This window comes from Pseudomonas sp. GW822-FHT04H02 (assembly GCF_058800645.1).
Genome location: NZ_JBXAMM010000001.1, coordinates 54,601 through 169,943, shown reverse-complemented (window position 1 = coordinate 169,943; position 115,343 = coordinate 54,601). Strand labels below are relative to the sequence as shown.

Sequence of the window (115,343 nt, the reverse complement as noted above, 5' to 3'; positions counted from 1 at the left end):
TCTACGCCGCCAATTCCAGTTTCGCCCTGTACTCGGCCCTGAGTTCCGGGGCCTGCCTGGCCATCGATGCCCACGCCAGCGAAGCGCTGAAACAGCTGTACCTGCCGCCGATGTACGAAGGCCGCTGGGCCGGTTCCATGTGCCTCACCGAGGCCCACGCCGGCACCGACCTGGGGATCATCCGCACCCGCGCCGAGCCCCAGGCCGACGGCAGCTACCGCATCAGCGGCAGCAAGATCTTCATCACCGGCGGCGAGCAGGACCTGACCGAGAACATCATCCACCTGGTGCTGGCCAAGTTGCCGGACGCCCCGGCCGGGCCCAAGGGCATCTCGCTGTTCCTGGTGCCGAAGATCCATGTGGACGCCAACGGCAATCTCGGCGCGGCCAACGCGGTGAGCTGCGGTTCCATCGAGCACAAGATGGGCATCAAGGCCTCGGCCACCTGCGTGCTGAACTTCGACGGCGCCACCGGCTGGCTGATCGGCGAGGCCAACAAGGGCCTGGCGGCGATGTTCACCATGATGAACTACGAGCGCCTGTCCATCGGCATCCAGGGTATCGGCTGCGCCGAGAACTCCTACCAGAACGCCCGCACCTACGCCCGCGAGCGCATCCAGAGCCGCTCCCCGGCCGGCCCGGTGGCCAAGGACAAGATCGCCGACCCGATCATCGTCCACCCCGATGTGCGGCGCATGCTGCTGACCATGAAGGCCATGACCGAAGGCGGCCGGGCCTTCGCCAGCTACGTCGGCCAGCAGCTGGACCTGGCCAAGTTCGCCGACCAGCCCCATGAGCGGCACAACGCCGAGGCCCTGGTGGCGCTGCTGACCCCGGTGGCCAAGGCGTTCTTCACCGACACCGGCCTGGACAGCTGCGTGCTGGGCCAGCAGATCTTCGGCGGCCACGGCTACATCCGCGAATGGGGCCAGGAGCAACTGGTGCGGGATGTACGCATCGCCCAGATCTACGAAGGCACCAACGGCATCCAGGCCCTGGACCTGCTGGGGCGCAAGGTGGTGGGCAACGGCGGCGTGGCCCTGCGCCTGTTCACCGGCGAGATCCGCGACTACGCCTACCTGCCCGGCGCCGCCTACGCCGCCGAGCTGCTGGACGCGGTGCAACGCCTGGAAGACCTCAGCGACTGGCTGCGTGAACAGGCGGCGCAGAACCCCCACGCGGTGGGCAGCGCCTGCGTCGAATACCTGCAGCTGTTCGGCTACGTGGCCTACGCCTACCTGTGGGCGCGCATGGCCCAGGTGGCCGAGCACAAGCGTTCCGAGGACGACGGTTTCTACGGTGCCAAGCTGGCCACCGCGCGCTTCTACTTCAGCCGCATGCTGCCGCGCATCCTCAGCCTGGAGCAGAGCATCCGCGCCGGCAGCGCCTCCTTGTTCGGCCTCGACGCCGAGCAGTTCTGAGCCCCTGGGCAGGGCGCCCGGCGCCCTGCCCCGTGCCGGTAAAAAAGCCGCGCCCGCAGGTGCAAAACCCCGGGCGGCCCGGCATACTCCGCGCACCCGAGCACCGCCCAAGGAAGAAACGTGTTGGCCCCCGCCCTGATCATCGCCAGCTCAGCCATCGTGCTGCTGCTCGGCACCCTGCACCTGATCTACACCTTCGCCACCGACAAATTCCAGCCCCGTGACCCGGCCCTGGCCGAACGCATGCGCCAGGTGTCGCCGATGATCACCCGCCAGACCAGCCTGTGGCGGGCCTGGGTCGGCTTCAACGCCAGCCACAGCCTGGGCGCCATGCTGTTCGGCCTGGTCTATGGCTACCTCGCCTGGCTGCACCCGGCCCTGCTGCTGGAGGCCCGTGGCTTGCTGCTGATCGGCCTGGGGTTTCTCGCCAGCCTGTGGGTGCTGGCCATCCGTTACTGGTTTCGCATTCCCCTGGCGGGCATCAGCATCGCCCTGGTGCTGTTCGCGGTTGCCTGCGGTTTGCTGTGGGTTTGAACCCAGCCCACCACACACTCTCATCGGCCCTGTTTTTTTCGAGTCTCTGCATGTCGCCCCTGCACACCTTCTGGTCCCGGCTCTACTACCTCCTGTGCTGGATCGCCGTGGCCGCACAATTGGCCACCATGATCCGTTGCAACCTGCACCTGATCGTCCCCCGGGAAGTCGGCGGCACGCTGTTCGGCGGCTCCATGGGTTTCATGCTGTACCTGGGCGGCTGGGCCTTCAGCGTCATCGGCCTGGGCCTGGCCGTGCTGACCCGGGTGCCCGGCGCCCGCCTGGCCTGGATCATCGGTGGGCTGGTGCAGTTGCTGCTGGGCCTGTGGTGGCGGATCAACTACCCGGATGATTTCGACGGCAACCTGATCTTCAGCATCCAGGCCCGGGAGCTGGACTATGTGATGGTCTTCGGTTTCGCCCTGGTCTACAGCGGCATCTACCTGTTGCACCAGCAGCGGCTCAAGCCGAGAGCCCCCGCCACCCTCCGTGAGCTGTCGTTGCGGATTGCATGGGCGGTATTGCTGGGGGGCTTCTTCATCCCCCCCTTGGTCAATGCCAGCAAGGCGCCCCTGCCGTACTGCGCCTTCAACCGGGCCGGCGAACAGTTGAGCCTGTGCCTGGGCCCTGGCACCCGGGTCATTGTCGACTGACCGCCAACCCCGCCTCTTTCTTGCTTCACCAAACCTTGATGAGTGTGCCCATGTCTCGCCTGTTTACCCTGTGGTTGTGGCTCTACCGCCCTCTGTGCTGGATCGTCGTTGCCGCGCCCTTGTCGCTGATGCTGCTGTGCGACGTGCAGATGATGCAGCCGCGGGATGTCAGCAGCACGCTGTTCGGTGGGGCCATGGGCTTTCAGCTGTACCTCTTTGTCTGGGTGCTGTGCCTGATCGGCCTGGCCGTGACCCTGCTGACCCGGATGCCCGGTGCGCGCCTGGCCTGGCTCCTGGCCGGGCTGGTGCCGCTGCTGCTGGGCGCCTGGTGGCGGCTCGACTACCCGGATGACCAGGACGGCAGCCTGGCCATCAGCCCCCAGAAGTGGGAGCTGGAGTACATGATGGGCATCACCTGTGTGTTCGTGGTCAGCGGCCTGTACTTCTACTGGCGCCGCCGCCTCGCCCCGCGGCCCGCCGCCGACAACGCCGATGAGCTGTTTCTGCAGACCCTGTGGGCACTGGCCCTGGCAGCAGCCTTCATCCTCCCGCTGCTGAGTTTCATGCAGCCGTAATTGCGCCCCGCTGCGCCCTCGCCCCGTCCGGCCATGCCCCCGGCCAGGCATAAAAAAGCCCCGAACCGGTCGGGGCTTTTTTCCTGCCTGGGCGCTAGCCACCGGTGGCGGCCGGTCGTTGCCTGCGCGCCGGCAGGGCGGCGGCAAAGGCCATGGCCTCTTCCCGGGTGCCGAAGGTAGCAAGCCGGTCACCCGGCGTGCAGACCTTCCAGGGCCCGTGGTTGACGCTCAAGACCTGATAGCCGTTGATCTGCAGTTTGTTCAGCAGCGGCGTGCTCATGGACACCTCCTTTTTCCTCGGCGAGCCTGGGGCTTGGGCGTTTTACCTTACACCCGCCACACCGCCCGGCGACTGCCGCATGTCGGCGCGCCGGGTCACTTCTTCAGGTTGGCCAGGGGATCGTAGGCCCGCGAGCGCTTGCGCCGGTGCTCGGGTTCAGGGCGGTCCAGGGGTGCCCTGGCCGGGCCTACCGGGTCTACCTGGGGGTCGGCCAGGTCTGGCGAATCGGGGTCGAAACCCGGGTCATGATGATTCGAGGCATGCTCGGACGAGCGCGGCCCCGTGGGGTTCTTGGCAGTCATGGGCAGCTCCTGTGCCAGCCTGGAAAAGGCCGGATACAGGGGTTGGATCACGATTCGTGGCCAGGGTGCCGCCGAGCGGACCAGCGGCCAGCGGCAAATTGCATTGTGCTGCCGGGCGTCGCAGGATGGCGCCTGGCCCATAACCGCTCAAAAGGACGTGTTCATGACGATTCGTGCCGTGGTTTTCGATTTTGGTGGCGTGCTGTTCGACTGGAGCCCGCACCACCTGTACCGCCAGCTGATCCCCGACGATGAGCGCCGCCAGTGGTTCCTCGACACCATCTGCACCCAGGCCTGGAATACCCGGCAGGACGCCGGCCGCAGCCTGGCCGAGGCGACCCGCAGCCTGGTGGCCGAGCACCCCGACCATGCCCCCTTGATCGAGGCCTATTACGGGCGCTGGCCGGAAATGCTCAAGGGGCCACTGGATCAGGGCGTAGCCCTGCTGGAAGAACTGCACCAGGCGCAGGTGCCCCTGTTCGGGCTGACCAACTGGTCCCGGGAAACCTTTCCCTATGCCTGGGACAATTACCCGTTTCTGCAGCGCTTTCGCGACATCGTGGTGTCGGGGCAAGAGCGCCAGATCAAGCCGGATGCCGAGATCTATCACACGACCCTGGGGCGCATTCGTGCGCATTTGCCGGGGGTGGCCCCCGAGGAACTGGTGTTCATTGACGACCATGCGCCCAATATCGTCGCCGCAACGGCGCTGGGGTGGCATGCGATTCATCATGTGACGGCGGCCGAGACGCGGCGCCGGCTGGAGGAGTTGGGGGTGGTCCGAGCGCACTGACACCCCGTAGGGGCGGCTTGCCAGCGAAGGCGCCGGCCAGGGCGATGCATGGCTGTCGAGGGCCTCTTCGCCGGCAGCCGGTGCCTACGCTCGCCCCCCCTTTCTCACCCCCTCCTATCGCCATCCGCAATCACCTCCCGCCTGCATATCGCCCTTTGGAATGTCTCCAAAATCAACCCTTTACCGACCGTGAATCCACCGGTCGGAAACCCACAAAATCAATGTGCCATTACCCTGCCAATTCCACCCGCGCTGCTTAACTGCAAAAGCTGCCGAGTAGCGCAGCACCCCATCCACACCCACGGAAGGCAAACGCCATGAGCAATGCATCCCAACATGTGATCCCCCCCTACGGAGTCGCCATCCAGTCGGCCATCAGCGAAGGCAAGCTGCCGGAGATGAAAGCCCTGCTGGCCAAGCGCGATCCGGCCAGGAACGAACCCAAGGATCTGCACAACGCCTACGAACAGCTGGCCAAGGAAGTCGCCCGCCTGGAACGCCGCTGATCGCGGCTCCCCTGTCATTGAATGGAGGCAAAGCAAATGTCCGGCAACTACTCGCAAGCCGAAGGCCTGTTCCCCCTGAGCTACCGTATCGGCACCTCGCAACCCGGCGCGCCCACCCTGATCCTCAACCTGCTGGCCTATACCCCGGAACACAGTGTGCGCGGCACTTCCAGCATCACCCAGGCGGTCAACCCGCCCCTGGACCTGCACAGCGATGTCTGGGGCCAGTACACCTACCTCACCGTCATGCCGCCCAGCACCAGCAAGATCCTCATCACGGCCCAGGGCAACCAGGGCGGCCCGGGGTCGAACTCGGTGATCAACTTCAAGCTGCACCTGGTGGTCAGCGACGACTGGAAGGAAGGCGTGGCCAACTATCAGTACTACAACGGCCACAGCTGGGTGACGGTCAACCAGGTGCCCGCCCACCTGCAGGAAACCGTGCAGTCCAGCACCCTGTCGGCCCCTCTGCACCGCGGCCAGCCCAACCATCCGCTGCCGCCGATCTCGGCGCTGTACGGGGCGCCGATCCACGGTGCCATCGCCAGCGGTGACCTGGCGCAGATGAAGAGCCTGCACAAGGTCGCCACCCAGCAACTGGAACAGCTGCCGCTGATCCGCACCGCACTGGTGGCCGCCAAGGCCGAGATCAGCCAGCAGGAGCGGCGCTGAGCCCGGCCGTCCATCGAACCTGATGTCTTCAAGAAGATAAGGAGTTGCAGCATGACAATCGGACTGTTCCATACCCGCCTCATCGTCGCCAACCCCGTGATCGGTGGGCCGGTGCTGACCCTCGACCTGCTGGTCGATACCCCGAAGAAACGCGTCAGCGGCGTTGCCCGCGTGACCCAGAGCACCTCGCCACCGGTGCAGTTCCACGCCGACGTGTGGGGCGACTACTCCCAGGTCAAGCTCGACCCCTCCAGCGAGGGGCACATCATCCTCAGCCTGGCCGGCAATCCCAGCGGCCCCACCAGCCAGATCGCCGAGACCTTCCATCTGCAGGGCATCCTCGGCCTGGACTGGGCCAGCGGCTTCGCCAGCTACAAGTACCAGTTCCAGGGGCACTGGCACGTGGTGCAACACGCCGCCGTGAGCCCGGCCCCGGTGGAGCAGGCGCAGGCAGCGGACTACGCCAGCCAGGCCGGCCCGGCCGCCGAAGTGCGCCACCCGCTGTACGCCGTGGCGCTGCAGCAGGCCCAGGCCAGCGGCGACCTGGCGCGGCTCAAGGCACTGGTGGCCCAGGGCGAGCAGCAACTGGCCAACGCTGACAACCTGACCCAGGCGGTGCAGCAGTTGCAGGCAGAAATCAGCCGCCTGGAACAGCGCTGACCACCAGCCCCCGGGGCCGCCCGCCGCGGCCCCGGGGGCTGCCACAAAACGACCGCGCCATTGCGACACAAGGAAGGCGCGCCTATTTCGATGGGTTGGTGCCGCGCACCGCCGGGTGCGCAAGGAACTCTCATGTCAGACCGTCTCCCCGCCCGCTACCTCAGCGAAACCGACCTCAAGCGCTTTGTCCCGGTGCATGTGGTCTGGGAAATCACCCTCGCCTGCGACCTCAAGTGCCTGCATTGCGGCTCCCGCGCCGGGCATCGGCGCCCGGGCGAACTCAATACCCAGGAATGCCTGTCGGTGATCGATTCGATCGCCGCCCTGGGCACCCGGGAAGTCACCCTGATCGGTGGCGAAGCCTATCTGCGCAAGGACTGGACGCGGCTGATCCAGGCCATCCACGACCACGGCATGTACGTGGCGATCCAGACCGGCGGGCGCAACCTGACCCCGGCCAAGATGCAGGCCGCGGTGGACGCCGGGCTCAATGGCGTCGGCGTCTCTCTGGATGGCCTGGCGCCGCTGCATGACGCGGTGCGCAATGTCCCCGGCTCCTTCGACAAGGCCCTGGATACCCTGCGCCGGGCCAAGCAGGCCGGGCTCAAGGTCAGCGTCAACACGCAGATCGGCGCCGCCACCCTGCCCGACCTGCCGGCCCTGATGGAGCTGATCATCGATGCCGGCGCCAGCCACTGGCAGATCCAGCTGACCGTGGCCATGGGCAATGCGGTGGATCACCCCGAGCTGCTGCTGCAGCCCTACCAGTTGCTGGAGGTGATGCCGCTGCTGGCGCGCCTGTACCGCGAAGGCGCCGAGCGCGGGCTGCTGATGAATGTGGGCAACAACATCGGCTACTACGGCCCCTACGAGCACATGTGGCGCGGCTTCGGCGACGACCGCGTGCACTGGAGCGGCTGCGCCGCCGGGCAGACGGTCCTGGCCCTGGAGGCCGACGGCACGGTCAAGGGCTGCCCGTCCCTGGCCACCGTGGGTTTCTCCGGTGGCAACGTGCGCAGCATGAGCCTGCACGACATCTGGCACTACAGCGAAGGCATCCACTTCGGCCGCCTGCGCTCGGTGGACGACCTGTGGGGCTACTGCCGCACCTGTTACTACAACGATGTCTGCCGCGGCGGCTGCACCTGGACCTCGCACTCGCTGCTGGGCAAGCCGGGGAACAATCCCTACTGCCACTACCGGACCCTGGACCTGGCGAAAAAGGGCCTGCGCGAACGCATCGTCAAGCTCGAAGACGCCGGCCCGGCGTCGTTCTCGGTGGGCCGTTTCGACCTGATCACCGAACGCATCGACACCGGCGAGGCGGTATCGAGCGTCAACGACAGCGGCCAGGTGATCAAGCTGGCCTGGGTCAACCAGGGCCAGGCGTCGCCCGAGGAAGGCCGCATCCCGCCGCGCCTGGCCCTGTGTCGCAGTTGCCTGGAGTACATCCACGCCCATGAAAGCACCTGCCCGCACTGCAACGCCGATGTCGCCGCCGCCGAAGCCCGGCACCAGGAGGACCGGCTGCGCCAGCAGGCGCTGATCAACACCCTGCACCAGTTGCTCGGCACGCCCCAGGAGCAGCCGCGCCTGTAACCCCCGCCCGCACCGCCGCCGCGCCCCCAATGGCGCGGCGACGGTTATATCGCCACGGGCGAGCATGGAAAAACCATCTATAAAAAAACCTCCGCGCAGGGCCGATAACGGCTTTGCTATGGAAGTTCGTCCACAGGCCCGCGTGCCTGCCCGTTACCTGCGACCGGAGCACAGCATGAAAATCAACCCCTACCTGGTGTTCAACGGCACCTGCAAGGCCGCCTTCACCTTCTATGCCCAATGCCTGAACGGCACCCTGGAAATGATGATGACCTTCGGTGAAAGCCCGGCCCGTGATCACATCTCTGCCGACTGTCACGAACGCATCATGCACACCCGCCTGAGCGTCGGCGACCAGGTGCTGATGGGCTCGGACACCACCCCTGAGCTGCCCTACTTGGGCATCCACGGCTGTTCGATCTCGCTGAACATCGACAACGCCGCCGAAGCCGAACGGGTATTCGCCGCCCTGGCCGAACAGGGCAACGTGCAGATGCCCCTGGAAGCCACCTTCTGGGCCGAGCGCTTCGGCATGCTGGTGGACCGCTTTGGTGTGCCATGGATGGTCAATTGCGAGAAGCGCCCGTAACCCGGCCCACCTGCAAGCCCGGCCCCGGTGCTGTGCAACGCAGCACCGCACCGCTGCGCCCGCGGTGAAAGATTTTGCGCACTTCATCAAACAGCCACCGCAACCCTGTACTAGGATACGAGGCGACCCTTTGTCGCCCAGAGCAAACAGGAGGTAAATCAACCCTGACCCAAACTCGTTGCTATAAGGCAGCCCCCCTCCACACCTTCACATTCATGGATGAAATGATGAACTCACAAATACTGTTTCCACACATTGGTAAGGTCATCGCCAGCACCGGCAGCCGCAACTTTCCGCGCATGCTGCACGACCTGATACTCACCCAGCTGGCTGTGGACGCCACCCATATCACCCAACTGCGGGCCGACCCGGAACAGGCCGTCGGCAGAACCGGCAACACCCTGATGCAGACCCGCCACCCGCTGTACAGCGATGCCCATGCCAGCAATGACCCGCTGCTGCTCACCGGCTTTCCCGAACAACCCGGCGAACCGGCCCCGGGCCCGTCGCTGCAACGCCAGCGCGGCCACGCGGACCCGGCACAACTGCACCTGACCGGGCGCAAGGACTCCTACCACTACGTGCTCTCGGTGTACCGCAGCAGCCAGGACCAGAGCTTTTCCCCCCAGGAACGCCTGCTGCTGGAGGACATCTCGCCGTTGCTGCTGCCCATGGTGGAAAAACACATCAGCGCCCTGCAGCCCCGGGGCGATGCCGCCGAGCAGGACAGTGCCGCCATCGAGGGCCTGGCAAGCCTGCGCCTGCGCTTTGCCGCGCGCCTGGAACAGTCCGGGCTGCGCCTGTCCAACCGCGAGCTGGAGGTCTGTGTCGGGCTGCTGGCCGGGCGCACCGCGCCGCAGCTGGCCGAGCAGCTCAAGCTCAAGGTCAATACCGTCGAAAGCTACTTGAAACGCGCCGCCATCAAGCTCGGCATCAGTGGCCGGCACTCGCTGCTGCGCTGGATGTACTCGCCCGAGGAACAAGCGCCGCACAGTAGCGAAACCCCGACGGCCTGATCCGGCCTTGGCCCTGTAACCCCCGCCGGCCCCAGCGCCGGCGGTTCGGTCTACGGCCTGTCAATCCCGGGCCAGGGCCTCGATGGGATCCAGGCGCGCGGCGTTGCGCGCCGGAACGAAGCCGAAGACGATGCCGATCAGGGTCGAACAGGCGAACGCGGTAATGATCGACCCCATGGAAAACACCATCTCCCACTCCTTGATGAACAGGGTGAACAGGTAGCCGATGGCGAACGACAGGCTGATGCCGATGGCCCCGCCGATCAGGCAGACCATCACCGCCTCCACCAGGAACTGCTGGCGGATATCCGACTGCCGGGCCCCCACCGCCATGCGGATGCCGATCTCCCGGGTCCGCTCGGTGACCGACACCAGCATGATGTTCATCACCCCGATTCCCCCCACCACCAGGGAAATCACCGCGATCAGCGACAGCAGCAGGGCCAGGGAGCGGCTGGTGCGCTGCACCGTCTGCATGATGCTGTCGAGGTTGTTGGTGAAGAAATCCTTGGTGCCGTGGCGCTGCTCCATCAGCTTCTTCACATGCTCCTCCACCACTTTGCTCGGCTGGCCGTCCTTGATCCGCACGCTGATGCTGTCCAGGTGGCGCTGGCCGAGCACCCGCCCGGCGGCGGTCTCGTAGGGCAGCCAGACGTTCAGCAGGTTGCTGGCGGCGAACATGTTCTTGTTCTCCCGGGTCACGCCGATCACCGTGCACGGCAGGTTGCCCACCAGGATCACCTGCCCCAGCGGGTCGACATCCGGGCCGAACAGGCGGTTGCGGGTGTTGTGGTCGATCACCACCACCTGGGCCTGGCGCCGCGCGTCGTTTTCGCTGAAGGAAATGCCGCTGGCCAGCTTGATGTCGCGAACCTGGAAATACAGGTGGCTGACGCCGTTGACCGTGGCGTTGAGATCGATGTTGCCGTAGCGCAGCAACAGGCTGCGGCCGACCATGGGCGTGGCACTGTCGACGTAGTACAGCTGGTTCAGGGCCGTCACGTCGGCGGGCATCAGGGTCTGGATCGCCGCCGCCCGGCTGTCGCCGAAACTGGCCCCGGGGAAGATGTCGATGGTGTTGCTGCCGATGGCCTGGATGTCCTTGAGCACGTAGCGCTTGGCGCCCTCGCCGATGGCCACGATGGACACCACCGAGGTGATGCCGATGACGATCCCGAGCATGGTCAGCAGGGTGCGCATGCGGTGCGAGACCAGCGCCACCCAGGCCATCACGAAGGCCTCCTTGAACAGCCCCAGGCTGGCCACCAGGCGCCGCGCACCGGCGGGCCGCACGCTGACCGGTGGCTCGCTCGGCGCCTCGTCCGCCGGGCGCGGGTTGGCCCGGTCGCTGACGATCTCGCCGTCGCGCACTTCGATGATGCGCTGGGCGTTGGCCGCCACCTTGGGGTCGTGGGTGACGATGATCACCGTGTGCCCCAGGCCGTGCAGTTCCTGGAGGATGTTCATCACCTCCTTGCCGCTGGCGGTGTCCAGGGCACCGGTGGGTTCGTCGGCGAGTATCACTTCGCCGCCGTTCATCAGCGCCCGGGCGATGCTCACTCGCTGCTGCTGGCCGCCGGAGAGCTGGTTGGGCCGGTGGCCCAGGTGCCCGGACAAACCCAGGCGCGCCAGCAGTTCCCGGGCCCGGTCATGGCGCCTGACTTGCGGGGTACCGGCGTAGATCGCCGGCATCTCGACGTTGTGCATGGCGCTCAGGTGCGGCAGCAAGTGGTAGCGCTGGAAGATGAAGCCGAAGTAGTCGCGGCGCAGTTCCGCCAGGGCCTGGTCGTCGAGGTCGCGGGTTTCCCGGCCGTTGACCTTGTAGCTGCCGGCGGTGGCGTAGTCCAGGCAGCCGAGGATGTTCATCAGGGTCGACTTGCCCGACCCCGAGGCCCCGGTGATCGCCACCATTTCCCCGGCCTGGATGCTCAGGTCGATGTGCTTGAGGGCCAGGAACTCCCGATCCCCGGCGGTGAAGCTGCGGCTGATGCCGGTGAGGTGCAGCAGGGGCTCGCTCATGCTCAGGCCCCTGCCGTGCCGGGCAGCGGATCACCGATCACCACCCGGTCACCCTCCGCCAGGCCGTCCTTGATCTGCACCTTGACGTTGTTGTTGATCCCGGTGCTGACGTTGCGCGCCTGGGCATGGCCCTTGGCGTCCAGCACCCGCACCGCGAAGCTGCCGTCGGCATTGCGCGGGCCCAGGGCCGCCACCGGTACCATCAGCACGTCCTTGGCGGTATCCAGCACGATGCGCACCTGGGCAGTCATGGAAATGCGCAGCCGATGGTCCGGGTTGGGCACGTCGAATAGCGCGTTGTAGAACACCGCGGTGTTCTGCTTGGGGGTGCCGGCGGTCTGGGTTTCGAGGAAGTTCTGCGGCGCCGGCTCAGTGCCCCGCAGTTTGGCGTAGTAGCGTTTTTCCGCCTCGCCGAGGATGGTGAAGTACACCTGTTGGCCGGGGGCGATATGGATCACATCGGCCTCCGAAACCTGGGCCTTGACGGTCATGGTGTCCAGGTCCGCCAGTTTGAGCAGCACCGGCGCCAGCTGGTTGGCGATCACCGTCTGGCCTTCCTGGGTCACCACCCCCACCACATCGCCATCGATCGGCGCGACGATGCGGGTGTAGGCCAGGTTGACCTTGGCGGTGTCGATCTGGATGTGCGCGCTCTTGATCTGCGCGTCCAGGGACAGCAGGTTGGCCCGCTGCACCTCGTAGTTGGATTCGGCGGTCTCGTAATCCTGCTGGGAAATCGAGGCGTCGGACTGCAAGTCACGGTAGCGCTCGTAGATGGCCTTGGTTTCCTTGAGCTGGGCCGCGGTGGCGCGGCGCTTGGCCTGCAGGTTCTCCTCGTCCACCTGGGCCTGGCGCAGGGTGTTCTGCAGCACCAGCGGGTCGATTTCCGCCAGCCACTGGCCCTTTTTCACCTTGTCCCCGACCTTGACCTTGAGCGACTTCAACTGCCCGGAGACCTGGGCCCCGACATCCACCTGCTTGATGCCTTCGAGCAGGCCCGAGGCCAGGACCGCGTTCTCGATATCCCCCCGTTCGACCTTGGCGGTCAGGTACTGCGGCGGCTCCGCCGGCGCCTGCACCGTATAGAAAATCAACCCGGCCACAACCACCAGCAACAGCCCCATACCGATTTTGCGAAACTTCGACTTTTCCATAGATGACCACAAGTCCGTTGAGGGCGGGCTGCACCGGCCAGCGGCGAGCCCCCTTACAGAACACCGTGCTGCCGTAGTGAGCGGTGTTCCAGATGAATTAAACCGGGTGTCCAGGCGCCGGCAGGGCCAGCGCCTGTGTTGCCCCGCGCCCTATGACATGACCTCCCCCTGGGGCAGCGCCAGGCCGTCATGCCACCAGGCCGCCAAGTGGTAGACGTTGGGCGCCTTGAGCAGGCTGAAGTGGTTGCCCGGGCCGTACCACACCTGCAGGTGCGCAGCCTGCCGGCGCCAGCCCTGGACCATCCCCTGCTGCTCCCGGCGGTTGCCGGCGGCGTCCAGGCTCGGGTCATCCGCCAGCACCAGGCGCACCTTGCCCTGGTACGGGCGCCGAGGCTGGTAGCGGGTGCGCAGGGCGCTGGCGAAGGTTCGCGCCGGGCCGTGCATGGCCCGCGGGTCGGCGCGCGGGGACAACAGCCCGACCCGGACCATGCCGGCATGCAGCAGGTGCATCTGCATGCCGTCGTCCTCGGCGGCGAAGCGCTCGGGGTCGATGCCCATGTCCTGGCCTGCAGCCAGTTGCATGGATTCGATCAAGCGCCACAGCGCCGCGGTGGTGGTATAGGGCCGCCCTAGCGCGCCATTGCCTCCGGGAGCCTCACTGTCGATCAGGGTCAGCGACACCACTTCGCGACCAGCGGCCTGCAGGGCCCCGGCCATCTCGAATGCCACCCAGCCGCCGAAGGAATGGCCGATCAGGTGCAGCGGCCCGTCGGGGTACTCGGCGGTGATGGCCTCCAGGTAATGCCGGGCCGCCACTTCGACCTGGCCATGGGGCACCCCGCAGCCGTCCAGGCCCCGGGCCTGCAGGCCGAGGATCGGCCATTCGGCCCCCAGGGCCTCGCTCAGGCCGATAAAGCCGGTGATGCTGTCACCGGCCCCGGGCACGCAGAAGATCGGCGTGTGCCCGGGGCGCCCGCTCTGGATCCGCAGCAAGGGCTGGTGCGGCACAGCGCTCACCGCGCCCTTGGCCCTGGCCGCCGCCAGGGCCTGGCCCAGGGCGTGCCCCAGGGCCTGGATATGCGGCGCCTTCATCATGCTCAGGTGGTCCCCGGGCACGCTGATGCAGTGCAGTTCGCCCGCCGGCAGGATCTCGCCCCAGCCCAGGGTCGGGCTGCGCCGGGACAGCTCGGTGGGCCGTTCGGCGGCGCAGAACAGATGCACCGGCATGCCCAGGGGATGGACCCGGTAATGGGCCAGGGCATGGCCGTGGGCGACCTCGCGATCCAGGTAATGGCCGAGCGCTTGCGGCGGCGCCGTGGCCAGTTGCTCGAACAGCAGCCCCTGGTCGCGGCAGCGTTGCAGCAGGTCGGCAAAGTCCAGTGGCTCCAGCGGCGCCTCCAGTTGTTCCAGGTGCGCCAGGGGCTGCACCCCGGCCGCGCCCTGGGCGCTCCAGTAGGCGCGGCACTGCAACAGCAGGTGGCGCTTGTGCGCGTGCTCGCCAGACCAGCGCGCCTTGCCCTGGTCGGTCAGGCGCGGCACGTAGCTGTCGATCAGGCCGAGGAACTCCACCTCCTGGTCCAGGCCCAGCAACTGCTGGGCGATCTCATAGGCCAGGACCCCACCGAAGGACCAGCCGGCCAGGCGATACGGCCCCTGCGGCTGGGCCTTGCGCATCACGTCAAGCAAGCGTGTGGCCAGGCATTCCAGGGTGCGCAACTGCGGCTCGCCGACCGCCACGCCGGGCAGGCCGTAGATCGGGAAATCGCCTTCCAGGTGCTGGCCCAGGGCCGGGAAATACACGTCCAGCCCGGTGAACTCATGGACCAGGAACAGCGCCGGGCCACTGCCGCCGGTGCGCACCGGGATCAGCTCGGTGGAGCGCGGCGCGGCCGTGCGCTCGCTCAACAGGCGCGCCATGGCCGCCACCGTGGCGTGCTGGAACAGCTCCGCCAGGGTCACGTCGAACGCCGCCTGTTGCAGGCGGTTGATCAACTGGATGGCCGAGAGCGAATGCCCGCCCTGTTCGAAGAAGTGGTCGTGGCGACCTACTTGCTCGAGCTTCAGCACCGCCGCCCAATGCCCGGCCAGGGCCTGCTCCAGCGCGCCCTGGGGCGCGGCATAGGCCTGGGCGAGCTGGGCCGCGCTGCCGGGCGCCGGCAGCGCACGGCGGTCCAGCTTGCCGTTGCGGGTCAGGGGCAAGGCCTGCAAGTGCACATAGGCCAGGGGCACCATGTAGTCCGGCAACTGCTGTTGCAGGTGGCTGCGCAGTTGCTCGGCATCCGGCGCCGGGGTGTGCTCGTGCAGGGTGTAGTAGGCCACCAGGCGCTTGTCCCCGGGGCTGTCTTCACGCACCACGACCACGCCGTCCCGCAGGCCGGGGAAGCGGGCCAACTGCGCCTGGATTTCCCCGGGTTCGATGCGCAGGCCGCGGATCTTCACCTGCTCGTCATTGCGCCCGATGCATTCCAGAAGACCATTTTCCAGCCAGCGGCCCAGGTCGCCGGTGCGGTACATCAGGGCCGGCGCAGCGGTGCCGTGGGTCTGCTGGTGGAACGGGTCGATGAGGAACTTCTGCGCCGACAGGTCCGGACGGTTGAGGTAGCCCAGGGCCACGCCATCACCCCCGATGTACAGCTCCCCCACCACCCCCACCGGCAGCGGCTGGCCCAGGGCATCGAGCACGTACACCCGGGTGTTGGACAGCGGCCGGCCAATGGGCACGCTGTCGGCATCCGCCGCCAGCTCACCGGGCTCATGGGTCACGGCAAAGGTGGTGGTCTCGGTGGGCCCGTAGCCGTTGACCAGGCGCAAGTGCGGCAGCTCGGCCTGGATCCGCCGGAAGGCCGTGGCATCCGCCCGTTCGCCGCCACAGAGCAGCATGCGCAGCCCCTTGAAGGCCTGGGGAATCAGTTGCACGTACTGGTTGAACAGGCTGGTGGTGAGGAACAGCAGGCTGACCCCGGTGCGTTCCAGCAGCGAGCCGAAGGCGTGCGGGTCCAGCAATGTCGCGTGGTCCACCACCACGACCCGGCCACCGTTGAGCAGCGGCCCCCAGACCTCCAGGGTGCTGGCGTCGAAGGCCGGGTTGGAGGCGAAGGCCACCCGGTCCTCGGGGTTGAAATCGGCATAGCCGTTGTTGATCACCAGCCGGGTGATGGCCCGGTGCGGCACCCGCACGCCCTTGGGCGCTCCAGTGGAACCGGAGGTGTACATGACGTAGGCCACCGCCTCGGACGACAGCGCCAGGTTCGGGTTGTGCCCGGCCAGCCGGTCGAAGCGCAGACGGTCCAGGTCGACCCGTTGCACCGCGGCTTCCAGCACCCGCTCGCTGTGGCTGAGCAGCACCGGCGCCCCGCTGTCGGCCAGCATGAACCCCAGGCGCTCGGCCGGGGCATTGACGTCCAGCGGTACATAGGCGGCGCCGCACTTGCTCACCGCCAGTTGGCTCACCAGCAGGTCCAGGGAGCGCGGCAGCAGCAGCGCCACATGATCCCCGGGCTGCACCCCCAGTTGCAGCAGATGCTGGGCCAGTTGGTTGGCCCGGGTGTTGAGCTGGATATAGCTGAGCTGTTCGGCGCCCTGCACCGCTGCCACCTGCTGCGGCCGGGCCAGCACCTGCTCCTCGAAACACTGGTGCAGGACCTGCTCGCGCGGGTAGTCGCGCACCGTGTCGTTGAAGCCCTCCAGTACCTGCCGGCGCTCGGCCTGCGGCAGCACCGGCACCTGGCCGATGGCCTGTTCCGGTTGCTGCTCCAGGGCCAGCAGCAGCTGTTCCAGGGTGCCGTGCAGGTAGTCGCAGATGCGCCGGGCATCGATCCCGGCGGCCACGGCGGTGAGCATGAAGGCGTCCCCCAGGTCGTCGATGCTCAGGGTCAGCGGGTAGTTGCTGCGCTCCTGGGCATTGAGCAACTGCATGCCCTCCCAGGCACTGCCGGCCTGCCCCGCCTGGTTTGCCGCCGGGGCACTGTGGCGGTAGTTGAGCAGGCTGCTAAACAACGGTGTACCCGGCTCCACCCCACTGCAACGCTGGACCAGGGCCAGCGGCGCCTGTTCGTGGCCAAGCAGCTGCGCCAGCCGCTCATGGGTGGCCAGCAGGGCCTCGCGCACCGGCAACTCGCCCAGATCGACCCGCAGCGGCAAGGTGTTGATGAACACTCCCAGGGCCCGTTCGGCGCCCTCGCCGCCCTGCATCCGCCCCAGCAGCACGGTGCCGAACACCACCTGCTGCTGCCCCGCCAGGCTGCCCAGCACCCGGCCCCAGGCCAGGTGCATCAGGCTTGCGGCACTGACCCCCAGTTGCCGCGCCTGCAAGCGCAGGCGCCGGCTCAGCAGGCGGTCCAGGGGCTGGCGCGCTTCGCTGAGTTCGGCGCTGCCTCCCGGTACTTCCTGCAGGCCCAGCGGCAGGGTCGGCTGGTCGATATCGCCGAGCATCTGGCGGAAGAACGCCTCATGCTCGGCCTCGCCGATGCCCAGGCGCGCCTGGGCCACGTAGTTGCGGTACGGCACCGCTTCCCCCAGGCGCTGCTGCTGGCCCAGGAGGAAGGCTTGCAGTTCGTGCTGCAGCACCTCCAGGGCCACGTGGTCCATCACCAGGTGATGGAACAGCAGCAGGGCCACCACTCGCTGGTTCACCGGGTCGGCGGCATGCACCAGGCGCAGCAGCGGCGCCTGGGCGATGTCCAGGCGGTAGCGACGGCTGTCGAAGCGCGCCTGCAACTGGCCCAGCACCTCGCCGTCGCCAGGCTCCAGGGCGATCTCTTCGCAGCACAGCGGCGCCTGGCGCCAGACCACTTGCAGCGGCTGCTCCAGGCCTTCCCAGAGCACCGCGCTGCGCAGGATGTCATTGCGTTCGATCACCCCCTGCAAGGCCTGGGCGAAGGCCTGCAGGCGCTCGGTGCTGGCAAAGGCGAACTGCGCCTGCAACACATAGGGGTCACCCGCTCCAGCCGCCAGATGGTGGAACAGGATGCCGGCCTGCAACGGCGCCAGCGGGTAGATGTCCTGCACATTGGCGGTACCGCCGGGCACCGTGGCCACCACCCGGTCGATGGCGGCCTGGTCCAGTGCCAGCAGCGGCAGCAGGTCCGGGGTGATGCGCGGGCAGTCGCGGTAGATCAGGTTGGCCGGTACCTGCACCTCGCGACCGCGGCCCACGGCAGCGGCCAGGGCCGCCAGGGTCGGCTGGCCGAACAGCACCCGCACATCCGCCGAGAGCCCGGCCCGGCGCATGCGGCCGATCAGGCTCACCGCCAGCAGCGAATGGCCGCCCAGCTCGAAGAAGTGGTCGTGGCGCCCCACCCGCTCGACCTTGAGCAGCTCGGCCCAGAGTTGCGCCAGGAGGATCTCGGTGTCGCCCACCGGGGCCTCGTATTCGCGCACCTGGGCCGCCTCCAGCCCCGGGGCCGGCAGGGCCTTGCGTTCCAGCTTGCCATTGGGGCTCAGGGGCAGCGCCGCCAGGTGCACGAACAGCGCCGGCACCATGAACTCCGGCAGGTGTTCCAGCAGCGCCCGGCGCAGTTGTTCCACCGCCAGGGCCGGCTGCCCGGCAACGGTGGTGTAGTAGGCCACCAGGCGCTGGTCGCCCGGCACATCTTCCCGGGCCAGCACCACCGCTTCCTTGACCCCTTCGAGCTGGGTCAGGCGCGCCTGGATTTCCCCCAGCTCGATGCGCAGGCCACGGATCTTCACCTGGTCGTCGTTGCGCCCCAGGTACTCGATAGTGCCGTCGGCCAGGTAGCGGGCCAGGTCGCCGGTGCGGTACAGGCGCGCGCCCGGTTCCTGGCTGAACGGGTCCTTGAGGAAGCGTTCGGCGCTCAACTGCTCGCGGTTCAGGTAACCCCGGGCCACCTGCACCCCGCCGATGTACAGCTCGCCCACCACGCCTCGGGGCACCGGCTGCATCTGCCCGTCCAGCAGGTAGATGCGGGTATTGGCGATGGGCTTGCCGATGGGGGTGTTGTCCGGGGTCTGTGCCAGCGGGCCGGCGCAATCCCAGGCGGTGACGTCCACCGCCGCTTCCGTGGGGCCGTAGAGGTTGTGCAGCGCCACCTGCGGCAACTGCTGCTTGAAGCGCCGCACCAGGCTGCCCGGCAGCGCCTCGCCGCTGCACATCACCTGGCGCAGGCCGGCGCATTCGCGGGTGTCGCCATAGGCCAGGAATACATCGAGCATCGAGGGCACGAAGTGCAAGGTGCTGATGCGTTCATCACGGACCACCTGGCGCAGGTAGGCCGGGTCCTTGTGCCCATCGGGGCGCGCCATCACCAGCCGTGCGCCGGTGAACAACGGCCAGAAGAACTCCCAGACCGAGACGTCGAAACTGAACGGGGTCTTCTGCAATACCGCGTCCTCGGCAGTGAGACGGTACTGCTCCTGCATCCACAGCAGGCGGTTGACCACGGCCCGGTGCTCGTTCATCGCGCCCTTGGGCCGGCCGGTGGAACCGGAGGTGTAGATCACATAGGCCAGGTGGCTCGGGGTCAGGCCGTTGAGCCGCGGGTTGACCCGGGGCTGGCGGTGCCATTGCGGCTGGTCGAGATCCACCAGGGGCAGCGCCAGGTTGCCCAGCAGCGGCCGGGTCGCGCTATCGGCCAGCAGCGCCTGGGGCGCGCTGTCGTCGAGCATGTAGGCAATGCGTTCGGCGGGGTAGCCCGGGTCGATGGGCACATAGGCGCCGCCGGCCTTGAGGATGCCCAGCAGGCCCACCACCATGGGCAGCCCGCGCTCGACACAGATCGCCACCCGGCTGTCGGGGCCGACGCCCAGGTGCAGCAGGTGCCCGGCCAGCTGGTTGGCCTGCTGGTTGAGCTCGCGGTAGCTCAACTGCTGCTCGCCGGCCTGCACGGCGATGGCCTCGGGGCTGCGCAGCACCTGGGTCTCGAACAGCCCGTGCAGGGTCTGTTCCAGGGGGTAGTCGCGGGCGGTGGCATTGAAGCCGTGCAGCAGCTGTTCGCGCTCGGCGGCATCCAGCAGCGGCACCTGTGCCAGCAGCATCTGTTCATCGGCCACCATGGCCTGCAGCACCCGCTGCAGGTAGCCGGCATACCGCAGCATGGTGGTTTCATCGAACAGCGCCGTGGCGTATTCCAGGCTGCCTTCGATGCGGTCCTGCACCTCCCCCAGGCTCAGGGACAGGTCGAACTTGGCGAAGTGGCTGGCCTCGTGGATGCCCTCCAGTTGCAGGTCCCCCAGCTCCAGCTGCGGGCCGTCGCCGTTCTGCCAGGTGAACAGGGTCTGGAACAGCGGGCTGTGGGACAGGCTACGCAACGGCCGCAGGATCTCCACCACCTGCTCGAACGGCAGGTGCTGATGAGCCTGGGCCTCCAGGGTGCGGGCGCGGACCTGGGCCAGCAGCGCCTGGACCCGGGGCGCCGCCTCCAGGTCCAGGCGCAGGGCCAGGGTGTTGACGAACAACCCGATCAACCCTTCCACCTCGGCGCGCATGCGGTTGGCCACCGGGGTACCGATCACCACCTCGGACTGCCCCGAGAGCCGCCCCAGCAGCAGCGCCCAGGCGCCCATCAGGGTCATGTACAAGGTGGTGCCATGGCGCTGGCTCAGGGCGCGCAGGCCGGCGGTCAATTGCGCATCCAGACGCACCTCGACGCTGCTGCCGGCGTAGTCCTGCTGGGCCGGCCGTGGCCGGTCGGTGGGCAGCATGAGCAACGGCGGCGCCCCCTCCAGGGCCTGGCGCCAGTACTGCGCCTGCTGCTCCAGCACCGCGCCACTGAGCCAGTGCCGCTGCCAGTGGGCAAAGTCGCTGTACTGCACCGCCAGCGGCGCCAGGGGGTCGGGCAGGCCACGACTGAAGGCCTGGTACAGCGCCACCAGTTCCCGGGTCAGCACGCCCATGGACCAGCCATCGCTGACGATATGGTGCAGGGTCAGCAACAGCACATGGTGGTCGTCCGCCAGGCTGACCAGGCGCCCGCGGATCAGCGGCCCGCGTTGCAGGTCGAACGGCGCCGAGGCCTCGCCCTGCACCAGGGCCTGCAAGGCGTCGCTGGCCTGGGGGTGGCCCCGCAGGTTTTCCAGCAGCAGCTCCAGCCCGGATTCGGCCGGGGCGATCAGCACCTGGGCTTCGTCACCGTACTGGGCAAAGCGGCTGCGCAGGGTTTCATGGCGCGCGACGATGCGCTCCAGGGCCTGCTGCAGGGCCGCGCCGTCCAGTGGCCCGCGCAGGCGCAGGCCGATGGGAATGTTGTAGGCGGTGTTGGCCCCTTCCATCTGTGCCAGGAACCACAGGCGCTGCTGGGCGAAGGACAGCGCCAGCGGCTGGTTGCGCGGCGCCGGCAGCAGGTCCGGCAGGCTGCTGCGCTCGGCCCGGGCCAGGGCCGCGGCCACGGCGCACAGTTCGGCATTGGCGAACAGCTCGCCCAGGGCCAGCTCCACCCCCAGGCGCTGCCGCACCTGGGACAGCATGCGCATGGCCAGCAGCGAATGGCCGCCCAGTTCGAAGAAGTGATCGTGGCGCCCTACCCGCTCGACCTGCAGCAGCTCGCTCCAGATCTGCGCCAGGGCGATCTCGCTGTCGCCCTCGGGGGCCACATAGTCCCGGCTCAGCAGCGCCTCCAGCGGCGGTTGCGGCAACGCCCGGCGGTCGAGCTTGCCGTTGGCGGTCAGGGGCAAGGCAGCGAGGTGCACATAGGCCGCCGGCACCATGTACTCCGGCAGTTGCTCCAGCAGGCGCCTGCGCAGCTCGGCCGGGCTCGGCTCGGCGCCGGGGGTTGCACTGAAATAGGCCACCAGCCGGGTCTGCCCCGGCTGATCTTCCCGGGCCAGCAGCACCGCCTCGCGGATGCCCGGAAGGCGGTTGAGGCAGGTCTCGATCTCCCCCAGCTCGATGCGCACGCCACGCACCTTCACCTGGTCGTCGTTGCGCCCCAGGTAGTCGATGCGCCCGTCCGCCCGCCAGCGCGCCAGGTCGCCGCTGCGGTACATGCGTGCGCCCGGCACGGTGCTGAAGGGGTCTTCAAGAAAGCGTTCGGCCGTCAGCTCCGGGCGGTTGAGATAACCCCGGGCCACCCCGGCGCCGCCCACATACAGCTCACCGGCGACGCCGATGGGCACCGGCCGCTGCTGCGGGTCCAGCAGGTAGATCCGTGCATTGGCGATGGGCCGGCCGATGTCCAGGGGCCCGCCGGCCAGCAGCCGCCCGGAGCTGGCCACCACCGTGGTTTCGGTGGGGCCGTAGTTGTTGACCACGGCAAAACTCGGCTCCTGGCTGAACTGGCGCAGGCGGTCGCCGCCGATCAGCAGGGTGCGCAAGGTCGGGTGGCCCAGGCCCTGGCTGAAGGCGTATTCGGCCACCGGGGTCGGCAGAAAGCTCAGGTCCAGGGGCTGGGCCTGCCACCAGTGCAGCAGTTGGTCGAGGTCCTGGTGGCCGATACCGGCCGGCGGCAGGTGCAGGGTGGCGCCGCCGCACAGCGTCGGCCAGAGTTCCCAGGCCATGGCGTCGAAGCCGAAACCGGCGACGCTGGAGGCATGTCGCCCCGGCCCCAGGTCGAAGGCCTGGCAATGCCAGTCCAGCAGGTTTTCCAGGCTGGCATGCTCCACCATCACGCCCTTGGGCAGGCCGGTGGAACCGGAGGTGTAGATCACATAGGCCAGGTGCGCGCAGCTCATGCCCGGCACCTGCAGGTTGCCCTCGGGGCGGGCCTGCCACTCGGGCTGGTCGAGGTCCACCCGAACCATGGCCGGTTGGCCCACCAGGGCCCGGGTGCTGCCCTGCACCAGCAGCGCCAGCGGCGCGCTGTCCTGCAGCAGGTAGGCGATGCGTTCCGCGGGGTGACCCGGGTCGATGGGCACATAGGCGCCACCGGCCTTGAGAATCCCCAGCAGGCCGATCACCATCCCCGGCCCGCGCTCGACGCAGATCGCCACCCGCTGATCCGGGCCCACCCCCAGCTCCCGCAAGTGCCAGGCCAGTTGGTTGGCCCGGGCATTCAACTGGCCATAGCTCAGGCGCTGCGCGCCCACCTGCAGGGCCGTGGCCTCGGGCTGCCGAGCGGCAATGGCCTCGAAGCGCTGGGCCAGGGTCCGGCCCCGTGGGTAGTCCACGGCGCTGGCGTTGAAATCCTCCAGCAGTTGCCGGCGCTCGGTCTCATCCAGCCACTGCACCTGGGCCAGGCATTGCTGATCGTCGGCCACCATGGCCCGCAGCACCTGCACCAGGTAGGCGGCATAGCGCTGCACCGTGGCCTCATCGAACAGCGCGGTGGCGTAGTCCAGGGTTCCGCGGATCTGCCCCTGGTTTTCTCCCAGGCTCAGGGTCAGGTCGAACTTGGCCACCGCGCTGGCCCCGACCACACCTTCGAGTTTCAGGTCCCCCAGTTGCAGGTCCTGGGCGAAGTTGTCGACCCAGGTCAGCACCACCTGGAACAGCGGGCTGTGGGACAGGCTGCGCTGGGGCCGGACGATTTCCACCACCTGCTCGAACGGCAGGTCCTGGTGCGCCTGGGCCTCCAGGCTGCGGGCGCGGACCTGGGCCAGCAGCCCGCTCACGCTCTGCCCCGGGTCCAGGTCCAAGCGCAGGGCCAGGGTGTTGACGAAGAGCCCGATCAGCCCTTCCACCTCGGCGCGCATGCGGTTGGCCACCGGGCTGCCGATCAGCAGATCGTCCTGCCCCGAAAGGCGGCTCAGCAGCAGCCCCCAGCCGGCCAGCAGGGTCATGTAGAGGGTGCAGCCATGGCGCTGGCTCAGGGCCTTGAGCTGGTCGCTCAGGGCCCGGTCCAGCAGCAGCTCGATGCTGCCACCGCTGAAATCCTGCTGCTGCGGCCGCGGCCGGTCGGTGGGCAGCATCAGCAGGCTGGGCGCGCCGGCCAGGGCCTGGCGCCAGTAGTCGCTCTGCTGCTGCAGCACCTCGCCGCTGAGCCAGCGCCGTTGCCACAGGGCAAAGTCGCTGTACTGCACCGCCAGCGGCGCCAAGGGATCGGGCCGGCCCTGGCTGAAGGCCTCGTACAGGGCCACCAGCTCCCGGGTCAGCACGCCCATGGACCAACCATCGGCAACGATGTGGTGCAGGGTCAGGAGCAGCACATGGTGATCGTCCGCCAGGGCCAGCAGGCGCGCGCGGATCACCGGCCCCTGCTCCAGGTCGAAGGCCTGGGCGGCTTCGGCACGCACCCGCCCGGCCAGGGTCAGCGGCGCCTGGCGCAGGTCTTCCTCGTGCAGTTCCAGAGCGCTGTCCAGGGGCCCGATCAGCACCTGGGGCTGGTCCTCGACGCGCACGAAACGGCTGCGCAAGGTGGCGTGGCGGCTGACGATGGCCTGCAGCGCCTGGCGCAGCGCCGAGCGATCGAGCTGCCCGCGCAGGCCCAGGCCGATGGGAATGTTGTAGGCGCTGGCGGCACCGTCCATCTGCGCCAGGAACCACAGGCGCTGCTGGGCGAAGGACAGCGGCAGGTCGTGATCCTGCACCGCCGGGAAGATCTCCGGCAGATGGCTGCGCCCGGCGCGCTCCAGCACCGCGGCCACCGCGCTCAGCTCGGCATTGGCGAACAGCTCGCCCAGGGCCAGTTCCACCCCCAGGCGCTGGCGTACCTGGGACACCATGCGCATGGCCAGCAGCGAATGGCCGCCCAGCTCGAAAAAGTGATCCTGGCGCCCGACCCGCGGCAGGTGCAGCACCTCCTGCCAGATCGCGGCCAGGGTGGTTTCGGTGGCGCCTTGCGGGGCCTGGTATTCACGGCCAAACAGCGCCGCCTGATCCGGCGCCGGCAGGGCCTTGCGGTCGAGCTTGCCGTTGGCGGTCAGGGGCACGGCGTCGAGCCGTACATAAGCCACCGGCACCATGTAGTCAGGCAACTGCGCCAGCAGGTGGGCGCGCAACTGCGCCACGTCCAGGGCGACGTCCTGCTGCTGGGTGAAATAGGCCACCAGCCGCGGGTTGCCCGGCTGATCCTCGCGGGCCAGCAGCACGGCTTCCTGGATACCGGGGAACTGGCAGAGGCGGGTCTCGATTTCCCCCAGCTCGATGCGCACGCCGCGGATCTTCACCTGATCGTCGTTGCGCCCCAGGTAGTCGATGCGCCCGTCCGCCAGCCAGCGCGCCAGGTCGCCGCTGCGGTACATGCGCGCCCCAGGCTGGTCGCTGAAGGGATCGTCGAGAAAGCGTTCGGCGGTCAATTGCGGGCGGTTGAGGTACCCCCGGGCCACCCCGGCGCCGCCCACATACAGCTCACCGGCGACGCCGATGGGCACCGGGCGCTGCTGGGAATCCAGCAGGTAAATGCGCGCGTTGGCCACCGGCCGGCCGATGTCCAGCTCGCCACCGGCGTGGATCGGCCCGGAACTGGCCACCACCGTGGCTTCGGTGGGGCCGTAGTTGTTGATCAGGGCAAAGCCCTGGTCGTGGCTGAACTGGCGCAGGCGGTCGCCGCCGATCAGCAGCGTGCGCAGGCTCGGGTGGCCCTGCTCCTGGCTGAAGGCGTACTCGGCCACCGGGGTCGGCAGGAAGCTCACGTCCAGGGGCTGGGCACGCCACCAGGCGAGCAACGCATCCAGGTCCTCGCTGCCGTCCTGGGCCGGTGCCAGGTGCAGGGTCGCGCCCACACACAGCGCCGGCCAGACCTCCCAGGCCATGGCATCGAAACCGAAGCCGGCCAGGCACGAGGCCTGGCTGCCGGGACGCAGGTCGAAGGCCTGGCAGTGCCAGTCCACCAGGTTGCCCAGGGTCCGGTGCTCCACCATCACCCCCTTGGGCAGGCCGGTGGAGCCGGAGGTGTAGATCACATAGGCCAGGTTGGCCGCGCTCAGCCCCGGTACCTGGGTATTGTCCGCCGTCTGATCGAGCCACAACCGCTGGTTGAGTTCGATCACCGGCACCGCCAGGGCCGGCAGGCGCCCCAGCAGCTCGGCCTGGGTCAGCACCGCCCGCGGGCCGCAGTCCTGGAGCAGGTAGTTCAGACGCTCGGCCGGGTGGGCCGGGTCGATGGGCACATAGCAGGCCCCGGCCTTGAGAATCGCCAATAGGCCCACCACCGTTTCCAGGCTGCGCCGGGCAACGATGGCCACCCGGTCATCGGGCTGCACCCCCAGCCCGCGCAGTTGCCGGGCCAGGACATTGGCCTGTCGGTTGAGCTCGGCATAGCTCAGCGAGCGGCCCTGGTAGCAGGCCGCCAGGGCGTCTGGGGTGCGCTGCGCCTGGGCCTCGATGCGGCCATGGGTAGCCTGCCCCGGGGGGTAGTCCACCGCGCTGCGGTTGAAGCCTTCCAGCACCTGCTCGCGCTCCGCCACCGGCAGGATCGGCAACTGCTCCAGGGCCAGTTGCGGTGTCTGCTCCAGGGCCTGGGCCAGGTTCTCCAGGGTGCACAGCAGGTAGCCGAGGATGCGCCGCGGGTCGACCTGGGTGCTGGCCAGCAGGGTCAGGCTGAAATCCTGCCCGAGGTCGTCGACGCTCAGGGTCAGGGGGTAGTTGGTGCGCTCCTCGGAGCTCAGGGTGCTGATCCCGGCCCAGGCGGCCTGGGCCGCGGCACTGGCCCCGACAGCACTGTGCCGGTAGTTGAGCAAGGCGCTGAACAGCGGGGTCGGTGCGCTCACGCCGCTGCAACGCTGGGCCAGGGCCAGGGCCGCGTGTTCGTGGCGCAGCAAGGTGGTGAGCCGGGCGTGGGTGGCCTTGAGGGCCTCGCCCAGGCCCTGGCTGTCCACATCCAGGCGAAACGGCAAGGTGTTGATGAAGATCCCCAGGGCCCGCTCGGTGGCTTCGGCGCCTTGCAGGCGGCCCATCAGCACAGTGCCGAACACCACCTTGTGCTTGCCCGCCAGGGTGCCCAGCACCCGGCCCCAGGCCAGGTGGAACAGGCTGGCCGCGCTGACCCCGGCCAGCCGGGCCCGGGTCCGCAGGCGCTGGCTCAACTCGGTTGGCAGGGCCTGGGTGCATTCCTCGATGGCCCGGCCATCGCCCTGCACATCCTGCAGGCCGTAAGGCAGGGTCGGCTCGTCGATATCGCCGAGCATCTGGCGGAAGAACGCTTCGTGCTCCTGTTCGCTGATGCCCAGCCGCGCCTGGGCCACGTAGTTGCGAAACGGCATGGCCGGCCCCAGGCGCTCGGCCTGCCCGGAGAGGAAGGCCTGCATCTCGTGGCGCACCACATCCAGGGCGCTGTGGTCCAGGGCCATGTGGTGGAACAGCAGCATGGCGACGATGCGCTGCCCGGCTTCATCCCGGGCATGCACCAGGCGCAGCAGCGGCGCCTGGCTGACGTCCAGGCGATAGTGGCGGGCGTCGAAACGCGCATGCAACTGGGCCAGAACCTCACCGGCCGCAGGGTCGGTCTCGACCTCTTGCAGCTCCAGCCCGGCCTCGCGCCAGACCACCTGCATCGGCTGCTCCAGGCCATCCCAGAGCACCGCGGTGCGCAGGATGTCGTGCCGCGCAATGACCCCGCGCAGGGCCTCGGCAAAGGCTTCCAGGCGTTCCTCGCTGGCGAAGGCGAACTGCGCCTGCATCACATAGGGGTCGCCCTGCTGCGCACTGACGTGGTGGTAGAGAATGCCCTCCTGCAGGGGCGCCAGGGGGTAGATGTCCTGCACGTTGGCGACCCCGCCCGGGACGCTGGCGACAATGCGCTCGATGGCCTCCTGGTCGAGGTTGGCCAGGGGCAGCATCGCCGGGGTGATGCGGCTGATGCCCGGGGTGATGCCATTGGCCGGCACCTGCACCTGCCCGGCCTTGCTCGGCGAATACTGGCCGGCGCGGATCAGCTCGATCAGCTCCGGCTTGTGCTCGCGCAAGCGGGCCAGCAGCTGCGGTTCGCTCAGGGCCTGCTTGTTGCCCTGGACCACCAGCTGGTCGTCCTTGAGCACCAGTTGCACATCCTTTTCCTTCAGTGTCGCCAACAGTTCGATCACGCTCACAGGACGATCTCCATTCGTTCGGTCATGGCCGCGTAGGCCGCCAGGGTCGGCTGTTCGAACAACGCCCGGACATCGGCTTCCATGCCTAGCTCACGCATGCGGCTGATCAGGCTGACCGCCAGCAGTGAGTGCCCACCCAGTTCAAAGAAATGATCGTGACGCCCCACCCGCTCGACATTGAGCAGTTCGGCCCACAGCCGCGCCAGGGCGATTTCGGTGTCGCCCACCGGGGCCTCGTACTCGCGCACCTGGACCGCCTCCAGCCCCGGGGCCGGCAGTTCCTTGCGCGCCAGCTTGCCGTTGGCGCTCAGGGGCAGCGCCGCCAAGTGCACGAACAGCGCCGGCACCATGAACTCCGGCAGGTGCTGCAGCAGTTGCGTGCGCAGGTGCTCGACGGGCAGGCGCCGGGCGCTGTCGTGGGTGGTGTAGTAGGCCACCAGGCGCTGGTCGCCAGGCACATCCTCGCGGGCCAGTACCACCGCCTCCTTGACCTCCTCCAGCTGGGTCAGGCGCGCCTGGATCTCCCCCAGTTCGATGCGCAGGCCGCGGATCTTCACCTGGTCGTCGTTGCGCCCCAGGTACTCGATAGTGCCGTCGGCCTGATAGCGCCCGAGGTCGCCGGTGCGGTACAGGCGCGCCCCCGGTTCCTGGCTGAACGGGTCCTTGAGGAAACGTTCGGCGCTCAACTGCTCGCGGTTCAGGTAACCCCGGGCCACCTGCACCCCGCCGATGTACAGCTCGCCCACCACCCCCAGGGGCACCGGCTGCATCTGCGCGTCCAGCAGGTAGATGCAGGTATTGGCGATGGGCTTGCCGATGGGCGTGTGGTCCGGGGTATCGGCCAGCGGGCCGCTGCAATCCCAGGCAGTGACGTCCACCGCGGCCTCCGTGGGGCCGTAGAGGTTGTGCAATGCCACCTGTGGCAGTTGCTGCTTGAAGCGCCGCACCAGGCTGCCCGGCAGTGCCTCGCCGCTGCACATCACCTGGCGCAGGCCCAGGTCCTCGGCGCCCTCGCCCTGGGCCAGGAACACATCGAGCATCGAGGGCACGAAGTGCAAGGTGCTGATGCCCTGCTCGCGGATCACCTGGCGCAGGTAGGCCGGGTCCTTGTGCCCGTCGGGGCGCGCCATCACCAGGCGCGCGCCGGTGAACAGCGGCCAGAAGAACTCCCAGACCGAGACGTCGAAACTGAACGGGGTCTTCTGCAACACCGCGTCCTCGGTGCCAAGGCGGTACTGCGCCTGCATCCACAACAGGCGGTTGACCACGGCCCGGTGCTCGTTCATCGCGCCCTTGGGCTGGCCGGTGGAACCGGAGGTGTAGATCACATAGGCCAGGTGCCCCGGGGTCAGCCCCTCTACTTGCGGGTTGCCCGGCGCCGGCCCGCTCCAGGCCAACTGGTCGAGGTCCACCAGGGGCCGCGCCAGTTCGCCGAGCAATGCCCGGGTCGCGCCCTGGGCCAGCACCGCCAGGGGCGCGCTGTCGTCGAGCATGTAGGCGATGCGTTCGGCGGGGTAGCCCGGGTCGATGGGCACATAGGCGCCGCCGGCCTTGAGGATCGCCAGCAGGCCGACCACCATTTCCAGCCCGCGCTCGACACAGATCGCCACCCGGCTGTCGGGGCCGACGCCCAGGTGCAGCAGGTGCCCGGCCAGCTGGTTGGCGCGCCGGTTGAGTTCGCCGTAGCTCAGCTGCTGCTCGCCGGCCTGCACCGCAGTGGCCTCGGGGCTGCGCCGTACCTGGGCCTCGAACAGCCCGTGCAGGGTCTGCTCCAGGGGGTAATCCACGGCCGTGGCGTTGAACCCTTGCAGCAGGTGCTGACGCTCCTGCGGCGGCAGGATCGGCACCTCGCGCAGGGGCCGCTGCGGCGCCGTCTCCAGGTTCTCCACCAGGGCCAGCAGGGCCTGCTGCATGTAGCCGCAGATACGCTCGGCACCGATCCGCGCCAGGGTCATGGCGGTGAGACGGAACCCCTGGCCCAGGTCGTCGACGTTGAGGCTCAGGGGGTAGTTGGTGCGCTCCTCGCTGTGCAGGGTCTCGATGCCCTGCCAGGCCTGTTGCACGGCCTGGCTCGGCACCCCGTCGCTGCCGTGGCGGTAGTTGAGCATGGCACTGAACAGCGGCAGCGGCGCGGCCACCCCGCTGCAACGCTGGGCCAGGGCCAGGGAGGCGTGTTCATGACCCAGCAGAGCACTGAGCCGGGCGTGGGTGTCCTTGACCGCGGCACGGCTGCCACGCGCATCCAGGTCGACCCGCAGCGGCAAGGTGTTGATGAACATGCCCAGGGCCCGGTCAGCGCCCTGCCCGGCGCTCAGGCGCCCCAGCAGCACGGTGCCGAACACCACCCGGTCCTGGCCCGAGGTGACGCTCAGGACCCGGGCCCAGGCCAGGTGGAACAGGCTCGCCGCACTCACCCCCAGCAACCGGGCCTGGGTCCGCAGGCGCGCACTCAGTGACGGCTCCAGGGCCTGCTGGCGCTCTTCAATGGCATCGCCATCGCCCTGCACGTCCTGCAGGCCGAACGGCAGGGTCGGCTCATCGATATCGCCGAGCATCTCGCGAAAGAATGCCTCGTGCTCTTCACGGCTCACACCCAGGCGCGCCTGGGCCACGTAGTTGCGATAGGGAATCGCCGTGCCCGCGGGCGACTGCCCCAGCAGGCAGGCCTGGATTTCCTCGCGCACCACCTCCAGGGCGGTGTGGTCCAGGGCCATGTGATGGAACAGCAGGATGGCGACGATGCGCTGGCGGGCCGGGTCCTGGGCATACACCAGGCGCATCAGCGGCGCCCGGGTCAGGTCCAGGCGCAGGTGCCGGGCATCGAAGCGCGCCTGCAGTTGCTCCAGGACCTCGCCCTGGGCGGGGTTCGCTTGCACCTCTTGCACCTGCACCCCTGCCTGGCGCCAGACCACTTGCAGCGGCTGCTTCAGGCCTTCCCAGAGCACCGCGGTGCGCAGGATGTCGTGGCGCTCGACCACCCGCTGCAGGGCTGCGGCGAAATCATCCAGGCGTTGCCGGCTGGCGAAGGCCAGCTGCGATTGCAGCAGGTAGGGGTCGCCCTGCCGGGCACTCAGGTGGTGATAGAGGATGCCCTCCTGCAACGGCGCCAGGGGGTAGATGTCCTGCACGTTGGCCACGCCGCCGGGCACGCTGGCCACCACTCGGTCGATGGCTTCCTGCTCCAGTTCCACCAGCGGCAGCAGGTCCGGGGTGATGCGCGGGCAATCCGCGGTGATCCGGTTGGCCGGGACCGCGACCTCGCGGCCACTGCCCACCGCAGCCGCCAGCGCAGCCAGGGTCGGCTGGCCGAACAGCACCCGCACGTCGGCGTCCAGGCCGATCTGGCGCATGCGTTCGATCAGGCTCACCGCCAGCAGCGAATGCCCGCCCAGTTCGAAGAAGTGATCATGGCGCCCCACCGCCTCCACCTGCAGCACCTCGCTCCAGATCCGCGCCAGGGCCTGTTCCACCTCGCCTTCGGGGGCCACGAATTCCCGGTTCAGCCAGGCCTCTTCCCCCGGCGGTGGCAGGGCCTTGCGGTCGAGCTTGCCGTTGGCGGTCAGGGGCATGGCCGGCAGGCGCACATAGGCCACCGGCAGCATGTAGTCCGGCAGCCGGCCTTGCAGGTGGTCGCGCAGGTCTTCGGCGGCGGCTTGCACGCCCTCGGTACGGGAAGTGAAATAGGCCAGCAGGCGCCCCTCGCGGACCAGCACCAGGGCTTCCTTGAGGGCCGGATGGGTGAGCAGCGCCGCCTCGATTTCCCCAGGTTCGATGCGCATGCCGCGCACCTTCACCTGGTCGTCGTTGCGCCCCAGGTAGTCGAGGTTGCCGTCGGCGCGCCAGCGGGCCAGGTCACCGGTGCGGTACATGCGTGCCTCGGGCTCGGCGCTGAAGGGGTCGTTGAGAAAGCGTTCAGCGGTCATTTGCGGGCGGTTGAGGTAACCCCGGGCCACCCCGGCCCCGGCCACATACAGCTCGCCACTGACCCCCTGGGGCACCGGGCGCTGCAGTTCGTCCAGCAGGTAGAGCCGCGCATTGGCCACGGGCCGGCCGATATGCAGGGCGCTACCGGCCTCGATCCGCCCGGAGCTGGCCACCACCGTGGCTTCGGTGGGGCCGTAGTTGTTGATCACTGCAAAACCCGGGTCGGCGGCGAACTGGCGCAGGCGGTCGCCACCGATCAGCAAGGTGTCCAGTGTGGGGTGGCCGAGCCCCTGGCTGAAGGCGTATTCGGCCACCGGGGTCGGCAGGAAGCTGACATCCAGGGGCTGGGCGCGCCACCAGTGCAGCAGCGCTTCGATATCCTGGCTGCCCACTTCGGCGGGCGGCAGGTGCAGGGTCGCGCCGCTGCACAGGGTCGGCCAGACCTCCCAGGCCATGGCGTCGAAGCCCAGGCCGGCGACGCTGGAGCTGTGCCGCCCCGGGCCCAGGTCGAAACTCGCGCAGTGCCAGTGCACCAGGTTTTCCAGGCTCTGGTGCTCCACCATCACGCCCTTGGGCAGGCCAGTGGAACCGGAGGTGTAGATCACATAGGCCAGGTGCGCCGGGGTCAGGTGCGGCAGCAGCGGGTTGCCCAGCTCGGCCTCCTGCCAGGCAACCCCATCGAGATCGATCGACACCACCGCAAGGCTGCCCGGCAGCTCGCGGGTGGCGCTTTGCACCAGCACTGCCAGCGGCGCGCTGTCCTGCAGCAGGTAGGCAATGCGTTCGGCCGGCAGGCTCGGGTCGATGGGCACATAGGCTGCCCCGGCCTTGAGGACCGCCAGCATGCCCCGCAACAAGTGCGGCCCGCGTTGCAGGCACAGGGCCACGCGATCGTCTGGGTGCACGCCCAACTCCAGCAGTTGCCGGGCCAGCTGATTGGCCTGCTGGTTGAGCTGGCGGTAGCTCAGGCGCAACGGCCCCTGTACCAGCGCCACGGCGTCGGGAGCCTGTGCCGCTCGCGCCTCGAACAGCCCGTGCAGGGTCTGCCCGCGGGGGTAGTCGGCGGTGCTGGCATTGCAGCCCTCCAGCAGTTGCTCGCGCTCTTGTGGCGGCAGCACCGAGCACTGTTCGAGGGCCGCCTGCGGGTTGTGTTCCAGGGCCTGGGCCAGTTGCTCCAGGGCACTTTGCATATAAGCGCCGACACGCTGCGCACCGATTCCGGCCTGGGCCAGCAGCGCCAGGCTGAAGCCTTCGCCCAGGTCATCGACGCTGAGGCTCAGCGGGTAGTTGCTGCGCTCCTCGCCCCCCAGCAGTTCGACGCCCTGCCAGATATCCAGGCCGTCCGGCGCCGCCGTGTTCGGCACGCTGTGGCGGTAGTTGAGCAAGGTATTGAACAGCGGCGCGCCGGCCGCCACCGCGCTGCAGCGCTGGGCCAGGGCCAGGGAGGCGTGCTCATGGCCGAGCAAGGCGCTGAGCCGGGCGTGGGTGGCCTTGACCGCGGCATGCACGCTGCCCTGCACATCGACCCGCAGCGGCAGGGTATTGATGAACACCCCCAGGGCGCGGTCGGCGCCCGCGCCGCCCTGCATGCGGCCCATCAGCACGGTGCCGAACACCACCTGGCGACGGTTGGCCAACTGCCCCAGCACCAGGCCCCAGGCCAGGTGCATCAGAGCCGCGGCGCTCACCCCCAGGTGCCGCGCCTGTTGCCGCAGGCGCTGGCTCAGGGCCTCGGGCAGCACCAGCTCGGCCTCTTCGATACCCAGGCCGTCACCCTGTACATCCTCTACGCCGAAGGCCAGGGTCGGCTCGTCGATGTCCCCGAGCATGTCGCGAAAGAACGCCTCGTGTTCCGCCTGCCCGGCACCCAGGCGTGCCTGGGCCACATAGTTGCGGTACGGCACCGGTGTGCCCAGGTGCTGCGCGCGGTCGAACAGCAGGTCGCGCATTTCCTCGCCGATCACCTCCATGGCGGTGTGATCCAGGGCCAGGTGGTGGAACAGCAGGATCGCCGGCACCCGCTGCTGCCCGGGCTCTCGCGCATAGACCAGGCGGATCAGCGGCGCCTGGGCCAGGTCCAGGCGCCAGTGACGGGCGTCGAAGCGCTGCTGCAACTGCGCCAGCAGGTCGCCCTCGGCCGGGTCCAGGTGCTGTTCCTCGACCCGGAGCTCGGCATGGCGCCAGACCACTTGCAGCGGTTGCGGCAGGCCTTCCCAGAGCACCGCAGTGCGCAGGATGTCATGGCGCGTGATGACCTGCTGCAGGGCCCCGGCGAAACGCTGCAGGCGCTCCAGGCTGTCGAAGGCCAGGCGCGATTGCAGCAGGTAGGGGTCGCCCTGCCCGGCGCTCAGGTGGTGATAGAGAATGCCCTCCTGCAACGGCGCCAGGGGGTAGATGTCCTGCACATTGGCCACGCCGCCCGGCACGCTGGCCAGCACCCGGTCGATGGCCTCCTGGTCCAGTTCCACCAGGGGCAGCAGGTTCGGGGTGATGCGCGGGCAATCAGCGCTGATGAGGTTGGCCGGCACCTGCACTTCCCGGCCGCTGCCCACGGCATCGGCCAGGGCGGCCAGGGTCGGCTGGCTGAACAGCACCCGCACATCGGCGCTCAGGCCGATCTGGCGCATGCGCTCGATCAGGCTCACCGCCAGCAGCGAGTGCCCGCCCAGCTCGAAGAAGTGGTCGTGGCGCCCCACCTGCTCCACCTTGAGCAGCTCGCTCCAGATCCGCGCCAGGGCGATTTCCACCTCGCCTCGGGGGGCGACGAATTCACGGCTGAGCAAGGCCGACGGGGCCGGCGCCGGCAGCGCCTTGCGGTCCAGCTTGCCGTTGTTGGTCAGGGGCAAGGCCTGCAACTGCACGTAGGCCAGGGGCACCATGTAGTCCGGCAGTTGCTGCTGCAGGGCCGCGCGCAGGGCTTCGGCCGGCAGCGGCGCGGCGTCCGCCTGCAGGGTGTAGTAGGCCACCAGGCGCTTGTCCCCGGGCTCGTCTTCCCGGGCCAGGACCACGGCCTCCTTGACCCCGGCGCAGGCAGTGAGGCGCGCCTCGATTTCCCCCAGTTCGATGCGCAGGCCACGGATCTTCACCTGATCGTCGTTGCGCCCCAGGCATTCGAGCAGGCCGTTGCCCAGCCAGCGGCCAATGTCCCCGGTGCGGTACAGCAAGGCCCCGGGCTGTTCGCTGAAAGGGTCGCGGATAAATTTCTCGGCGTTGAGTTCGGGGCGGTTGAGATAACCCAGGGCCACGCCGTCGCCGCCGATCACGATCTCCCCCGGGGCACCGATGGGCAGCGGCCGCTGCTGGGCGTCCAGGACATACACCCGGGTGTTGCCGATCGGCCGGCCGATGGGCACGTGCTCCGCGTCATCGGCCAGGGCGGTGACTTCATGGGTGGTGGCGTAGGTGGTGGTTTCGGTGGGGCCGTAGCAGTGCACCAGGCGCAGCCGCGGCGCCAGCGCCAGCAGGCGGCGAAAGGCCGCCGGGTCGGCACGCTCGCCGCCGCAGAGGAGAATCCGCAGGCCCTTGAGGGCCTCGGGAATCAGTTGCACGTACTGGTTGAACAGCGCCGTGGTGACAAACAGCACCGTGGCCCCGGCCGTGCTCAGGGCCCGGCCGAAACGCGCAGGTTCCAGCAGGGTGTAGTGATCGATCACCAGCACCCGGCCGCCATTGAGCAAGGCGCCCCAGACATCCATGGTGCTGGCGTCGAAGGCCGGGTTGGAGGCGAAGGCCACCCGGTCCTCGGGGTTGAAATCGGCATAGCCGTTGTTGAGCACCAGGCGGCTGATGGCCCGGTGCGGCACCTGCACGCCCTTGGGCACGCCGGTGGAGCCGGAGGTGTACATGATGTAGGCCACGGTCTCGGACGACTGCGCCAGGTCCGGGTTGTGCCCGGGCAATGGCGCCAGTTGCAGGCGGTCCAGGTCGACCCTTCTGGCCGGGCACGCAAGCACCTGGTCGCTGCGGCTGAGCAGCAGCACGCTGGCGCTGTCTTCCACCATGAAGGCCTGGCGCTGGGCCGGGGCGTTGATATCCAGGGGCACATAGGCCGCGGCGCATTTGCAGACGGCCAGTTGGCTCACCAGCAGGTCCAGGGACCGGGGCAACAGGATCGCCACCCGGTCGCCGGGCTGCAGTCCGAGCTCCAGCAGGTGCCGGGCCAACTGGTTGGCCCGGGTATTGAGCTCGCCGTAGCTGAGCTGCGCCTGGCCTTCGACCGCCGCCACCCGCTGCGGGTGGGCCTGGGCCTGGGCCTCGAACAGCCGGTGCACGGTGTGCTGGCGCGGGTAGTCGCGGGTGCTGGCATTGAACTCCAGCAATACCTGGCGGCGCTCGGCCGCCGGCAGTACCGGGATGTCCTCCAGGGCCAGGGCCGGGGTCTGCTCCAAGGCCTGGGCGAGGTGTTCCAGCACGCACTGCAGGTAGCCACAGACCCGATCGCCGTCCACCTGCGCCACGGCCTGCACGGTCAGGCGCAGGCCGTGGGCGTCATCGTCGATATTCAGCGCCAGGGGGTAATTGCTGCGCTCCCGGGAGTCGAGCACGCGGATCCCCTCCCAGCTCGCCGGCCCCTGCTGCGCGGTGTCGGCAGCGCTGTGGCGGTAGTTGAGCAGGCTGTTGAACAGGGGCAGCGATGCCGGCACGCCGCTGCAGCGCTGGGCCAGGGCCAGGGAGGCGTGCTCGTGGCCCAGCAATCGGGCCAGCCGGGCATGGGTGGCGCGCAAGGCCTCGGCCACACCCTGCCCCCCGACACTGACCCGCAACGGCAAGGTGTTGATGAACATGCCCAGGGCCCGGTCGGCACCGGCGCCGCCCTGCATCCTTCCCAGCAGCACGGTGCCGAACACCACGTCATCGCGGCCCGCCAGTTGCCCCAGCACCCGGCCCCAGGCCAGGTGCAGCAGGCTGGCCAGGCTCACTCCCAGGTGCCGCGCCTGCTCCCGCAGGCGCCGGCACAGCGCCGGGTCGAGGCGCAGTTGACGCTCCCGGATGCCGCTGCCGTCGCGCTGCACGTCCTGCAGGCCGAAGGCCAGGGTCGGCTCGTCGATGTCCGCCAGCATCTCGCGAAAGAACGCCTGGTGCTGCTCCTCACCATGGCCCAGGCGCGCCTGGGCCACATAGTTGCGGTACGGTGCCGGCGCCGGCAACTGCGCGGCGGCGCCCTGCAGCACCGCGCTGATCTCCTCCACCAACACCTCCAGGGAGCTGTGGTCCAGGGCCAGGTGGTGGAACAACAGCAGGCCCAGCCAGCGCTGCTGCCCCGGGTCCGCGGCGCAGGCCAGTTGCAGCAGCGGCGCCCGGCTCAGGTCCAGGCGGTAGCGACGGGGGTCGAAACGCGCCTGCAGCTGCTCCAGCACCGGGCCCTGGGCCGGGTCCGTCTCGACCACCTGAATGTCCAGGGGCGCCTGGCGCCAGACCACCTGCACCGGCTGTTCCAGGCCTTCCCAGGCCATGCTGCTGCGCAGGATGTCGTGGCGCGCGATGACCTGCTGCAAGGCCAGGGTGAAGGTTTGCAGGGCGTCTTCGCCGGCAAATTCGAACTGCACCTGGAGCACATAGGGATCGCCCTCGGCGCTGCTCAGGTGGTGATAGAGGATCCCCGCCTGCAAGGGCGCCAGGGCATAGATGTCCTGGACGTTGGCGGCGCCGCCGGGCACCCGCGCCAGCAGCCGGTCGATGGCGGCCTGATCGAGGTCCGCCAGGGGCAGCAGGTCCGGGGTGATGTGGCGGCAATCGGCGGCGATGCGGTTGGCTGGCACCTGCACCTCGCGCTGCCCGCCCACGGTCGCCGCCAGCGCGGCCAGGGTCGGCTGGCCGAACAGCACCCGCACATCGGCGCACAGGTCCACCTGGCGCATGCGCTCCATCAGCTTGACCGCCAGCAGCGAGTGCCCGCCCAGCTCGAAGAAGTTGTCCTGGCGCCCGACCTGCGGCAAGCCCAGCAGCTCTTGCCAGATCGTCGCGATGGCCTGTTCCACCTCGCCCTGGGGCGCTGCATATTCACGCCGGGCCAGGGCCTGGCTGTCCGGCGCCGGCAGGGCCTTGCGGTCGAGCTTGCCATTGGGGGTCAGGGGCCAGGCCTGCAACGTCACGAAGGCGCTGGGCAGCATGTGCTCGGCCAGGCTCTGTTGCAGTTGCTCGCGCAGTTGCGCAGCGCTGGCAGCGGCCCCGGGCCGGGGGATCACATAGGCCACCAGGCGCTTGTCCCCCGGGGTGTCTTCCCGGGCGATCACTACCGCTTCGCGCACCCCGTCGCAGGCCGCCAGGCGGGCCTCGATCTCCCCCAGCTCGATGCGAAAGCCGCGGATCTTCACCTGGTCATCGTTGCGCCCCAGGTACTCCAGGCTGCCGTCGCTGCGCCAGCGCGCCAGGTCGCCGGTCTTGTACAGCCGCGCCCCCGGCTCGTGGCTGAAGGGGTCGGCGATAAAGCGCTCGGCGGTCAGCTGATCGCGGTTGAGGTAGCCCCGGGCAACCCCGGCGCCGCCCACATACAACTCACCCACCACGCCGCTGGGCAGCGGCTCGCGGTGGGCATCGAGCACATACAGTTGCAGGTCGGGAATGCGCCGGCCGATGGGGCTGCTGCCCACCAGCTGGGCATCCGCCGCCTGCAACGGGCGATAGGTCACGTGCACCGTGGTTTCGGTGATGCCGTACATGTTCACCAGCTGGGTGCCGACGTTTTCCAGGTGGGCATACCAGGGCTTGAGCATCCCCGGTTCCAGGGCCTCGCCGCCGAAGATCACCTGGCGCAGGGAGTGCTTGAGGGGGCTCTGGTCCTGGGCCGCGATCAGCGAACGGAAGGCGCTGGGGGTCTGGTTGAGGATGCTCACCCGGGCTTCGCAGAGCAGCCGGTAGCAGTCATCCGGCGAACGGCTGACGGCCTGGGGCACCACCAGCAACTGGCCGCCATGCACCAGCGCCCCCCAGATCTCCCACACCGAGAAATCGAAGGCGAAGGAATGGAACAGCGCCCACACGTCCCGCCAGTTGAAGTCGAACCAGTCGCGGGTGGCGCTGAACAGCCGGGCCACGTTGCGGTGCTCCACCATCACCCCCTTGGGCAGGCCGGTGGAGCCCGAGGTGTAGATCACATAGGCCAGGTGGGCCGGGGTCAGCCCCGGCACTTCGGGGTCCTCCTGGGCTTCATGGGCCAGGGTGCGGCTGTCGAGGTCGACCAGCGGCACCCGCAGGTCGGCCACCAGGGACTGGGTGCCGGCCTGCACCAGCAGCGCCACCGGGTCGCTGTCCTGCAGGGTGTAGGCGATGCGCTCGCGGGGGTAGGCCGGGTCGATGGGCACGTAGGCGCCACCGGCCTTGAGGATGCCCAGCAGGCCGACGATCATTTCCACGCCGCGCTCGACACAGATCGCCACCCGCTGGTCCGGGCGTACGCCCAGCGCCAGCAAACGGTGGGCCACCTGGTTGGCGCGCCGGTTGAGCTCGCCGTAGCTCAGCCGCAGCTCGCCGAACAGTAGCGCCGGGGCCTCGGGCTGGACCCGGGCCTGGGCTTCCACCTGCTGGTGGATCAGCGGGCTGTCCGGGTAGTGCCCCAGCGGCGTGTTCAGGCCCTGCAACAGGTAGCGGCGCTCGCTGGCCGGGAGCATCTCCAGGCTGTACAGCGGTGCCTGCGGAGTGCTCTGCAAGGCCAGGGCCAGGCTCTCCAGGGCGGTCAGCAGGTAGCCGGCGATGCGTTCGGCGCCCAGTTGCCGATCCACCAGGGCGGTGATGCAAAAATCCTCTCCCAGGTCATCGATGTTGATGGTCAGCGGGTAGTTGGTGCGTTCTTCGGCGCCCAGCACCTGGATGCCCGGGGCCACCTCCTGCACCTGGGCGCCATCGGCGGCGTGGCTGTGGCGGTAGTTGAGCATGGCGCTGAACAGCGGCGTCGGCGCACTGACCCCGCTGCAGCGCTGGGCCAGGGCCAGGGACGCATGCTCATGGGCGAGCAAGGCACTGAGCCGCTGATGGGTGGCCAGGACCCCGGCGCGCACGCCCTGGGCGCCGACATCCACCCGCAGCGGCAAGGTGTTGATGAACATGCCCAGGGCCCGCTCGCCGCCTTCGCCGGCCTCCATGCGGCCCAGCAGCACGGTGCCGAACACCACCGCTTCGCGCCCCGACAGCTGGCCCAGCACCCGGGCCAGGGCCAGGTGCATCAGGCTGGCGCTGCTCACCCCCAGTTGCCGGGCCTGGGCCCGCAGGCGCTGGCTGAGCTCCCGGTCCAGGGTCAGCCGGGCCTCTTCGATCACCCGCCCGACGCCCTGCACATCCCCCAGGCCGCACGGCAGGGTCGGCTCGTCGATATCGCCGAGCATCTCGCGAAAGAAGCGTTCGTGGGCCGCCTCGCTGCGGCTTGCCAGGGCCTGGGCCAGATGGTTGCGAAACGGTACCGGGGCCGGCAGGCGCTCGCTGTGCCCTTGCAGGCGGGCGTGGATTTCCTGGCGTACCAGGTCCAGCGCGGAGTGATCCAGGGCCAGGTGATGGAACAGCAGCAGCGCCACCTGGCGCTGGTTGGCCGGGTCCTCGGCGTGCACCAGGCGCAGCAGCGGCGCCTGACGCAGGTCCAGGCGAAAGTGCCGGGAGTCGTAGCGGGCCTGCAACTGGCCGAGCACATCGCCGTCGGCCGGGTCCAGCGCCACGGCCTCGATCACCAGCGGCGCCTGGCGCCAGACCACCTGCAACGGCTCATCCAGGCTTTCCCAGGCGATGGCGGTACGCAGGATGTCGTGGCGGTCGATGACCCATTGCAAGGCTTCGGCGAAGGCTTGCCGTCGCTCGGCACTGGCAAAGGCGAAGCGCGCCTGCAGCACATAGGGGTCGCCCTGGGCGGCGGACAAATGGTGATAGAGCATGCCCTCCTGCAGCGGCGCCAGGGGGTAGATGTCCTGCACGTTGGCGGCGCCACCGGGCACTGCGGCGACGATGCGCTCGATGGCGGGCGGGTCCAGCTGCACCAGGGGCAGCATGTCCGGGGTGATCCTGAAGGCCGGGCTCAGCCAGCTGCCGCCCTGGCCGTCGAGCAGTTCCAGGAGCCGGGCCTTGTGCTGCACCAGGCTGTCCCAGAGCCCGTCGTCCAGCGCCTCGTCATCGCCCTGGACGAGCAGGTCCTCCTGTTCCCGTTGAAGACGGATCGCCAGGGTCGAAAGCACTGCCATCAATTCGCTGAACTGCATCTTGTAACCTGCCTGAGAATTCGGAAACGGTTGAAGAGAACGTCCTTGTTTCAGATGCAACCTTTCACCGGCGCCCCGCTGCCCGGACGGGCGACAAGCGCCGCTGCCAGGCACCGCGCGGGGCTGTCGCGCCGTTGCGCAAAAAGCACCAGGGACAGTGAGCCCGCCAGGCTTGCTGGCAGCTCGCAGACGCTAAAACATCCGCCGCAGCGGGGCTGACATGGGAAGCCGGGACATGGCGCGGGGCCTGTCCCGCTGAGGCACCACGGCCCGCGCCGGCCCTGGGGCCGGCGCGGGGAAAAGCACTTGCAGCGGCCTCAGAGACGCCGCTGGCGCTTGAGCTGGGGGATGGTGGTGGCGGGGATTTCCAGGCGCTGCAACTGGCCCAGGGTATGGGCCGCCAGCGCCGCCAGGGTCGGCTGGCTGAACAACAGGCGGGCATCGGCGTGCAGGCCTTCCTGGCGCATCCGCGCCACCAGGCTGACCGCCAGCAGGGAATGCCCGCCCAGTTCGAAGAAGTGGTCGTGGCGCCCTACCCGCTCCACTTGCAGCACCTCGGCCCAGAGCCGCGCCAGGGTGGTTTCAAGCGGCCCCTGGGGCGGCTCGAAATCGCGGCTCAGCACCGCTTCCAGGCCCGGCTCCGGCAGTGCATCGCGCGCCAGCTTGCCGTTGGCGCTCAGGGGCAGCGCCGCCAGTTGCACATAGGCTGCCGGCACCATGTACTCCGGCAGACGCTCCAGGACATGGGCCCGCAGCGCCTCGATCCCCGGCGCCGCCACCCCGGGGTGCAGGCTGAAATAGGCCACCAGGCGCTCGCCACGCATCAGCACCGCCACCTCGCGCAGGGCCGGGTGGCTGGCCAGCCGCGCCTCGATTTCCCCCAGCTCCAGGCGCAGGCCCCGCAGCTTGACCTGGAAGTCGTTGCGCCCGAGGAACTCCAGGTCGCCGTCAGCGTTGTAGCGCACCCGGTCACCGCTGCGGTACAGCCGGTCGCCGGCGACAAAGGGGCTGTCGATAAAGCGCTCGGCCTGCAACTGCGGCAAGCCCAGGTAACCCCGGGCAACCCCGACCCCGCCAATGTGCAGCTGGCCGCTGACGCCCTGGGGCACCGGCTGGTCATGGGCATCCAGCACATACAGCCGGGTGTTGGTGATGGCCTTGCCGATCGGCAGTTGTACCGGCGGCAACGCTGCCCCGGGCTCCAGGGTCCAGGCGCTGCTGTCCACGGTGGCCTCGGTGGGGCCGTAGACGTTGTGCAAACGGGCTCCGGGCAGGCGCTGGCGGAACAGCCGGGCAATCGCCTCGGTCAGCTCGCCGCCACCGCAGAACACATCGGTCAGGCTGTGGCACTGGCCGGCCTCTTCCAGCTGCAGAAATTGCAGGAGCATGGCCGGCACGAACTTGATCATGCTCACCTGCTCCTCGCGCACCAATTGCGCCAGATACAGCGGATCGCGCTGGCCGTCGGGCCGCGCCAGCAACAGGCGCATGCCCGTGACCAGGGGCCAGAACAGCTCCCAGACCGAGCCGTCGAAGCTGAACGGCGCCTTTTGCAGCAGGGTGCCCCGGGCCCGCTCGCCACACAGCTGCGAACTCCAGTGCATCAGGTTGCCCAGGCCGCGGTGCTCCACCATCACCCCCTTGGGTGTACCGGTGGAACCCGAGGTGTAGATCACGTAGGCCAGGTGCGAAACCGTCAGCCCTGCCACCACGGGATCATGCTGCGGCGCCTGCTCCCAGGTACTGCGGTCGAAGTCGATCAGCGACAGGGGCAGCGGGCCCAGCAGCTCGCGGGTCGGCTGGTGCACCAGCACCGCCAGTGGCTGGCTGTCCTGCACCAGGTAGCGCAGGCGCTCCAGCGGGTAGTCCGGGTCCAGGGGCACATAGGCACCGCCGGCCTTGAGGATGCCCAACAGGCCGATCAGCAGTTCCGGGCTGCGCTGCACGCAGAGCCCGACTCGCACATCCGGCCCCACCCCCTGCTCGCGCAGGTAATGGGCCAGCTGGTTGGCGCGCTGGTTGAGCTGCCGGTAGCTCAGTTGCCGCGCGCCGGCCTGCAGTGCAATGGCCTCGGGCGTGCGCCGCACCTGGGCTTCGAACAGGGCATGCAGGGTCAGCTCCCGCGGGTATTGCGAACGGGTGGCATTGAGCGTTTGCAGCAGGTAGCGCGACTCCACCGGCGGCAGGATCGACAGACTGTGCAACGGCGTCTGCGGCGCCTGTTCCAGGGCCAGCACCAGCGCTTCGAGAGCGGTGCTCAGGTAGCCCAGCAGGCGTTGCGCGCCGATCCGCCGCGGGGCCCGGCAGCCCAGGCGGAACCCCGGTTCCAGGTCGTCCACCGCCAGCATCAGCGGGTAGCTGAGCACCTCTTCGCTGCTCAGCAACTCGACCCCAGGCAAACCCTGCAACAGGTCGCCGCCGAGGTTGTGGCGATAGTTGAGCAAGGCATTGAACAGCGGAGTCGGCGCCGCCACCGCGCTGCAGCGCTGGGCCAGGGACAGCGGCGCCTGCTCGTGGGCAAGCAAGGCACTGAGGCGCTGCTGGGCCTGGCCCAGCCCCTCGGCCACCGTCAGCCCCGCCAGCTCCAGGCGCAGTGGCAAGGTGTTGATGAACATGCCCAGGGCCCGGTCGGCCCCCGCCCCCGCTTGCAGGCGGCCCAGCAATACGCTGCCGAAGAGCACGTCCTCACGGCCGCTGGTACGCCCCAGTACCAGGGCCCAGGCCAGGTGAAACAGGCTGGCGGCGCTGACCCCGAGCTGGCGCACCTGGGTCCGCAGGCGCTGGCCAAGCTCGGCTTCCAGCAGGCCGCTGGCGTGCTGCAGGTCCAGTTGTTCCCCGGGCCGTTCCTGCAGTTCGAAGGCCAGGGTCGGCTCGTCCACCGTGCCCAGGCCGGCCTCGAAGAACGCCTTGTGGGCGCCCTGCCCCTGGCGCGTGCGAGCCACGTAGTCACGGTAGGCATAGGCCGGCGCCAGGCTGGCTTGCCGGCCTTGCACATGGGCGGCGATTTCCGCCAGCAGCACCGCGGTGCTGGTGGCGTCGTTGACCAGGTGATGGAAGCGCAGCAGGCCGATCCAGCGCCCATTGGCCCGGTCCTCGGCCCAGGCCAGGGCCAGCATCGGCGCCTGGCGGATATCCAGCGGGTTGTGCTGCGGGTCGAAGTGCTCGCGCAGGCGCTCCGCTACATGGCCGCCGGGCCCGGCCTGCCACTCTTGCACCGTCAGCCGGGCCTGGCGCCAGACCACCTGCAGCGGCTGCTCCAGCACGTCCCAGACCAGGCTGGTGCGCAGGATGTCGTGGCGCTCGATCACTGCCTGCAGCGCCAGAGCGAAGGCGTCCAGGTCCTCGCGCCGGGCGAAGGCGAACAGCGCGTGCTGCTGGTAGGGATCGCGGGCGGCGGTCATGTGGTGATAGAGCAGGCCCTCCTGCAACGGCGCCAGGGGGTAGATGTCCTGCACATTGGCAGCGCCGCCGGGGATGCAGGCCACCACCCGGTCGATGCTGTCCTGGTCCAGCTCCACCAAGGGCAGCATCGCCGGGGTGATGCGCTGGCAGTCGGGCGGAACGCGGTTGGCCGGGACCTCGACGACCTGCCCGGTGCTCACCGCCGCAGCGAGACTGGCCAGGGTCGGCTGGCCGAACAGCACCCGCACATCGGCCTGCAGGCCGGCCTGGGCCATGCGCTGGATCAGTTGCAGGGCCAGCAGCGAATGCCCGCCCAGTTCGAAGAAGTGATCGTGGCGGCCCACCTGCTCCACCTGCAGCAGCTCGCTCCAGAGCCCGGCCAGGGTGATTTCCAGCGGGCCCTGGGGCGCCTCGTAGGCGCGGCTGATCAGGTCCTCGGGCCCCGGCGCCGGCAGCGCCCGGCGGTCCAGCTTGCCGTTGCCGGTCAGCGGCCAGGCGTCGAGCGGTACGTAGGCCATGGGCAACATGTACTCCGGCAACTGCTGGCGCAGAAATTCCCGCAGTTGCAGGGCCGTGACCGCCTGGCGCGGAATGAACCAGGCCAGCAACTGGCCGTCCCGGGCCTGGACCAGCGCCTCGCGCACTGCCGGGTGATCCCCCAGGCGGGTCTCGATTTCCCCCAGCTCGATGCGCAGGCCGCGGATCTTCACCTGATCGTCGTTGCGCCCCAGGTATTCCAGGCTGCCGTCCTCCCGCCAGCGAGCCAGGTCGCCGCTGCGGTACATGCGCGCGCCGGGACGGTCGCTGAAGGGGTCCGCAAGGAAGCGTCCGGCGTTCATCCCATCGCGGTTGAGGTAACCCCGGGCCACCCCGCCACCGCCCACATAGAGCTCGCCGGGCACGCCGATGGGCAGCAGTTGCTGCTGTTCATCCAGCAGGTAGATCCGGGTATTGGCGATGGGCCGGCCGATATGCAGGGCCTGCCCGGCCTCGATGGCCCCGGAAGTGGCGACCACCGTGGCCTCGGTGGGGCCGTAGTTGTTGATCACGGCAAACCCGGGGTCAGCAGGCAACTGGCGCAGGCGGTCGCCGCCGATCAGCAAGGTGCGCAGGGTCGGGTGGCCCAGTTGCTGGCTGAGGGCGTACTCGGCCACCGGGGTCGGCAGAAAGCTCACCTCCAGCGGCTGGGCGCGCCACCAGGCCAGCAGGCGGTCCAGCTCCTCGGGGCCGTCGCTGACCGGCGCCAGGTGCAGGGTCGCCCCGGCGCACAGGGCCGGCCAGACTTCCCAGGCCATGGCATCGAAGCCGAAACCGGCAAGGCATGAGGTGTGGCTGCCAGCCTGGAGGTCGAAAGCCCGGCCATGCCAGTCCACCAGGTTCGACAGGCTCTGGTGCTCCACCATCACGCCCTTGGGCTGGCCGGTGGAGCCGGAGGTGTAGATCACGTAGGCCAGGTGCTCGGCGGTCAGCCCGGCGGCCTCGGCAATCTCGCCCGGGCCATCCAGCCACTGGCCGTTGTCGAGGTCGATCAGCGGCACGTTCAGCGTCGGCAGGCACTGGCGCAGGGCGCCCTGGGTCAACACCGCCCGCGGTGCGCTGTCGTGCAGCAGGAAGGCCAGGCGCTCAGCCGGATGGGCCGGGTCCAGGGGTACATAGCCCGCGCCGGCCTTGAGAATCGCCAGCAGCCCCACCAGGGTTTCCGGGCTGCGCCGGGCGACGATGGCCACCCGCGCATCCGGCCCCACTCCCAGCTCGCGCAGGTGCAGGGCCAGGGCGTTGGCCCGGCGGTCGAGCTGTTCATAGCTGAGGGCCTGGCCCTGGGCGACCAGGGCAATGGCCTGGGGCGTGCGCCGGGCCCAGGCTGCAACCCGGGCGTGAATCCGCTGTTCGGCGGCGGCTGGCTGTTCGTTGGCGTTCCAGGCCTGCAAGCGGCGCAGCTCGGCGGCAGGCAGCAGGGAGAAGCGGGCCACCGGCAGTTGCACATTGTCCAGCCCCTGCTCCAGCACATGCAGCAGGCGCGCGGCCAGGGCCTCGATTTCCTCGGGCTGGAAATACGCCGAGTCGTAGACGTAGTGCATCCAGGCGCTGTCATCGAAGCTGTTGCTGCGCAGGTGGATGGCCAGGGGCGTGGGCTCGTGGCGGTTGGAGACTTTCACCGATGAGGCCGCCGCCTCGCCGTAGCGGTAGTCCAGGTCTTCCAGTTCGTAGGACAGCGACAGCTCGAACAGCTGCGCGCGGTCTTCGCGCAGCAGGCCGAGGGCGCGGTTGAGTTCGCTCAGGGGAAAGCGCTGGTGGCGGAAGTCCTGTTTCAGTACATCGCGCACCGCCCCCACCAGGGCCTCGAAGCTCAGTTCGCGGCCGAAGTCCATGCGCACCGCGCTGACCTGGGTGAAGGAACCCAGGGTCACCTTGAAGGCCGCATTGGGGCGGTTCAGCACCGGCATGCCCAGGACCCATTCGTCCCGTTGCAGGGTGCGGGTGAAGTACACATGCAGCGCCGCCAGCAGCACATGAAAGGCCGAGGCCCCGGTGCTCTTGCCCAGGGCCTTCATGCGTTCGTGCAAGGCCGCGGGGAACGCCTGGACCAGGGTCGCCCCCGGGGTCGCGGCGTCGGCGGCGGGCCGGTAGCGCGGGCGCAGCACCGGCTCCGGCAGGCTCTGGTACTTGTCCAGCCAGTAGTCGCGGTCCCGGGCATAGCGGCTGGATTGGTGGTAGCGGGCGTCGTCCTCGATGAAGTCGACAAAGGACGGCGCCGTGGCCTGGGGCTCCTCGCCGCTGGCCAGGGCGCTGTAGAGCCCGCCCAGGGACTGGGACAGCTGGGCGAACCCCCAGCCGTCGAGGATCAGGTGATGGGCCTCGACTTCCATCAGGTGATGCTCGGGGCCCACCCGGAACAGCGAGAAGCGGCACAGCCGTTCGCCGTCGAGCTTGAACGCCTGCTGCATCTGCCGGCGGATCTGCGCCTGGGCCGCCGCCAGCGGATCGGCCGCCGCGGACAGGTCATGGAACACCAGCTCCACCGGCCACTGCCGGTCGAAGTGCTGCAAGGGCAGGCCGTCGACGCTGCCCTCCAGGGACAGCACCGTGCGCAGCACGTCGTGCTTGTCCACCAGCAGCTCCACGGTGCGCTGCATCAGCTCGGGCCGGAACGGCCCCTTGAGCACGGCATAGCCGCCGATGTTGTACAGCGGCGAGTCGCCCCGGCTCAGTTGGTCGAGCCAGATATCGCGCTGCCCGGCGGTCAGCGGCAGGCCCCGGGCCTGTACCGGACCGGCGTTCATGCGCGCCCCCGGGCGGGGTGCCCGGCCCATGGCGGGCAGTGGCTGGCTGGGGTGACTGGCGCGACGAAAGCGCCCACGGCTGCGGCGGAAAAATGCGTCATAAGATCCTTCTCATGTGATGGGCCCGGGCACCGGCGTCCGCGGATTTAAGCATCGGCCCCAGGGCCTGTATGTCACCCGAAACCCGGACAGTTCCGGCCCCGGTCGGCCACCTCGGGCAGCACCGCGCCGGGCTGTTGCAGCAGCTCTGCTGATCAGCTGAATCGGCTGTAGGAAATTGGCTACGCGTGAACGACGCTCATGGCCTGCGGAGGGCTTTTGCGTTCCACCGCAGGCTTGCCCCTCGGGCAACCTTGACGCCGGGAAACACCCCGCCGGCGGGCGCGACGGGGCCGTCGCAAGGGCTTGACCCAGAGCCTTGGCGAGGCCCTGGCAGGGCCATGATGTCCCGGTTTCCCCCTACAGACGCCAGGCAAAGCCATAGGCTTAAATCAACGCCCGGGAACTGGATCAGGTTCATCGGGAATCTGCCACGGCATGCCGCGGCAAGCGCGCGTCGATCAGCGATTTGTCTCGATCAAGGATGATAAGGATATGAGTCTGACCAGCAGTATTGCGAACCTGGAAACCCCGCACTTCTACTTCGAACTGGGGCAGTTGATTTCCAGCTCCGGCCACCCGCAGTTCGCCAGCGAAATGCTGCAACTGGTGGACAAGCTGGTGCCTCTGACCCAACTGGTACTCAGCGAATGGACCCTGGACGAACGCCAGGCCAGCCCCCTGGCCATTACCCTGCTGGGGCGCGCCGGGCTGCACAAGGACCTGCCACTGCCGGAGCCGCCGCGACGCCATGACCCGCTGCTGCAGCAAATGCTGGAAATGGACGACTCGCTGCTGATTCAAATGAATGCCCAGGCCCGCAGCGGCCCTTCCCGCACCACCGCGCACCAATGCCACCTGGTCTCGCGCAAAGCCAATCGCCGCTGTGTCATCGCCCTCTACCGGGCTCCCGACCAGGGCGGTTTTTCCCTGTCCGAACTGTCGTTTCTCAAGAGCCTGTCGCAGACCCTGCTGCCGTTGCTGGAACGCCACGCCCAGCTGCACCGGCAACAGGCCCTGAAGAACCTGCGCAGCTGGAGTGCCAAGCCCGCCGATGCCTTGCAGCAGACACCGCTGCAACGGGAGTTCGATGAGCGCCTGTCCCTGGGCGACATCACCCTCTCGGCGCGGGAAAAGGAAGTCTGCCTGGGGTTGCTGACCGGCGGCACCGTGCCGGAAATGGCCCAGCGCCTGAGCGTCAAGAACAGCTCGGTGGAAACCTACCTCAAGCGCGCCGCCGCCAAGCTCGGGGTCAGCGGCCGTCACGGGCTGGCCAAGTGGATGGTCGGCGCCTGAAACCGCCCGCACGCCCCTGGCTGTCCGCCATCAGGATGTGCTTGTCACGAGGCTGATCAATGCGTAATTCCCCACTGACCCTGGCGGCCCTGGCCCTGGCCCTCGGCGGCTGCTCCCTGGCCCCGGACTACCAGCGCCCGACCGCTCCCGTGGCGCCCCAGTACCCACAGGGCGCAGCCTTCGCCCCCGCTGCCGGCAACCCGGGGGCCGACTGGCAGGGACTGTTCCAGGACCCGTTGCTGCAGCAATTGATTCACAGCGCCCTGCAGAACAACCGCGACCTGCGAGTGGCGGCGCTGAATGTCGCGGCCTACCAGGCCCAGTACCGCATCCAGCGTGCCGACCTGTTCCCGGCGGTGAGCGCCGGCGTCTCGGGCAAGCGCCAGCGCCTGCCGGAACAGATGACCGGCAGCAAGGCACTGATCAGCTCCAGCTACTCCGCCAACCTGGGCATCAGTGCCTATGAGCTGGACTTCTTCGGGCGCATCCGCAGCCTCAGCCAGCAGGCGCTGATGACCTACCTGTCCAGCGAAGAGGCACGGCGCAGCGCGCAGTTGAGCCTGGTGGCCAATGTCGCCACGGCCTACCTGAGCTGGTGTGCCGACCAGGAGTTGCTGGAGCTGACCCGCAAGACCCTGGCCGCGGACGAACAGAGCCTGCGCCTGACCGCCCGCAATGGCAGCGCCGGCAAGATCTCGGCCCTGGATGTGGCCCAGGCCCGCACCAGCGTCGACAGTGCCCGCGCCAGCCTGGCCCGCTACCAGCGCCAGGTGGCCCAGGACCTGAACAACCTGACGCTGCTGGTGGGGGCGCCGCTGCCCGACACCCTGCCCCGGCGCGGGCTGGCTGAAGGCATGCTGGCCCAGGTGCCCGCGGGCCTGCCCTCGGACCTGCTGCAGCGGCGCCCGGACATTCTCCAGGCCGAGTACCAGTTGCAGGCCGCCAACGCCAATATAGGCGCGGCCCGTGCAGCGTTCTTCCCCAGCGTCAGCCTGACCGCCAACGCCGGCAGCGCCAGCAAGGAGCTGTCCGGGCTGTTCAAGGGTGGTGCCGGGGCCTGGACCTTCCAGCCGCAGATCAACCTGCCGATCTTCAATGCCGGCAGCCTGCGGGCCAGCCTGGATTACGCCCGGCTACAGAAAGACATCAGCGTCGCCCAGTATGAAAAGGCCATCCAGACCGCCTTCCAGGAGGTCGCCGACGGCCTGGCCGCGCGCCAGACCTTCCAGCAGCAACTGAGTGCCCAGCACAGCCTGGTGCAGGCCAGCCAGGACTACTACAACCTGGCCGAGCACCGCTACCGCATCGGCGTCGACAGCAACCTGGTGTTCCTCGATGCCCAGCGCTCGCTGTTCAGCGCCCAGCAAGGGCTGATCAACGACCGCCTGGCGCAGTTGCTGGCCGAGGTAAATCTGTTCCGGGCCCTGGGTGGTGCCTGGGAGGATGGCGCGCAGGCACCGAGCCTGGCCCGCGCCCAGACCTTGCCCTGAGCCACTGGCGATGGCCAGGTATCAGGGGGCTGGAGCGATGAGATGTTGAGGGGATGCGGGGACCGGGGCCATGAGTGCCCCACGCTGTAGAACCAACCCGGTCAGCCTGGGCAGTAGGCGAAACATGGACCGGGCAGGCAGGTACAGCCGTGTTGCAGCCCGCCCTGACCAACCACCGCCATTCAGCGTGTTGCCTGTGGTAGCTGGCCGGGCGAACGGGGAGCGAGTCTAGACAGCGCCCCCCACAGCGTCTGTAGGAAAATTCTGAATTCAGAACGTTCCGAATCTCGGAGTGGAATCGGATAAAGCACGCCCGTTCCACGGCCCTGCGAAGGGGGTTGGCCGCGAGTGCCTAACGGGTGCCCGGCACCAGGTCGAGGATCTCGTCGATGCCCAGGCACCGCGGCTCCACCTCCAGGGTCCGGCCATGCTCGAGAATCCCCACCGCCACATCACGCATGGCCATGTAGGCACTGCGCAGCATGTGGTTGGCGTAGATCACCGCGTTGAAGCCGGCCCCCTCCAGCTCGTCGAAACTCAAGTGAGCGTAGCTGGTGGGCACACAGATCAGCGGCACCCGCGGGCAGTGGCGGCGGAACAACCGGGCGAACTCGAGGATCTCCAGGCCGTCCTTCTTGCGGCTGTGGATCATGATCCCGTCGGCGCCGGCCGCGACATAGGCCAGGCAGCGCTCGATGGCATCGTCCATGCCCTTGTCGAGGATCAGGCTTTCACAACGGGCGATGATCAGCAGATCCTCGTGGCTGCGGTTGGCGCAGCCCACGCGGATCTTTTCGCAGAACTCCTCGATGGAGTCCTGGAGCTGGCTCACCGCGTTGCCGAACAGCGAGTTCTTCTTCAGCCCGCACTTGTCCTCGATCACCACCGCCGAGACCCCGGCCCGGTCCAGCATCTTCACGTGGATGGCGAAGTGCTCGGCCTTGCCCCCGGTATCGCCGTCGAAAATCATCGGCAACGAACACACATCGAAGATCTCGCGGATGCCGTGCAAGCGGTTGCTCGGCGAGAGGATCTCGATGTCCGGCAGGCCCTTGTGGGTCGAGTCGGTAAGGGAGCTGGACCAGATGGCGTCGTAGACCAGGCTCGGTCCGCTGCCCCGCTCCAGCCTGGATTGCTCCGCCAGCAGGGCGGAGATCGGGCTGTGGGCTTCGAGCACGCGAAGGCAGCGCTTGCGGCGCAGCAACTGGCTCAGGTTGGTTCGGCGAATATCAGCTTCCTGCATGGGATTCACACGCCTCTTGTGGTTGGGGAGCACCGGGTTCGCTCAGGGGTGGGTCATGTCCAGGGCCACCACGTAGCGGTCGAAATCCGCCGCCGAGACATAGCCCAGCTGCTGGGCCACTTCCCGCAGCGACTTGCCCTCGTGGTGGGCGGTCTTGGCGATGATCGCGGCCTTGTCATAGCCGATGTGGCGGTTGAGGGCGGTCACCAGCATCAGGTTCTTCTCGATATTGGCCTCGATGCGCGCCCGGTTCGGCTCGATGCCCACCGCGCAGTGGTCGTTGAAGGCCCGGCAGGACTCGGCCAGCAAGGTGATGCTTTCCAGCACGTTGTGCACCATCACCGGCTTGTAGACGTTGAGCTGGAAATTGCCCTGGCTGCCGGCGAAGGCCACGGTGGCGTCGTTGCCGAAGACCTGGGTACAGACCATGGTCAGCGCCTCGCACTGGGTCGGGTTGACCTTGCCCGGCATGATCGAGGAGCCCGGCTCGTTCTCTGGAATGTCGATCTCGCCGATGCCGCAGCGCGGCCCGCTGGCCAGCCAGCGCACGTCGTTGGCGATCTTCATCAGGGCCATGGCCAGGGTGCGGATCGCCGCCGAGGTGTTGACCAGGGCATCGTGGGCCGACAGGGCGAAGAACTTGTTGGCGCAGGACTTGAACGGGTAGCCGGTGAGCTCGGCGATGATTCGTGCGCACTCGTCGCCGAACTGCGGGTGGGAGTTGAGCCCGGTGCCCACCGCCGTGCCGCCGATGGCCAGGTCGTAGAGGCCGGTGAGGTTGTGCTGGATGGCCGCCAGGGCGTAGTCGATCTGCTCGACCCAGCCACCGATCTCCTGGCCCAGGGTGATGGGGGTGGCGTCCTGCAAGTGGGTGCGTCCGACCTTGACCACATCGCGGTACTGCTCGGCCTTCTCGAACAGCGTGTCGCGCAGCACCGAGACGCCCGGCAGCAGGGTTTCGAAGATCTCCGTCACCACCACCATGTACATCGCCGTGGGGAAGGTGTCGTTGGACGACTGGCCACGGTTGACGTGGTCGTTGGGGTGGATCGGCTTCTTGCTGCCCAGCTCGCCGCCGAGCATCTCGATGGCCCGGTTGGCGATCACTTCGTTGGCGTTCATGTTGGACTGGGTGCCGGAACCGGTCTGGAACACCACCAGCGGGAAATGCTCGTCCAGTTGCCCGCTGATCACCTCATCCGCCGCCTTGACGATGGGCAGCGCAATGGCTTCCGGCAGCTCGCCGAGCTTGAGGTTGGCCAGGGCCGCGGCCTTCTTCAGGATGCCCATGCTGCGGATCATCGGCGCCCCCCACTGGAAACGTGCACGGCCGATGGGGAAGTTGTGGATGGAGCGTTCGGTCTGGGCTCCCCAGTACTTGTTGGACGGTACCGAAATGGAACCCATCGAGTCGGATTCAAGACGCATGTGGGTAGTTCTCCAATAAATGAATGAGGGTCCGGCCTGCGGTGCCGGGCAGGCGCCCTGCCCGGCCTGGTTGGCAGGCGCTTATTCCTTGAGTACGGAGGCCATCTTCTCCAGGTGCTGGCAGGCGCGCAGCACGTACTCATCGGACAGCGCTGCGATGCGCCGGTAGTTGACCTGCTGGCCGGTGGCCTGGGTGTAGAGCTTCAGGGCGTCGGTGGCGTGGCGGAAATGCCGGGCCTCGACGGCGCCGCAGTGAACGCTGAGGAAGCCGGCGATGCGGTTGGCTTCCCCGGCGGGGTAACCGCAGGATTCGCGCAGCCAGTTCTTCCACAGCGGTGTCATCAGGTTGTACTCGCCGGTGTTGAACAGCTCGGTCAGGGCCATCATCTCCAGGGCTTCCACCAGGTTCGGGGCCAGCGGGCGCTTCTCGCCGACCCAGGTGGAGAACTCCTTGGTGATGGGGTTCAGGTACTTGTCCTGCAGGCGCCAGTTGTCCGAGCCGCAGATGGCCGAGGCCATGCGGTGGTAGAGCTTGGAATGGTGGGGATGGCCGTGCATCTCGCCCAGGCCGACGTCCTCGACGATGATCTCGCCGCAGTGCCGGGCCGCCTCCAGCAGCTTGAGCTTGTTGTCATCACCGGGCAGGTCCTCGGACTCCTGCAGCAGCCGCACGATGATGCTGGACACCGCATGAGCCGCGCCATCCGGGCTGCGCCAGCCGCAGAAAAAGGTGCACAGCGAGTCCTCGGACCACTTGCGCGAGGTCATGCGCTGGTAGGTCAGGCAGTAGCCGTCCAGCTTGTCGGGGTGGTTTTCAAAGCCCGTCAGCAGGGCCTCCACCAGGTTGCGGTCCTCGACATCCACCAGGGCCTGGTGCACGTAGCCGATGAACGCCTTGCGGGAACTCTCCATGTTTTTCTCCTGTAATTGTTCTTCACTTCACGGACAACAAGATGAACGACGCCGGCCCGGGCCACGGCGGGCTCGGGAACGGGCTTGATCCCCTGGGGGCTGGGCTGCCGGGAGCCGCTTCAGTCGATGACGATCGCCGAGATGAACTGGGCGAAACGGCCCAGGCCCTCGATCAGTTCCTCATATTCCACGGCGTAGGAAATGCGGATGCAGTGGGGGTCGCCACAACCGGAGCCGGGCACCACCGCGATGTGCGCCTCGGTCAGCAGCAGGTCGGCCAGGTGATCCACATCGCGCACTGCTTCGCCGTGGTAGTAGCCGCCGAGCCGGGAAGAGACATCGATATACAGGTAGAAGGCGCCTTCCGGCGGCGCATAGCTCACCCCTTCCAGGCGGTCGAGGTAGGTGCGTGCGGCGTGCAGCTGGCGTTGCAGGAACGGGTTGACCAGGTCGGCAAAGTGCGACGAATCGGCGTTCAGGGTATTGAGCGCGGCGTACTGGGACAGGCTGCTGGGGTTTGAGGTGGTGTGCCCCTGCAGGTTGTGCATGGCCGCGATCACCGGCGCCGGGGCGCAGGCGTAGCCGACCCGCCAGCCGGTCACCGCCTGGCTCTTGGAGAAGGAATCGATCAGCACCGTCTGCCCTTTCAATGCCGGGCACAGCGCCAGGATGTTGTGGTGCTCGCGGCCTTCGCGCACCAGGCCGCGATAGCACTCATCGAACATCACCCACAGTTGCCGCTCCTGGGCCAACTGAGCGATGGCCAGCAGTTGCTCGCGTTCATAGACGGTGCCGGTGGGGTTGTTGGGGGTGTTGATGACGATCATCCGGGTGCGCTCGGTGAGCGCGCCACGCACCGCGTCCACCGTCAGCCGGTAGTGGTCGGCGCGGGTCTGGACGCACACCGGGGTGGCGCCGGCCAGGCGGATCTGGGTGGGAAAGGTTTCCCAGTACGGGGTGGGCACTATCACCTCGTCCCCGGGGTTGAGCAGCACCATGCAGGCGTTGTAGAGCGCTTGCTTGGCCCCGGCGGTGACCGCCACTTCATTGGCGGCGAACTCCACCCCGGTGCGCTGGCTGACCCGTTGCGCGAGCTTCTCGCGCAGGGCCGGCAGGCCGATGGGCGGGGTGTAGCGGTTGCGCGCATTGGCGATGGCTTCGATGGCCCCGGCGCGCATGTCCTCGCAGGCATCGAAGGACAATTCGCCGGCGGCGAAATTGATCACCTTGATCCCGCTTTCCTTCAGGGCGTTGGCTTTGCTGCGCATGCTCGAGGTGCCTGGAGCACTGAGGCCCAGCGCACGCTGGGACAAGGAAAAACGGACGGCCGTGGCTTCGCTGCTTGTCATTTTTGTACCTGCGAAAACAATCGGAAAACAGAGTGGACCGAGCCTGTACCCATGCGCCTCCGGCAACCTGGAAAGCTGGTCTAGGCTGGTCGTCTTACATTCTGATGACAGTCGCAAATAGCGGCCAATACTGTTTGCGTCGTGATTGATACTGGAAAAACAAGAAATGCTAGAGCTCCGTCGTCTGCGTTATTTCGTCACCGTTGCCGATGAATTGCACTTCGGCCGCGCCGCCCTGCGCCTGCGGATCGCCCAACCGCCGCTGACCCGGCATATCGCCGCCCTGGAGGCGCGCCTGGGCATCCGCCTGTTCGAACGCTCGACCCGCACCGTGTGCCTGACCCCGGAGGGCGAACTGTTCCTGCAGCAGGCCCGGGGGGTGATCAGTGCCGTCGGCGAGGCCGAGGCCACCGCGCGCAAGATCGCCCATGGCGCCATCGGCCGTATCGTCATCGGCTATGCCAGCTCGATTCCCCTGTCCAACGCTTTCTCCGAGATGATCCGCAACACCAGCCGCAGCCTGCCGGAGGTGGAGCTGGCGTTTCGCGAGGTGTCCACCGCCAGCCAGCGCCAGCAGTTGATCGATGGCAGCCTGGATATCGGCTTTGGCTGGGGGGCGCCCAACTTGCCGGCCCACGGTTTGCAGTCGCTGGTGAGTTCGCGCGATTCCCTGGTGGTGGCGGTGCCGTCGCGCAGCGCCTTCGCCGGCAGGAGCAGCCTGGGGTTTTGCGAACTGGCGGGGGAATCCTTCGTGACCTTTCCCAGCGCCTACGGATCGGCCCTGAACACCGCCCTGGAGGACCTCTGCGCCCACAGCGGGATCATCCCGCGCCTGGGGCCCACGGCGTCACAGATGACCACCCTGGTGTCCCTGGTGGCGGCGGAGCGCGGGGTGGCCGTGGTGCCCGACTACACCGCGACCCTGCAGCGTCCCGGGGTGGTCTATGTGCCGCTGGCCGAGCCCTATGTGCTGGAACAGACGGTCAGTTGGCGCACGCCCCTGGGGTCGCGCTGCCTGGAGCGCTTCGTCGAACTGGCCAGGACCCTGGCAGCGCCGCTGCCGGCCCCTGCCGCGGGGCCCGAATGGCGCCTGCGCGGCTAGCGCTCCACCAGCAAGCAGCAGGCCCGGACAATCCCGCTCCGGGCCTGCGCTTTCAGGGCATTGGCGGGACCTCAGCCGGGGCTGGGCAAGGATCGGGCGTCGGCGTCCAGGCCACGCTGCACGTACCAGGACAGCGGCAGGGTCAGCAGCAGGGTCGCGGCCAGGGCCATCACCGCCAGGGGAATCCCGGTGACGTCGCCGAGGCTGCCGAACAGCACCGGCGCCAGTGCCCCGCCGCCGATGGTGCCGGTGTAGAACAGCGAGAACGCCTGCTCGCGCTTGCCCGCCCCCGCCAGGTCCGGCACCGCGCCATAGAGCACCGACGAGGTGCCGTTCAGCGCCAGCCCCAGCAGCGGCAGCATCACCATCAACCCCACATAGGGCAGGAACACCGCCAGCACGATCAGGCTGGCGGTGGTGAACTCGGTGATCCACACGGTCTTCATCATGCCGATGCGCGCCCCGAGGTAACCGCACAGCAGCTTGCCGAAAGCGCCACCGACGAACAGCAGGGTCAGGGCCAGGCCGATACCGGCGGTGCCGGCGCCCTTGGCCTTGAGCAGGAACGGCAGGAAGGTCAGGAAACCCATGCGTACCGCACTGTCCAGGGTGCCGGTGAGGATCAGTGCCCGCAGGCCGCCGACCGAGCCCTGGCCCTTGACCGTCTTCGGCGCCTTTTCCTGCATGGCCAGGGTCGCCGCCCGGGACGGGATCAGCCACCACAGCGCCAGCGCAGCGGCCAGCCCCAGGAGGCCGATCAGGGTCACGCTGGCACGCCAGCTGATCACGGTCAGCAGCAGCCCCACCAACCCGGGAATCAGGGTCTTGCCGATGTCCCCGGCGAAGTTGTACTGGGACAGCGCTTCCTTGACCCCGCCGCCAGCCTCGTGGGTGTCAGTGATGATCGAAGACGCCAGCGGGTGCTGGGTACTGGCCCCCAGGCCGCCCAGCAGCAGCGCCAGAAGCAGCACCCCCAGCCCCCCGGCCTGCCCCGCCAGCAGGTAGGCCAGCCCGGCCAGGGCAGTGCCACCCACCAGCAGGCGCTCGCGCCCCCAGCGCTTGGCTCCACGGCTGGCCAGCAACTGGAAGCCGGCCATCATCCCGGAATAGGCACCGCGCAGCAGGCCGATCTGGGCGTAGCTCATGGCGAACTGCGCCTGCCAGATCGGCAGCAGTACATAGATCACGTCAGTCAGGCCGTCATGCACCGCGTGGGCGCCGCAACCGGCCACCAGGGAACGGCGGCGCACCGACACATCGGACGCCGGCAATGCCTCCGGGGAGGCGTGATGGTTCAGGTCATTCATTGTCGAGGCAGGCTGCAAAATGAAAAGGAAGGGTCAATCAGCAACAGGATAGGCGAGCCTGGGTCAGCCACAAGCCCCGTTGCCGGGGCCGGGCCGGAGCCATCAACGCAACAGCTGGGCACAGTCGCGCATTACCCGAGCCTTGCGCTGCAGGTATTCGGCGAAGATTTCCCGCGCGGCCTGCGGGTCGACCCGCACCTGCATGGCATCGACGAACTCGTTGACCGCCGCCACCGCATGGGCGAAGTGATTGCTCTCGGTGCCGCCGGTGTGCACCGTGACCCAGGCCACGGTGGTGCGCGCCTTCTCTGCCGGCACCCCCATGTCGCGGACGAACCACTGCTTGTACAGCGGGTGGATGAACTCCACTTCGCCGTGGGTGTAGACCTCGTGGATCAGGGTGGTCAGCAGGCCCTGCAGCAGGTCGCGGTCACGCAGGCGGCGAAAATCCGTCCAGTCCTTGAAGCCCTGGGCCGAGGGCAGGCAGTTTTCCTTGAGCAGCCACTGGTCATCGCCGCAGATCGGCGTGGCCATGTTGTAGAACAGGTCCGAATGCAGGGTATTGCCCAGGGCGCCCAGGTCTTCATCGGTGATCCGCTGCAGGCTGCCGCAGGCCCGGTACAGGCCGTCGGCGGCTTCCGAGCCCTGCCCGGAGCGGGCCAGCAAGGTGATGCGGTTGGCCAGCCCGGACACACTGGTGGCGGAGTTGTTGGTCTTCGACCAGCTGGCGAAGAACTTGCGCAGCACCGCCGGCTCGTGGCGACGGGAGGTGAGCTTCTCGAAGGCATGCTCGATGTCCACCAGGGCGCCCTCTTCGCTCCAGAACGCCTCGAACAGCGCATGCTTCAAGACACTGGCCGGCATGTCGTTCAACACAGGTTCGACAATCTTCAGCAACTGGCTCTGCCGGGTCAGTACGTTATTCATGGTCACCTCACGTATTCCTTGTTGGATGATGAATCTATCGGGTTGGACGGTTCGCGAGCCGCGACCGGGGTTTGGGGTTCGAGGGGCTTCCAGCCGCCCCAGGCAATCAGCAGCGACAGCAGTTGGAACAGCACGATCAGCGCCACGCAGCCCTGCCAGCCCCAGTGGCTCCAGAGCAGGGCCGGGACCACGGCGCCAAAACTGCCGCCCAGGTAGTAGCAGGTCAGGTACAGGCCCACGGCGCCGGCCTTGTTGTGGCGGGCGGTGGCGGTGGTAAAGGAGTTGGCGGCGGCCTGGGCCAGGAACACTCCGGTGGAACTCAGGGCCAGGCCCAGCACGATCAGCCACAGCGACGGCAGCAGGGTCAGGGCCGAACCGCAGACCCCGAGCAACGCCGCAGCCACCAGCAGCTCGGCCTGGGGCCGCGACTTGCTCAGGCGCCCGGCGATGGGGATCACCACCAGGGCCAGCAGGAACACGCTGTAGATCGCGCCCAGGGCAGCAGCCCCCAGATCGAACGGCGCCTGGCTCAGGTAGAGCCCGGCGTAGGTAAAGGTGGCCACTTGCGAGAACAGCACGCAGAAGCCCACGCCGTAGGCTGCCAGCAAGGGCCGCCGGCACAGCTCGCGCAGGGCACTGAGGCCGCCGGATGCCCGGGGCGCGGTCAGGGGCGGGTTGGCCGGCAGCAGCAAATGAATGGCCACCCCGATCAGCAGGCTCAGGCCCGCGAGCAAGGCAAAGGCTTCGCGCCAGCCCACGTATTCGGTCATGAAACCGGTGACAAAACGCCCGGCAAAGCCGCCCAGCACGGTGCCGGCGACATACAGGCTGGTGACTTCGGTCACGGTGCCGCCGCTCCAGCGGTCGCCGATGTAGGCCACGCTGGTGGCGAACACCACCGGGATCAGCATGCCCTCCACCAGGCGCCAGACCAGCAGCTGGGTAAAGCTGCCGGCATAGGCCGCCAGCCCCGCCGGCACCGCCAGCAACAGCGCGGCCACCACAATCACCCGGCGCTGATCGAAACGCCCGGTAAAGCGGCTGACAAAGGGCGCAGTGAGGGCCACCGCCAGGGTGGTGACGGTGATGCTCCAGCCGGCTTCCCGGATGCTCACCTGAAAGCTCTGGGCAAATTCCTGGAGAATGCCCTGGGTCGCATACAGGTTGAGAAATGCCGCACAACCACACAGAAACAGGGCGATGCGCGCACAATGCTGACGCGAATTCATGAAACCTCTCGTTTTATGACCAAAGGCCTTTATAAAATACGTCGCCAAGCCAAGACCAATACCGAATTCCGACCGATCAATACCCAGGGAACAGGATGCTCGATCTACGCAAGTTGCGTTATTTTCTGACGGTCGCCGAAGAGCTGCATTTTGGTCGCGCCGCCCTGCGCCTGCACCTGGCGCAACCGCCGCTGACCCGGCAGATTTCGGCCCTGGAAACCGAACTGGGGTTTCGCCTGTTCGACCGCACCAGCCGCACCGTGACCCTCACCGCCCATGGCCGGCATTTCCTGCCGTACGCCCGGGCCGTGCTGGAACAGGTGGACCTGGCCCAGGTCATGGCCGGCAAGCTGGCTGCAGGTTGCGCCGGGCAACTGGCCCTGGGCTACGCCAGTTCCATCGCCCTCTCGGACCTGTTCAGCCAGGCGATCCAGGCCTTCGCCCAGCGCTTCCCGGACGTGCAATTGACCCTGGTGGAAGGTGCTTCGGTCAGCCAGTGGTCGCAGATTGTCGACGGGCGCATCGACATCGGCATGAGCCGCATGCAACCGCCGAGCGAGCAGAGCGATATCCAGTCCCTGTCCCTGGGGGACGAACCGCTGGTGGCGGCGATCTCCAGCGACAGCCCCCTGGCCGCGCAGGCACAAGTGACTCTGGCCGAGCTTAGCGAGCATCCGCTGATCCTGTTTCCCGCCGACTACGGCTCGGGGCTCAACGAAGCCATCGAACAACTCTACCGACGCAACGGCCTGCCATTGCGCCCGGGCCCCAGCGGCCGGCAGATCACCTCGATCATCGCCCTGGTCGCCGCCGGCCAGGGCATTGCCCTGGTGCCCCGCTGCACCCAGACCCTGGCGAAAAAAGGCGTGACTTACCGCCCCCTCGCCGACCCCAGCGCCACCGCCCAGTTGCTGGTACTGACCCGCAAGCAGGGCCGCAGCCAGTTGGTGGAAGCCTTCATGGGGGTGCTCGACGAATTGCTGCAAGCCCAACCCGCAGCGGCCGGGCTCTAGTCAGAGCACGGTCAGGCCCAGCCCGGCCAGGAGCATGCCGGCCTGGCTGCGGGAAATAATCGCCCCCTTGAACAGCTTGGCATCCACCAGGCGCAGCCCATGCAGGCTGGCTTCGCGCAGGTCGGCGTCATCGAAGCGGGCATTGTTGACCCGGGCCATGGACAGGCTGCCGCCGTCGACAAACACCGCCTTGCGAAAGTCGCAGTAGGTCAGGTCGGCTTCGCTGAAATCGATGTTGTGCAACTGCGACTTGTAGAACGAGATACCCGAGAGCATGGCGCTGTTGAGCAGGCAGTCGGAAAAGCTCAGGCCCAGGGCCGACACGTCGCCGAAGTGGGCGCCGGTGAGCTTGCAGCCATCAAAGCTTGCATGGGCCACCTTGCTGCGCTGCCATTGCGTGTTGTTCAGGTCACAGCGTTCGAAACGGGCATCGGTAAGCACTGCAGAACGCAGGTTGGCCTGGCCGCCGCGGCAGCTGGTCCAGCGGGTATTGATCAGGTTGGCCGCGGTGAGATCGGCGCCGGTCAGCAGGCAGCGTTCGAACCAGGCGCCGGGCAGGCTGATGCGGGACAGGTCCTGGCCGCTCAGGTCCAGCCCTGCGCAGCGCAGCGGCAGCGGCTGCCCGGCGGCCAGCTCGGCCAGGGAGCGGTCCTGCAGCGCCTCGGCGTCGATAGTGAAGTAAGCGTCATGAGCCTGCATGCCCTCTCCCGAGACTGGATACGAAGGGCCGCATCTTCTGGGCGTCGGCCAGGGAGGTCAATCTTGATCTTTGCCGCGCGCTGTGAGCAATGCGCGCCCCCTAGCGGCACGCGACCTTGGCCAGTGCGCCGGCCTGGGCGATGGCCAGGTCATTGCCGTTGGCATCGATACCGACAAAGGTGCTGATGTAGGAATACACCTGCTGATAGGCCTTGCCGTCGTACCGGTAGAAGGTGTCGTTGTGCTCCCCGGCACTGACCCGTGCACTGGTCATCAGGTCGGGCATGCCGTTGCAGGAAGTCGCCAGTACGCCCAGGGGGCCATCCTCGACGGCGAACAGCGGCTCGGCGTGTGCCTTGCCGGCACGATAAAGCCATTGGCTTGAGTTGACCTGATTGCCGCTCATGCCACAGCTCAAGAACAGCAATTGGCCATGGGGGCCGTGGCAGGTTGTGGCAATCACCCCCTCCTGTGCGCATTGCGCATTGATCTGCTGACGGGTGTCGGCCCCCAGAACCGCCAGGGCCTGGTTCGCCGGGCTGTCCACCGGCTCGCTGGCGCACAGCCCCTTGCCCCTGGGCCAGGCCCGGCGGGCGCCGAGATACACCGGCGCCAGCGCGGCAATCACTGCATCCAGCTCGCGGCCCAGGCATTGGGTATCCGGGCAACGGCTGATGGCGCGGTTCTGCCTGTCGACCTGCCGTGCCAATTGCCACGGGGTGAACACCTGCGTGATCGAGCCGTACTGCACAAAGCGCGCCTTGAACAGTTTCTCCACCAGCGCTGCGTCGTTGCAGGTTCCCGCAGGCAAGGCCTGGCGCGCGGCGGCGGCATCGTGCAGGGCGCTGTCGTCCGCGCTGAAGCCCAGCGTCGTCACGTCCGTACAGGGCTTCAGCAACAATTGCGACGAGAGATAACCCGCCTCGACCTGCTCGCTACCCGGAATCACCCGCTTGCCCTGCGCCCACGCGGGCGAGGCCAGTAAGAGCGTGCATGCCAACAGGCTCATGGGGTATTTCATCGTCGCATTGCCATCCATTGATGTGCTCAGAGCGCTCGCGCTCTTGTTGAGTATTGCGCGGGGTTGACCAGGTGATGCGCCACAGGCCGATCAGGGATACTCGCGGCCAACAGCAGCCGTGCCGCGCTATTCAGGCCTGCCAGAGCCTTGTTAAGGTTCCGGCTCCCGCATGGCCGTGATGCAACCGGAGCATATTGCTCATCCAGCAAGCCTCGCGCAACGAAACAGATGCATTCGCCCTTTGGAGACCACTGATGCAATCGCTGCCCCTCTCGCCCCTGCTCGTTGGTGAATCACTTGAACTGCGCCCACTTGAGGCCGTGGACTTCGCGGCGCTGTATGGCGTCGCCTGCGACCCCTTGATCTGGGCTCAGCACCAAAGCTCGACCCGCTATCAGGAGCCGGTATTTCGCCAATGGTTCGACGACGCACTGGCGGCCAGGAGCACCCTGATCGTGATTGACCGCGACAGCGGTAAGGTTGCAGGCAGCTCCCGCTACTACGAGTTCAACGAGGACCAGCGTGAAGTTGCCATCGGCTACACCTTTCTGGCGCGCGAAAAATGGGGGGGCAGTGCCAACAAGGAACTCAAGTACCTGATGCTCGGGCACGCCTTTCAGTGGGTCGACACCGTCTGGTTCCATGTTGCGGGTTCGAATATCCGCTCACAGCGAGCCATGGAGAAAATCGGCGGGCAGTTGTCGCACACCGTCCTGAAGCAGGTGAATGGCGGTACTCAGGAGAATCTGTTTTTCAAGGTTGAACGAGCGGCATTCAAGGAACAGCTTTAACCCCTCTCGCGGGTGACATGACCTTACAACTCTGATAGAAAAAGTTATTATTCCTGGCCATGACAAGGGCCCGGAGTGCGCTTTATTCAGCAAAACCCGGGCAGAAGGTAGCTTGCTATCTCCCTAACAAGGACCGGAATAAAGCTTGCTTTTGTAGATTTATCGCGAACAAACACAAGTCTGATAGCAAGCTATTGATTTTCGAGTATGCACATGAAAAAAGTATTAGCAATAACCTGCCACCAAGTAACAAATCCATTAATACACACAGTCAACTATTTCTCATCATTTGATGACAACACTATATTAATCCATGTCGACAAAAAATCCGCAATTCACGACTTTGAATTCCTGAAAAAGGAAAATGTAATATTAATTGAAGATAGAGTTGATGTGAAATGGGGAGGGGTTTCCCAAATAGAAGCCACCTTGAACCTGATGAAATTCTCAAGAAAATATCAATATGATTACTTCTTCCTACTGTCCGGCGACGACATCCCCATACAAACAAACAGCCAATTCAACGAATTTCTAACAAAAAATGCAGGCTACAACCTCATACACTACCAAGATGAAAGAGGAGCCTACATCGACCCTCACCAGCGGGTAAAATATAAGTACACCGATGTTTTTTTCAGTCGAAGCAGAGATATAAAATCCAGAGCCTTGAGGGTACTCCATCGTCTGACAAGAGAATATCTCTTTAAAAACAAGAGCTATTTTTCAAACCTCTACAAAACCCCAACCATGTATAAAGGTACAAATTGGTTTGGCCTGACAGAATATACCACTGGCTATATCCTGGATTTCATCTCTTCTCACGACTGGTATTTTTCGATGTTCGAAAAGTCAATTTGTGCAGATGAAATCTTTTTTCATACTATCATAAAGTCAAGCGATGACAATTTGATCTACAACAACAAAGAATTAAGAAGCAATGCCATGAGGTACATTGACTGGATTAGCGGACCAGAGTACCCAAGAGTACTAACGAACGAAGACTTCGACAAGATCACAAATAGCAATATGCTCCTAGCTAGAAAGATACATAAAGATGCCAGCAAGGAGTTCATGATGTCATTCATTAACAAATGATTTTAAAAAATGAGCATGGGGCCTGAGAGAAAATCAGAATTAACTGCTACGAGGTGATTGGTATCGCACAAACTACCTTAGCCGAAAACAGCCTGACAATGCATGGCGGACGAACCTGTTCACTGAAATGCAACTGTAAAGACAGATTCGGGTTAATTCGTTAGAGCATGCTCAGTCACAAATTCCTCGCCAAAGATCGTAACCCGACAGGCAAAGGTCGGACAGTTCGTCCGCAACAAAGTCACAACAGAGCTTGATTTCATTATAAAAAACTTCTGACATAAAAGGCCTCGTTGATGTGAGGCCTTGAATCGCCCCGGGTTTTGTAGACACCTCTTTGCCTTGGAATGCGGCCAATCAGGAAGTGCCATGAGCCACCCGCGGTATACGGAAGAATTCAAAATCCAAGCGGTCAATCAAGTGACTGAAAAGAAGCTGCCTGTCGCTGATGTAGCGGCTTGTCTCGGTCTGTCGACACATAGCCTCTATGCCTGGATAAGGCGCTACAACAAACCTCAAGAAGAACAGCAGCAGGATGACGAGCAGCACGCTGAACTGCGTTGCCTGCGGTCGGAACTCCAGCGGGCGACTGAAGAGCGAAATATCGCCGACGATGCGGCTTGACCTATTTCACATAGCCAGCAGCGTCCTGCATGCAGACCCGATGCACACGGGATGGAAGCCGCGCTGAGCCACCGACCGCGCCGCCCCAATAAATGCCCGAGTCGAGAAAGTGGCCCATGGCCCGTTCTTTCGGCAGGTTTGGCCGCATCGGGCTATCAGCCCCGTCGACAGTAGGTTCGAATGGGTCGATGCCTTCGAATGGTTCAAGGTGAGCGCCGCCGTTGGCAACGCCAGGAATCATGGCGCGGATCTGATCGAACCCATGACCAAGCCCGCAGGGGGCGATGTGGTGAACAATGGCTGATCATTGACAGGCTGATACAGTCGCGATCAGAAGCCGCTCATACCCGATCCTCTACCGGCGCTCTGTCAGCAGCGCCCGCACCGTCACTTCCAAGCTGTCCGACTTGCGCAGACTGGCCGCGCCCCAGGGCGGTACCGCCACTTCTGGAGATCGGCACGGCACCTGCACAGGCACCTCGACTCGCACGATGCGGGTCTCGTGCTCAACCTTCTTGCAACCAAATTCCGTTAGCTGCCTTATGCTACGATGCGTCGGGCCAGCAACGGAGAGTCACCATGAAACTTAGGCGACTTATACGAGAAGATTGGGCCTGGATCCAAGACTGGTTCAAAGACCCCCAACTCAATCAAGAGCTGGGACCTCTCGACCAAGAATGGCTAGACGCCGTAATGAATGAAGACAACGGCATTCAACTTGTAGCGATTGAGGATAACCAACCGGTGGCGCTTATAGGGTGCGCCTGGCATCCCGCACCTCATGAACTGCATGGCATAACAGACATCGCGGTGTCTCCTGCTTACAAGAAGCAAGGGCTCGGTCGTAACGCTTTATACGAGACCATCAAATGGTCTGGGCATCCACCTTGTAGCGGATGGGTAGCTTTCGTCTCACCTCAGAATGCTGAGGCAGAAGCATTCTTCTCCTCAGTTGGCTGGAAGTACACAGGCCTTGATGATGAAATGCATCGATTTGAATTACGCAACGAACTTTAGCGACAACCGGAGGCACTCGATCTCTTCTACCGGTACACCGGCGGCTTGAGCGTTGTGGTTGGTGCGCAGATACGTTTATGCCGACGTCTCGAAGCACAGTTATCGCTCCGTAAGCACCGGCAGGTCGGGCCTGAAACGCATACAACTGATCCTTCGACGCTTGCTTGGCTTGCTGAACAGTGATGGCATTCGAGGAGCACCCCGCCAACAGCGCCACCGCAACCGCCCCTACCAGAATTCGCATGTCGATCCCTCGATTTGGTTTGCAAGGAATCCACCATTGCGGAACTTCAGCACCAAAATTCCGCCGAGGCGAGGTGACGGTTTGGTACAACTGATGTTGAGCGCGTAACGCCGCCGGCAATCACCGCAGCAATTCCGAATCAACCACTACGCCTTTCGCTTTAACTACGATACCGCTTCCGGCTAAGCACCAAACGTCGTTTAAGAAAGACAAAAAGAAAGGCACCCGAAGGTGCCCTCTCTGTGCCGTTTACGGCTGGAATCGTGTGCCGCAGGCGTGGCACATCCAAGTGCGGCGCCACTCTTCCAATTTGTCGTACTGCGCGACGTTGAATTTCCAGTGGCGAACGAATCCAATCACACCGACGGTGATAAATATCGCGCCAATGAAAAACCTCGTCCAATCCACGCCCCAGAACGTGTTCATAAGCTTGAGGCCGTCGTACAAGATGATGGCGCCAACCCCCGTAAGGATGACGGGGCCAAGCAAGCGCTTACCTGGAGGTGGGCCGACGCTTGCCGCCAAATGGGTCTGGTGCCGACCTGTAGTTTCAACGGTCACGCTTGGTCCGAATCCGGACTGGGATTGCGCTTGGTGGGTTGTTTGTATATGAGAGGTGCCAGCAGCATGGATGACGGAAAGAAGCTGGACATTTTGGCCTTGGCAGTGCGGACAGCAGATGGCGTTGTTGCTCACCACGTAATCATTCCTTTGAAGGGCGGGAAAGCTTCATTCTAAGGCAAGGTTAAGGTTCTTCGCACCTGGCGAGCAGCCTTATTTGAGCAGATCGGCTCCTGTTGTTTGTACACACTTATGCCGCCAGCAGCTCACCGTAACTTCCCGCCAATAACCACCATAGATGTCCCGCTTGTTGTCTCGACTGTAGAGGTGATGCAGGATCGTCCCCGGCGCCGGGAAGTGTTCGGGCTCGGTCTTCAGGACGCCGTCGGCCAGGTATACCCCGGCCTGGTTCGGCACCTTCGACCGGATCTGCATCAGCACCATGTCGCCATGCTGAAGGGCGCTGACTTGAACGAACCCGGCCGCCGGCAGGTTCCCCAGGTAGAGGTTCCGACCCTTCTCCCACCACCCGTCCTCCCGCTCGCACTGGCCCAGGTCGATGCCCATTTCGCGGCAGTAGAAGTCGAGGATGAGGCTCAAGCAGTCATGCACGCCATGGGCGAACTTGCGGCCGATCAGCGGGCCTGGTAGCCGTCCGGCGTGAAGCTCACAAACTTACCTGCACGTACCTGTTCGTCATCGCCCTTGCGGACCTCAAGGATGTGCCAGGGAAGCCCGGAGGCCTCACAGGACACGCGATCTGCCTCACTGGGTGCTGCTGGGTAGTCTGGATGGCTATGCACGACCGCCAGCACCTGGCCGCGATCCTCGGCGGCGGCGAAGTCCTCGGGCGCCAGGCGGAAATGCTCGCTGGGCGTCGAGGCCGGGTTGCGGCAAGGCACATAGACCTCTTTTCGCCCTTCGCGAATCACCAGGCCGCAGCACTCACGCGGGTACTCAGCCAGCGCATGCCGCTCAATGGCGGCGCGGGTGGACTTGTTCATGGTCAGCTCCGAAGCAGGCCAGCGGCCGGGAATGAGCCGTAAGGCAGAGGGTTGTTCTCGCCGAAGCGCAGTTTGCAACTGCTTAAACGCCCGCCGCATTTGTCCTTGGAAGCGTCGGTGACGATGATGTCGTTCTCATCGGCCACAGGGCCGCCGTTGATCAGTACTCGCAGCAGTTCATAGACCTGGCAAGGAAAGCCGGCCCATGCCGAGATCTGCGGATCAGGGCAAAGGCCGTGCTGACAGATGCCGAGGGCAAGCCAGTGATCAACTCCAAGACCAAGGCGCCGATGATTGGCTGGGCTGACAGGCGTCCATCAATCGCGAAAGTCGCATAACTCACCAGCAAGGCAAGCCTGCCAGTAGCGACCACATCCAGGACAGAAGCTCAAACAGGGCCTCTGCCAGTACTTGAACCAGGATCTCTTCAATCAGTCGTTTCATGTCTTGCACCTTTAGTTGAGGTGCCACTGATTCTGATGTCACGACAGACTGGTTTGTACATCGAGGACTTGTCGTTTTGCCTCCTACAACTTTCCAGCTTGACATCGCTTCTGGTCGTGACGGCCGGATAGGACTCCCCATGCCTACAGAAAACCAAAGCCAGCGGTACACCTTCGAAGGCGCTCCCGGCTATTACGCCTATGCCGCCTACTTCGACCGCGTCACCGCCGAGCGCGACACCCTGCAAGAGCGCCTGAACGCGGCTGACCAGAAGGACGACGATCAGGCTTTCCAGCTCAAGGACCGCGAAGGTTCGCGCCGCGAACACTTCGAACGGGCCGAGCCATGGCCACGCTCGACCGGGTGCGCAATGGGCGCCAGCGCTTTGGCGATCGCTTCATCATGCCCTACTACGGCAAAGGTTCCGGCACCACTGGCCGCGACATCAGCCGACCAATCGGCACCATCACCACCTTGGATCGCTGGGCCCTTCTCGGCAGTGCGCGCATGCGGATGCTCAGCGCAAACAAGGCCTTGGCCGCAATGTCATTCCCGGCAGCCAGCACCATCAACCAAATCGAGAAGAAGCAACGCAAGCGGCACACCGTCGAAGGTCTGAAAGCCATCCGGGAGAAGTCGCCGCTCTGGCTACAGAACGCGACCGACCTTGCTCTGATCACCGCACAACGCCGGACGGACATCTTGAGCATGCGATTCGATGGTGTTCAGGAAGGGTATTTGTATGTGGTGCAACAGAAGACGGCCAAGGCCAGCGACGCGGCATGGATCCGGTTCAAGGTGACCGAAGAACTACAGGCCGTGATCAGTCGGTTCCGGGATGACATCGTCTCGCCTTACTTGATCCTCCGCCGGCCTGAACGCAAGAAGCAGAAACAGGCACAGACGAAGGACCACTGGACGCAAGTCGAAGAGCGATATTTGTCGCGAGCCTTCAAAGAAGCCCGGGAAGCGGCGGGTTGCTACAAGGGATGGAAAGAGGAGGAAATACCGGGCTTCCACGAAGTGCGGGCGCTGTCGCTGCACCTGTATCAGAAAGCCGGAAAGGATGGTCAGAAGATCACCGGGCACTCCAGCGAGACGATGACCCAAAACTACCAGGAAGACCACGCCGAAATTGTTTGGTCAGAAGCAATTCCAAACCTAAATATCAGCGAAATTACCGAATAGTTTTGCGCGATTATTGCGCGGGTTTTGCGCAGGCACAAAAAAGCCGATCTAGATGATCGGCTTAAGTGTCTGATTTCCATCAGAAAATATGGTCGGGACGGAGTGATTCGAACACTCGACCCCTAGCACCCCATGCTGGCAGAAGCCATAAAAATCTTTAAACATCAGCACATTACGTAGGCGCCCACTGCAATCGATGCCTAACGATGTTCAACATGGTTTCACCTATCCCCGCAAAAGTCCCTACAGGCTTTCGCCCAGAAAGTCCCTCGCCTCCGGCGTTCTGCCGACCCAGCTGCACCCCCTCCCCCTACAGTTCGTCGGCGCAAATCGCGCCCCGTTCAAGCCTCAATTACTGTACGCACATACAGCATTGAACTCGAGGTAGTACCGTGCACACCGAATACACCGACACAGCCGACGACTGGCTGGGCATCCCCACGCCCCTGGAAACCTGCAGGCAACACATCCTGCTGCTTGAGAACGAGGTCGCCGAGCTGAACCTGCAGCTGCGCGCAGCCCGGGAAAACATCTACAAGCTTGTTCGCCTGCATGCAGCTGCTGTGCACGACAGAGACGAAGCCGTGGTGAGAGTTCGCAGCAAGGCAGCCGAAGCAACGCAATAGAGTTATCGAGCTTGAGGCATCGTGCGAGTTCCTGCGGCGCACAAACGAGGATCTGCGTCGGCAGATAACGCCATCGCCCCGTCTCAGATGAACCTCATCCTGTCACGGTTACCTGACCGTAAGCCTGCGACGTTGTGAGAACAACGTTTGCGCCCGCAGTGTTGAGGATCACACCAGCATTACCTGAGCCGTTGACCTTGATTCGGAAGGAATTCGCCGAGTTGTTGAATATTTGAATTCCGCGGGCATAGTTGGTTTCCGTGATGTTTTCCATAACTAGCACCGTTCCCACTGGCCAGCCACCGACTGAGACGTTCAAGACCCATTCCCAGTGGAAGGTGATGGCCTTCCTGCCCATGTTGTGCTGGATATCCATTTCCGCCCCTGCGGCGAGCACTAATTGGCTGCTGGTCCATCGCCGGGTAACGACTTGGTTTCCCTCGACCGTGCCGAGGCGAGACGCAAGTGAGGCATATGCGGTTGCAAGAGACGAGGCCTCTGCGGAGCCGAGTGGAGTGATCTGACCATAAAGCCGAGTCATCCATGCGCCGGTTGCGTAGGTCTGGTAAGGCCCGGTACCTGCTGCCAATTGCTGCTGGAGTATCTGCCCGCCTGCACCTGCGAGAGACCCTCGAACAAACATTCCGCCATAGCTCCCTGCCATCGCACCGTTCAGGTCCCGCATTCGGAACTTTCCAGGGGATGAGTTAGCGACGAAGCAGGCTCGTTTCGCGATAGTCGACTGCCATTCGGCCTCGGTGACCGTTGGCAAGAGGGCTGCGTCCAGGGCCGCAACAAAGTCCGGATAGACCGCCCTGTCTAACTCCTGCCCGTCATCCAATGCGAACCCCTTAAACGGCTGAGGTCGGTGGCCCCAGGCGCTCATACCGAGCTGCAACCCCGCGTCCGCTGCAGACTGGGCCGATCCGGCCGCAGCACTCGCGGATCCAGCAGCAGCAATCTTCGAAGCGTTCGCGCTTGAGGCTGATTCGCTGGCACTGCTCGCCGCCGCCTCTGCGTTGTCAGCTGAGGCCTTCGCCGCCGCTGCTGACTCCAGAGCCAGGGCCGGCTGCTGTTCCAGCGTCTCCAGGCTCAGGTTAGAGGCCGTGGGCTGGCCCTTTTCATCGAAAGCCAGGATCCTGTCCGCCCGGGTTGCCGAACTGGGCAACTGCAGATTGATATCGAGTGGATCGGTAGGCGGAATGGTCAGCACTCGGCCCTGGCTATCGATCGTCTGCTGAACCAGCATGATCAGGCGGTCGAATGCATCCTCGTGGATCTCGGCGAAAAACTCGCCCTGGTTCCTGAACGAGGTCAGCTGTGTGGCGATCATCACCCGGGCCACCACCAGGGTGCCGTTCGGCAGCGGTGCACCAGTTGTATCAATGGCGCCGCCATCCTCAGCCCCTGCACCCTGCACCGTGTAGTCGCTGTTCAGCTTCAACAGCTCAATGTTCCCCATAAGATCCTGCCAGAAGACCTTTAAATCGGAGTTCTGGAAGAACCGAAAACGGAAAGGAAAGTGGGTGGTAATACCGTTCGGAAAGAACTGTGCGCTGCTGCCAGTGGTTGAAACCGTCATAGTGGGTCACCTTCTGCTATCAATAAAAAGCCCCGCACATGGCGGGGCCCTGAAATCCAGGCGAAAAAAAACCCGCCGGAGCGGGTTCTAAGTTCTTTGTCTCAGGAACTGTGCGTCCTGAGGTACTCCAGTGCATCGGCAAAACGCTCAGCTTTTTCCAGGCTTCGGGTTTTGATAATCCGCAACTCCCCACCATCAGCGCCACGAATGACAACGGCATATTGGCCGGACTTCATCCGGCGCTGGTAAACGTTGATCACCGCCATTGAGTTGAAGTACAGGCGCTGGCCAACCTCTCGGGTTGATACGCTGGAAGAACCAACAGCAATAGCTCCAGTGCCAACTGGGGCCGCACTGCCAAAGCTGGCGCCCCGGGAAATAAGCCCTTCGGACAGAGCAATAAACTGATCAGTTACTACCACTGATTGCGGCCGGGTCTTGCTGAAGTCCTCATAGAAAACCTGCTCCACAATGCTGACCGCCTGCTGCCGATCCATCCCTGGCGCTGGTTTTGGCGTGTAGTCAAGTTGCTTGTGCCCGCATCCAGTCAGCGCCAAAGCCATCAACAAGCCTATCCATATCCTTTTCACGCTACCCCTCCTGAAATCCATATGTGTTAACGGCTGGTAGATTACCGCGCTATGCCGAGCGGATCGACATAGCTCTGCGACGGCCGCACCAGGAATTCCTGGCCGTTCTCTTTCTGGATTCGCTGTTCGGTCCTGCGCAATGACCCAGGATTCAGGGCTTCTTGGACCGAGTAGAGAAACAGGTGGTCCATCGCTATGCGGCCGTAGAAAAGGTTCAGGAATGGCGTGTTGTTCTGGGCCAGGCGCAGCACAGAGGATGCGGCGTCGTCGCCTTCGCGTACCCTGTTCCATAGGTTGATTAGCTCAAACGCTGTACCGAACGACGGACCAGCCGCCGTTTCTGCAGCGGAGTTTCCAAACCGGTTTGCCGCACCGAACATGAAATCCCCGTAGATACCGAAGCCCCCACCCTGGACCATTGCAGCGATCCAAGTTTTAGGGTCGTCCGCCGGCCGCGGCTCCCGCCCTTTGAACACGTCTTTCGATGCCATCGACAGATAGCCAAATGCTGTGGACCAGAGCAGCAGCTGCGCGATGCCGGCCATTTCACCGTTACCCTTGCCGAGCAACCCCTTGAGCGCTACCCCCGCAAGATCTCTGCCGCCGCGAAAGCTCTGCCCCAGTGGGGTCGGGGCATACCCCCGGCCATAGAGCTCCCGGCCGAGGGTCTTCTGCATGAAGGCTGCGGGAAAGCTCTTGAACTGCAGCAGGAACCGATTGAGGTCGCCCATCATCGTCCCCGGCTGGGTGCCCTGGTTCATAATCGAGCGCGTTCTTGCGTCGGGCTCCAGCACCGCATAGCTGACCCGGTCGTTCACATATGCCCGCAGGCTTCGGTCCAGGCCTTCGCGGGTTTCGCGGATAGCTGAATCCGAAACCTTACGTCCCTGGGCGGCCAGGTACTCGCCAATTCGCTCCGCGGGAATGTCGCCGATGCCGTCGGCGGTCAGGTAGTTCCGCCCGTCGGCCATGCGGCTATCCATCCCCCGCAGCAAATCCCACTTTCCTGCATCTATGTCGTAGAGGCTCAGCGTTCGGCGCAGGCTCTCGTCCATTGAGCCCCAGGCCCGGCCTTTGTTCTGGGCCAGGTGGTGGGCCATCATCAGCCCGGCGCTGGCCTTGTTGGCATCAGTCCACCAGGAAAGCCCGTTGAGTTTGAAGAACAAGCCCATGCCGCGGCTCATCCTTCCCCCCATCGAATCATCGGCCGAGAAGCGCCGCATGATCTCGCCCCGCATCGAGTCAGCATAAACACCGAAGCTCGACAGGATTTCGCGCTGTTCCAGGCTGCCGCGCCCCTTGGCCAAGCCGCCGACCATTTCAGCCAACGACCCGAGGAAGCTCTTGCCCTGGTAGCGCATTTCACTGGCCGCCACCGGCAAGTCGCTGAAACTGGACAGAAGCGCACCGCCGAGCTTTGACATTGACTGCCAGGCCCGGACGTTGGCGGCTATGCGGGCTTGCGTCGCATTACCCGGAATTCGGGTTTGGCCGCTGACCTCCTTGAACCGATTGGCGATCATGGTATTGCGTGCGGTGTTGAAATTGGTGAGTGCTTTGGGATCGCCTGACTTGCGGATATCGCTTTTAAGGATATCCATGGCCATGTTCAGGTTGGCCTCCGGGTTGGTGCCCAGGCGGCGCATCAGCGCGGTGTTCTGCCCGGACAGGTCCAGGCCCCGCAGGACTGCCTCGCGCAAGTTGCCGGTGCCATAGAGCTGGTTGTACTCATGCCACGCCACCCCGTCCTTGAAGTGCAGCACCCGCTCCTGGCTCATTTTCTTGGCGATGTTGGCCGGTCCCTTGAACCCGTTGGGCTTGGCGTCGGGATTGAATTTCAGGTGATCCCCAGAAACCAGGCCATCAAACACCCCGCGCAGGAACTTGCCCTCGTCGCTAACACCGTCGAAGGTGCGCGGATCGAGGCGCGGCCGGATCTCTTCCACCCATTTGTTGAAGCCAGCCGCGCCGATCTTCTCGCTGTCGTGGCTCTGCCGTGCGATATAGCCCGGCATCCTGCCAATGCTCGCGCCCGCCCGGTTCGCATCGATGCGCGCCGCCTCCTGGTAGCGCTGGATGATCCGTGCGATATCGACGACCTGGTCATTGAGCTTTGAGGTGTCCAGATCATTGCCGATGCGCCAGAGCGCGTCGGCGATATCGACGTCAGCACTACCCTTTGCCAGCACCGCGGTCAGGTCTGCACGCTCCAGGTCATGGATCAGCCCGCCAATATAGGCATCCCCCAGCGACTTCTGCTCAGCTGCAACCGACAGCCGGGCACCCTGGCGGGACAGGTTGGTACCCACCAGCAGCGACTCAATACCCAGGTCCGGCCGGTCAGCGAAGTTGTTCCGCACAAAAGAAACGATCTCGCTACGGCGTCGAAAGTTGATCAGCGCATTGCGCCGCTCAATGAGGGCCGCCTGCTGGGCCTGCCTGCCAAGCTCGTCGGCGGCGCGCAGAGTGGCCTGTTCCATGCCCAGGGCGCCCTCCCGGGCCATGATCTCCTTGGCCCGCCCCCGCAGAACCTCAAAGATTTCACCAATTTCCTGGTCCTCAAGTTTGCCGGCAGCAGCGCGCACCGCATCTATACAGGGGTTCATAGTCCGTTCCTTATGTCGCACATCGCAGCAGCGCGGTATGCCTGGGAGTATTGTTCGGCGCGCTCGGCCTGGGCCTGGGCAGCCGCGTTTTCCTCACGACTCGCGGCAATCACCGCAGCGCGATCTTGCTCGGGCAGTTGCTCGAGCATTTCCCGCACCAGCGCTTCGTCTTCTTCGAACGCCTGGCGGGCTGAATCCAGATCATCCTGGCCAGCGGCCTTGCCCTGCTGATCAACCCGCATGCTTTCTGCCCGGCCCTCTGGATCCAGACGCCTGGGCGCCGGGCGTTTCACGTACTCCAGGGCCGAAGCTGCCTTGCTTGGCACCTCCAGATCGAACAGGGCCTGCACGTCGATATCCCTGCCACTCACAGCCTGGGCCACCGCAGTGCGCAGAGCACTGTCGCGCACCGTCCAATCGGCATCCTCTGCCGTTTCCCGAGCGGTGCGCACAGCAGCGCCGAGCGGCCGCTGCTGATACCCCGCCATGATTTGCTTGGCCCGGGCTTCAATCTGCGGCCGCAGCCGGTCGGGTATCTCGCCGCGGTCCAGCAGCCCGAGGTCCCGCCGGTCGAACTCGCCGGCACGGTTGCGCTCCAGCGCTGTATTGATCTCGGCCTGGCGGGCGCGGATCTGCTCACGCTCCAGGGCAATTGAGTCACGGGCCTGGCGTTCGGCCTGCTTGCGGCTCACCCTCGGGCCCTGAAACTCCTTTGCCCGGTCCCGAAAGGTTGCGTCTAAGGCCATGTCCCGCTGGGTCAGGCCCAGGCCCTCAAGCCTCAAATCAGCGACGTTGCCCACGCGCTCGCCTGCCAGCGTCGGGCGGATCTCGTCGATAGCTTGCCGCTGAGCTGCGCGGGCGAGCGTTGTCTGGTCCGCCTCCAACTGCCTGGCCATCGAGCTGCGCAGCGCTGTCTCTGGGTCCTGGTCGAATAGCTTCTGGAAATCAGCAGCCCGCAGCGACTGGCCCGATGGCAGGCCCTGGCCCGCCTGGCGCTCTCCCGAGTTCAGCACTGTCTCAACGGCCGGGGGTTCGCTGGCAATGCGTCGGCGCAGAGCATCGGAGACAGCGCCGCCAACGGAATGCAGGCCGCCGCCGAGAATCCCACCCAGTGCAATGTTGGCCAAGGAGTCGGAAAGGCCATACTCCGTTTGGTCCAGGCTGGCGGCCATCAGGGGCAGGGGCTCAATGATTGCAGCCCCCACAGCCCCCTCAACCGCACCAACACCCGCCCGCACGCCTGCCCGGGCAAGCGGCGTTGCAGCTCGCCCTAGCATTGCCGCATATCGTGCTTCGCCGACCACTGGCACAAACGCCGAAGCGATGTTGAGCGGATCGAGAATGGATGCGGCCAGGCCAGCAGCAAGCTGCGTCCCCAACGAGCCACCACCAGCCCGGGCCAGGACCTGCTGGCGGGCCGCCTGCTCGCGGTGACGGTCGATCAGGATATCCAGAGCGCCCTGCCGAATGCCCTGGTCAGGAATCTTGATATCGAGCCCCGCCGAGGTGACCCGAGCTCTTGCTTGGTCTGCATCGACCAGCGGGGAATCAGGCTCAAGCCGGCCGGCATCAGGGGCAAAGTAGGACTCTGGCCCCATGACCATGGCCCGACCTTCCACCTGCTGGGTCAGCTCTTCGCTTCGATAAAGCGAGGTAGTGGGGTTGGTTGCCAGGTTCCCGCCAAACGCGGCATCGAACACTTCCCCTGCACCCGCTGGTATATCCAGCATCGTGCGCCGGTCGAGTACCGGCGCGTCTCCTGCATAAATAGTCATGGCATCAGCCCCATCGGTGCGACGCGGTATTTATCAGGCTCTTGCAACCCTTGTTGCTGGAGCTCGGCCCAGGTCCTGACGATTGGTTTGCCGTCCTTGTCGCGTACTCGATACCCGTTCAGGGTCAGTGCCAGACCACTTTCGTCGTTGGTAGGAACCCACTGGCCTGAGTTTTTCAGGGCGGTATGGAGCTGTGCGGCATTGTCCTGGTCAGTGACCCCAGGGACGCCTGGCAGAAGTATCAGGTCGTCGGGCTTTATCTGCCCGAGTGTCTTGATAGCTCCCCGACTGACTGCCTGGGTGTCGAATGACTTCGGCACCCGGTACGTGCCGAAGAAATCATATTTGTTGTTGACGATCCCGGCAGCGACCTTTTTGGCAGCGGCATCAGGGCTCATGCCCTGAAGAACGTATGACGCCGCGGTACGATTTGCCGCCCGAGAAATGACATCAAACGTGTTGATCCCACCACTCTGCCCAACTAGCGACGCAGCAAAGGGCTGCATCTCACTCTGCAGCGCTTGTGCGATAGCGTCCTGCTCTCCTTTTTTTAGACTCCCAAAAAGAATCTTGTCGTCCTTGATGATCGCTACAGACGCCATGCGTTCGGCAAGATCCTTTGGCAAGTCAGTCGCTATTACCTGTGCCTCGCCTGGTAAATCCTTGCCAATCTGTTGCAGTAAGGTCGGAAAGCTATTACCCCAAAGAGCCTGCTGCTGCTCAATCATCACTGCTGCGCTCTCACCGCCATTGAGCTGATTATTGAAGTTGGCAACCAATTGTTCGGCAGCAGCTGTTGGCAACAGCTTCGGCTGAGCCACGCCGAGCCTCTGCTGCTCGGCCACCGTAGCCTGGACATAGGCTTTGTAAGCCTCGGGCGTACCCTGCTCCTGGGCGGCCTGGAACGACCGCTGCACCGCCGGGCTGTACTTGGCGACATAGGCAGCCGGATCCGTTTGCTGTTGCTTCATCAGCCCCACCGCCACGCTGGTCAGGTGTTGGTAGAGCTGGTTGTCCTGCTTGAAGCCCTCACCTGCAACCCCGGACTGCGCAGGTTGGAACTTGCTCAGGGTCTGCTGACGTTCTTCTGGGGTAGCGGTTGCAAACTCTCGAATAGCAGGCGCCAAGGCCTGAACCTTCGCGAACGACTCATACTCTTTTGCCCCATGCTCCTTTCCATAGGCGGCGTTGAAGTCAGCCCGAGACGGTGGGTCTGCAAAGTCCAGCCCCTGGGAATAGGCGGCCGAGGCGTCCTGCACCCGCGACGACAGCTCAACCCGGGCAATGGCCTGCAATTGCCTTGCCTCGATCTGGCGCTGGCGGGTCTCGGCCTCAAGACGGCGAAACCCCTGATCGATGCCATTGCTGGCACGGATCTGGTCCTCGGCGGTCATCGTGTCCTTGTAGGCCTCAAACAACCCTTTTGCCTTCTGCGGCGAGTCGATCAGCATTCGCTGAATCACCGCGGTGGACATGCCGCTGTTCACCTTCAAGCGCTCGGCCTGTGCGGCCTCCGGCGACAACCCGAGACGCTCGGCCCTGCTGGCCAGCACCGCGTCAGTCTTTGCCCTGTAGGCCTGGACCTTGGCCGGGTCCTGGTAATCCAGCGCAGCGCCCTGCATCGATGTTTCGAGCTGCCCCTGCTCGACCTGCCCGAAATAGCTCTGGCGCTCGTTGTACTCGTACCGGTTCAGGTCGTTGGAAATGGAGTTGCGCCGACTGGCCACGATCTGCGCATACCGCGCACGCTGCTGATCAGTAGTCAGGCTCTTGGCGACCTCCTGCTGGGCTTGTTCGAACTGTTCCAGCGTCTGGTTGGTGATGTTCAGGGCGTTCTGTCCCTTGCGGGTATAGACGCCCTGCTCTCCGAACATGGCCTGTTGCTGCCACTTGGTCAGCTGGTTGTCGGCGTCCATCACCGCCGCGGTGTCGACACGCTCCCGCTCCCTGTTGACCATGATCTGCGCGCCGCGCTGAAAGCTCTGCACACCTTGAGCAATCGGCGAGTAGGTATCAGGCGTAACACCCTGCAGGTGAATTGCCCGGCCAGGCTGCTGCTCGACCTGGGCCGTGTCATAAGTTGGAACCCGTGGCATATCTCCCCCTTAAACCAGCGCCTGGTTGTAGTTCAGGCGGCCAGTGCCTCCCGCTTGTGCAACCCTCGTCCCCGCACCAGCGCCGCCGGCACCTCCGAAACCACCGCCGCCGGCAAACGACCCAAACGCACTGCCGAGCCCGCCCAGGATTGAGCCCATGGCTGCCGACTTGGCGTTTTTCTTGATCTGCTTGGCGTTCTGCAGATCCTGCTCTGCCTGGACGCGATAGCCGTATGCCTCGCGGGCTGCGTTGTTCTGGATGGTCAGGGCATCCAGCTCGCCGATCATCGCGGTGTCATCCTGCAGCTGGGCTGCGCTGCCGCTGTTCACGTCGATTCCGTTGCCCGCCTGGGCAGTTCGCTGGGTGCCCACGGCCTGCCCTGTCCGGACACGCTGCCAGTCGGCGCTGGTATCGCCGGCGAAAATGGTTTCATCAGCTGCCCGCCGTTTGAATGCGGCGTTCTGCCCGAGCAAGTCGGACTGATAGGCGCCACTTTCCTGGGCACCTTTCGCTTGCATCAGGCCGCCAACCAGGGCCATGCCGATTGGAATTGCTGCCATCCAGCACATAGTTATTCCCCACGACTCAATGTGAATTTATGGAACTTGAACCGCCGCGCGCCGTAAGGGGCGGCCGGTGAAAAGTGGAAGCCGAGCCACCGCAGCCACCGGATCGCGGCTGTATTGCGGGCGTCGACGTAGTTCAGAAGGTGGCGATGGCGAGTCAGCATTCCCTGCACCTCGGGCTTGCAGACCTTGAGGAAGGCCCGGGCGTGCTGCTCGACATGCACGGTGCTGATCAGCCAGGGAACCCCGACCGAGCCCAGAACGCTGTAGACCGTGTCCCCGAAGACCGCCACGACCTTGCCGCCGGCGACGATCTTCCGGGCGTTCAGGCTGCCGGTGATGGCGTCATAGAGCGCTCGCTCCATGGGCACTCCCAGGGCCTCGCTGATCTCGTCGATATCGGCCTGGCGGACGAAGGGCAGGATCTCGTCGATATCGGCCACGGACACGGGCAACACTTCAGCTTCCGCCATAGGTCACCTCTGGAATCACTGCCAACACGGTGAGCGGCAGCGGGTCGGCCTGACGGATGAAGATCCGGCCCTTGCCGCTCCAGTCGTTGCCGATCGTCACCGCCGCCTGGCCGGTCAGCAACTCAATGGGCAGCTCATAGTTATCGCGGCTCGGCTTGTACTCGTAGAGGTGTTTTTTATCAGCTCCCGCGAAAATACCCCGCGAGGCCTCGACCAGGATCGTCAACGAGGTGACGGCGATTTTCTTATCAAGCAAGGTTTCCCGAGCATCCCGGCTCTCGATATCGAGCGTTTCCATGTCCGACAGGTACGGCAGGCCCGCATGCACGATGCCGGCCGCTGACTGGAGCGTGATGCTCCCACCGCTGACCACGGCCTGGGGCTGGACGTTTCCGTCTGCCAGGACAGACACTTTCTTGCCTTCCAGGTGGTCCAGTCCGGAAAGGACTTTGACCTGCCGGGCCCAGGTGCTGGTGGAGAACCCCCGCAGTTCCTCGGGGCAGACGATCAGCAGCTTGGCGGTCACCACCGTGGGGCTGACGTATGCCACAACCTCAACACGCACAATGCTGGTGACGGGGTCGCTGTCGTATTCCTCGATCACCCTGGTGAGCGAATAGCGATTGCCCACGCTACTGGTGGAAAAAGGGGCATGCCCCGCGGCCGTGAGTGTCACCGCCTCGGGAGACTTCCAGGAAACCCCGCCCGTCAACGTCATGGACTTGGCGCTGTCCTTGTTGCGCCCGTCGTAGGTCAGGCCCGAATCGACAAAGAACGCCTCTTCGACGGCCTCGACCTGACGGCTGGCCATACGCTCAATGTACCGCCGCTGTACCCCGTTGATAGTTCTGCGGACCACCATATAAAGGGCATCCTCCTGCCCTTCCGGGATGCAAGCGATGGACTCGACGAACCCGTCAGTGTCGTGCCAATGCCAGCCCACCAGCTGCTGCTCGGGGAGATACGTCAAGCCCAGCAGCTTCCCGTCATCACGGACATACCAGACGATGGAGTCGGGGATTTTCTGATACGCCACATTCGTTAGCTCGCGCCCCCTGAACAGGTGAGCGCTGAAAATGGTCAGATCTGTTGCCTTGAACCCGTCGGCGTCGAGCGAGTAACCAAACGACGACACGCGATTGCCGCGGGCCTGCAGGTACACGGCGCTGTTGCCCACCACCACTGGCGGAACAATCGATGAGCCGTCGTAACCTTCCTGGTCGGCACGAATGGTTTTCGCACTCAGGCCAGAATCCGCCCCGGTAAAATTCCACTCCCCACCAGACGTCAGGCCCAGCAGCCGTTTCAGCCCCAGCAGGTGCCGCATGCGGTTCACCTCCTTGCTGGCAATGGTGAAGGTGATCGCGTCGTCATCCTTGTTCGGCGTGGAAAAACCGAAGTTCTTGAATAGACCGGTCTTACTCATCCAGACGGTTTGCGGCTTGTTGTCGCTGCCGGCGAAAACCAGGCGCTGCTGGTAGTAGCCGACGGCGCCAGGATAGTTACCGGTGCCGACGAAGGGGTCATTGCCGTTCGGTGGGGTGTCGGTTTTCGTGGCCGTGACATTTCGGTCGGTGAAGGTCAGCGCCGTGGCCCGGCCGATGAAGCCATAGATGCCGGCGCCGGCGTTGTCCTTGTAGACGATGTAATAGCTGGCCCCCGCCACCGCTGGCCAGACGACCGTCGCGGCCATCGTGTCCGCGAAAACGTTGATCGCGTTGGAGGTCACTGGCAACGACTCATCGATGGTGTTGCCATCGTCGAGAACCGCGGTGATCTGGTAGCGCCAGGACTGTTGGACCCCGGAGCCGCCCAGGCTGGTAGCGGTCGCGGATGCCGGCGCTACGATCCGCGGCGCCAAGCTAAGCTCGGCAGTGGTCCAGTTGTCGTGGGCAAGGCGACTGAGCTCACGCGGCTTATAGCCAGGGTGCGCGAACGTCATCACGTCGGCCGACTGCGTGAAGTTCAACGGGCCCAGGTCGGCCTGGGTATAAGGCACAGCCAGCTCAAACGGTTGCCCAGCATTCGGGCCGGAGCTGTACAGCACCTGCCCGCCATCCTTGATCACCCGCATGTTCAGGTCGCCGAACTCCAGAATGTACGTTTGCACATCGTTGAACTGGAACGGGATGATTCGGCACTTCTTCGTCGAGTCCTTCACCTCGCAGACAAAGCGCGTGCCAGGGCGGTTACGGACGCCACCGTAAGGCATCACCATGAAATTCCTGCACAACTTCAGGCCGGTGAAATAACGCGCTATGTCCGTTCGCGCGCTGGCCGACGGTGAAAGCTCGCCGGCGGCAAAGGTTGGCTGCAGAACAGAAGTCATGAGCGCACCGCCACAAACTCCGACTCAGGCTCGGGGCCGTCCTGCGACTCGCGGAATGCTGCTCCCTCGGCCACCGTCAGCGCCTTCTGATACTCCTGCTCACAGAAGGCCCTGTACTCAGGCTTTGAACTGGCCGGTAGTGCAAGATCCATCGCCAGGCGCCACGTTAGAGCATCGACAAACAGCGGGTCGAATTGCGTAGGGTCCTCGACCTTGAAGGTGTATCGCACCGATGCGTCGGCCTGGTCGGTATGGATTACTCGCCCACCAGCGTCATAGCCGATTTGAAAAGGGATCTCTGCATCACTGGTTGGAGCGTTGCGCCAGGACGGGCTGACGATCCCTCGAACCAACAGGCAGTTGGCTGGGTAGCGATACCGAAAGCGCCAGCCCGGCGCCGGGCTCCCAACATCAGCCAGCGCCACATGAGCCCCAGCAAAGGGCCAGGGGAAGTCCTGCAGCACCTGCTCCCGCAACGGCGCGTAAAAGGTACGGCAGAGCTCGGCAAACTTGCTGCGCTCTGTCAGCGAGGCAATGGGCTGGGTTTGGGCGACCCTCGCCAGTGCCATGTTGCAGATCTCAACGTCGCTTGGCATTTGGGAACCTCAGAAAAAGAAAAGGGCCCCGAAGGGCCCTTGAAGGTTGTTGCTATGGGTCAGGCGTCTGGCCCGGTGTCGTCGTCCTGGTCACCGCCACCAGGTGGAGGCGTGTTAGAGGCTGGTGGTGGGCTGAGCTCGCCGCCGGCATTGAGGCGGGCCGCTTCCGCTTCAGCTTCTGCCTTGGAGCCGGTGAAGTCCCCCACCACTCGGCCCTGGTCGTCCTTGACCAGGAATTTTCCGCCACCGGTACGTGCGGCAGCGAAGCCGATACCCTGCGAAGCGGGAGCCTTACCTAAGCCCTCGGTAGCTGTGATCAATTTGAGATTGGAACCCGGGCTATCAATCTCCAGCACCACGGATTCGCCAGCCTCGTAGAGCCGACCATTGATAAACGACCGCTCCAGTACCTCGTAGCGCTCAGCCATTGGTCTGCACTCCTGCAACCACGCCGGCGGTGATCTTGCCCTGGGTCGGGGCCGTGCCGGTCACGGTGTAGTTGAACCGCAGAAAACGCTCGGTCTTCTGCGGCAGGGTGATTACCGGCGCCTGGTAACCCAGCTTCAAATCCGCAAGCGGGATAACCACGGAGTAGAGCGAGCGCGGGGAGCTGAATGCCGAATTGTCGTCGGTCTGCAGATCTACGGTGAGGCTGGTCAAGGTGTTGAATGCTTCAACGACCTGGATAACCAGAGGAATGTCACCAGCACGGCCAACGTCCTTGTTGTCGCCGCGGTCAATGACGTCGGTCGATGCCGCCGAGGCAGTGATTGCCTGGGCATTCGACATGAGCAGCTTTGCATCAAAAAGCATGGTGGTGTCTCCGAGAAGGGGAAACCACGCAGTCGTCAGACTACGCGGGCTTCGGTGTTGAGGATCGCGTCGTTGCGCTTGATCGGGATGCCCAGGAACTCGGGGATTTTCTTGCCGCCGTACTCGCCGATGGTGAGGTTGACGTTCTTCGAGTTCATGGCCTGCTTGTGCAACCACGACTGGATGGTGCGGTTGGCGTAGATGACGGTGCGACCCTCGCCCTGCATCGGGTTATCGATGCGATACAGGGCATCGATCAGCAGGTCGATGATGTTGGCGCCAGTCGCGCCGTCACGGGTCAGAGTGGTGACATCGATGTTCGCGATGCGGGAATTAGCACGCCAGTCGCGGACCGACATGCCGATATCCCACTTGAAGTGATCGCGATAGGCCTCGAAGTCGCCGCCGTTTTCCGCACGGGCGGTCTGTTGGCCCAAGTACTTGTGCTGGAAGCCAGCCACGCTGCCTTTTGGATACAGCAGGTGGGTGGACTGCTCGCCCCAGGTTACGAACCAGATCGAGGTATTGGTGCTACCAGTACCGCCAGCCTCAATGATGTTGGCACCTGACTCGGCCGACTTGTCGTTGTAGCGCGGCGCCAGCCCCAGAAACGCTTGCGGTTCGGCCTGGGTGTTGCCGTAGATCATGTAGCGGGCGGCTTTGTTGTTGAAGCCCTGGAGCTTGGCCATGTTCTCGGAAACACGGAATGCATCCGCATTGCCGCTCAGATCGGCTAGTGCCTTATCGACCAGGCCGTAGTCTTCCATCATGCCGGTGGTATCCAGTACCGGAACGGTGGTCGATTTGCTGGGCTGAATGCCCTGGTTGAACATGCGCCAGGCCGGCTCAGGAATACCGGAACGCATGGTGGTTTTGTGTTTGGAGCCGTCGTTGCACTCCTGATACTCGGCGTCCATGAGGATGTCGTTTTGCTTTGCCATCAGCTCGACGATCTTCATGATTTTCTTGCTGCTGTCCTCCCGACTGAACTTGTCGATCAGGGTCGGCATGGTGGAAGTAAGGATGCCCATCGGTTTTTCTCCTGCGGTTTATAAGTGCCTTAACGAAAGGCGTCGACAATCGTCATTTCTTGGGGTGCGTCCGCTTGGGTGCCCGGCATGACGAACTTGTCTTCCGAGATAGCCGCGCTGATGCGATGGCAGAACTTGAACAGCGCCGGGTGATTGCCCAGGCCGGACTCGTTCAAAAGGTTGGAAAGGGATTCGTCGCCAAAGGCCTGAATGACCTTCACAGCGCTGGCGACGCTCTTGTCGTAGTTCTCGCGGCCCAGCTGGGGGTCGTTCTTGATCTCGGCCGCCCACTGCTGACCCTGGGCAACGACCGCCGCCTGGTAGGCCTCTGCCTGTTTCGTAGAAAGCGCGGTTTGCAGATCGATCAGCTTCTGCGCGGATGCCTGGGGAATGTTCAGTTCCTTGGCCAAGCCCTTGAACGCATCAAGGGTGCCTGCATCCATCTCGTAGCCTTCTGGCAACGTGAAGTCGGCGTAGGCCTCCGGCGCGCTGTTGGCCGCCTTCTCGTCCGCCAGCTTCTGGGCTGCGGCCTCGGCTTCCGCTTTCTGTTCAGGGGTCTGCTGAGCGGCCTGGGCGGCAAGGTCAGCGGCTGGTGCAGCCTGGCCCAGCAACGTCGCATCCGCCGCCGGCGCGGCTGGCGCTGGGGCTGCCTGGGGAGCAGCAGCCGGGACCGCGCCACCAGCTGGTGCACCATCGGCCCCGGCCTCGTTCATCACCACAAAGCCCATCAGTTTCATCATCAGGCGATTCATTGATCAGCCTCCTGTGCGTAGTTCATTGGTGGTTCCTCTACTGGTTGCTGGGCGTTTTCCGCAGCCATCACGGAGAACAGCGCCGGACAGAGCTCGTTGATCTCGCCCAAAAGAAAAAGGCCAACATTGCGTTGGCCTTCGTTGAAGTTCGTTGCGGCATCGGTCGGGCCGATTGAGGGCTGAAACACTCGACAGCGCCCCATCGATCGCCACATGAAGCGGCGGCCGCGGGGATCGTTCATAAGCCAGCGAAAGTCGGCGACCTCCTGCGCCCGGGCGATCTGCTCGGCCAGGGTCTGCTCGCGTTGCTGCTGCTCGTCCTGCTGGTCCATTAGAGCGCCCCCGCGAGCTGGGTCAGCGCGTTGTTGCCGCCGGTGTCGGTCTGGCTCAACAGCTGCGCGCCTTCGATGGCGCTACCGAGCTGCTGCTGAATTGCCGCCTGCTGTTCTGCCTCAGCGCGTTGCTGGCGGATCTCGGCAACCATGTCGTCAGCACGGACCAGGGTTGGCGGTACACCGATAAGGTCGAAGTACTGGCGCATGGCTTCGTCAGCATCGAGCAGGTCCAGGGGTTGGGTACTCTGGGTTGTAGTGGCCACCGTGCCGGCAAAACCAATCGCACGTTCAATGCTCGATACCCCGATGGCCTTCTGAGCCTGGGCCAGGATGCTGGTGAACTCGACACGCAGCTCAAGGGTTTGCAGCTCCTTGGGCGGCGGCGGGATAAGTGGCGCCCCGGGCAGAAGCCCCATCCAGCGTGGAATGGATTGCTCCAGCATCTGGTTGAAAACCATATCGACAAGCGGGTCCAGCAGGTCATCGGTCTGGCGCTCCAGCACCGGGCCCAGCATCAGCAACTTCTCTTCCTTGCGTGTCGCGATCTCGTAGGCCGTCCGGACGCTGTCCATTTGGCTGATCATCAGGAACAGATCGACGAAAAACGCGGTATCAATGATGTTGCTGTCCGCCTGGATCTCGCCCCGCAGCTGGGTGATCCAGGCCGGGTTGACCATATAAAGCGGCTCAAACTTGGCCCCAAGCTGCTGATCGTTCAGGTAGGTGATGCCACCAGGCAGAATTGATGCTCGCTGCCCCTTGAGGCTCACAGGGGCCCCCATCGGCGGGCGCACCCCCTTATCTATCATTTCGGCCTTGCGGCGCTCCATCAGCTGCACAGCCCTGGTGGAGCCGATGCAAATCGACCCTGGGCCAGTGCCATAGACATCCTCGCCAAGCACGTCCCAACGCGGGGCCATGCATGGGAAAGTCTTGAACCCTGACTGCCGCAGCACCGAGTCTTTATCGCTGCCCTTCTCCCAGTACACGGAGCGGAACGCCATATTGGTGTTGTCCTGGCGGCCGGGCTCGCGCATGTCGTTTGGCTCAACCGCATGGACAATGTCAATCCAGGCCTCTGGGTTGTTGCTCAGGACGTTGCGGGCCGTTGGGCTCAACGCAGCTTCGCCGAACTGCTGCGCCATCTGGCGAGCCGTCATCCGATAGTCGCGGTGCAGCGTGTCCACCTGGTTGCGGCTATTGTTCGCCAGCATGTAGCTACCGACCGCCAGGGGGTAAGCGCGGATCAGATCCTGCTCATCTGGCAGCACCACCATGGGCGCGGTACCAAACACGCCCTCTTCCGAGTAGCGGTTTGGCAACACGCTGTACAGGTTCGACCTGGCCATGACTTCGCGCATGGCCTTCTCGACCGAGTACAACCAGGCTTTGACCGGTGCGAACTCGGCCATACCAGGGTCCGGCGGCCCGAACTTCACCCAGGGGGATGCGGGGTTAGTCATCCCCGTATGCATGCCGGCGCCGAGCGTCCTTGCGGCGAACGTGGCCTGTGGGTTGATGATCTTCTGATCTCGCCGCCTGCCGTTGTTGGTGTCGGTGCTGGACCAGCGGCCAGAGCGCGGGCTCATGAAGTCGCCCAGGTCGCGCCACTCCGGGAGCCAGTTGCTGTCCCGCTCGTTCCGTAGTCGGGCGTTCGTCTTCTCCAGACGCTCGCGGAGGGAGTCGGCCAACTTACACCCCCAGCAGGGTTTTCTGGCTGGTGCTGGCGTTACCCAGCAGGCCGGCGGACCCCGTCAGAATGGTTGAGTTCTGGCCGGACTGGGCAAGCCGCCGGCGGCGCTCAGCCTCGACCGCCGCCTGCACCGAGTCGCTAGAGGTGGTAGGGGCTGCAGCTGTGCTCCCCGTAGTTTCTGCGATTGCCGCGGCGGCCTTGGGCTCGTCCTGGATCAAATCCAACGAGGTTGGCAGGCCGGCCTTCTTGAACAAGTCCAGCGGGTCGCTGATTTTGTGGATCGGTTTGATGATGTTCTTGATGGCGCTTCCGCACATGTTCATGCCTCCTAAGCGTATGGGTCATATTCGGATTCCAGCTCGCTGCCGCGGCCGCCTCCGGTGCTGGTGAATTGGTTTTTCATCACCGGCATTGCGTAGGTAAGGGCCAGCGCGTCGGCGTCGTCTGGCGAGATCCCCAGGCGCTTTTTGATATCGGCCTTCTTCTCCAGCTGGATCTGGTCGCTGGCGTTGTGGGCGTACTCCGGCGACGTGAGTTCAGCCTCAAGTTCTGTTGACACATCCAGCGCCAGGCCGGCGCGGATGCCTTCGCGCATCTGCCACCACATGTAAGTCCGCATGTTCGCGTAGTGTCGGTCTGGGGCTGCGCTGGCGAAGTTGATATCGATGATCACCACGCCCGGCATCAGCCGGCGCAGTTGGTCGGCCACTGGACCACCTACCCCCGTTGAGTCAACAAACACCGCATCCGGCCGGCGCTCCTGCACCACTGTGCAGACCTTGGCGATGAACAGCGTGGTGTTCCGGGTTTCGCTGCCGGGAATCTTGATCGTTGGGATCGACTTGGAGTCGAGACCCCGGCGGAACCTGATCACGTTGTTGTCGGCGCCGCCCCGGGCGATATCGATGCCGCACACCAGGGCGTCGTCCATGCCATAGACGGGATCGCGCCGCATCGCCTCGGCGACCCAGTCGGTCGGAATCAGTTGCAAGTCGGAAGCCCTCGGGAACATGCCGCGTACACGGATGCGGAAAAAGTCGCTGTCCTCGCCGTAGTCTTCCAACCACTTGGCGATCTGCGTTTTGTTGGTGCCGTCGACCGTGCGGCTGTCGACCTGGCGGTGCGTCCAGCGGTGGCCGTACTTGGTGAAGCACTCCCGGAAACGCCCGGTTGTCTTTGTCGGGTTGCCGAAGGCCGTCCAGATGATCTCTGTGCCCTCGTCCGTCAGGGCCCCCTCTGCCACCTCCCATACCAGGTCGGCGATGGCTGACGCCTCGTCGAACACCAGCAGGATGCGTTTGCCCTCGTTGTGAAGGCCGGCGAATGCCTCGGTGTTGGTCTCCGACCATGGCACCGCGTCCACCCGCCAGTTCTTTTCGTGCTCGGGGTCAGTGCTGATCAGCGCCGTAGCGGTGAGCCGAAACCAATGGCTGGTGATCGATAGCCGGTTCCACTTCGCGACCTCGGGCCAGGTTTTGGTGCGCAGCTGCGTCTCGGTGTTTGCCGTGACCACGCCGCGGGTGTCGACGGCTGTATCGAGTGACCACTTGATGATCCAGGACACGAGTGCCGACTTGCCGATGCCGTGACCGCTGGCCACCGCTTCATGGATGATCTCGCCCAGGTCCCTGGCGCCGGCCCGGATCTTCTTGCCGATGGAATCGAGGACCTTGATCTGCCACTGCCTGGGGCCGGCCTTGTTCGCCAACTCGGAGCCCGGCTCCCCCCAGGGGAAGGCGTACCAGACATACCCCAGGGGGTCGTCGGCGAATCTAAGAATGTCCTCGACCAGCTGCTGCTCAAGATCGATTTTTGCTGGCGCGTTCACTGGCCTTTGCCATCCGTTCCGAAAGGGTGAGGCTGACGTCGACCGCCACCTGGTCGCGGAAGGCATTCACGTTGACGTGCTTGCCCAACAGCTCCAGGTTCCTGACCTTGTCGGGCCATTTCAGCTTTTTCAGGATGCCGACCATTGACCGGTCTTTGCCCTGCCCTTCGAACATCTCGGCAAGATCGAAGCCCGCCAGGTACTGGCGCCAGACCTTGGGCCACTGCGAAAGCGGCTTGACCGACATGTCGTCGTCGAGAATGTCCAGGACGTCCATCTGGTCGATCTCAGTAAGCCGGTGCAGCACGTAGTCTGCGTCTACCTGCGTGCGCTTGTTCCGAGCCTCCATTGCCGCCTTGATGGCTGCCAAGATCTCGGGGTTCTGCATGTTCTGCCAGGCCTGGTCCTTGGCCCCTCGCTTGGCATAGCCGGCCCTGATAGCTGCCTGGGTTGCATTCAGGTCGAGCAAATACTCGGCGACGAATGCCTGCTGCTTTGCTGTCAGGGCCATAGGTGGTGATTCTCCTCAGGTTGCGTCGACCGGGTCAGCTTTCTGCTCTGGCACAGGTTCCGGCGCGACTGGTTCGACCGGAGCAACTGGCTCAGGTACTGGGGCCTGTTCCTGAATCCAGAGGTAGCGGGAGAACGCCGAGGTGATGCGGTCACCCGAGTAGAAGCGCGCCCCGTCGTCGAGAAACTCCACGCGGTCGGCGGTGACGTCGAGGGTGTCCTCGAAGGTCCGGACTTTGAAATTGATCTTTCCCATGCTCATTTCCCCTTGAGGCAAACGGTGTTGACGTAGTCCTGCAGGCCAGCCAGGGCCCTTACTGCGTCGTCGCCGTCGTTGGCGATACGGATAATTCGTTCAGCAGCCGCTGGGTCAAGTTCGGCTCTCGCTTCTGCAGCATCCAAGCCGGTGGCGCCGGTGGCGGTTCGCACAGAGGGGCAACTGGCTGGGACTGACAGCCGGCGCTGGCCAGCAGCGACAGCAGCACGAAGGTCTGCATTGGTCTGGTTCGCACGTTCGCGCTCCTGGGTGTGTTCGGTGTCGAGCTGGGCCAGCAGGCGCTGGGTGTTGCGACGGGAAGCGTCGGCGGCCTCAAGCTGCGTGTTGCGTTCTGTTGCAGCGTTGAGCGCAACGGCCTGGGCCTGGATGCGCTGCCAGCCGCCGTAGATCAGGAACAGGCAGGCCACCAGGGCGGCGATCAGGTAGCGGATCACTTGCGCCACAGCCCTATAGCAAGCGCCTTGCAGGCACGGCCTTTGCCGAACAGGGACCGGAACACCAGGCTGTCACCCCGTCGACCGCCAAGATCGCCCCGTTCGTTGGTGAACCCGCGATCAACCAGTGGCGCACCGGCTGGCTGCTGGCATTGGGCGATGAAGAAGCGACCTACGGAGATGGTGTTCATTGTGTTGCCCTCGGGTTATTGGACGGATAGGCACTTGGCGTTGCGCTCAAGCTGGCGGGTCCAGACGCCCGGGCAGCGCCGGTTGCCTGGGGTTGAACAGTCGTAGCCGGCGGCGAACCGGTACAGCAGCAGTGCCTCGCATGCGCCGACGTAGTTGCCGTCCGCGAGATAGCGGCGCATCGAGGACTTGCGCCAGGTGCCCATGCCGTACTGGCCGACAAAATCCATGTAGAGATCGAACTCTTCCTGGTAGAGCTTCACGCCCGGCAGGCTGCCGGCGAACTCCTTTTCCGCCTGGCTGTTCAGGTTGCGGGCCAGGACCTCGGCCCGGGGTCGGGTGATGGTGTCGCCCATACGGACCGGGGTGCCGTCCTCATAGCGCGTGGAGCCATAGCCCAGGGTGGGCACGTCGCCCTTGGTCGGGATCACGGCGTGATCGGTGAACCCCTCGCTGGCCTTCCAGGCCCCGAAGCCGGCGGCGCTCATGCTCAGCAGGCCCACGGCAATGCGCTGGCGCAGTTGCGGGCTCATCGCTGGCACTGCTCGCGCAGGGCTTCGATTCGGGCGGCGCTCTCGGCGCTTTCCCGGCGATCCTTGCGCACCTGGAAGTAGAGATTGATCAGCAGGCCCAGCACGGCAACCACCACGCCGGAAATCCCGATCCAATTAACCTGGGATATCCAACCGATGAAGCCGGCAGCGCCACCGGCGATCATGCCCTTGTTCGCGACGGACGCACCCACCACCTCGATAATCCCTTCTGGTGCAGGGTTGGGCATTTGTGAACTCCTGGCTGGGGCTTTCATGGGGCCTCCAGAAACGAAAAAGCCCCGCACGATGGCAGGGCTCAGGATTGAAATTTGGGCAACAAAAAACCCGCTCTAGGCGGGTTTCTGGGTTTCGGGTGCAACTTCACAACATGGGGAAATCATGCCGAAACCCGCACATCGGTGTCAAGCGGTGGCGCCAAGCGCCTGCTCCAGGTGCTCAGCTGTAACTTTGGTGACAATGATCTCAAGCGCCCCAACCTGCACTAGCGCTGTATCGTCTGTGCGATGAATGATTGCATCAATACTCGCCAAATTCACCACACACTTATGCCCAAATGCGCTTTTAAAAATCTTGAACGTCAGCATGCTTTGCACTCCTGCTTTGTAGTTACCATCCAGATGGCCGCTGAGCATACAGGGAACGTGGCGAGCAACTCCAGTGGACCGCTGGACGCTCACGCCGCCTCCCGCTCCTCCCCCAGCACGCGCCCCACCGGACGCAGGCACAGCCGATCGATCTCGCCGGCCTGGTCGAACATCAGCTGCACCAGCCAGCCCCAGTTGCGGGTCCAATTGCGGCTGTCCAGCTCGACGCCGTGGTGGTCGGCCAACCAGCCGCGGAACACCCACGGGTTTGCCATCGGGTCGGGGTTAGCGCCCATGCCTCCCTGGACCATGTGGCGGTAGCGCACCAGGACACCCCGGGCGACGTAGTATTCCCGGCTGTAGTCCAGGCACCGCCGCTTCTCGCCGCGCTCACGTAGCGCCAGATCAACACCGACGGCCAGCAGTCCGTGGGCGGCTTCTTCCCACGCATTCGACTGTTCGGTGGTGATAACCGGGGCGTACAGGTGGTGGCCGAAGGCCTGGTGCTCCAGCGGCAGGCTGGCAATCGCGTTCTGCACCCGGCCGGCGATGGCCATGTGGGCGCATTTGCCCAGGTTCTCCCAGCGCTCAGGCCGTGTTTCGTTCGCCACGTAGCCACGCTTCCCCAGCTTCGCCCCCTCCAGGCCGTGGTGCATGACGCTGTCCCAAGGCGTGTAGTAGCAATCGTGCCAGGCCATCCGTGCGCTGGTCAGTTTCATGGCCACCCCTTACCGCGTAGTTTTGCGTAGTTCACGATGGCAGGCCCTCCAGCGGCACCACACGTACCAGGACGCCGGGCTTTTCGGCAAAGCGCTTGCTCATGGAAACGTTGACCACCTGCACGTCGTCCTTGAAAACGATCCCGTTGATCCCGTCGCAGATCGCTTTCAGCACGTTGTCGGCGTCGGGTTTCTTTGTCGGCATGACCTGGCCGGCCAGCGCTGCAGCGGTTTTCTTCTTCGACCAGGACACGGCAATGCCCACGGCAATTTTCAGTTCCACCAGCACTGGGCCGGTGATCAGCTCGCGGCCCTGCATGGCCTGCTCCGCAGCTACGGCAATCAGCGATTCGTAATTGGCGGTTTTCTGCGGCGTGAACATGCGGGCATGACCGTGGATGGTGGTAACCCTGGGCCTGCCCTTCCCCACTGCTTCCCCGGGTACGACGAACGAAACGGGTTTGTGATCAGACATGGTCGGCTCTCCTGATACCGAGCTTGGCCAGCAGCATGGCGCGACAGGCCTTGGGGTCCTTGGGGATCTCCAGAATCTCGACGATGCGGTCAGCCTCGGCCCGGGATTGCTCCAGCTGGATCTGCTCGCGTGGTCGCATGCTGTCGTGGGTGATGCCCTTGGCGATTCGCCCTTCCAGGGGCTGGCCGGTTTGGGCGCGGCGCATGACGATGGCGTAATTGCGTTCGAAGCGCTGGAACAGGGCTTTGTCGCCGTGATCCGCGGTACTCAGATCAAACTTGCTTGTGGCTTCGGCGGCTACTTCAACGGCCTTGTGGGTGTACGTGCCGCGCAGGGCTTCGTCCCAAGCCTGGACCGTACTCGGCAAACCTTTGACCTGCTGGCACATTTCCCGGAAGACGTTCGCAGGCGGCGGCCAATCGAACTCTTTGCCCTTCTCTGCCAGGGTGTTCAAGCCATTGGCGAGCTGCGCACCAGTGATCCCCCCCAGAACCTTTGACCAGGTGTGGTCCGGGTTTGCGATCACGCCATAGCTCGACGTCCAGCGGTGCCCGTAGAACTCAGCCATCTTGATCCAGAGCTTGTCCATCAGCGCTTGCGGCATTCTCTCGGTCTGCGATTGCGGCACGGACACGGTCTGGAGCAGAGAGGGGGCCCGGTTTAGCAGGTCGTTGGTGGCCACCTTGGGCACCACGGCCCGGATTGCCTTGGGAATTTCCCGGTGTTCCAGGTTGTTGGGTTGCATTGGCGTTTCTCCCGCTTGCTTGGTCGCTGCGCATACCGCGCTTCAGGTGCTGGGCGAGCGCATGCTCCCACTTGGCCTGGGTTCGGTGATCGTCTGGGGAAGCGATCCAGAAGGATTTGAATTCGAGGAATTGGTCTTGATCGAAGACCTGGCCCGAAAGGCCGTTGAGGGTCAGCACCGCGGCGAATGACTTCGCGTCGGGCTCCCAGTGTTCGTGCATCGCGAACTTGCAGCGCGAATCCGGAAAGTCCTCGCGCGGTGGTGGTGGTATATCTTTATCTACTCTTCTCTTATCTAATCTGTCGTGACTTCCCGTGACCTTGCGTGACTCGTCGTGACCATCTTCTTTTTCCTGGGCCGCTTTCTGGCGCTCGCGCTGCTCCCTTTTCCGCTGGGTAGCTGATTTGGCGCCGCTTTCAGAGCTTCCAGTGTCTTCGCGCTTGGGCTGTCGCTTGCTCCAGCCAGTGACGTAGTCGCCATCCAGAACACGGCCCTGCATAGCTTCGAAAACCGATTCGACCTGTTCGTCTGTCACGTCCAAAGCTGACGCAATGTCCTCTTTCGTGACTGTCACGTGACCGCGCGTGACATTTCGTGACGCATCAACGAGCAGGTGCACATACATGGCCTGAACCAGGGCAATTGGCTGCGCCGATACGCGGGCGATGGTTCGCCATTTGGGGTCGTTGGGCATGTCGTGCCAGAGCCTGAGCCAATCCATGGTCAGTCCCACCCCAACGGGCCCGGCCGCTTCTTCTCGGCCTTGAGCCCAAGCTCTGCCAGGGTTTCAAGCGAGCGCAGATAGTCCGCGTTCGTGACGATGGCCGACTGCGGGACCATCTGGAGATCGAGAACCGCCAGCGCCTTGCAGAAGCGCTCGATGATTCCCTCTTTCTTCCAGTTGGAAATAGCCGACTCGCTCAAGTCGACTGAAGTCGCCAGGTTCTTCTGGCCCACCGACAAAAGTCGGGTCAAGAACAGGGCTTCGAACTCGCGTGCCCTTGAGGCCTGTTCGGAGCTTAATTTGTCCGTGCTCATGGTCAGGCCACCGACTGAGACTTGCCGTCAGGGCCTGCCTTCAGTTGTCCGTTGGTGAGTTTTTCCAACTGGTACTGACGCAGTTCTGGAACTTCCTCCCCCCACTGGCGCACAGCCTCGTAAGTAATCTTGAGTGCTTTCGCCAGGGCGGGGATGGAGCCGAAATAATCAATAGCTACTTGACGCTTCATAGGCACCTCCAATGCTCATGCGTCAAATTCAAGCATGCTTGTATTTATTAAGCAAGCATGCTTGGCAAGCTAACTTGTAGATTTGGTTCATGAACATTACCGATCGAATTACCAAGCTCGTGCTGACCCGGAAGCCGGAAACAGGTGCCCGCGGAGTCAAGCGGAAAATTTCCACTACCTGCGGGATCAGCTACGAGGCTGTTCGGCAGTGGTTTGCCGGCGATACCGGAAACATCAAAAACGACAATCTGCTAGCCATAGCCCAAGGCTTTGACACGACCGTGGACTGGCTGCTGGAAGGGACCGGGGAGCCACCAAGCCGCCGGCAAAACTCCAACGTCCTGACAGGCGATTTCACGCGAAAAACACGCGACGATGAAATCCTGATACCTCAATACGATGTGGTTGCCTCTATGGGGCACGGGCAGTTTTTGCCAAAAGAGTACATAGAGACGGTGCGCAACATTACCGTGCGAACCGAGTATTTGAGGGAACAAGGTATTGCCTACACGCACGCAGATAATCTTTCGGTAATTACTGGCTTTGGCGAAAGTATGGGAGCCACATTTTCAAGCGGCGATCCATTGATAGTTGATCAGGGAGTTAACTCCGTCGTGGTTGACGGCGTGTATGTTTTCACCCTGGATGGAATGCTCTACATCAAGAGGCTGCAGCGCCTGCCCAAGATGATCAGGATGATCTCTGATAACGAGGCGTTCCCGCCTTACGACATCAAAGGGCCGGAACTGGAGTCCATGATCATTCATGCACGCGTGCTGCTAGCCTGGAATGCAAGGAAGCTGTAAGGAGCGCCGACATTGAACGATAACGAACACAAAGTTTATGCAGCTCACGAAAAACATGCTTGGACGCTTGCTTTCTTTGTGTTCGCTGCATTCGGCCTTGTGGTGTATTGGCTCGATGGATGGCTGAGCACAAAGCGAAGCGGATGGGCGGAATTCGCTTACATCCTGCTGTACGTGATCTCGTTCTTCGCAGTTTTCGGGCTGGGAGCTGTTAAAAACTGGTTCCTTTGGCGACTGCACAAGCCGGCAAATGCTGAGCCCCCTGCCCAACCATCTGTTCCAGTCTTGCACTTTAAAGATGCCAAAAGTGCGCTTGAGTACTCCTGCAAGTACATGGACACATCACTCAAGGACGGCGAGTTCACACCTTGCATTGTGGTTGCCACCAGCTCTTCCAAGGAGTCAGGAACTTTTGCAGTCGTCGACATCCCTACCGCTGCTGGTATCAAGCGCAGTGTTGCAGCTTTCTCAAGCAACGAAGCCCCACCAGCTGTCGCTGGCAAGCTATGTGCTGCGATGATCGGCCCCGTCATTGAGCCAGCAGACACGCCCTCATTTCTAATTTTCGCCGAGCTTGAGCCGACCTGGTCCGATGGATCATGGAAGATCAAGCGCCGCTTCTGATCGGCAACCACTGAACAAGCCCGCCCTGTGCGGGCTTTTTTTCGTCCGCAGGAAAAAACACAAGGGCACTTGCATATGAAGTACAAGCATGCTTTTATAAATGCAAGTCCGCTTGCATATGCGGAACTCGGCGAAAGCCACCGCTCTTTAGCTTCACCGCATCACCTTTGCCGGATCACTACCGGCGGCAACAAGGCAGCGATGAACCGGCCTCAACGGTTCAGAGGGTTGGCAACTGGCCCGGGCGTGCAGCGTAAAGCGCCAAGAACAGTTTTCCAGCGGGGTAGCCGCGGCTGGAGGAACAACACGAAGAAGGCCGGCGAGAACGTAGCCAGTAGCTGATCACCGGCCAGCAAGGAGTTTTCACTGATGCACCTGGTTACCCGGGTGCATTGGGAAAACAACCGGAGCAAGAAAATGCCAAGTACCTACAAACGCGGAAGCCTGATCAACGTCGGTGACATGATCTATGTGGGCATGCCATGCCGGGCAGCTGCAGTACTGGAGTTCAAACCCCACCCGGGTTGGCCAGGCCTGCCAAACCTCACCGGGCGCGTAGCGATCACTCAAAGCGGCTCAATCACGATCGTTGACCAAGACCCTATCCGGGTTCCTACCTAACCAATCGAGCCCGCTTCGGCGGGCGCCTCCCCCCTCCCCCGAATCCACCCGAATGCACTCACACCGCGCCCACCGGCAACCAGCGGTGCCTGAGTGCATCCGGCTGAATTTGAACCAACAGAGGAAAGCAGCGATGAAATACGACCTGTTCCTGTTCGGCCGCTGGGTCGGCTTCCAGTTTGCCAACAGCGCGGACGAAGCAATCAGCAAGTACGCCGTGGGCCGCACCACTGCCGATGGATACAGCGCCACGCTGGCCTGAGCTAAATCCGCCTGGAGGCCCGCCATGTTCAACAAGAACGCGAAAAACCTGTTCGACGAACAGCTGCGCAAAGTGCTGGAAATGCCCGCAAACGACCTGGTGGGCACTGAGTCGGAGCTCTGTTATGCCGCCGGCATGGTCTGCTACGCCCTGCTGTGCGGCGATATCACCCACCCCGAGGCGACCCTGATGCATAGCCGCATCAGTTCAGTCCGTAGCAACCGCGTGGCCAGGCTCTGTCGGGATCAGCGGATGGCCGCAGCATGAGCGCCTACGACATGTGGCTGGATCCGCCCGACGAGCCGGACGAGCCAGAAGAACCCGACTACGAACCCGAAAACGAACTGGTCCTGCTGGGCGACTACGGCTCAGACGAACGCCAGATCATGCTGGAGCGCCGCTATGACCGGTAACTGCGTGGCGATCATCGCCGCCAATCGCAAAGCAATCATCAAAGCCCTGCAATCGCGGGGTTTTTCTTTAGTCGCCGACCTGCCTCGGCCGCTGCGCGTGGACATTCGCCGCGGCATGTTGATCGCGAGGATGCCATGACCCGCCGCCAGGCCATCCGCTGGGCCTCAGCCATTACTGGCCTGCTTTTCATCACCATCACCCTGCTGGCCCCGGCAATCGGCGGCCTGATCACGCAATAGGACCAACCCCATGAGCATCGATCCTCGGGCCAGCAGCCCCGGGCGCCTTGTTGCGCCTGCCCCACTGCCGCATGTCAGCCGGCGCGCCTTGAAGCGCGTTAAGAACCCGCTCCCGGTGCCCACCAGCTGCCGCTACTGCGCGGGCCATGTTGAGCTGATCAACAACAGCAGGATCTACGGCAGGGAATTCGGCGAGTGGCCGTATGCATACCGCTGCGACGACTGCGGCGCCTACGTGGGACTGCACCCTTCTACCGATATTCCCCTGGGCACCCTGGCCACCGCGCAGCTGCGCAAAGACCGGAACCTGAGCAAAGACATGTTCCACAAGGTCAAGGAGCGGCGCGGGTTCACCCGGTCGCTCGCCTACGAGTGGCTGGCCGGAAAAATGGGCATTCCTGTCGGGCAATGCCATTTCGGGTGGTTCGACCAGGACGAATGCGCGCTGGCGATGGGGCACTGCGTCGAGGACCTGACAGCCAGCACCAGCATGGGCAAGGCCTTTTCCAAGGCGAGGGCGAAAGCATGAACCCGCCAATCAAGATCCGCGCATCGTCCTGGGGCTCGCTGTTCAACTGCGGCTATGCCTGGGAGTACACGCATATCCTCGGGCACCGATCCCCCAGCAGCCCGCGGGCCCAGCTGGGAACGGCCATTCACGCCAGCACCGCCGCGTTCGACGCGGCACGGATCAACGGCAGCGACCTGTCGGCCTTCGATACCGCCGAGCTGCTGCTGCGCACGCTGCGTAATCCTGACTACGACGTCGACTGGCGCGGCTCCGATATCACCCTGGCCCAGGCAGAAGCCACGGGCCTGCAGCTGCACACGCGCTACTGCAACGAGATCAGCCCCCGCTATGAGTTCCAGGCCGTGGAGTTAACCACCAAGCCGCTGGAGATCGATTGCGGCGGTGGCGTGATCATCCAGCTGACGGGCCAGCTCGACCGGGCGCGGATCTGCAAGACGGGTCACGGTGTGGGCATCGCCGACGTGAAGACCGGCGGCGCCGCGGTGAGCCAGGGAGTAGCGAAGACCAAGGGCCACGCCCCGCAGATCGGCACCTACGAAATTCTCTACGAACACACCACCGGCGAGCCCATCACCGCCCCGGCCCACATCATCGGGTTGAAGACGAAGGGCAAGCCAGAAACCGGCGTCGGCGAAATCATCGGCGCCAAGCAAATGATGGTCGGCACCGAGGAGTTCCCCGGGCTGATCCAGATCGGCGCCGAAATGCTCCGCACCGGCCTGTTCCCTCCAAACCCCCAGAGTTTCACCTGCTCGGCGAAGTACTGCCCGCGCTGGTCCACCTGCCCCTACCACGAGTAACAGCCCATGAATGCCCAAGACTTCTACGTGCGCCTCATTGATCCGACCGGAAAACATCGCACGGTCATCAACCACCACCGCGTTTGGGACCGCGAACGGTTCTATCAGGCCCAGGTCAAGCTGTACGAAGACCCGAAGAAAAAGATCGAAGACCGCCGCCTGGTCCAGACAGCCACAGAAAACGACTACAACGAAGCCCGGAGGGCAAAGCCATGACTCAGCCCACCACCCTGGCGCAGATGCAGACCAGCGCTGTAGCCAAGCCAAACGACGCCCCCATGTCGCTGCTGACTGGCGCCGGATTCGATCAGATCCAACGTGTGGCCAAGGCTTTGGCCGGCTCAACCCTGGTGCCAGTCCAGTACCGTGCATTCACTGAGGTCAAGGAGTACGGCAAGGTCGTCAGTCACCAGCCGAACGGCGCCGGCCTGCCGAACTGCATCGTGGCTTTGAACATGGCCCAGCGCATGGGCGCCGACCCGCTCATGGTCATGCAGAACCTGTACGTGATCGAGGGGCGCCCTTCCTGGTCCAGCCAGTTCATCATCGCGTCGATCAACAGCTGCGGCCGGTTCAGCCCGTTGCGCTTCGATATCAGCGAGCCAGGCAAGTCGGAAGAAATTGGCTACGCCGCCACGTTCTGGAAGGACGGCAAGAAGGTCACCGAGCAGCGCAAAGCAAAGATCAAGCACCAGACGTGCCGCGCCTGGGTCATCGAAAAGGAAACCGGCGACCGCCTCGACGGGCCGCTGGTGTCGATCCAGATGGCGATCGACGAAGGCTGGCTGACAAAGAACGGCAGCAAGTGGCTGACGATGCCGGAGATCATGCTGCGCTACCGAGCCGCCAGCCTGCTGGGTCGCCTGTACGCCCCTGAGTTACTGATGGGCCTGCAAAGCCGCGAGGAAGTGGAAGACTTCATAGAGGCCACTCCGGACGGCGCCGGAAACTACGCCGTAGACGTCAACGACTTGCGCAACCGTGAGCCCGAGCCACCATCGGTCATCGATGAAGAGAGCGAGACGATTGACCCGAAAACCGGCGAAATCGTTCCGGATGCCAGGGAAGCCGAAACGAAACCAGCCGAAACCGCAACGGACCAAGCTGAATCCGCAACAGCGGACGATCTGCCCGACGATCTGGCATTCGAGTAACCCGCCATGACCGCTCAATCAGTCGTCGAGATCTACGACCGCATTGAGGAATTCACAACCCTACTCGCCGCCGCTGAGCTTCACGCCAGCGGCGCCTGGGAATTGGAATTCACCCAAGACATGCGGGCCAACTTCGCGCGCTACGGCGCCCACACCCACCTGAGCCCGGCGCAAAAGCTGACGCTTGAGCGCATCGCTAAATCCTGAGGAAGTCCCCAATGAACATGGAACACAAGGCAATTATTGATCGCGCCAAGCTGGCAGGTGTTGAGCCGTCCTACCTGGCCCACGAACTGCTGGTGCATGACCTGGTAAATGCCGGCCTGTTTGAGCTAAAAAACCTGCACTCGCCATACGGCAAGTTGAACGAAGGCCAGCAGCAGGAAGTTATCGACCGCCTGACCGAAGCAGCAGAGAAAGCAGCGCATAACGCGATCTCCATCATCAGCTCGCGCAACGTCTCGACAATCGAAGTCACCATGAAAGAGGTCAAGTTCAACTCCAAGCAGCTGACCTTGACGTCGATTGTCGACGCCAAGGACCCGAACCGGCACGACCTGATCGACAGCGCAGGCCGCTTGTGCCTGTTGGTGATGGCGCCCGACGATTATGCCGACGGCCTGGACTTCATCCAGCCCGACCGCGATCAGCGCGACCTGCCGCTACACAGCAGTGAGTTGACCGGCAGCCTGTTCGACCAGCGCCGAAACGACCCAGACGAGCCCGACGGCGAACATGAATCGGTGTTCGTAGGCCATGGCCAGGACCCGCTGTACAGCGAAGCCGTGGCGTTCGTGCTGGATACCCGGCGCCCCAGTATTTCGGCCGTCCAGCGCCACCTGAAAGTCGGCTACAACCGCGCTGCCCGCATGCTGGGCTGGATGGAAGCCCAGGGCATCGTCTCGCCGGTGGACAGCAACGGCGGCCGCGAGGTGCTGGTACAGAGCCCGGCGCCTGCTGCAGATGCCACGGACATTCAACAGCCTGAACAGGTGGACCTGGAGCACGCCCCAGAGCAGCACGGCGAAGCCTTGCCCGAGCATGATCAGCAGTTCGGCAAGGAGTTCGGCGAGTACAGCTATGAGGACGCCGCGCAGCTGGTGGTCCTGCACGCGCAAACAGTCGACGTCGCCTGGCTGCAGCGCCGGCTCGCTATCGACAGCGACCAAGCCACCACCCTGCTTCTGCGCCTGGTCGATAACGAGGTGATCACCCTGGAAGCCGAGGGCGAAACATCGATCGACAACACCTATACGGTCCTCGCCAAGCTCGAAGACCTCACCCTGGAGTAAGCCGCCATGCGCCTGAATCATCTTTTCATCGAGAACTTCCAGGGCCTGCGCCTGGCGAACCTGGATCTGCACGCACCTATCACCCTGGTGGCCGGCCCGAACGGCGCCGGCAAGTCCAGCCTGCAGGAAGCAATCAACCTGGCGCTGGGCGGCCAGGCGCGGGTGGCCCTGAAGAAGGACTACAAGCAGCTGATCACCGATGGCCAGGACAAGGCCCAGATCATCGTCAGCCACGACGACGTGGCCAGCAGCTACACCCTGCCGGCCGGCAAGGGCGACCACACCACCGCCACAGGCGACGAGTATCTGCCGTTTGTACTGCGCCCGGGGGCCTTCGCCGCCCAGGACGACAAGGGCCGCCGGAAAATGCTGTTCGCCCTGACCAAGTCCAGCAGCAAACCCCAGGTTGTGGTCGACAAGTTGCTGGCCAAGGGCGCCGACGCCGGCAAGGTCGATAAAATCAAGCCGCTGCTGTTGAGCGGCTTCGCCGCTGCCCAGGACCAGGCCAAGGCATACACCAGCGAAAGCCGCGGTGCCTGGAAGGCAACCACCGGCGAGAACTACGGCAGCGAGAAGGCCGAAGGCTGGATCGTCACCATCCCCGCACTGCCAGACGGCGCCCCGGAGGTCACCCAGGACGACCTGGCCCAGGCTCAAGCGGACCACGCCAAAGCAGTCGAGGAAATCGGCAAGGGTGATCAGCACCTGGGCGGCCTGCACGCCCGGCGCGATGCCGCTGCAACCCACGAAACCCGGAAAGCCCAACTGCAAGAAACCTTCTCCCAACTGGAGCGGCGCAAGGCCAAGCTTGAAGCCACCAACAAGGAGCTGGAAGGCTGGAAATCCAAGGTCAGCGAAGCGGAAGTGCAGGTGCAGGCCTACAACGGTGAAAGCCCCTGCGAGTGCCCGAGCTGCCACGTCAAGCTGAAGGTTGTCGGGCGCCTGGTGGAGCTGTTCAAAGGCAAGACCGCGGACGCGGCCAAGCTGGCCACCGCCCAGGCAGACCTCAATAAAGCGAACGAGGCCTACAGCCTGCTGGCCCGCACCCAGGTCAACGACCAGAAGGCGGTCACAGAGGCCGAACAGGCCGGCCGTGACCTGGCCGCCTTGGACAAGTCCGCCGGCGAGCCGGTGACCGACGCAATGCTCAAGCGTGTGGAAGATGCAATACAGGTGCAGCGCAATCTGCGCGACACGGCCCACGCCAAGGTCGAAGCAATGCGCGAACGCCTCGACCTGATCGCCACCGCCACGCAGAAGGCAGCAGACGCCGCCGGGCATCATGCCGACCTCAAGGCCTGGACCCTGATTGCCGACCTGCTGGCACCCGATGGCATTCCGGGCGAGATCCTGGCCGGCGCCTTGAAGCCCTTCAATGACAGCTTGGCGAAGGGGTCACAGGTTGCCGGCTGGCCGCTGGTACAGATCACCGCCGACATGGCGATCACCGCCGGCGGGCGCACCTACACGTTGCTGTCGGAGTCGGAGCGCTGGCGTGTCGACGCCCTGCTGGCCCTGGCCATCGCAGAGCATTCAGGCCTGCGCTTCCTGGTCCTCGACCGCTTCGACGTGCTCGACCCGCCACCCCTGCCCGCTCGCGGTCAGCTGTTCCGCCTGCTGATGGCGGCCAACAAGGCCGGCACCCTGGACAGCGCCATTGTCTGCGGCACCTTGAAAGAGAAGCCCGCCAAGCTGCCGCCAGAAATCAATGCGGTCTGGATCGAGAACGGTATTGCCGGCGGTGACCAGCAGTTGCAGAAAGCCAGCTGACTTCCTCCCACGCACACCACACGGCGCCTACGGGCGCCTTCTTTTCGCCTGGAGAAAACCTATGTCCGAATTGATCTGCTTCTTCGATACGGAAACAACCGGCCTGCCCCTGTTCCGTGAGCCCAGCGAACACCCCGATCAACCCCACATCGTTGATATCTGCGCCCTGCTCTACACACCTGACGGCGTGCTGGTGGACTCGTTCGAAGCGATGGTAAAGCCAGACGGGTGGGTTATCCCCGACAACGTCGCGGCCATCCACGGCATCACCACCGAAATGGCCCTGGAGCAAGGGATTCCGGAAGCCGAAGCGGTCGCCGGGTTCATGAGCATCATGGCCCAGGCCGGCCTGCGGGTAGCGCACAACGTTTCGTTCGATGACCGCATTCTGCGCATCGGCTTGAAGCGCTTCATGGACGACGCCACCGCGGACGAGTTCCGCGACGGGCCCAAGTACTGCACCTGCCAGAACAGCACCGCCCTGGTGAAGTGCCCGCCCACCGAAAAGATGATCGCCGCCGGCCGTGGCCGCCAGTTCAAGCAGCCATCCGTTGCCGAGGCCCTGCTGCATTTCACCGGCGAAGTGCTGGTCGGTGGTCACCGCGCCCGACCTGACACCGAGGCATGCGCCCGCATTTACTTCGCCATGAACCCGCCAACCCAGGTGGCTTAACCCTGCTGGCGCCCTGCGTGGGCGCCTTTCTGTGAGGTGCCCATGAACCAATCCGCACACCAGCCGGCGCCTGTCCAGGTGCTGGCCAACCCGCCGCTGCCGGAAATCATCATCACCGGCCCGATCAACCGCGTCATGGAACTGGAGGGCAAGCAGTACGCCGTGGACGTTGTCCAGTCAGCTGGCGCCGATATCCGCCGGCCCCAGGTGGTGGAAAAGATCATCCGCAATCTGACCATCTACGCCGCACAGCAGCCGTCCAGCGTGGCCAGCGGCGTGAAGATCGTCATCGACTTGCTCAAGGAGGCAGGATGAAAACGCCCGCCGAACGGCTAACAGATCTTGCCGTCGCTTACGCCCTGTACCGAACAAAGCTGTTTGAGAACGGCAAGGCCATCAAGCAGGTGCAGAACGATGCTGATGGCGCCTACTTCGACCTGAAGCCCTACCGTGATCGCTACTGGAGCGATCCAGATGTCCACGACCTGAACAAGGGCGAGGTGATCGTCTGGCACGGCTGGGTTCACGCTATCCAACAGTGCGAGCCGGACAAGGATCACGACGAGGAAGACTGCGGCTACATGGCAACTGCACGCCTGATGGACGAGCGCCGCGACATCCAGCGCACCGGAGCACGTATCCGCGCGGCAATCACCAAGATCGGCAATCAGTTGTTGAAGGAGGCGTCGTGACTTTCGCCGACATCTGCGCTGTAGGCGCATTTTTGGGTTTGCTCGCCGCAACTGGATATTTGGCTGTCAAGGAAGCCAAAGACTGGAACGAACTCTCTCAGAGTCACGAATGCAAGAAGGTAGGTGAGATCTCTGAAACCACGTCAACTGGCTATGGATTCAGCGCCAATGGTCAAAGCGGAATGGTCACCACCTATTCACCCGGGAAAGTTGGCTGGCTCTGCAACGATGGCGTGACGTACTGGAGGTGAGCCATGACCACCCTTCGCCGCAAGACCAAGATCCGCGGCGCCCCGATGAAGGCGCTGGATCTCAACTTCACCTGTGACCAGTGCGGCAAGCAGCGCGCCCACGGAAACCACGACAAATGCAGCAGAGCGCGCCAGTTGCCATGGCCGAGTTACGCGCCCGGGAGGAACACCATGCCCATGTGCGACTGCAACCAGGGGCGCCTGCCCTGTACCTGTAAGCCAATTGAAGGAGCAAGAGTCATGAGTGAAGTGAAGCGGTACACAATGTGGCAAGACGGTAGTTGTAGCGGACCCCAGGACGAAGGCGACTGGGTTGCCTCTGAAGACTTCGACCGCGTCACCGCCGAGTGCAAAGCCCTGCAAGAGCGCCTGAACGCGGCGGACCAGAAGGACGACGATCAGACCTTCCAGCTCCACGACCGCGAAGGTTCGCGGCGTGACTGGTTCGATGAGGCAAAGCGGCTGGAGAAGGTGGTCGAAGAACTTCGCGCAGAAGTTACGCGCCTGGACCTAATGGGCGCCGAGTCTGACTACAAGTACGATCAGCGATACGCTCAGTTTGAGCGTGTACTGGCCGAGCGGGATGCGCTGCTTGAGAGGTGCCGGCTCGCCGTTGTGAATGGTGAAGACTTCGACCTTCCTGCAAGTTTGCTGGATGAGATCAAAGCCCTATCCGCCAGCGCAGAGCCGGGCACCAAGCCCTGCGAGCACGAATGGACAGACGACGGTGAGTTCCTGCTGATCTGCACCGCCTGCGGAGCGCAAGAGGATCACAACCCAGGCTGGCGAGATATGGCCACCGCGCCGCGTGACGGAACCATGCTTCGGTTGCTCGTCGAGTTCGAAGATCACTCTACCGAAGACGCAGATCAGGCCCCGACAATCGGCGCAAACAACTTCGAAAACGACGAGATCGACGAATGGAAGTTCGCCGGCTGGTGCTGGACGCATGATCACTTTGTTGAAGGCAAGGGCACTCCTGTCGGCTGGCTCCCAATGCTGGACAGCAAGGCCACCGAGGGCGCGAGCCATGAGTAAGCACTCAACCGCATTTCTTAAGGAAAAATCTGATGCGGATTGCCGTCAGTTGGCGGCGCACTACTACAAGCGAGCCCGCAAAGCAGAAGGCGAGCGAGACAAGGCAGTCGTTCAGCTGGAGGAACTGAAAGCTCGCTGCCAACGAATGCTGGGTATCGCAGGTGAATTGCTGGAGGTGGGCCATGAGTAACGGAATGATCAGCCTGCCGCGTGACAAGCTGGAGGCGATGGCGTTCGGGCGCATGGAGTTCGACGAGTTCAGCCAGTACATGGATGAGCTACAAGCCCTTCTCGGCCAGACAGCCACCCAGCACCAGGCCGAGAGATTCACCTATAGCTCCAAGCAGGCGACCAATTGCGCCGGATGTGGTCTACGCAAACACACCCCGCTCCGCGTTGACGACATGGGCGGCTATGTATGCCTGACCTGTATCGATAACCGACTGGGCGAACTTCTGGAGGCTGAGCAGTACCAGGGCGAGCCGGTGGCGCACTGCTTGCTCAGGCGGAATGGCGCGGGTGAATGGGTCAACGATGCAAAATCGTGGGCCGATGGCGTGCCGTGCCGCGATATTGTGGCGGAATGCGAAAGGCATCCTGAGCTGTACCGCGTGCAACTGGCCTACGCCGAGCAGCCCGCGCCGGTTGCGGTGGTGCCCGACGGCTACTGCATCATGCCCCGCCGGCTTACCGCCGAGAATGGAGCCAAAGCCCTGTTGCTTGGCGAGTTCAAGTTGCAATCCACGCACGAGTGCCCGGAATGCCGAGAGCTTGAAGAGCCATCGGAAGGCTGCGAAATCTGCGACGGTGAAGGGGAATATGGTCAAAGTCATTTTATCCCCTGGGACTTGATCAAGTTCATCTACAGCAAGGCAGTAGAGGGCCTGGCCGTGAAAGGCGATCCAGCCAACCCCCGATAGGAGTACATTTGTACTCCTCCCGCAAAAAACCTCCCCCTCCCCCACATTCAAGTCAGCCGCAGCAGCGGCCTGGCGGAGCTATGCCAATGAGAAACATCAAAACCCGTGAAGGTTATGACCTTTGGGACAAAGCCCAAAAACTCCCACGTTTCAACTTCTGGCGAGGCGGCGAAGACGAAAAAGGTAGCGTGATCCGCGTTCCAGAAAAGCACGGCAACTGGGTTAATTTCGATGACTTGGCAAAGCTAGCTGACGAGTACCAAGACGAGATCAATTTGCTTAGGGAAAGGCTATCCAGACTAGAGCCAAAGGCGGTGAGCCATGAATAACGAAATCAGCATGTCGCGTGAGCTGCGCAGCATTCTGTCGATGATCCTGAACGCTCTGGACCGTGATGCCGCTGAAGGAAAAGCTGCTCGCGGTGAAATGGCGGCGGAGCTACGCGCCCTTCTCGCCAAGCCAGCCGCCCAGCACCAGGGCGAGCCGGTGGCGTTGCAGCACATGGCGGTCGCAGAGGGTGGAAGGCTGCGCTGGATGACTGGCCGCAAGATGCAGGACTGCGAGCTGTATGCGCTTCCAAGCGGTGGAGCAATTCGCGACCCGCTCTACACCCGCCCAGCCGAGCAGTCCGCGCCGGTTGCGGCGGTGCTGCCTGAGCAGTGGCTCCCAATCGAGACAGCGCCGAAGGATGAAACCGAGATCATCCTGCGCAAGGGTGACCGGGTCACAGCCGGTGCCTGGATCGAGTGGAGCAAGTCCCACGCTGAGCACCATTCCACCACCGGCGAGTATCTCGGCCAGGTCGAGTACGACTCTGGCGCCAACTGGGCATCCTGGGATGGCGGTTTCTGCGAAGACGACGAGCCGACCCACTGGCAGCCGATGCCCCCCCCTCCCCAGCAGTAACCCCTCCCCCACATTGAAGTCAGCCGCTATAGCGGCTAAGGACGAAGTCATGCCTGAAGAAAAGATTGTGTTCATCAACGGCGCGCCGGCGAAGTGCGGCTGCGAAATGAATTTCAGCTCCGGCGGTGGCGAATATTCCGACGTGCTCTACGTGATGCCCTGCGCGACGCACAGCCCCAATCGCTTCGGCCCCGTGGAGGTCCAACGCGACAAGGATGGCTGGTGGTATCACCCAAATATTCCGAGCTTTGGCGAAGGCGAAGACCCGGCGCCCTACATTGCCTGGGTCAAGGCGCAGGGGTTGGAGCTGAAAGGCTGGCACTCTGGCGACGAAGCCTACGACCTCCCAGATGAAGATGCTGCATGCACCGCCTGGAATCCCGAATCTCCAGGACCAGAGTGGTTCCTCATGGGTATCTTCGATACCGAGGACGGCCCCTATGTGCAGTGGGCGCGCCGGGAAGTGCAGCCATGATCAATAAATCAATGCCTACCGACGCCGAAATCAAGGAACAGATCATCACCTGGGGCTCGCAGCAGATGACATACGTCATTCGCAACGGCCTGGCCATGAAAGGTCACAAAGGCCTGAAAACTGATTGGGTTCGCCGCCAGCTTCAACGTCTGGAGAAGTCTGGCGAGGTCAAGCGCGTGCCTTCTCCATATGCCCGGCAGATATGCTGGGCTCTTGCTGACGAGGTGCAGCCATGATCCTCCCCGCCCTGCTCTTCGCAATCTGGAACATCTACACGGGGCCAAGGCCATGAGCGACGTGCCAATCGAGCCGCAAGACTGGGCATACGGCGTAAAGGTCGTTCAGATCGAAGACCTTCGAGTTGCCCGGGGCCTGACTCGCCGACCAGCAACCACCTGCCGGCATAAAAGGATGGTGTACGACGATAAGGAGCGCCGAATCTGGTGCAGCGACTGTGAATCAGAAGTCGAGCCGTTCGAAGCGTTCCTGGGCCTAGTTGAGGTGTTTTCCGCTGGAACGAATCGAATCAACCGGCGAGCGGCAGAACTGGCCGAAGCCGAGAGTTTCCAGATCCGTAGCCGAGCGGCGAAGGTGATAGATCAAGCATGGCGTAGCACAACAATGGCTCCGCTGTGTCCGCATTGCTCTGCAGCGATTCTCCCAGAAGACGTAGTCGGAGGCCTTGGCAGCTGCTCAAAGGCCTTGGTGATAGCGGCTCGAAAACGTCAACGCGACGGAAAGTGAAGAGTCCGCCCGGCCCGGCATAAGCCGGCCGCTGCAGCAGCCTGACAACGAACCGGGCGAACGCAGAGACAGTGCCACGGCGCAACGCCGGCGGCGATGAGACAAATCCTAAACCAACCCATCAACGAATCACGCCAGCCGGCGAGGCAGTCGGCTGCATGGAGGATAAATGAATGAGCTGGCTCTTTTCGCAGGCGCTGGTGGCGGGATACTCGGCGGCCACCTCCTCGGATGGCGCACCGTCTGCGCCGTTGAGCGTGATGCCTACGCCGCACAGATTCTGGCGCAACGACAAAACGATGGAGCCCTCCCAACTTTCCCGATTTGGTCTGACGTGTGCAGTTTTGACGGAAAGCCATGGCGCGGACTTGTTGACGTGGTTTCTGGCGGATTCCCGTGTCAGGACATATCCGCTGCCGGGAATGGCGTCGGTATTGATGGCGCCCGCTCCGGCCTCTGGCGTGAAATGGCACGAATCATCGGCGAGGTACGACCTCAATTCGTCTTCGTGGAAAACTCACCTTTGCTTGTGGGAAGAGGACTTGCCGTGGTCCTCGGTGACCTTGCCGAAATGGGGTATGACGCGCAGTGGTGTTGTGTTTCAGCGGGCGACTGTGGAGCGCCCCATATCCGTGATCGTATCTGGCTGCTGGCCAACTCCCACAGTGCACGGGAACCACAACCAGCCAGGCTCAAGCAAGACGGCTGGTTGGGGGTTGAGCAGTGCGGTCAAGATGTGGCCAACACCGACAGCAATGAATTCATCCGGCGGAGCGGCCCTGTGCAAATGGGGAGGAGCCGGAGCGCGCAGAAAAATGAAAACAATGGTCACTCCCGAGGAAATGAATGGCCCCCTGAATCCAGCGTGGGTCGAATGGCTCATGGGGTGGCCAACCGGGTGGACAGGCTTAAAGCCCTTGGCAATGGACAAGTTCCGCGAGTGGCAGCAACAGCATTCACCATCCTCTCAAGCAACAACTGACGCAGCTTAAAACACCCCACTCAATAATCGGAAAGCCTGCCGGCGATGGCGGGCGAGGAATCCCTATGGCCAATACAAAGGCAGCGCAGGCCGTAGAGCTTGCGCCCCGCTTCATCAGAGCAATGAAGGCTCCCGCATACCTCGGTATGTGCAGAGAAGAATTCAAGAACACCGTCAGGCCGCACCTGACTGAAATCCGCATTGGAAAACAGGGTGTTGCATTCGATCGCAACGAGCTCGACGCCTGGGCAGATGCCTACATCCAGTCGGTCGCAATTGAAAAAGCGAGCAATGAGGACAACAATCCGCCCCGCAGTGGGCGCCAAGGAGTTAAGAAATGGCGCGAAAAACGATCTCAGGCCTCTACCAGAGGAACGGGATTTGGCACATCGACAAAGTCGTCAGAGGTAGCCGACTTCAGGAAAGCACTGGAGCAAGCGAAAGGGAGGAAGCGGAGCAGTACCTGATCCACCGGCTGGAGAAGCTTCGGCAGGAAAAGGTTTACGGCGTGCGACAGGTCAGAACATGGCGCGAAGCTGCTACCCGCTTTCTGGTGGAGTTCAAGGACCAGCCATCAATCGGGCTATCCGCCTCGCATCTTGAACAGCTTGACCCGTATATCGGCGATCTGCCGATCACGCACATCGATGACGGAACCCTGGCGCCGTTTGTGCGTGACCGCCAGAAGCCGACCAAGACGGCGCAGGGCAAGGTTAAGCCGGGGGTATCGAACAGGACGGTGAACATCGCCCTGCAACGAGTCGTCAGAATCTTGAACCTTTGCCATCGCAAGTGGCGGGATGCAGAAAAGCGGCCGTGGCTTGATAGCGTGCCGATGATATCGATGATGGAGGAAAAGAAGTCCAGCCGGAAACCTTACCCGCTGTCCTGGGAAGAGCAATCCATGCTTTTTGCCGAACTGCCGGATCACCTGTTGAGGATGGCCCTCTACAAGGTCAATACCGGATGCCGGGAACAGGAGGTTTGCAAGTTGCGGTGGGATTGGGAGATACGGGTGCCTGAGCTCAGTACCAGCGTGTTTCTGATACCGGCCGGGTTTGGTGGACGAAGCGCCAAGGCTGGAGTGAAGAACGGCGATGAACGCCTGGTGATTCTGAACAAAGTAGCGATGTCCATCATTGATGGTCAGCGCGGCCTACATAGGGAGCTGGTGTTCCCCTATGGACAGCCAGATCAATTCGGGCCCACGGCCATGCATCGGATGAATGATTCAGCATGGAAGAAAGCCAGAGTGCGCGCAGCAGACAAGTGGGAGAAGGACCACCGGACACCCGCGCACCCCGGGTTCAGATCGATCAGGATTCACGACTTAAAGCACACCTTTGGCAGAAGGCTACGTGCAGCAAGCGTGACAGAAGAAGATCGGAAGGCATTGTTGGGACATAAGAACGGCAGCATTACGAGCCACTATTCTACCCCGGAGCTGCAGCATCTGATTGAGGCAGCGAACAAAGTATCAGCGACCGATTCGCGAGGGCCGGCACTGACCATCTTGAGGAGGAAAACGGGTTGAACCCCCGCAAAAGTCCCTGGGCATGAAAAAGCCCAACCTGTGAAGATTGGGCTAAGTCATTGAAAAATATGGTCGGGACGGAGTGATTCGAACACTCGACCCCTAGCACCCCATGCTAGTGCGCTACCGGACTGCGCTACGCCCCGACTAGGCGTGAAATCTGTTTCACTTCTCAGGAAACGTTGAGGAATATACCGCAAGCTTTTGAAAAGTGGAAGTATTTAAAACAGAGAATTACTTTTTTAGCACTACAAGCACATCTTCCAGCTCAGAGATCATCTGACGGATCAATTGCTTGTACTGGGTCGTATCGTCTTTGGCCTCATCACCGGAAAGACGCAGGCGCGCCCCGCCGATGGTGAACCCCTGGTCATAAAGCAACGCGCGGATCTGCCGGATCATCAGCACATCCTGGCGCTGATAATACCGGCGATTTCCGCGGCGCTTGACGGGGTTGAGTTGAGGAAACTCCTGCTCCCAATAACGCAGCACATGCGGCTTGACCGCACAGAGCTCACTGACTTCACCAATGGTGAAGTAGCGCTTGCCCGGAATGACCGGGAGCTCGTCGTTATGACTTGGTTCCAGCATAAGCCTCAACTCGGGCCTTCAACTTCTGCCCTGGACGAAAGGTGACCACACGGCGCGCCGTGATCGGGATTTCTTCACCCGTTTTCGGGTTGCGGCCAGGACGCTGGCGTTTATCCCGAAGGTCGAAGTTACCGAAACCGGACAATTTGACCTGTTCGTTATCTTCGAGAGCGTGCCTGATTTCTTCAAAGAATAGCTCGACCAATTCCTTGGCCTCGCGTTTATTCAGGCCTAGCTCTTCGTAGAGACGTTCGGCCATTTCAGCTTTCGTCAGAGCCCCCATACGTCACTTCCTTAACGTGGCGTTCAACCTTTGTTCGAGCGAGGTGAGGATATTTTGCGTCGTAGAGTTCACCTCATCGTCGTTAAGAGTGCGCGATGGATGCTGCCAGGTCAAGCCGACGGCAAGGCTTTTTCTATGAGGATCAATGCCTTTACCCTGATAGACGTCAAACAGCCTGAGGTCTGTCAGCCACTCACCTGCATTTTCACGGATTACGTCCAGAACGGCGCTGGCCGCCACGTCACGATCCGCCAGCAATGCCAGGTCGCGACGCACTTCCGGGAAGCGCGACAGCTCATGGAATTTCGGCAAACGCCCTTGAGCCACTTCACTCAGGACCAGTTCAAACACATAGACAGGGCGGTCCAGGCCGAGATTCTTCGCCAGCTCTGGGTGAATGGCCCCCAGGAAACCGACTTCACGACCATCACGCTCGATGCGAGCCGTCTGACCAGGATGAAGCGCTGGATGCTTGCCCGGCACAAAGGTGAATGCATCAAGAGCACCGGCAAAACCCAGTACCGCTTCGACATCCGCCTTGACGTCGAAGAAGTCCACGCCATCGCGACCTTGCGCCCAGCCTTCAGGCAAGCGGCTGCCACATACAACACCTGCCAGCATCGGCTGCTGCTTCAAACCTTCCAGCTGACCAACAAAACGCAGGCCGCTTTCAAACATGCGGACACGATCCTGCTGACGGTTCAGGTTGTGCTGAAGCGCTTTGACCAGGCCCGGCCACAGAGAGGAACGCATGGCTGCCATGTCGGCCGAAATCGGATTGGCCAGCAACAGCGGTTCGACGCCTGGGTTGAACAGTTCGAACAGTTTCGGATCGATGAAGCTGTAGGTGATCGCTTCCTGATAACCACGAGCAACCAGCAAACGACGCAAAGCAGGCAGGTCACCCTCGGCCTCGGCCTTGGCTTGAGGCGCCAGACGAGCCTGCGGATAGCGAACCGGAAGACGGTTGTAACCATAAAGACGTGCCAGTTCTTCGATCAGGTCAACCTCAAGACTGATATCGAAGCGATGGCTCGGCACCTCAACACGCCACTGCCCTGCCCCATCGGCAGTTACAGTCAGGCCCAGGGCGGTGAGCAAACGCTCTACCTCAAGGCCGTCGATTTCCATGCCCAGCATCTGAGTGATGCGTTCAGCGCGCAAGGTGACAGGCGCAACGGATGGCAGATGCTGCTCGCTGAGCGTTTCAATGATCGGCCCCGCGTCGCCGCCCGTGATTTCCAGCAGCAAGCCAGTAGCCCGCTCCATGGCTTCGCGAGCAAGCTGCCAGTCCACACCACGCTCATAGCGATGGGAAGCATCGGTATGCAGGCCATAGGAGCGTGCCTTGCCAGCAACCGCGATCTGGTCGAAGAAGGCACTTTCCAGGAATACGTCACGGGTATTGGCGGTGACGCCACTGTGCTCCCCCCCCATCACGCCGGCAATCGCCAGGGCTCGGGTATGGTCGGCAATCACCAGGGTATCGCTGCGCAGGGTCACTTCCTGACCGTCGAGCAATACCAGCTTCTCGCCCTCTTCAGCCATTCGTACACGGATGCCGCCATTGATCTCGGCGAGATCGAAGGCATGCAGCGGCTGGCCCAGTTCGAGCATCACGTAGTTGGTGATGTCCACTGCGGCATCGATACTGCGCACATCGGCGCGACGCAGGCGCTCGACCATCCACAGCGGAGTAGGCTTGGACAGGTCGACATTGCGGACGACACGCCCCAGGTAACGTGGGCAGGCAGCCGGAGCCAGCACTTCCACTGGACGCACTTCGTCATGCGCCGCAGGAATCGCCGGCACTTCCGGACGCTGCACCTTGGCCGCGTACAAGGCACCCACTTCACGGGCCATGCCGGCCAGGGACAGGCAGTCCCCGCGGTTAGGGGTCAGGTCGACCTCGATGCTGGCATCGTCCAGGCTCAGGTAGGTGCGAACGTCCTCACCCACCGGCGCATCGACCGGCAACTCCATGAGGCCGTCATTGCCCTCACCGATTTGCAGCTCAGCCTGGGAGCACAGCATGCCGTTGGATTCCACTCCACGCAGCTTGGCCTTCTTGATCTTGAAGTCGCCCGGCAACTGGGCACCGATCATGGCGAACGGGACCTTCAGTCCCGGGCGCACGTTCGGCGCGCCGCAGACAACCTGGAAGGTCTCCGAACCATTGCTGACCTGGCAAACGCGCAGCTTGTCGGCATCCGGGTGCTGCTCGGTGCTCAACACCTCGCCCACTACCACGCCACTGAAATCACCGGCGGCCGGCGTTACGCTGTCGACCTCAAGACCGGCCATCGATAGACGGGCTACCAGCTCGTCACGACTTACCTGCGGGCTAACCCAGCCGCGCAGCCATTGTTCACTGAATTTCATCCTGCTCTCCTAATAGATTCGTTACGGACGCGCGACTAGCGAAATTGCGCAAGGAACCGCAAGTCGTTGTCGAAGAACAGGCGCAAGTCATTGACACCGTAACGCAGCATGGCCAGACGCTCGGCGCCCATGCCGAAGGCAAAGCCCTGGAACTCTTCCGGATCGATCCCGGACATACGCAGCACATTCGGATGAACCATGCCGCATCCCATGACTTCCAGCCAGCCAGTCTGCTTGCAGACCCGGCAGCCTTTACCGCTGCACATCACGCATTCCATATCGACTTCGGCGGAAGGCTCGGTGAACGGGAAGTACGAAGGACGGAAACGCACCGCCAGTTCCTTCTCGAAGAACACCCGCAGGAACTCTTCGATCGTGCCCTTCAGGTCGGCAAAATTGATGTCACGATCGACCAGCAGGCCTTCGACCTGGTGAAACATCGGCGAGTGGGTGAT

The 115,343-nt window shown here is 64.3% G+C and carries 98 protein-coding genes, 1 tRNA gene and 6 pseudogenes (2 of these 105 only partly in view); 50 read left to right on the top strand and 55 right to left on the bottom strand.

The window, feature by feature from the left end:
- From AC1RMG_RS00835 to AC1RMG_RS00820, 4 genes are all read left to right on the top strand, one after another.
- Nucleotides 1–1,421, top strand: the 3' portion of a protein-coding gene (locus AC1RMG_RS00835) for an acyl-CoA dehydrogenase C-terminal domain-containing protein (protein ID WP_370058876.1). 352 nt of this gene lie to the left of the window's left edge; only the last 1,421 of its 1,773 coding nucleotides appear in the window; the start codon falls outside the window, past its left edge; its stop codon occupies nt 1,419–1,421.
- Between the two features lie 120 nt (nt 1,422–1,541).
- A complete protein-coding gene (locus tag AC1RMG_RS00830; RefSeq protein ID WP_123397594.1) occupies nt 1,542–1,955 on the top strand; it encodes an LIC_13387 family protein in 414 nt (137 codons plus the stop codon).
- Between the two features lie 50 nt (nt 1,956–2,005).
- On the top strand, nt 2,006–2,608 hold the full coding sequence (locus tag AC1RMG_RS00825) for a hypothetical protein (RefSeq protein WP_401019229.1): 603 nt from the start codon (nt 2,006–2,008) through the stop codon (nt 2,606–2,608).
- 50 nt (nt 2,609–2,658) lie between these two features.
- On the top strand, nt 2,659–3,183 hold the full coding sequence (locus AC1RMG_RS00820; RefSeq protein ID WP_019095111.1) for a hypothetical protein: 525 nt from the start codon (nt 2,659–2,661) through the stop codon (nt 3,181–3,183).
- Nucleotides 3,184–3,277: 94 nt separating this feature from the next.
- Here the strand turns inward: AC1RMG_RS00820 and AC1RMG_RS00815 are convergent, their stop codons facing one another.
- Both AC1RMG_RS00815 and AC1RMG_RS00810 read right to left on the bottom strand, forming a co-directional pair.
- Nucleotides 3,278–3,463 (bottom strand): DUF2188 domain-containing protein, encoded by a 186-nt coding sequence (locus tag AC1RMG_RS00815; RefSeq protein WP_011060459.1) that lies wholly within the window; start codon nt 3,461–3,463, stop codon nt 3,278–3,280.
- A 95-nt stretch (nt 3,464–3,558) separates the two neighbouring features.
- The gene (locus AC1RMG_RS00810; RefSeq protein WP_015634945.1) at nt 3,559–3,765 is read right to left on the bottom strand and encodes a DUF6021 family protein; all 207 of its coding nucleotides are present in this window, start codon (nt 3,763–3,765) and stop codon (nt 3,559–3,561) included.
- Between the two features lie 163 nt (nt 3,766–3,928).
- Between AC1RMG_RS00810 and AC1RMG_RS00805 the strand changes: the two genes are divergently transcribed.
- From AC1RMG_RS00805 to AC1RMG_RS00775, 7 genes are all read left to right on the top strand, one after another.
- Nucleotides 3,929–4,558, top strand: coding sequence for an HAD family hydrolase (locus AC1RMG_RS00805; RefSeq protein ID WP_011060457.1), 630 nt, complete (start codon nt 3,929–3,931; stop codon nt 4,556–4,558).
- A gap of 317 nt (nt 4,559–4,875) precedes the next feature.
- A complete protein-coding gene (locus tag AC1RMG_RS00800) occupies nt 4,876–5,064 on the top strand; it encodes a DUF1843 domain-containing protein (RefSeq protein WP_015634943.1) in 189 nt (62 codons plus the stop codon).
- A 36-nt stretch (nt 5,065–5,100) separates the two neighbouring features.
- Nucleotides 5,101–5,736, top strand: coding sequence for a DUF1842 domain-containing protein (locus AC1RMG_RS00795; protein ID WP_011060455.1), 636 nt, complete (start codon nt 5,101–5,103; stop codon nt 5,734–5,736).
- A gap of 51 nt (nt 5,737–5,787) precedes the next feature.
- Nucleotides 5,788–6,396: a DUF1842 domain-containing protein gene (locus tag AC1RMG_RS00790; protein WP_011060454.1), complete on the top strand. Its 609-nt coding sequence runs from the start codon at nt 5,788–5,790 to the stop codon at nt 6,394–6,396.
- 132 nt (nt 6,397–6,528) lie between these two features.
- Entirely contained in the window at nt 6,529–7,995 is a 1,467-nt protein-coding gene (locus tag AC1RMG_RS00785; RefSeq protein WP_026020220.1) for a GDL motif peptide-associated radical SAM/SPASM maturase, read from the top strand.
- 175 nt (nt 7,996–8,170) lie between these two features.
- Nucleotides 8,171–8,584 carry a VOC family protein gene (locus AC1RMG_RS00780; RefSeq protein WP_011060452.1) on the top strand — a complete coding sequence of 138 codons (414 nt, stop codon included), beginning with the start codon at nt 8,171–8,173 and terminating at the stop codon, nt 8,582–8,584.
- Nucleotides 8,585–8,811: 227 nt separating this feature from the next.
- Nucleotides 8,812–9,600, top strand: a complete 789-nt coding sequence (locus tag AC1RMG_RS00775) for a helix-turn-helix transcriptional regulator (protein ID WP_041752100.1) — start codon at nt 8,812–8,814, stop codon at nt 9,598–9,600.
- A gap of 60 nt (nt 9,601–9,660) precedes the next feature.
- Here the strand turns inward: AC1RMG_RS00775 and AC1RMG_RS00770 are convergent, their stop codons facing one another.
- The 5 genes from AC1RMG_RS00770 to ofaA all read right to left on the bottom strand — a co-directional run bounded on the left by AC1RMG_RS00770 (nt 9,661) and on the right by ofaA (nt 47,412).
- Nucleotides 9,661–11,619, bottom strand: coding sequence for a MacB family efflux pump subunit (locus AC1RMG_RS00770; protein WP_493167978.1), 1,959 nt, complete (start codon nt 11,617–11,619; stop codon nt 9,661–9,663).
- Nucleotides 11,620–11,621: 2 nt separating this feature from the next.
- Nucleotides 11,622–12,773, bottom strand: coding sequence for a macrolide transporter subunit MacA (macA, locus tag AC1RMG_RS00765; RefSeq protein ID WP_011060449.1), 1,152 nt, complete (start codon nt 12,771–12,773; stop codon nt 11,622–11,624).
- 150 nt (nt 12,774–12,923) lie between these two features.
- The gene (gene ofaC / locus AC1RMG_RS00760; RefSeq protein WP_493167975.1) at nt 12,924–27,629 is read right to left on the bottom strand and encodes an orfamide A non-ribosomal peptide synthetase OfaC; all 14,706 of its coding nucleotides are present in this window, start codon (nt 27,627–27,629) and stop codon (nt 12,924–12,926) included.
- Complete coding sequence (gene ofaB / locus AC1RMG_RS00755; protein WP_493167973.1) at nt 27,626–40,729, bottom strand: orfamide A non-ribosomal peptide synthetase OfaB; 13,104 nt, start codon at nt 40,727–40,729, stop codon at nt 27,626–27,628. Before ofaB ends, ofaC begins: the two co-directional genes overlap by 4 nt.
- Nucleotides 40,730–41,046: 317 nt before the next feature.
- The gene (gene ofaA, locus AC1RMG_RS00750) at nt 41,047–47,412 is read right to left on the bottom strand and encodes an orfamide A non-ribosomal peptide synthetase OfaA (RefSeq protein ID WP_493167971.1); all 6,366 of its coding nucleotides are present in this window, start codon (nt 47,410–47,412) and stop codon (nt 41,047–41,049) included.
- A 594-nt stretch (nt 47,413–48,006) separates the two neighbouring features.
- Between ofaA and AC1RMG_RS00745 the strand changes: the two genes are divergently transcribed.
- Entirely contained in the window at nt 48,007–48,807 is an 801-nt protein-coding gene (locus AC1RMG_RS00745; protein ID WP_011060444.1) for a helix-turn-helix transcriptional regulator, read from the top strand.
- 59 nt (nt 48,808–48,866) lie between these two features.
- Nucleotides 48,867–50,297: an efflux transporter outer membrane subunit gene (locus AC1RMG_RS00740; protein ID WP_493167969.1), complete on the top strand. Its 1,431-nt coding sequence runs from the start codon at nt 48,867–48,869 to the stop codon at nt 50,295–50,297.
- Between the two features lie 352 nt (nt 50,298–50,649).
- On the opposite strand, the gene aepX is transcribed toward AC1RMG_RS00740, so the two are convergent.
- The 4 genes from aepX to AC1RMG_RS00720 form a co-directional block, all read right to left on the bottom strand.
- Entirely contained in the window at nt 50,650–51,540 is an 891-nt protein-coding gene (aepX, locus tag AC1RMG_RS00735; RefSeq protein WP_011060442.1) for a phosphoenolpyruvate mutase, read from the bottom strand.
- A gap of 42 nt (nt 51,541–51,582) precedes the next feature.
- The gene (fumC, locus tag AC1RMG_RS00730; RefSeq protein WP_093406083.1) at nt 51,583–52,968 is read right to left on the bottom strand and encodes a class II fumarate hydratase; all 1,386 of its coding nucleotides are present in this window, start codon (nt 52,966–52,968) and stop codon (nt 51,583–51,585) included.
- A gap of 81 nt (nt 52,969–53,049) precedes the next feature.
- Nucleotides 53,050–53,880, bottom strand: coding sequence for a hypothetical protein (locus tag AC1RMG_RS00725; RefSeq protein ID WP_011060440.1), 831 nt, complete (start codon nt 53,878–53,880; stop codon nt 53,050–53,052).
- A gap of 119 nt (nt 53,881–53,999) precedes the next feature.
- The gene (locus AC1RMG_RS00720; RefSeq protein ID WP_123430351.1) at nt 54,000–55,229 is read right to left on the bottom strand and encodes a pyridoxal phosphate-dependent aminotransferase; all 1,230 of its coding nucleotides are present in this window, start codon (nt 55,227–55,229) and stop codon (nt 54,000–54,002) included.
- Between the two features lie 166 nt (nt 55,230–55,395).
- Between AC1RMG_RS00720 and AC1RMG_RS00715 the strand changes: the two genes are divergently transcribed.
- Complete coding sequence (locus AC1RMG_RS00715; RefSeq protein ID WP_011060438.1) at nt 55,396–56,331, top strand: LysR substrate-binding domain-containing protein; 936 nt, start codon at nt 55,396–55,398, stop codon at nt 56,329–56,331.
- Between the two features lie 71 nt (nt 56,332–56,402).
- On the opposite strand, the gene AC1RMG_RS00710 is transcribed toward AC1RMG_RS00715, so the two are convergent.
- The 3 genes from AC1RMG_RS00710 to AC1RMG_RS00700 all read right to left on the bottom strand — a co-directional run bounded on the left by AC1RMG_RS00710 (nt 56,403) and on the right by AC1RMG_RS00700 (nt 59,794).
- Nucleotides 56,403–57,638, bottom strand: coding sequence for an MFS transporter (locus AC1RMG_RS00710; protein ID WP_065363496.1), 1,236 nt, complete (start codon nt 57,636–57,638; stop codon nt 56,403–56,405).
- 102 nt (nt 57,639–57,740) lie between these two features.
- Nucleotides 57,741–58,565: a hypothetical protein gene (locus AC1RMG_RS00705; protein WP_011060436.1), complete on the bottom strand. Its 825-nt coding sequence runs from the start codon at nt 58,563–58,565 to the stop codon at nt 57,741–57,743.
- A 2-nt stretch (nt 58,566–58,567) separates the two neighbouring features.
- The gene (locus tag AC1RMG_RS00700) at nt 58,568–59,794 is read right to left on the bottom strand and encodes an MFS transporter (RefSeq protein WP_011060435.1); all 1,227 of its coding nucleotides are present in this window, start codon (nt 59,792–59,794) and stop codon (nt 58,568–58,570) included.
- Nucleotides 59,795–59,889: 95 nt separating this feature from the next.
- Between AC1RMG_RS00700 and AC1RMG_RS00695 the strand changes: the two genes are divergently transcribed.
- Entirely contained in the window at nt 59,890–60,807 is a 918-nt protein-coding gene (locus AC1RMG_RS00695) for a LysR family transcriptional regulator (protein ID WP_493167967.1), read from the top strand.
- Here the strand turns inward: AC1RMG_RS00695 and AC1RMG_RS00690 are convergent, their stop codons facing one another.
- Together AC1RMG_RS00690 and AC1RMG_RS00685 are read right to left on the bottom strand one after the other, a co-directional pair.
- Entirely contained in the window at nt 60,808–61,506 is a 699-nt protein-coding gene (locus AC1RMG_RS00690; RefSeq protein WP_072444810.1) for a pentapeptide repeat-containing protein, read from the bottom strand.
- 100 nt (nt 61,507–61,606) lie between these two features.
- On the bottom strand, nt 61,607–62,515 hold the full coding sequence (locus tag AC1RMG_RS00685) for a hypothetical protein (RefSeq protein WP_401334001.1): 909 nt from the start codon (nt 62,513–62,515) through the stop codon (nt 61,607–61,609).
- 266 nt (nt 62,516–62,781) lie between these two features.
- Here AC1RMG_RS00685 and AC1RMG_RS00680 point away from each other — a divergent pair, with 266 nt between their 5' ends.
- The 4 genes and pseudogenes from AC1RMG_RS00680 to AC1RMG_RS00665 all read left to right on the top strand — a co-directional run.
- Nucleotides 62,782–63,318, top strand: coding sequence for a GNAT family N-acetyltransferase (locus AC1RMG_RS00680; protein WP_125062888.1), 537 nt, complete (start codon nt 62,782–62,784; stop codon nt 63,316–63,318).
- A gap of 213 nt (nt 63,319–63,531) precedes the next feature.
- Nucleotides 63,532–64,413 (top strand): beta-1,6-N-acetylglucosaminyltransferase, encoded by an 882-nt coding sequence (locus tag AC1RMG_RS00675; RefSeq protein WP_236204116.1) that lies wholly within the window; start codon nt 63,532–63,534, stop codon nt 64,411–64,413.
- A gap of 369 nt (nt 64,414–64,782) precedes the next feature.
- A pseudogene (locus tag AC1RMG_RS00670) lies at nt 64,783–65,019 on the top strand (transposase); the annotation flags it as partial.
- Nucleotides 64,949–65,227, top strand: a pseudogene (locus tag AC1RMG_RS00665) (SOS response-associated peptidase family protein); the annotation flags it as partial. The pseudogenes AC1RMG_RS00670 and AC1RMG_RS00665, both read left to right, overlap by 71 nt.
- Nucleotides 65,228–65,392: 165 nt before the next feature.
- Here AC1RMG_RS00665 and AC1RMG_RS00660 read toward each other — a convergent pair.
- Nucleotides 65,393–65,581 carry a hypothetical protein gene (locus tag AC1RMG_RS00660; RefSeq protein WP_493168751.1) on the bottom strand — a complete coding sequence of 63 codons (189 nt, stop codon included), beginning with the start codon at nt 65,579–65,581 and terminating at the stop codon, nt 65,393–65,395.
- 35 nt (nt 65,582–65,616) lie between these two features.
- On the opposite strand from AC1RMG_RS00660, the gene AC1RMG_RS00655 reads away from it, so the two are divergent.
- Nucleotides 65,617–66,054, top strand: a complete 438-nt coding sequence (locus AC1RMG_RS00655) for a GNAT family N-acetyltransferase (RefSeq protein ID WP_152686081.1) — start codon at nt 65,617–65,619, stop codon at nt 66,052–66,054.
- 493 nt (nt 66,055–66,547) lie between these two features.
- Here AC1RMG_RS00655 and AC1RMG_RS00650 read toward each other — a convergent pair whose 3' ends face one another.
- The 3 genes and pseudogenes from AC1RMG_RS00650 to AC1RMG_RS00640 form a co-directional block, all read right to left on the bottom strand.
- Nucleotides 66,548–66,994: a hypothetical protein gene (locus AC1RMG_RS00650; protein WP_125062885.1), complete on the bottom strand. Its 447-nt coding sequence runs from the start codon at nt 66,992–66,994 to the stop codon at nt 66,548–66,550.
- Nucleotides 66,995–67,072: 78 nt separating this feature from the next.
- A pseudogene (locus tag AC1RMG_RS00645) lies at nt 67,073–67,863 on the bottom strand (C40 family peptidase).
- Between the two features lie 2 nt (nt 67,864–67,865).
- A pseudogene (locus AC1RMG_RS00640) lies at nt 67,866–68,021 on the bottom strand (phage minor tail protein L); the annotation flags it as partial.
- A 616-nt stretch (nt 68,022–68,637) separates the two neighbouring features.
- Between AC1RMG_RS00640 and AC1RMG_RS00635 the strand changes: the two are divergent.
- The 3 genes and pseudogenes from AC1RMG_RS00635 to AC1RMG_RS00625 all read left to right on the top strand — a co-directional run.
- Nucleotides 68,638–68,865: pseudogene (locus tag AC1RMG_RS00635) on the top strand (DNA cytosine methyltransferase); the annotation flags it as partial.
- Nucleotides 68,860–69,495: pseudogene (locus tag AC1RMG_RS00630) on the top strand (tyrosine-type recombinase/integrase); the annotation flags it as partial. The pseudogenes AC1RMG_RS00635 and AC1RMG_RS00630, both read left to right, overlap by 6 nt.
- Nucleotides 69,496–69,887: 392 nt before the next feature.
- A complete protein-coding gene (locus AC1RMG_RS00625; RefSeq protein ID WP_493167963.1) occupies nt 69,888–70,121 on the top strand; it encodes a hypothetical protein in 234 nt (77 codons plus the stop codon).
- Between the two features lie 94 nt (nt 70,122–70,215).
- Here the strand turns inward: AC1RMG_RS00625 and AC1RMG_RS00620 are convergent, their stop codons facing one another.
- The 30 genes from AC1RMG_RS00620 to AC1RMG_RS00475 form a co-directional block, all read right to left on the bottom strand.
- Nucleotides 70,216–71,703, bottom strand: coding sequence for a hypothetical protein (locus AC1RMG_RS00620; RefSeq protein ID WP_493167960.1), 1,488 nt, complete (start codon nt 71,701–71,703; stop codon nt 70,216–70,218).
- A 101-nt stretch (nt 71,704–71,804) separates the two neighbouring features.
- Nucleotides 71,805–72,293: a hypothetical protein gene (locus tag AC1RMG_RS00615; protein WP_493167958.1), complete on the bottom strand. Its 489-nt coding sequence runs from the start codon at nt 72,291–72,293 to the stop codon at nt 71,805–71,807.
- A 41-nt stretch (nt 72,294–72,334) separates the two neighbouring features.
- Nucleotides 72,335–74,899: a hypothetical protein gene (locus tag AC1RMG_RS00610; RefSeq protein ID WP_493167956.1), complete on the bottom strand. Its 2,565-nt coding sequence runs from the start codon at nt 74,897–74,899 to the stop codon at nt 72,335–72,337.
- Nucleotides 74,896–76,674 (bottom strand): hypothetical protein, encoded by a 1,779-nt coding sequence (locus tag AC1RMG_RS00605; protein WP_493167954.1) that lies wholly within the window; start codon nt 76,672–76,674, stop codon nt 74,896–74,898. The genes AC1RMG_RS00610 and AC1RMG_RS00605 overlap by 4 nt, the downstream gene beginning before the upstream one ends.
- Nucleotides 76,671–78,770: a hypothetical protein gene (locus AC1RMG_RS00600; protein WP_493167952.1), complete on the bottom strand. Its 2,100-nt coding sequence runs from the start codon at nt 78,768–78,770 to the stop codon at nt 76,671–76,673. The genes AC1RMG_RS00605 and AC1RMG_RS00600 overlap by 4 nt, the downstream gene beginning before the upstream one ends.
- A gap of 9 nt (nt 78,771–78,779) precedes the next feature.
- Nucleotides 78,780–79,340 carry a virion core protein, T7 gp14 family gene (locus tag AC1RMG_RS00595; RefSeq protein ID WP_493167950.1) on the bottom strand — a complete coding sequence of 187 codons (561 nt, stop codon included), beginning with the start codon at nt 79,338–79,340 and terminating at the stop codon, nt 78,780–78,782.
- 2 nt (nt 79,341–79,342) lie between these two features.
- The gene (locus AC1RMG_RS00590; protein WP_493167948.1) at nt 79,343–79,810 is read right to left on the bottom strand and encodes a hypothetical protein; all 468 of its coding nucleotides are present in this window, start codon (nt 79,808–79,810) and stop codon (nt 79,343–79,345) included.
- The gene (locus tag AC1RMG_RS00585) at nt 79,797–82,139 is read right to left on the bottom strand and encodes a phage tail protein (RefSeq protein ID WP_493167946.1); all 2,343 of its coding nucleotides are present in this window, start codon (nt 82,137–82,139) and stop codon (nt 79,797–79,799) included. The genes AC1RMG_RS00590 and AC1RMG_RS00585 overlap by 14 nt, the downstream gene beginning before the upstream one ends.
- Nucleotides 82,136–82,735, bottom strand: a complete 600-nt coding sequence (locus AC1RMG_RS00580) for a phage connector family protein (protein WP_493167944.1) — start codon at nt 82,733–82,735, stop codon at nt 82,136–82,138. Before AC1RMG_RS00580 ends, AC1RMG_RS00585 begins: the two co-directional genes overlap by 4 nt.
- A 59-nt stretch (nt 82,736–82,794) precedes the next feature.
- Nucleotides 82,795–83,163 carry a hypothetical protein gene (locus AC1RMG_RS00575; RefSeq protein WP_493167942.1) on the bottom strand — a complete coding sequence of 123 codons (369 nt, stop codon included), beginning with the start codon at nt 83,161–83,163 and terminating at the stop codon, nt 82,795–82,797.
- The gene (locus AC1RMG_RS00570) at nt 83,156–83,548 is read right to left on the bottom strand and encodes a Bbp16 family capsid cement protein (protein WP_493167940.1); all 393 of its coding nucleotides are present in this window, start codon (nt 83,546–83,548) and stop codon (nt 83,156–83,158) included. The genes AC1RMG_RS00575 and AC1RMG_RS00570 overlap by 8 nt, the downstream gene beginning before the upstream one ends.
- 35 nt (nt 83,549–83,583) lie before the next feature.
- Nucleotides 83,584–84,579 (bottom strand): major capsid protein, encoded by a 996-nt coding sequence (locus tag AC1RMG_RS00565; RefSeq protein ID WP_493167938.1) that lies wholly within the window; start codon nt 84,577–84,579, stop codon nt 83,584–83,586.
- A 29-nt stretch (nt 84,580–84,608) separates the two neighbouring features.
- Nucleotides 84,609–85,331, bottom strand: a complete 723-nt coding sequence (locus tag AC1RMG_RS00560; RefSeq protein ID WP_493167936.1) for a hypothetical protein — start codon at nt 85,329–85,331, stop codon at nt 84,609–84,611.
- A complete protein-coding gene (locus AC1RMG_RS00555; protein ID WP_306408473.1) occupies nt 85,328–85,663 on the bottom strand; it encodes a Bbp19 family protein in 336 nt (111 codons plus the stop codon). Before AC1RMG_RS00555 ends, AC1RMG_RS00560 begins: the two co-directional genes overlap by 4 nt.
- Nucleotides 85,663–87,357: a portal protein gene (locus AC1RMG_RS00550; protein ID WP_493167934.1), complete on the bottom strand. Its 1,695-nt coding sequence runs from the start codon at nt 87,355–87,357 to the stop codon at nt 85,663–85,665. Before AC1RMG_RS00550 ends, AC1RMG_RS00555 begins: the two co-directional genes overlap by 1 nt.
- Before the next feature lies 1 nt (nt 87,358).
- The gene (locus AC1RMG_RS00545) at nt 87,359–87,676 is read right to left on the bottom strand and encodes a hypothetical protein (protein WP_493167932.1); all 318 of its coding nucleotides are present in this window, start codon (nt 87,674–87,676) and stop codon (nt 87,359–87,361) included.
- Nucleotides 87,677–87,687: 11 nt separating this feature from the next.
- On the bottom strand, nt 87,688–89,187 hold the full coding sequence (locus AC1RMG_RS00540; protein ID WP_493167930.1) for a terminase: 1,500 nt from the start codon (nt 89,185–89,187) through the stop codon (nt 87,688–87,690).
- Nucleotides 89,159–89,698, bottom strand: a complete 540-nt coding sequence (locus tag AC1RMG_RS00535; RefSeq protein WP_493167928.1) for a terminase small subunit — start codon at nt 89,696–89,698, stop codon at nt 89,159–89,161. Before AC1RMG_RS00535 ends, AC1RMG_RS00540 begins: the two co-directional genes overlap by 29 nt.
- A 15-nt stretch (nt 89,699–89,713) precedes the next feature.
- The gene (locus tag AC1RMG_RS00530) at nt 89,714–89,953 is read right to left on the bottom strand and encodes a hypothetical protein (protein WP_493167926.1); all 240 of its coding nucleotides are present in this window, start codon (nt 89,951–89,953) and stop codon (nt 89,714–89,716) included.
- Nucleotides 89,954–89,955: 2 nt separating this feature from the next.
- On the bottom strand, nt 89,956–90,408 hold the full coding sequence (locus AC1RMG_RS00525; RefSeq protein ID WP_493167924.1) for a lysis system i-spanin subunit Rz: 453 nt from the start codon (nt 90,406–90,408) through the stop codon (nt 89,956–89,958).
- Complete coding sequence (locus AC1RMG_RS00520; RefSeq protein ID WP_306396999.1) at nt 90,405–90,599, bottom strand: hypothetical protein; 195 nt, start codon at nt 90,597–90,599, stop codon at nt 90,405–90,407. The genes AC1RMG_RS00525 and AC1RMG_RS00520 overlap by 4 nt, the downstream gene beginning before the upstream one ends.
- Before the next feature lie 15 nt (nt 90,600–90,614).
- Entirely contained in the window at nt 90,615–91,130 is a 516-nt protein-coding gene (locus tag AC1RMG_RS00515; protein ID WP_493167922.1) for a glycoside hydrolase family protein, read from the bottom strand.
- Nucleotides 91,127–91,378: a holin gene (locus tag AC1RMG_RS00510; protein ID WP_493167920.1), complete on the bottom strand. Its 252-nt coding sequence runs from the start codon at nt 91,376–91,378 to the stop codon at nt 91,127–91,129. The genes AC1RMG_RS00515 and AC1RMG_RS00510 overlap by 4 nt, the downstream gene beginning before the upstream one ends.
- Before the next feature lie 174 nt (nt 91,379–91,552).
- Nucleotides 91,553–91,735, bottom strand: coding sequence for a hypothetical protein (locus AC1RMG_RS00505; RefSeq protein ID WP_493167918.1), 183 nt, complete (start codon nt 91,733–91,735; stop codon nt 91,553–91,555).
- Nucleotides 91,736–91,824: 89 nt separating this feature from the next.
- On the bottom strand, nt 91,825–92,454 hold the full coding sequence (locus AC1RMG_RS00500) for a hypothetical protein (protein WP_493167916.1): 630 nt from the start codon (nt 92,452–92,454) through the stop codon (nt 91,825–91,827).
- A 31-nt stretch (nt 92,455–92,485) separates the two neighbouring features.
- Complete coding sequence (locus AC1RMG_RS00495; RefSeq protein WP_493167914.1) at nt 92,486–92,929, bottom strand: RusA family crossover junction endodeoxyribonuclease; 444 nt, start codon at nt 92,927–92,929, stop codon at nt 92,486–92,488.
- The gene (locus AC1RMG_RS00490) at nt 92,922–93,518 is read right to left on the bottom strand and encodes a hypothetical protein (protein WP_493167912.1); all 597 of its coding nucleotides are present in this window, start codon (nt 93,516–93,518) and stop codon (nt 92,922–92,924) included. The genes AC1RMG_RS00495 and AC1RMG_RS00490 overlap by 8 nt, the downstream gene beginning before the upstream one ends.
- On the bottom strand, nt 93,490–94,368 hold the full coding sequence (locus tag AC1RMG_RS00485; RefSeq protein WP_493167910.1) for a DnaT-like ssDNA-binding domain-containing protein: 879 nt from the start codon (nt 94,366–94,368) through the stop codon (nt 93,490–93,492). The genes AC1RMG_RS00490 and AC1RMG_RS00485 overlap by 29 nt, the downstream gene beginning before the upstream one ends.
- A 29-nt stretch (nt 94,369–94,397) precedes the next feature.
- A complete protein-coding gene (locus AC1RMG_RS00480; protein WP_220222996.1) occupies nt 94,398–94,712 on the bottom strand; it encodes a CII family transcriptional regulator in 315 nt (104 codons plus the stop codon).
- A 2-nt stretch (nt 94,713–94,714) separates the two neighbouring features.
- On the bottom strand, nt 94,715–94,903 hold the full coding sequence (locus AC1RMG_RS00475) for a Cro/CI family transcriptional regulator (RefSeq protein WP_306408460.1): 189 nt from the start codon (nt 94,901–94,903) through the stop codon (nt 94,715–94,717).
- A gap of 89 nt (nt 94,904–94,992) precedes the next feature.
- On the opposite strand from AC1RMG_RS00475, the gene AC1RMG_RS00470 reads away from it, so the two are divergent.
- The 27 genes from AC1RMG_RS00470 (at nt 94,993) to AC1RMG_RS00340 (ending at nt 111,632) form a co-directional block, all read left to right on the top strand.
- Entirely contained in the window at nt 94,993–95,709 is a 717-nt protein-coding gene (locus tag AC1RMG_RS00470) for an XRE family transcriptional regulator (RefSeq protein ID WP_493167907.1), read from the top strand.
- Between the two features lie 12 nt (nt 95,710–95,721).
- Nucleotides 95,722–96,333, top strand: a complete 612-nt coding sequence (locus tag AC1RMG_RS00465) for a hypothetical protein (RefSeq protein WP_493167905.1) — start codon at nt 95,722–95,724, stop codon at nt 96,331–96,333.
- Between the two features lie 369 nt (nt 96,334–96,702).
- Complete coding sequence (locus tag AC1RMG_RS00460; RefSeq protein ID WP_493167903.1) at nt 96,703–96,954, top strand: hypothetical protein; 252 nt, start codon at nt 96,703–96,705, stop codon at nt 96,952–96,954.
- A 133-nt stretch (nt 96,955–97,087) separates the two neighbouring features.
- Nucleotides 97,088–97,216 carry a hypothetical protein gene (locus tag AC1RMG_RS00455; protein ID WP_493167898.1) on the top strand — a complete coding sequence of 43 codons (129 nt, stop codon included), beginning with the start codon at nt 97,088–97,090 and terminating at the stop codon, nt 97,214–97,216.
- A gap of 24 nt (nt 97,217–97,240) precedes the next feature.
- Nucleotides 97,241–97,483, top strand: coding sequence for a hypothetical protein (locus tag AC1RMG_RS00450; protein ID WP_493167892.1), 243 nt, complete (start codon nt 97,241–97,243; stop codon nt 97,481–97,483).
- A complete protein-coding gene (locus AC1RMG_RS00445) occupies nt 97,480–97,629 on the top strand; it encodes a hypothetical protein (protein ID WP_493167888.1) in 150 nt (49 codons plus the stop codon). Before AC1RMG_RS00450 ends, AC1RMG_RS00445 begins: the two co-directional genes overlap by 4 nt.
- Entirely contained in the window at nt 97,619–97,768 is a 150-nt protein-coding gene (locus tag AC1RMG_RS00440) for a hypothetical protein (RefSeq protein WP_493167885.1), read from the top strand. Before AC1RMG_RS00445 ends, AC1RMG_RS00440 begins: the two co-directional genes overlap by 11 nt.
- A 111-nt stretch (nt 97,769–97,879) precedes the next feature.
- On the top strand, nt 97,880–98,398 hold the full coding sequence (locus AC1RMG_RS00435; protein ID WP_493167884.1) for a zinc-finger-containing protein: 519 nt from the start codon (nt 97,880–97,882) through the stop codon (nt 98,396–98,398).
- On the top strand, nt 98,395–99,201 hold the full coding sequence (locus tag AC1RMG_RS00430) for a RecB family exonuclease (protein WP_493167883.1): 807 nt from the start codon (nt 98,395–98,397) through the stop codon (nt 99,199–99,201). The genes AC1RMG_RS00435 and AC1RMG_RS00430 overlap by 4 nt, the downstream gene beginning before the upstream one ends.
- Nucleotides 99,202–99,207: 6 nt before the next feature.
- A complete protein-coding gene (locus tag AC1RMG_RS00425; protein ID WP_233322120.1) occupies nt 99,208–99,417 on the top strand; it encodes a hypothetical protein in 210 nt (69 codons plus the stop codon).
- Nucleotides 99,414–100,355 carry a hypothetical protein gene (locus AC1RMG_RS00420; RefSeq protein WP_493167882.1) on the top strand — a complete coding sequence of 314 codons (942 nt, stop codon included), beginning with the start codon at nt 99,414–99,416 and terminating at the stop codon, nt 100,353–100,355. Before AC1RMG_RS00425 ends, AC1RMG_RS00420 begins: the two co-directional genes overlap by 4 nt.
- 6 nt (nt 100,356–100,361) lie before the next feature.
- Complete coding sequence (locus AC1RMG_RS00415) at nt 100,362–100,562, top strand: hypothetical protein (protein WP_493167881.1); 201 nt, start codon at nt 100,362–100,364, stop codon at nt 100,560–100,562.
- 11 nt (nt 100,563–100,573) lie between these two features.
- Entirely contained in the window at nt 100,574–101,647 is a 1,074-nt protein-coding gene (locus AC1RMG_RS00410; protein WP_493167880.1) for a DNA translocase FtsK, read from the top strand.
- A 6-nt stretch (nt 101,648–101,653) separates the two neighbouring features.
- Nucleotides 101,654–103,417 (top strand): AAA family ATPase, encoded by a 1,764-nt coding sequence (locus AC1RMG_RS00405; RefSeq protein WP_493167879.1) that lies wholly within the window; start codon nt 101,654–101,656, stop codon nt 103,415–103,417.
- Between the two features lie 61 nt (nt 103,418–103,478).
- Nucleotides 103,479–104,090 carry a 3'-5' exonuclease gene (locus AC1RMG_RS00400; RefSeq protein ID WP_493167878.1) on the top strand — a complete coding sequence of 204 codons (612 nt, stop codon included), beginning with the start codon at nt 103,479–103,481 and terminating at the stop codon, nt 104,088–104,090.
- Nucleotides 104,091–104,132: 42 nt separating this feature from the next.
- Entirely contained in the window at nt 104,133–104,405 is a 273-nt protein-coding gene (locus AC1RMG_RS00395; RefSeq protein ID WP_493167877.1) for a hypothetical protein, read from the top strand.
- Nucleotides 104,402–104,782 (top strand): hypothetical protein, encoded by a 381-nt coding sequence (locus AC1RMG_RS00390; protein WP_493167876.1) that lies wholly within the window; start codon nt 104,402–104,404, stop codon nt 104,780–104,782. Before AC1RMG_RS00395 ends, AC1RMG_RS00390 begins: the two co-directional genes overlap by 4 nt.
- Complete coding sequence (locus tag AC1RMG_RS00385) at nt 104,779–105,033, top strand: hypothetical protein (protein ID WP_493167875.1); 255 nt, start codon at nt 104,779–104,781, stop codon at nt 105,031–105,033. Before AC1RMG_RS00390 ends, AC1RMG_RS00385 begins: the two co-directional genes overlap by 4 nt.
- A 3-nt stretch (nt 105,034–105,036) precedes the next feature.
- Complete coding sequence (locus tag AC1RMG_RS00380) at nt 105,037–106,071, top strand: hypothetical protein (RefSeq protein ID WP_493167874.1); 1,035 nt, start codon at nt 105,037–105,039, stop codon at nt 106,069–106,071.
- A complete protein-coding gene (locus tag AC1RMG_RS00375) occupies nt 106,064–106,261 on the top strand; it encodes a hypothetical protein (RefSeq protein WP_493167873.1) in 198 nt (65 codons plus the stop codon). The genes AC1RMG_RS00380 and AC1RMG_RS00375 overlap by 8 nt, the downstream gene beginning before the upstream one ends.
- Nucleotides 106,254–106,991, top strand: a complete 738-nt coding sequence (locus tag AC1RMG_RS00370) for a hypothetical protein (RefSeq protein WP_493167872.1) — start codon at nt 106,254–106,256, stop codon at nt 106,989–106,991. The genes AC1RMG_RS00375 and AC1RMG_RS00370 overlap by 8 nt, the downstream gene beginning before the upstream one ends.
- 86 nt (nt 106,992–107,077) lie before the next feature.
- Nucleotides 107,078–107,320 (top strand): hypothetical protein, encoded by a 243-nt coding sequence (locus tag AC1RMG_RS00365; protein WP_493167871.1) that lies wholly within the window; start codon nt 107,078–107,080, stop codon nt 107,318–107,320.
- Nucleotides 107,313–107,897, top strand: a complete 585-nt coding sequence (locus AC1RMG_RS00360) for a hypothetical protein (RefSeq protein ID WP_493167870.1) — start codon at nt 107,313–107,315, stop codon at nt 107,895–107,897. The genes AC1RMG_RS00365 and AC1RMG_RS00360 overlap by 8 nt, the downstream gene beginning before the upstream one ends.
- A 49-nt stretch (nt 107,898–107,946) precedes the next feature.
- Nucleotides 107,947–108,372, top strand: coding sequence for a hypothetical protein (locus AC1RMG_RS00355; protein ID WP_493167869.1), 426 nt, complete (start codon nt 107,947–107,949; stop codon nt 108,370–108,372).
- Nucleotides 108,369–108,608, top strand: a complete 240-nt coding sequence (locus AC1RMG_RS00350; protein ID WP_493167868.1) for a hypothetical protein — start codon at nt 108,369–108,371, stop codon at nt 108,606–108,608. Before AC1RMG_RS00355 ends, AC1RMG_RS00350 begins: the two co-directional genes overlap by 4 nt.
- Before the next feature lie 677 nt (nt 108,609–109,285).
- The gene (locus tag AC1RMG_RS00345) at nt 109,286–110,098 is read left to right on the top strand and encodes a DNA cytosine methyltransferase (protein ID WP_493167867.1); all 813 of its coding nucleotides are present in this window, start codon (nt 109,286–109,288) and stop codon (nt 110,096–110,098) included.
- 337 nt (nt 110,099–110,435) lie between these two features.
- Nucleotides 110,436–111,632: a tyrosine-type recombinase/integrase gene (locus AC1RMG_RS00340; protein WP_401155008.1), complete on the top strand. Its 1,197-nt coding sequence runs from the start codon at nt 110,436–110,438 to the stop codon at nt 111,630–111,632.
- 69 nt (nt 111,633–111,701) lie between these two features.
- Here AC1RMG_RS00340 and AC1RMG_RS00335 read toward each other — a convergent pair.
- From AC1RMG_RS00335 to pheS, 5 genes are all read right to left on the bottom strand, one after another.
- A tRNA-Pro gene (locus AC1RMG_RS00335) sits at nt 111,702–111,778 on the bottom strand.
- 88 nt (nt 111,779–111,866) lie between these two features.
- On the bottom strand, nt 111,867–112,223 hold the full coding sequence (locus AC1RMG_RS00330) for a MerR family transcriptional regulator (protein ID WP_007920509.1): 357 nt from the start codon (nt 112,221–112,223) through the stop codon (nt 111,867–111,869).
- Complete coding sequence (gene ihfA / locus AC1RMG_RS00325; protein ID WP_002553164.1) at nt 112,204–112,506, bottom strand: integration host factor subunit alpha; 303 nt, start codon at nt 112,504–112,506, stop codon at nt 112,204–112,206. The genes AC1RMG_RS00330 and ihfA overlap by 20 nt, the downstream gene beginning before the upstream one ends.
- Before the next feature lie 3 nt (nt 112,507–112,509).
- On the bottom strand, nt 112,510–114,888 hold the full coding sequence (gene pheT, locus AC1RMG_RS00320) for a phenylalanine--tRNA ligase subunit beta (RefSeq protein WP_015634924.1): 2,379 nt from the start codon (nt 114,886–114,888) through the stop codon (nt 112,510–112,512).
- Between the two features lie 35 nt (nt 114,889–114,923).
- On the bottom strand, nt 114,924–115,343 hold the final stretch of the coding sequence (pheS, locus tag AC1RMG_RS00315; protein WP_011060419.1) for a phenylalanine--tRNA ligase subunit alpha. 597 nt of this gene lie beyond the right edge of the window; only the last 420 of its 1,017 coding nucleotides appear in the window; its start codon lies beyond the right edge, outside the window; it ends in the stop codon at nt 114,924–114,926.

Coding starts and splice junctions, on each gene's coding strand:
- AC1RMG_RS00825 (WP_401019229.1), top strand. CDS start 2,006: ATGTCGCCCCTGCACACCTTCTGGTCCCGGCTCTACTACCTCCTGTGC.
- AC1RMG_RS00820 (WP_019095111.1), top strand. CDS start 2,659: ATGTCTCGCCTGTTTACCCTGTGGTTGTGGCTCTACCGCCCTCTGTGC.
- AC1RMG_RS00815 (WP_011060459.1), bottom strand. CDS start 3,463: ATGAGCACGCCGCTGCTGAACAAACTGCAGATCAACGGCTATCAGGTC.
- AC1RMG_RS00810 (WP_015634945.1), bottom strand. CDS start 3,765: ATGACTGCCAAGAACCCCACGGGGCCGCGCTCGTCCGAGCATGCCTCG.
- AC1RMG_RS00805 (WP_011060457.1), top strand. CDS start 3,929: ATGACGATTCGTGCCGTGGTTTTCGATTTTGGTGGCGTGCTGTTCGAC.
- AC1RMG_RS00800 (WP_015634943.1), top strand. CDS start 4,876: ATGAGCAATGCATCCCAACATGTGATCCCCCCCTACGGAGTCGCCATC.
- AC1RMG_RS00795 (WP_011060455.1), top strand. CDS start 5,101: ATGTCCGGCAACTACTCGCAAGCCGAAGGCCTGTTCCCCCTGAGCTAC.
- AC1RMG_RS00790 (WP_011060454.1), top strand. CDS start 5,788: ATGACAATCGGACTGTTCCATACCCGCCTCATCGTCGCCAACCCCGTG.
- AC1RMG_RS00785 (WP_026020220.1), top strand. CDS start 6,529: ATGTCAGACCGTCTCCCCGCCCGCTACCTCAGCGAAACCGACCTCAAG.
- AC1RMG_RS00780 (WP_011060452.1), top strand. CDS start 8,171: ATGAAAATCAACCCCTACCTGGTGTTCAACGGCACCTGCAAGGCCGCC.
- AC1RMG_RS00775 (WP_041752100.1), top strand. CDS start 8,812: ATGAACTCACAAATACTGTTTCCACACATTGGTAAGGTCATCGCCAGC.
- AC1RMG_RS00770 (WP_493167978.1), bottom strand. CDS start 11,619: ATGAGCGAGCCCCTGCTGCACCTCACCGGCATCAGCCGCAGCTTCACC.
- macA (WP_011060449.1), bottom strand. CDS start 12,773: ATGGAAAAGTCGAAGTTTCGCAAAATCGGTATGGGGCTGTTGCTGGTG.
- ofaB (WP_493167973.1), bottom strand. CDS start 40,729: ATGCAGTTCAGCGAATTGATGGCAGTGCTTTCGACCCTGGCGATCCGT.
- ofaA (WP_493167971.1), bottom strand. CDS start 47,412: ATGAACGCCGGTCCGGTACAGGCCCGGGGCCTGCCGCTGACCGCCGGG.
- AC1RMG_RS00745 (WP_011060444.1), top strand. CDS start 48,007: ATGAGTCTGACCAGCAGTATTGCGAACCTGGAAACCCCGCACTTCTAC.
- AC1RMG_RS00740 (WP_493167969.1), top strand. CDS start 48,867: ATGCGTAATTCCCCACTGACCCTGGCGGCCCTGGCCCTGGCCCTCGGC.
- aepX (WP_011060442.1), bottom strand. CDS start 51,540: ATGCAGGAAGCTGATATTCGCCGAACCAACCTGAGCCAGTTGCTGCGC.
- fumC (WP_093406083.1), bottom strand. CDS start 52,968: ATGCGTCTTGAATCCGACTCGATGGGTTCCATTTCGGTACCGTCCAAC.
- AC1RMG_RS00725 (WP_011060440.1), bottom strand. CDS start 53,880: ATGGAGAGTTCCCGCAAGGCGTTCATCGGCTACGTGCACCAGGCCCTG.
- AC1RMG_RS00720 (WP_123430351.1), bottom strand. CDS start 55,229: ATGACAAGCAGCGAAGCCACGGCCGTCCGTTTTTCCTTGTCCCAGCGT.
- AC1RMG_RS00715 (WP_011060438.1), top strand. CDS start 55,396: ATGCTAGAGCTCCGTCGTCTGCGTTATTTCGTCACCGTTGCCGATGAA.
- AC1RMG_RS00710 (WP_065363496.1), bottom strand. CDS start 57,638: ATGAATGACCTGAACCATCACGCCTCCCCGGAGGCATTGCCGGCGTCC.
- AC1RMG_RS00705 (WP_011060436.1), bottom strand. CDS start 58,565: ATGAATAACGTACTGACCCGGCAGAGCCAGTTGCTGAAGATTGTCGAA.
- AC1RMG_RS00700 (WP_011060435.1), bottom strand. CDS start 59,794: ATGAATTCGCGTCAGCATTGTGCGCGCATCGCCCTGTTTCTGTGTGGT.
- AC1RMG_RS00695 (WP_493167967.1), top strand. CDS start 59,890: ATGCTCGATCTACGCAAGTTGCGTTATTTTCTGACGGTCGCCGAAGAG.
- AC1RMG_RS00690 (WP_072444810.1), bottom strand. CDS start 61,506: ATGCAGGCTCATGACGCTTACTTCACTATCGACGCCGAGGCGCTGCAG.
- AC1RMG_RS00685 (WP_401334001.1), bottom strand. CDS start 62,515: ATGAGCCTGTTGGCATGCACGCTCTTACTGGCCTCGCCCGCGTGGGCG.
- AC1RMG_RS00680 (WP_125062888.1), top strand. CDS start 62,782: ATGCAATCGCTGCCCCTCTCGCCCCTGCTCGTTGGTGAATCACTTGAA.
- AC1RMG_RS00675 (WP_236204116.1), top strand. CDS start 63,532: ATGAAAAAAGTATTAGCAATAACCTGCCACCAAGTAACAAATCCATTA.
- AC1RMG_RS00655 (WP_152686081.1), top strand. CDS start 65,617: ATGAAACTTAGGCGACTTATACGAGAAGATTGGGCCTGGATCCAAGAC.
- AC1RMG_RS00620 (WP_493167960.1), bottom strand. CDS start 71,703: ATGACGGTTTCAACCACTGGCAGCAGCGCACAGTTCTTTCCGAACGGT.
- AC1RMG_RS00610 (WP_493167956.1), bottom strand. CDS start 74,899: ATGAACCCCTGTATAGATGCGGTGCGCGCTGCTGCCGGCAAACTTGAG.
- AC1RMG_RS00605 (WP_493167954.1), bottom strand. CDS start 76,674: ATGACTATTTATGCAGGAGACGCGCCGGTACTCGACCGGCGCACGATG.
- AC1RMG_RS00600 (WP_493167952.1), bottom strand. CDS start 78,770: ATGCCACGGGTTCCAACTTATGACACGGCCCAGGTCGAGCAGCAGCCT.
- AC1RMG_RS00595 (WP_493167950.1), bottom strand. CDS start 79,340: ATGTGCTGGATGGCAGCAATTCCAATCGGCATGGCCCTGGTTGGCGGC.
- AC1RMG_RS00590 (WP_493167948.1), bottom strand. CDS start 79,810: ATGGCGGAAGCTGAAGTGTTGCCCGTGTCCGTGGCCGATATCGACGAG.
- AC1RMG_RS00585 (WP_493167946.1), bottom strand. CDS start 82,139: ATGACTTCTGTTCTGCAGCCAACCTTTGCCGCCGGCGAGCTTTCACCG.
- AC1RMG_RS00580 (WP_493167944.1), bottom strand. CDS start 82,735: ATGCCAAGCGACGTTGAGATCTGCAACATGGCACTGGCGAGGGTCGCC.
- AC1RMG_RS00575 (WP_493167942.1), bottom strand. CDS start 83,163: ATGGCTGAGCGCTACGAGGTACTGGAGCGGTCGTTTATCAATGGTCGG.
- AC1RMG_RS00570 (WP_493167940.1), bottom strand. CDS start 83,548: ATGCTTTTTGATGCAAAGCTGCTCATGTCGAATGCCCAGGCAATCACT.
- AC1RMG_RS00565 (WP_493167938.1), bottom strand. CDS start 84,579: ATGGGCATCCTTACTTCCACCATGCCGACCCTGATCGACAAGTTCAGT.
- AC1RMG_RS00560 (WP_493167936.1), bottom strand. CDS start 85,331: ATGAATCGCCTGATGATGAAACTGATGGGCTTTGTGGTGATGAACGAG.
- AC1RMG_RS00555 (WP_306408473.1), bottom strand. CDS start 85,663: ATGGACCAGCAGGACGAGCAGCAGCAACGCGAGCAGACCCTGGCCGAG.
- AC1RMG_RS00545 (WP_493167932.1), bottom strand. CDS start 87,676: ATGTGCGGAAGCGCCATCAAGAACATCATCAAACCGATCCACAAAATC.
- AC1RMG_RS00535 (WP_493167928.1), bottom strand. CDS start 89,698: ATGGCCCTGACAGCAAAGCAGCAGGCATTCGTCGCCGAGTATTTGCTC.
- AC1RMG_RS00530 (WP_493167926.1), bottom strand. CDS start 89,953: ATGGGAAAGATCAATTTCAAAGTCCGGACCTTCGAGGACACCCTCGAC.
- AC1RMG_RS00520 (WP_306396999.1), bottom strand. CDS start 90,599: ATGAACACCATCTCCGTAGGTCGCTTCTTCATCGCCCAATGCCAGCAG.
- AC1RMG_RS00515 (WP_493167922.1), bottom strand. CDS start 91,130: ATGAGCCCGCAACTGCGCCAGCGCATTGCCGTGGGCCTGCTGAGCATG.
- AC1RMG_RS00510 (WP_493167920.1), bottom strand. CDS start 91,378: ATGCCCAACCCTGCACCAGAAGGGATTATCGAGGTGGTGGGTGCGTCC.
- AC1RMG_RS00505 (WP_493167918.1), bottom strand. CDS start 91,735: ATGCTGACGTTCAAGATTTTTAAAAGCGCATTTGGGCATAAGTGTGTG.
- AC1RMG_RS00500 (WP_493167916.1), bottom strand. CDS start 92,454: ATGAAACTGACCAGCGCACGGATGGCCTGGCACGATTGCTACTACACG.
- AC1RMG_RS00495 (WP_493167914.1), bottom strand. CDS start 92,929: ATGTCTGATCACAAACCCGTTTCGTTCGTCGTACCCGGGGAAGCAGTG.
- AC1RMG_RS00490 (WP_493167912.1), bottom strand. CDS start 93,518: ATGGACAAGCTCTGGATCAAGATGGCTGAGTTCTACGGGCACCGCTGG.
- AC1RMG_RS00485 (WP_493167910.1), bottom strand. CDS start 94,368: ATGCCCAACGACCCCAAATGGCGAACCATCGCCCGCGTATCGGCGCAG.
- AC1RMG_RS00480 (WP_220222996.1), bottom strand. CDS start 94,712: ATGAGCACGGACAAATTAAGCTCCGAACAGGCCTCAAGGGCACGCGAG.
- AC1RMG_RS00475 (WP_306408460.1), bottom strand. CDS start 94,903: ATGAAGCGTCAAGTAGCTATTGATTATTTCGGCTCCATCCCCGCCCTG.
- AC1RMG_RS00470 (WP_493167907.1), top strand. CDS start 94,993: ATGAACATTACCGATCGAATTACCAAGCTCGTGCTGACCCGGAAGCCG.
- AC1RMG_RS00460 (WP_493167903.1), top strand. CDS start 96,703: ATGCACCTGGTTACCCGGGTGCATTGGGAAAACAACCGGAGCAAGAAA.
- AC1RMG_RS00455 (WP_493167898.1), top strand. CDS start 97,088: ATGAAATACGACCTGTTCCTGTTCGGCCGCTGGGTCGGCTTCCAGTTT.
- AC1RMG_RS00450 (WP_493167892.1), top strand. CDS start 97,241: ATGTTCAACAAGAACGCGAAAAACCTGTTCGACGAACAGCTGCGCAAA.
- AC1RMG_RS00445 (WP_493167888.1), top strand. CDS start 97,480: ATGAGCGCCTACGACATGTGGCTGGATCCGCCCGACGAGCCGGACGAG.
- AC1RMG_RS00440 (WP_493167885.1), top strand. CDS start 97,619: ATGACCGGTAACTGCGTGGCGATCATCGCCGCCAATCGCAAAGCAATC.
- AC1RMG_RS00435 (WP_493167884.1), top strand. CDS start 97,880: ATGAGCATCGATCCTCGGGCCAGCAGCCCCGGGCGCCTTGTTGCGCCT.
- AC1RMG_RS00430 (WP_493167883.1), top strand. CDS start 98,395: ATGAACCCGCCAATCAAGATCCGCGCATCGTCCTGGGGCTCGCTGTTC.
- AC1RMG_RS00425 (WP_233322120.1), top strand. CDS start 99,208: ATGAATGCCCAAGACTTCTACGTGCGCCTCATTGATCCGACCGGAAAA.
- AC1RMG_RS00420 (WP_493167882.1), top strand. CDS start 99,414: ATGACTCAGCCCACCACCCTGGCGCAGATGCAGACCAGCGCTGTAGCC.
- AC1RMG_RS00415 (WP_493167881.1), top strand. CDS start 100,362: ATGACCGCTCAATCAGTCGTCGAGATCTACGACCGCATTGAGGAATTC.
- AC1RMG_RS00410 (WP_493167880.1), top strand. CDS start 100,574: ATGAACATGGAACACAAGGCAATTATTGATCGCGCCAAGCTGGCAGGT.
- AC1RMG_RS00405 (WP_493167879.1), top strand. CDS start 101,654: ATGCGCCTGAATCATCTTTTCATCGAGAACTTCCAGGGCCTGCGCCTG.
- AC1RMG_RS00400 (WP_493167878.1), top strand. CDS start 103,479: ATGTCCGAATTGATCTGCTTCTTCGATACGGAAACAACCGGCCTGCCC.
- AC1RMG_RS00395 (WP_493167877.1), top strand. CDS start 104,133: ATGAACCAATCCGCACACCAGCCGGCGCCTGTCCAGGTGCTGGCCAAC.
- AC1RMG_RS00390 (WP_493167876.1), top strand. CDS start 104,402: ATGAAAACGCCCGCCGAACGGCTAACAGATCTTGCCGTCGCTTACGCC.
- AC1RMG_RS00380 (WP_493167874.1), top strand. CDS start 105,037: ATGACCACCCTTCGCCGCAAGACCAAGATCCGCGGCGCCCCGATGAAG.
- AC1RMG_RS00375 (WP_493167873.1), top strand. CDS start 106,064: ATGAGTAAGCACTCAACCGCATTTCTTAAGGAAAAATCTGATGCGGAT.
- AC1RMG_RS00370 (WP_493167872.1), top strand. CDS start 106,254: ATGAGTAACGGAATGATCAGCCTGCCGCGTGACAAGCTGGAGGCGATG.
- AC1RMG_RS00365 (WP_493167871.1), top strand. CDS start 107,078: ATGAGAAACATCAAAACCCGTGAAGGTTATGACCTTTGGGACAAAGCC.
- AC1RMG_RS00360 (WP_493167870.1), top strand. CDS start 107,313: ATGAATAACGAAATCAGCATGTCGCGTGAGCTGCGCAGCATTCTGTCG.
- AC1RMG_RS00355 (WP_493167869.1), top strand. CDS start 107,947: ATGCCTGAAGAAAAGATTGTGTTCATCAACGGCGCGCCGGCGAAGTGC.
- AC1RMG_RS00350 (WP_493167868.1), top strand. CDS start 108,369: ATGATCAATAAATCAATGCCTACCGACGCCGAAATCAAGGAACAGATC.
- AC1RMG_RS00345 (WP_493167867.1), top strand. CDS start 109,286: ATGAATGAGCTGGCTCTTTTCGCAGGCGCTGGTGGCGGGATACTCGGC.
- AC1RMG_RS00340 (WP_401155008.1), top strand. CDS start 110,436: ATGGCGCGAAAAACGATCTCAGGCCTCTACCAGAGGAACGGGATTTGG.
- AC1RMG_RS00330 (WP_007920509.1), bottom strand. CDS start 112,223: ATGCTGGAACCAAGTCATAACGACGAGCTCCCGGTCATTCCGGGCAAG.
- ihfA (WP_002553164.1), bottom strand. CDS start 112,506: ATGGGGGCTCTGACGAAAGCTGAAATGGCCGAACGTCTCTACGAAGAG.
- pheT (WP_015634924.1), bottom strand. CDS start 114,888: ATGAAATTCAGTGAACAATGGCTGCGCGGCTGGGTTAGCCCGCAGGTA.